114 protein-coding genes, 3 tRNA genes, 1 pseudogene, 2 riboswitches and 2 other annotated features (1 of these 122 running past the window's edge) are annotated in these 115,343 nt (G+C 35.3%); of the genes and pseudogenes, 7 read left to right on the forward strand and 111 right to left on the reverse strand.

Translation table 11 applies throughout. The features are described 5' to 3' along the window. The first annotated feature begins 436 nt into the window (after window positions 1-436). Window positions 437-1,000, forward strand: coding sequence for a TMEM165/GDT1 family protein (locus HNR52_RS00005; RefSeq protein WP_013787893.1), 564 nt, complete (start codon window positions 437-439; stop codon window positions 998-1,000). A 64-nt stretch (window positions 1,001-1,064) separates the two neighbouring features. On the opposite strand, the gene HNR52_RS00010 is transcribed toward HNR52_RS00005, so the two are convergent. The 17 genes from HNR52_RS00010 to HNR52_RS00090 form a co-directional block, all read right to left on the reverse strand. Further along, window positions 1,065-1,889, reverse strand: a complete 825-nt coding sequence (locus HNR52_RS00010; RefSeq protein WP_435619327.1) for a cell wall hydrolase — start codon at window positions 1,887-1,889, stop codon at window positions 1,065-1,067. After that, window positions 1,890-2,018, reverse strand: a riboswitch (cyclic di-AMP (ydaO/yuaA leader). A gap of 57 nt (window positions 2,019-2,075) precedes the next feature. Next, complete coding sequence (locus HNR52_RS00015; RefSeq protein ID WP_013787891.1) at window positions 2,076-2,222, reverse strand: hypothetical protein; 147 nt, start codon at window positions 2,220-2,222, stop codon at window positions 2,076-2,078. A gap of 89 nt (window positions 2,223-2,311) precedes the next feature. Continuing rightward, window positions 2,312-3,682, reverse strand: coding sequence for a sensor histidine kinase (locus tag HNR52_RS00020; RefSeq protein WP_435619328.1), 1,371 nt, complete (start codon window positions 3,680-3,682; stop codon window positions 2,312-2,314). Further along, window positions 3,672-4,358, reverse strand: coding sequence for a response regulator transcription factor (locus tag HNR52_RS00025; RefSeq protein WP_435619329.1), 687 nt, complete (start codon window positions 4,356-4,358; stop codon window positions 3,672-3,674). Before HNR52_RS00025 ends, HNR52_RS00020 begins: the two co-directional genes overlap by 11 nt. 18 nt (window positions 4,359-4,376) lie before the next feature. Further along, entirely contained in the window at window positions 4,377-5,648 is a 1,272-nt protein-coding gene (gene aroA / locus HNR52_RS00030; RefSeq protein WP_013787888.1) for a 3-phosphoshikimate 1-carboxyvinyltransferase, read from the reverse strand. A 23-nt stretch (window positions 5,649-5,671) separates the two neighbouring features. After that, window positions 5,672-6,517 carry a prephenate dehydrogenase gene (locus HNR52_RS00035; protein ID WP_435619330.1) on the reverse strand — a complete coding sequence of 282 codons (846 nt, stop codon included), beginning with the start codon at window positions 6,515-6,517 and terminating at the stop codon, window positions 5,672-5,674. Then, entirely contained in the window at window positions 6,514-7,530 is a 1,017-nt protein-coding gene (gene aroF, locus HNR52_RS00040; RefSeq protein WP_435619331.1) for a 3-deoxy-7-phosphoheptulonate synthase, read from the reverse strand. The genes HNR52_RS00035 and aroF overlap by 4 nt, the downstream gene beginning before the upstream one ends. Before the next feature lie 24 nt (window positions 7,531-7,554). Further along, window positions 7,555-8,379 carry a prephenate dehydratase gene (pheA, locus tag HNR52_RS00045; RefSeq protein WP_435619332.1) on the reverse strand — a complete coding sequence of 275 codons (825 nt, stop codon included), beginning with the start codon at window positions 8,377-8,379 and terminating at the stop codon, window positions 7,555-7,557. Window positions 8,380-8,451: 72 nt separating this feature from the next. Further along, window positions 8,452-9,522 carry a 3-dehydroquinate synthase gene (gene aroB, locus HNR52_RS00050; RefSeq protein ID WP_435619333.1) on the reverse strand — a complete coding sequence of 357 codons (1,071 nt, stop codon included), beginning with the start codon at window positions 9,520-9,522 and terminating at the stop codon, window positions 8,452-8,454. A 159-nt stretch (window positions 9,523-9,681) separates the two neighbouring features. Further along, window positions 9,682-10,557 carry an L-serine ammonia-lyase, iron-sulfur-dependent, subunit alpha gene (sdaAA, locus tag HNR52_RS00055; RefSeq protein WP_435619416.1) on the reverse strand — a complete coding sequence of 292 codons (876 nt, stop codon included), beginning with the start codon at window positions 10,555-10,557 and terminating at the stop codon, window positions 9,682-9,684. Window positions 10,558-10,577: 20 nt separating this feature from the next. Continuing rightward, complete coding sequence (sdaAB, locus tag HNR52_RS00060; protein ID WP_435619417.1) at window positions 10,578-11,264, reverse strand: L-serine ammonia-lyase, iron-sulfur-dependent subunit beta; 687 nt, start codon at window positions 11,262-11,264, stop codon at window positions 10,578-10,580. After that, window positions 11,264-13,063, reverse strand: coding sequence for an oligoendopeptidase F (gene pepF, locus HNR52_RS00065; RefSeq protein ID WP_435619334.1), 1,800 nt, complete (start codon window positions 13,061-13,063; stop codon window positions 11,264-11,266). The genes sdaAB and pepF overlap by 1 nt, the downstream gene beginning before the upstream one ends. Before the next feature lie 13 nt (window positions 13,064-13,076). Further along, window positions 13,077-13,304, reverse strand: coding sequence for a hypothetical protein (locus tag HNR52_RS00070; protein ID WP_013787880.1), 228 nt, complete (start codon window positions 13,302-13,304; stop codon window positions 13,077-13,079). Next, on the reverse strand, window positions 13,301-13,930 hold the full coding sequence (locus tag HNR52_RS00075) for a cyclase family protein (RefSeq protein WP_435619335.1): 630 nt from the start codon (window positions 13,928-13,930) through the stop codon (window positions 13,301-13,303). Before HNR52_RS00075 ends, HNR52_RS00070 begins: the two co-directional genes overlap by 4 nt. Further along, window positions 13,917-15,395 (reverse strand): glucose-6-phosphate dehydrogenase, encoded by a 1,479-nt coding sequence (gene zwf, locus HNR52_RS00080; RefSeq protein ID WP_435619336.1) that lies wholly within the window; start codon window positions 15,393-15,395, stop codon window positions 13,917-13,919. The genes HNR52_RS00075 and zwf overlap by 14 nt, the downstream gene beginning before the upstream one ends. A gap of 230 nt (window positions 15,396-15,625) precedes the next feature. Then, on the reverse strand, window positions 15,626-15,937 hold the full coding sequence (locus HNR52_RS00085) for a hypothetical protein (protein WP_435619337.1): 312 nt from the start codon (window positions 15,935-15,937) through the stop codon (window positions 15,626-15,628). Between the two features lie 63 nt (window positions 15,938-16,000). Further along, window positions 16,001-17,179, reverse strand: a complete 1,179-nt coding sequence (locus HNR52_RS00090; protein WP_435619338.1) for an FprA family A-type flavoprotein — start codon at window positions 17,177-17,179, stop codon at window positions 16,001-16,003. Between the two features lie 113 nt (window positions 17,180-17,292). Between HNR52_RS00090 and HNR52_RS00095 the strand changes: the two genes are divergently transcribed. Next, on the forward strand, window positions 17,293-18,648 hold the full coding sequence (locus HNR52_RS00095; protein WP_435619339.1) for a hypothetical protein: 1,356 nt from the start codon (window positions 17,293-17,295) through the stop codon (window positions 18,646-18,648). Window positions 18,649-18,676: 28 nt separating this feature from the next. Here the strand turns inward: HNR52_RS00095 and sspI are convergent, their stop codons facing one another. Continuing rightward, a complete protein-coding gene (gene sspI / locus HNR52_RS00100; RefSeq protein WP_013787874.1) occupies window positions 18,677-18,877 on the reverse strand; it encodes a small acid-soluble spore protein SspI in 201 nt (66 codons plus the stop codon). A gap of 75 nt (window positions 18,878-18,952) precedes the next feature. Beyond that, complete coding sequence (locus HNR52_RS00105) at window positions 18,953-19,225, reverse strand: pro-sigmaK processing inhibitor BofA family protein (protein WP_435619340.1); 273 nt, start codon at window positions 19,223-19,225, stop codon at window positions 18,953-18,955. A gap of 143 nt (window positions 19,226-19,368) precedes the next feature. Between HNR52_RS00105 and HNR52_RS00110 the strand changes: the two genes are divergently transcribed. Next, complete coding sequence (locus tag HNR52_RS00110; RefSeq protein ID WP_085112139.1) at window positions 19,369-20,175, forward strand: undecaprenyl-diphosphate phosphatase; 807 nt, start codon at window positions 19,369-19,371, stop codon at window positions 20,173-20,175. Between the two features lie 38 nt (window positions 20,176-20,213). On the opposite strand, the gene HNR52_RS00115 is transcribed toward HNR52_RS00110, so the two are convergent. The 4 genes from HNR52_RS00115 to HNR52_RS00130 all read right to left on the reverse strand — a co-directional run bounded on the left by HNR52_RS00115 (window position 20,214) and on the right by HNR52_RS00130 (window position 23,894). Further along, the gene (locus HNR52_RS00115) at window positions 20,214-20,735 is read right to left on the reverse strand and encodes an O-acetyl-ADP-ribose deacetylase (RefSeq protein ID WP_085112140.1); all 522 of its coding nucleotides are present in this window, start codon (window positions 20,733-20,735) and stop codon (window positions 20,214-20,216) included. Window positions 20,736-20,801: 66 nt separating this feature from the next. Then, window positions 20,802-21,452: an ABC transporter substrate-binding protein gene (locus HNR52_RS00120; protein ID WP_435619341.1), complete on the reverse strand. Its 651-nt coding sequence runs from the start codon at window positions 21,450-21,452 to the stop codon at window positions 20,802-20,804. A gap of 19 nt (window positions 21,453-21,471) precedes the next feature. Further along, window positions 21,472-22,206, reverse strand: coding sequence for a glycerophosphodiester phosphodiesterase (locus HNR52_RS00125; RefSeq protein ID WP_435619342.1), 735 nt, complete (start codon window positions 22,204-22,206; stop codon window positions 21,472-21,474). 11 nt (window positions 22,207-22,217) lie between these two features. After that, a complete protein-coding gene (locus HNR52_RS00130) occupies window positions 22,218-23,894 on the reverse strand; it encodes a B12-binding domain-containing radical SAM protein (protein ID WP_435619343.1) in 1,677 nt (558 codons plus the stop codon). 135 nt (window positions 23,895-24,029) lie between these two features. Here HNR52_RS00130 and HNR52_RS00135 point away from each other — a divergent pair, with 135 nt between their 5' ends. After that, window positions 24,030-25,256: a M48 family metallopeptidase gene (locus tag HNR52_RS00135; protein ID WP_435619344.1), complete on the forward strand. Its 1,227-nt coding sequence runs from the start codon at window positions 24,030-24,032 to the stop codon at window positions 25,254-25,256. A gap of 143 nt (window positions 25,257-25,399) precedes the next feature. Here the strand turns inward: HNR52_RS00135 and HNR52_RS00140 are convergent. From HNR52_RS00140 to HNR52_RS00340, 41 genes are all read right to left on the reverse strand, one after another. Next, window positions 25,400-25,475, reverse strand: a tRNA-Pro gene (locus HNR52_RS00140). Window positions 25,476-25,522: 47 nt separating this feature from the next. Beyond that, window positions 25,523-27,001 (reverse strand): stage IV sporulation protein A, encoded by a 1,479-nt coding sequence (gene spoIVA / locus HNR52_RS00145; RefSeq protein WP_435619345.1) that lies wholly within the window; start codon window positions 26,999-27,001, stop codon window positions 25,523-25,525. Window positions 27,002-27,102: 101 nt separating this feature from the next. Next, a complete protein-coding gene (locus HNR52_RS00150) occupies window positions 27,103-28,095 on the reverse strand; it encodes an NAD(P)H-dependent glycerol-3-phosphate dehydrogenase (RefSeq protein WP_435619346.1) in 993 nt (330 codons plus the stop codon). A gap of 14 nt (window positions 28,096-28,109) precedes the next feature. After that, window positions 28,110-28,706, reverse strand: a complete 597-nt coding sequence (gene plsY, locus HNR52_RS00155) for a glycerol-3-phosphate 1-O-acyltransferase PlsY (RefSeq protein WP_013787864.1) — start codon at window positions 28,704-28,706, stop codon at window positions 28,110-28,112. A gap of 16 nt (window positions 28,707-28,722) precedes the next feature. Next, entirely contained in the window at window positions 28,723-30,042 is a 1,320-nt protein-coding gene (gene der, locus HNR52_RS00160; RefSeq protein WP_013787863.1) for a ribosome biogenesis GTPase Der, read from the reverse strand. A gap of 4 nt (window positions 30,043-30,046) precedes the next feature. Further along, entirely contained in the window at window positions 30,047-31,348 is a 1,302-nt protein-coding gene (locus HNR52_RS00165; protein WP_435619347.1) for a DUF512 domain-containing protein, read from the reverse strand. 51 nt (window positions 31,349-31,399) lie between these two features. Then, complete coding sequence (locus HNR52_RS00170) at window positions 31,400-31,864, reverse strand: DUF3189 family protein (protein WP_435619348.1); 465 nt, start codon at window positions 31,862-31,864, stop codon at window positions 31,400-31,402. Continuing rightward, window positions 31,861-32,322: a DUF3189 family protein gene (locus HNR52_RS00175; protein ID WP_435619349.1), complete on the reverse strand. Its 462-nt coding sequence runs from the start codon at window positions 32,320-32,322 to the stop codon at window positions 31,861-31,863. Before HNR52_RS00175 ends, HNR52_RS00170 begins: the two co-directional genes overlap by 4 nt. Before the next feature lie 37 nt (window positions 32,323-32,359). Then, window positions 32,360-33,490 (reverse strand): stage II sporulation protein P, encoded by a 1,131-nt coding sequence (gene spoIIP / locus HNR52_RS00180; protein ID WP_435619418.1) that lies wholly within the window; start codon window positions 33,488-33,490, stop codon window positions 32,360-32,362. Continuing rightward, window positions 33,471-34,187: a DUF1614 domain-containing protein gene (locus HNR52_RS00185; RefSeq protein ID WP_435619350.1), complete on the reverse strand. Its 717-nt coding sequence runs from the start codon at window positions 34,185-34,187 to the stop codon at window positions 33,471-33,473. The genes spoIIP and HNR52_RS00185 overlap by 20 nt, the downstream gene beginning before the upstream one ends. An 80-nt stretch (window positions 34,188-34,267) precedes the next feature. Next, window positions 34,268-34,924: a phosphate signaling complex protein PhoU gene (phoU, locus tag HNR52_RS00190; RefSeq protein WP_013787857.1), complete on the reverse strand. Its 657-nt coding sequence runs from the start codon at window positions 34,922-34,924 to the stop codon at window positions 34,268-34,270. Window positions 34,925-34,937: 13 nt separating this feature from the next. Further along, window positions 34,938-35,687, reverse strand: a complete 750-nt coding sequence (pstB, locus tag HNR52_RS00195) for a phosphate ABC transporter ATP-binding protein PstB (RefSeq protein ID WP_013787856.1) — start codon at window positions 35,685-35,687, stop codon at window positions 34,938-34,940. A 37-nt stretch (window positions 35,688-35,724) separates the two neighbouring features. Then, the gene (gene pstA / locus HNR52_RS00200; RefSeq protein ID WP_435619351.1) at window positions 35,725-36,612 is read right to left on the reverse strand and encodes a phosphate ABC transporter permease PstA; all 888 of its coding nucleotides are present in this window, start codon (window positions 36,610-36,612) and stop codon (window positions 35,725-35,727) included. After that, window positions 36,609-37,514: a phosphate ABC transporter permease subunit PstC gene (gene pstC, locus HNR52_RS00205; protein WP_435619352.1), complete on the reverse strand. Its 906-nt coding sequence runs from the start codon at window positions 37,512-37,514 to the stop codon at window positions 36,609-36,611. Before pstC ends, pstA begins: the two co-directional genes overlap by 4 nt. Before the next feature lie 181 nt (window positions 37,515-37,695). Further along, a complete protein-coding gene (locus tag HNR52_RS00210; RefSeq protein WP_435619353.1) occupies window positions 37,696-38,601 on the reverse strand; it encodes a phosphate ABC transporter substrate-binding protein in 906 nt (301 codons plus the stop codon). Between the two features lie 93 nt (window positions 38,602-38,694). Next, window positions 38,695-40,056, reverse strand: coding sequence for a two-component system histidine kinase PnpS (gene pnpS / locus HNR52_RS00215; protein WP_013787852.1), 1,362 nt, complete (start codon window positions 40,054-40,056; stop codon window positions 38,695-38,697). Continuing rightward, window positions 40,049-40,756 (reverse strand): response regulator, encoded by a 708-nt coding sequence (locus HNR52_RS00220; RefSeq protein ID WP_435619354.1) that lies wholly within the window; start codon window positions 40,754-40,756, stop codon window positions 40,049-40,051. Before HNR52_RS00220 ends, pnpS begins: the two co-directional genes overlap by 8 nt. A gap of 40 nt (window positions 40,757-40,796) precedes the next feature. After that, on the reverse strand, window positions 40,797-41,264 hold the full coding sequence (nrdR, locus tag HNR52_RS00225; protein WP_013787850.1) for a transcriptional regulator NrdR: 468 nt from the start codon (window positions 41,262-41,264) through the stop codon (window positions 40,797-40,799). Window positions 41,265-41,352: 88 nt separating this feature from the next. Further along, window positions 41,353-41,604, reverse strand: a complete 252-nt coding sequence (locus tag HNR52_RS00230) for a YlmC/YmxH family sporulation protein (protein WP_013787849.1) — start codon at window positions 41,602-41,604, stop codon at window positions 41,353-41,355. A gap of 86 nt (window positions 41,605-41,690) precedes the next feature. Next, window positions 41,691-42,461, reverse strand: a complete 771-nt coding sequence (gene sigG, locus HNR52_RS00235; RefSeq protein ID WP_435619355.1) for an RNA polymerase sporulation sigma factor SigG — start codon at window positions 42,459-42,461, stop codon at window positions 41,691-41,693. A gap of 65 nt (window positions 42,462-42,526) precedes the next feature. After that, window positions 42,527-43,252: an RNA polymerase sporulation sigma factor SigE gene (gene sigE / locus HNR52_RS00240; protein WP_435619356.1), complete on the reverse strand. Its 726-nt coding sequence runs from the start codon at window positions 43,250-43,252 to the stop codon at window positions 42,527-42,529. 15 nt (window positions 43,253-43,267) lie between these two features. Next, the gene (gene spoIIGA, locus HNR52_RS00245) at window positions 43,268-44,119 is read right to left on the reverse strand and encodes a sigma-E processing peptidase SpoIIGA (protein WP_435619357.1); all 852 of its coding nucleotides are present in this window, start codon (window positions 44,117-44,119) and stop codon (window positions 43,268-43,270) included. Window positions 44,120-44,342: 223 nt separating this feature from the next. Next, a complete protein-coding gene (gene ftsZ / locus HNR52_RS00250) occupies window positions 44,343-45,431 on the reverse strand; it encodes a cell division protein FtsZ (RefSeq protein WP_013787845.1) in 1,089 nt (362 codons plus the stop codon). Between the two features lie 17 nt (window positions 45,432-45,448). Continuing rightward, window positions 45,449-46,675, reverse strand: a complete 1,227-nt coding sequence (ftsA, locus tag HNR52_RS00255) for a cell division protein FtsA (protein ID WP_435619358.1) — start codon at window positions 46,673-46,675, stop codon at window positions 45,449-45,451. Window positions 46,676-46,697: 22 nt separating this feature from the next. Further along, window positions 46,698-47,045, reverse strand: a complete 348-nt coding sequence (locus HNR52_RS00260; RefSeq protein WP_013787843.1) for a small basic family protein — start codon at window positions 47,043-47,045, stop codon at window positions 46,698-46,700. Continuing rightward, on the reverse strand, window positions 47,045-47,764 hold the full coding sequence (locus HNR52_RS00265) for a DUF881 domain-containing protein (RefSeq protein WP_013787842.1): 720 nt from the start codon (window positions 47,762-47,764) through the stop codon (window positions 47,045-47,047). Before HNR52_RS00265 ends, HNR52_RS00260 begins: the two co-directional genes overlap by 1 nt. A 17-nt stretch (window positions 47,765-47,781) precedes the next feature. Continuing rightward, on the reverse strand, window positions 47,782-48,501 hold the full coding sequence (locus HNR52_RS00270) for a cell division protein FtsQ/DivIB (protein WP_435619359.1): 720 nt from the start codon (window positions 48,499-48,501) through the stop codon (window positions 47,782-47,784). 62 nt (window positions 48,502-48,563) lie between these two features. Further along, the gene (gene murA / locus HNR52_RS00275) at window positions 48,564-49,814 is read right to left on the reverse strand and encodes a UDP-N-acetylglucosamine 1-carboxyvinyltransferase (RefSeq protein ID WP_013787840.1); all 1,251 of its coding nucleotides are present in this window, start codon (window positions 49,812-49,814) and stop codon (window positions 48,564-48,566) included. A gap of 70 nt (window positions 49,815-49,884) precedes the next feature. Then, a complete protein-coding gene (gene murG, locus HNR52_RS00280) occupies window positions 49,885-50,979 on the reverse strand; it encodes an undecaprenyldiphospho-muramoylpentapeptide beta-N-acetylglucosaminyltransferase (RefSeq protein ID WP_435619360.1) in 1,095 nt (364 codons plus the stop codon). A gap of 4 nt (window positions 50,980-50,983) precedes the next feature. Further along, window positions 50,984-52,090, reverse strand: coding sequence for a stage V sporulation protein E (gene spoVE / locus HNR52_RS00285; protein WP_435619361.1), 1,107 nt, complete (start codon window positions 52,088-52,090; stop codon window positions 50,984-50,986). Window positions 52,091-52,095: 5 nt separating this feature from the next. Beyond that, window positions 52,096-53,460 (reverse strand): UDP-N-acetylmuramoyl-L-alanine--D-glutamate ligase, encoded by a 1,365-nt coding sequence (gene murD / locus HNR52_RS00290; protein ID WP_435619362.1) that lies wholly within the window; start codon window positions 53,458-53,460, stop codon window positions 52,096-52,098. A gap of 52 nt (window positions 53,461-53,512) precedes the next feature. Next, the gene (gene mraY / locus HNR52_RS00295) at window positions 53,513-54,463 is read right to left on the reverse strand and encodes a phospho-N-acetylmuramoyl-pentapeptide-transferase (RefSeq protein ID WP_435619363.1); all 951 of its coding nucleotides are present in this window, start codon (window positions 54,461-54,463) and stop codon (window positions 53,513-53,515) included. Next, window positions 54,460-55,842, reverse strand: a complete 1,383-nt coding sequence (locus tag HNR52_RS00300; protein WP_435619364.1) for a UDP-N-acetylmuramoyl-tripeptide--D-alanyl-D-alanine ligase — start codon at window positions 55,840-55,842, stop codon at window positions 54,460-54,462. The genes mraY and HNR52_RS00300 overlap by 4 nt, the downstream gene beginning before the upstream one ends. After that, window positions 55,817-57,283 carry a UDP-N-acetylmuramoyl-L-alanyl-D-glutamate--2,6-diaminopimelate ligase gene (locus HNR52_RS00305; protein WP_013787834.1) on the reverse strand — a complete coding sequence of 489 codons (1,467 nt, stop codon included), beginning with the start codon at window positions 57,281-57,283 and terminating at the stop codon, window positions 55,817-55,819. Before HNR52_RS00305 ends, HNR52_RS00300 begins: the two co-directional genes overlap by 26 nt. 88 nt (window positions 57,284-57,371) lie before the next feature. Further along, window positions 57,372-59,447, reverse strand: a complete 2,076-nt coding sequence (locus tag HNR52_RS00310) for a stage V sporulation protein D (RefSeq protein WP_492226505.1) — start codon at window positions 59,445-59,447, stop codon at window positions 57,372-57,374. Between the two features lie 12 nt (window positions 59,448-59,459). Continuing rightward, window positions 59,460-59,891, reverse strand: a complete 432-nt coding sequence (locus HNR52_RS00315) for a septum formation initiator family protein (protein WP_013787832.1) — start codon at window positions 59,889-59,891, stop codon at window positions 59,460-59,462. 21 nt (window positions 59,892-59,912) lie between these two features. Beyond that, window positions 59,913-60,845, reverse strand: coding sequence for a 16S rRNA (cytosine(1402)-N(4))-methyltransferase RsmH (gene rsmH / locus HNR52_RS00320; RefSeq protein ID WP_435619366.1), 933 nt, complete (start codon window positions 60,843-60,845; stop codon window positions 59,913-59,915). A 10-nt stretch (window positions 60,846-60,855) separates the two neighbouring features. Beyond that, window positions 60,856-61,287 carry a division/cell wall cluster transcriptional repressor MraZ gene (mraZ, locus tag HNR52_RS00325; protein WP_041592077.1) on the reverse strand — a complete coding sequence of 144 codons (432 nt, stop codon included), beginning with the start codon at window positions 61,285-61,287 and terminating at the stop codon, window positions 60,856-60,858. 159 nt (window positions 61,288-61,446) lie between these two features. After that, window positions 61,447-62,715, reverse strand: a complete 1,269-nt coding sequence (gene yfmH, locus HNR52_RS00330; RefSeq protein ID WP_435619367.1) for an EF-P 5-aminopentanol modification-associated protein YfmH — start codon at window positions 62,713-62,715, stop codon at window positions 61,447-61,449. Between the two features lie 13 nt (window positions 62,716-62,728). Continuing rightward, complete coding sequence (gene yfmF, locus HNR52_RS00335) at window positions 62,729-63,985, reverse strand: EF-P 5-aminopentanol modification-associated protein YfmF (RefSeq protein WP_435619368.1); 1,257 nt, start codon at window positions 63,983-63,985, stop codon at window positions 62,729-62,731. Window positions 63,986-64,083: 98 nt separating this feature from the next. Continuing rightward, complete coding sequence (locus HNR52_RS00340; protein WP_435619369.1) at window positions 64,084-64,656, reverse strand: YhcN/YlaJ family sporulation lipoprotein; 573 nt, start codon at window positions 64,654-64,656, stop codon at window positions 64,084-64,086. Window positions 64,657-64,821: 165 nt separating this feature from the next. On the opposite strand from HNR52_RS00340, the gene ychF reads away from it, so the two are divergent. Then, window positions 64,822-65,913: a redox-regulated ATPase YchF gene (gene ychF / locus HNR52_RS00345; protein ID WP_013787826.1), complete on the forward strand. Its 1,092-nt coding sequence runs from the start codon at window positions 64,822-64,824 to the stop codon at window positions 65,911-65,913. Window positions 65,914-65,943: 30 nt separating this feature from the next. Here the strand turns inward: ychF and thiI are convergent, their stop codons facing one another. From thiI to HNR52_RS00395, 10 genes are all read right to left on the reverse strand, one after another. After that, on the reverse strand, window positions 65,944-67,089 hold the full coding sequence (gene thiI / locus HNR52_RS00350; protein WP_435619370.1) for a tRNA uracil 4-sulfurtransferase ThiI: 1,146 nt from the start codon (window positions 67,087-67,089) through the stop codon (window positions 65,944-65,946). 2 nt (window positions 67,090-67,091) lie between these two features. Then, window positions 67,092-68,246, reverse strand: a complete 1,155-nt coding sequence (locus HNR52_RS00355) for a cysteine desulfurase family protein (protein ID WP_435619371.1) — start codon at window positions 68,244-68,246, stop codon at window positions 67,092-67,094. A 112-nt stretch (window positions 68,247-68,358) separates the two neighbouring features. After that, entirely contained in the window at window positions 68,359-69,873 is a 1,515-nt protein-coding gene (locus HNR52_RS00360; protein ID WP_435619372.1) for a 4Fe-4S dicluster domain-containing protein, read from the reverse strand. A 15-nt stretch (window positions 69,874-69,888) separates the two neighbouring features. Continuing rightward, window positions 69,889-71,049 (reverse strand): SpoIIE family protein phosphatase, encoded by a 1,161-nt coding sequence (locus tag HNR52_RS00365; RefSeq protein ID WP_435619373.1) that lies wholly within the window; start codon window positions 71,047-71,049, stop codon window positions 69,889-69,891. Continuing rightward, a complete protein-coding gene (locus HNR52_RS00370; RefSeq protein ID WP_013787821.1) occupies window positions 71,046-72,764 on the reverse strand; it encodes a [Fe-Fe] hydrogenase large subunit C-terminal domain-containing protein in 1,719 nt (572 codons plus the stop codon). Before HNR52_RS00370 ends, HNR52_RS00365 begins: the two co-directional genes overlap by 4 nt. Further along, a complete protein-coding gene (locus HNR52_RS00375; RefSeq protein WP_435619374.1) occupies window positions 72,761-73,006 on the reverse strand; it encodes a (2Fe-2S) ferredoxin domain-containing protein in 246 nt (81 codons plus the stop codon). Before HNR52_RS00375 ends, HNR52_RS00370 begins: the two co-directional genes overlap by 4 nt. Before the next feature lie 94 nt (window positions 73,007-73,100). After that, window positions 73,101-73,355, reverse strand: a complete 255-nt coding sequence (locus tag HNR52_RS00380; protein ID WP_435619375.1) for a DUF3006 family protein — start codon at window positions 73,353-73,355, stop codon at window positions 73,101-73,103. A 43-nt stretch (window positions 73,356-73,398) separates the two neighbouring features. Further along, entirely contained in the window at window positions 73,399-73,665 is a 267-nt protein-coding gene (locus HNR52_RS00385) for a metal-sensitive transcriptional regulator (RefSeq protein WP_013787818.1), read from the reverse strand. Between the two features lie 12 nt (window positions 73,666-73,677). Beyond that, complete coding sequence (locus HNR52_RS00390) at window positions 73,678-74,790, reverse strand: glycosyltransferase (RefSeq protein WP_013787817.1); 1,113 nt, start codon at window positions 74,788-74,790, stop codon at window positions 73,678-73,680. 57 nt (window positions 74,791-74,847) lie between these two features. After that, window positions 74,848-75,516 carry a hypothetical protein gene (locus HNR52_RS00395; protein ID WP_435619376.1) on the reverse strand — a complete coding sequence of 223 codons (669 nt, stop codon included), beginning with the start codon at window positions 75,514-75,516 and terminating at the stop codon, window positions 74,848-74,850. A 127-nt stretch (window positions 75,517-75,643) separates the two neighbouring features. On the opposite strand from HNR52_RS00395, the gene HNR52_RS00400 reads away from it, so the two are divergent. Beyond that, entirely contained in the window at window positions 75,644-77,014 is a 1,371-nt protein-coding gene (locus tag HNR52_RS00400; protein ID WP_435619377.1) for a hypothetical protein, read from the forward strand. Here the strand turns inward: HNR52_RS00400 and HNR52_RS00405 are convergent. Continuing rightward, the gene (locus HNR52_RS00405; RefSeq protein WP_013787814.1) at window positions 76,998-77,255 is read right to left on the reverse strand and encodes a putative Se/S carrier protein; all 258 of its coding nucleotides are present in this window, start codon (window positions 77,253-77,255) and stop codon (window positions 76,998-77,000) included. The two genes, HNR52_RS00400 and HNR52_RS00405, sit on opposite strands and share 17 nt — an antisense overlap. Window positions 77,256-77,383: 128 nt before the next feature. On the opposite strand from HNR52_RS00405, the gene HNR52_RS00410 reads away from it, so the two are divergent. Continuing rightward, on the forward strand, window positions 77,384-78,166 hold the full coding sequence (locus tag HNR52_RS00410) for a CAP domain-containing protein (RefSeq protein ID WP_435619378.1): 783 nt from the start codon (window positions 77,384-77,386) through the stop codon (window positions 78,164-78,166). A 44-nt stretch (window positions 78,167-78,210) separates the two neighbouring features. Here the strand turns inward: HNR52_RS00410 and HNR52_RS00415 are convergent, their stop codons facing one another. The 36 genes and pseudogenes from HNR52_RS00415 to thiD all read right to left on the reverse strand — a co-directional run bounded on the left by HNR52_RS00415 (window position 78,211) and on the right by thiD (window position 115,196). Next, window positions 78,211-79,614: an aminopeptidase gene (locus tag HNR52_RS00415; protein WP_435619379.1), complete on the reverse strand. Its 1,404-nt coding sequence runs from the start codon at window positions 79,612-79,614 to the stop codon at window positions 78,211-78,213. A 68-nt stretch (window positions 79,615-79,682) separates the two neighbouring features. After that, on the reverse strand, window positions 79,683-80,315 hold the full coding sequence (locus HNR52_RS00420) for a response regulator (RefSeq protein WP_435619380.1): 633 nt from the start codon (window positions 80,313-80,315) through the stop codon (window positions 79,683-79,685). Beyond that, window positions 80,308-81,456, reverse strand: a complete 1,149-nt coding sequence (locus HNR52_RS00425) for a sensor histidine kinase (protein ID WP_435619381.1) — start codon at window positions 81,454-81,456, stop codon at window positions 80,308-80,310. Before HNR52_RS00425 ends, HNR52_RS00420 begins: the two co-directional genes overlap by 8 nt. 107 nt (window positions 81,457-81,563) lie before the next feature. Next, window positions 81,564-81,637 (reverse strand) — tRNA-Ile (locus HNR52_RS00430). 1 nt (window position 81,638) lies between these two features. Further along, window positions 81,639-81,714, reverse strand: a tRNA-Ala gene (locus tag HNR52_RS00435). Window positions 81,715-81,752: 38 nt separating this feature from the next. Further along, window positions 81,753-82,463, reverse strand: a complete 711-nt coding sequence (yunB, locus tag HNR52_RS00440) for a sporulation protein YunB (RefSeq protein WP_435619382.1) — start codon at window positions 82,461-82,463, stop codon at window positions 81,753-81,755. 51 nt (window positions 82,464-82,514) lie between these two features. Next, the gene (locus HNR52_RS00445) at window positions 82,515-84,875 is read right to left on the reverse strand and encodes an endonuclease MutS2 (protein WP_435619383.1); all 2,361 of its coding nucleotides are present in this window, start codon (window positions 84,873-84,875) and stop codon (window positions 82,515-82,517) included. Beyond that, window positions 84,875-87,220: a U32 family peptidase gene (locus HNR52_RS00450; protein WP_435619384.1), complete on the reverse strand. Its 2,346-nt coding sequence runs from the start codon at window positions 87,218-87,220 to the stop codon at window positions 84,875-84,877. The genes HNR52_RS00445 and HNR52_RS00450 overlap by 1 nt, the downstream gene beginning before the upstream one ends. Before the next feature lie 53 nt (window positions 87,221-87,273). Then, the gene (locus tag HNR52_RS00455; protein ID WP_013787806.1) at window positions 87,274-87,648 is read right to left on the reverse strand and encodes a cell division protein ZapA; all 375 of its coding nucleotides are present in this window, start codon (window positions 87,646-87,648) and stop codon (window positions 87,274-87,276) included. A gap of 97 nt (window positions 87,649-87,745) precedes the next feature. Continuing rightward, on the reverse strand, window positions 87,746-90,127 hold the full coding sequence (gene pheT, locus HNR52_RS00460; RefSeq protein WP_435619385.1) for a phenylalanine--tRNA ligase subunit beta: 2,382 nt from the start codon (window positions 90,125-90,127) through the stop codon (window positions 87,746-87,748). Between the two features lie 12 nt (window positions 90,128-90,139). Continuing rightward, window positions 90,140-91,159, reverse strand: a complete 1,020-nt coding sequence (pheS, locus tag HNR52_RS00465; RefSeq protein WP_013787804.1) for a phenylalanine--tRNA ligase subunit alpha — start codon at window positions 91,157-91,159, stop codon at window positions 90,140-90,142. Between the two features lie 48 nt (window positions 91,160-91,207). Then, window positions 91,208-91,422 (reverse strand) — a binding site (T-box leader). Window positions 91,423-91,455: 33 nt separating this feature from the next. Next, on the reverse strand, window positions 91,456-92,226 hold the full coding sequence (gene rlmB / locus HNR52_RS00470) for a 23S rRNA (guanosine(2251)-2'-O)-methyltransferase RlmB (RefSeq protein ID WP_435619386.1): 771 nt from the start codon (window positions 92,224-92,226) through the stop codon (window positions 91,456-91,458). Window positions 92,227-92,281: 55 nt separating this feature from the next. Continuing rightward, on the reverse strand, window positions 92,282-92,641 hold the full coding sequence (rplT, locus tag HNR52_RS00475; protein ID WP_013787802.1) for a 50S ribosomal protein L20: 360 nt from the start codon (window positions 92,639-92,641) through the stop codon (window positions 92,282-92,284). A gap of 19 nt (window positions 92,642-92,660) precedes the next feature. Then, window positions 92,661-92,858 (reverse strand): 50S ribosomal protein L35, encoded by a 198-nt coding sequence (rpmI, locus tag HNR52_RS00480; protein WP_013787801.1) that lies wholly within the window; start codon window positions 92,856-92,858, stop codon window positions 92,661-92,663. 17 nt (window positions 92,859-92,875) lie between these two features. Next, complete coding sequence (gene infC / locus HNR52_RS00485) at window positions 92,876-93,388, reverse strand: translation initiation factor IF-3 (protein ID WP_013787800.1); 513 nt, start codon at window positions 93,386-93,388, stop codon at window positions 92,876-92,878. A 21-nt stretch (window positions 93,389-93,409) separates the two neighbouring features. Then, window positions 93,410-93,522, reverse strand: a sequence feature (ribosomal protein L20 leader region). Window positions 93,523-93,578: 56 nt separating this feature from the next. Further along, window positions 93,579-94,625: a chorismate synthase gene (locus HNR52_RS00490; protein ID WP_013787799.1), complete on the reverse strand. Its 1,047-nt coding sequence runs from the start codon at window positions 94,623-94,625 to the stop codon at window positions 93,579-93,581. Between the two features lies 1 nt (window position 94,626). Next, complete coding sequence (locus tag HNR52_RS00495) at window positions 94,627-95,868, reverse strand: MFS transporter (RefSeq protein WP_435619419.1); 1,242 nt, start codon at window positions 95,866-95,868, stop codon at window positions 94,627-94,629. A 100-nt stretch (window positions 95,869-95,968) separates the two neighbouring features. Then, on the reverse strand, window positions 95,969-97,873 hold the full coding sequence (thrS, locus tag HNR52_RS00500) for a threonine--tRNA ligase (protein ID WP_435619387.1): 1,905 nt from the start codon (window positions 97,871-97,873) through the stop codon (window positions 95,969-95,971). A 278-nt stretch (window positions 97,874-98,151) separates the two neighbouring features. Then, on the reverse strand, window positions 98,152-98,751 hold the full coding sequence (locus HNR52_RS00505; protein ID WP_013787796.1) for a DUF445 domain-containing protein: 600 nt from the start codon (window positions 98,749-98,751) through the stop codon (window positions 98,152-98,154). 77 nt (window positions 98,752-98,828) lie between these two features. Next, complete coding sequence (gene ytxC, locus HNR52_RS00510) at window positions 98,829-99,704, reverse strand: putative sporulation protein YtxC (RefSeq protein WP_013787795.1); 876 nt, start codon at window positions 99,702-99,704, stop codon at window positions 98,829-98,831. Window positions 99,705-99,758: 54 nt separating this feature from the next. Next, window positions 99,759-100,493 (reverse strand): DUF6873 family GME fold protein, encoded by a 735-nt coding sequence (locus tag HNR52_RS00515; protein WP_435619388.1) that lies wholly within the window; start codon window positions 100,491-100,493, stop codon window positions 99,759-99,761. Between the two features lie 42 nt (window positions 100,494-100,535). Continuing rightward, complete coding sequence (locus tag HNR52_RS00520) at window positions 100,536-101,498, reverse strand: GGDEF domain-containing response regulator (RefSeq protein ID WP_049781446.1); 963 nt, start codon at window positions 101,496-101,498, stop codon at window positions 100,536-100,538. 214 nt (window positions 101,499-101,712) lie between these two features. Continuing rightward, window positions 101,713-101,808: pseudogene (locus tag HNR52_RS00525) on the reverse strand (family 1 glycosylhydrolase); the annotation flags it as partial. A gap of 117 nt (window positions 101,809-101,925) precedes the next feature. Further along, window positions 101,926-102,129, reverse strand: coding sequence for a 4Fe-4S binding protein (locus HNR52_RS00530; RefSeq protein WP_435619389.1), 204 nt, complete (start codon window positions 102,127-102,129; stop codon window positions 101,926-101,928). Between the two features lie 116 nt (window positions 102,130-102,245). Beyond that, window positions 102,246-104,087: an asparagine synthase (glutamine-hydrolyzing) gene (gene asnB, locus HNR52_RS00535; protein WP_435619390.1), complete on the reverse strand. Its 1,842-nt coding sequence runs from the start codon at window positions 104,085-104,087 to the stop codon at window positions 102,246-102,248. A gap of 185 nt (window positions 104,088-104,272) precedes the next feature. After that, entirely contained in the window at window positions 104,273-105,574 is a 1,302-nt protein-coding gene (gene fliD / locus HNR52_RS00540) for a flagellar filament capping protein FliD (RefSeq protein WP_435619391.1), read from the reverse strand. 142 nt (window positions 105,575-105,716) lie between these two features. Then, on the reverse strand, window positions 105,717-106,055 hold the full coding sequence (locus tag HNR52_RS00545; RefSeq protein ID WP_013787788.1) for a P-II family nitrogen regulator: 339 nt from the start codon (window positions 106,053-106,055) through the stop codon (window positions 105,717-105,719). Next, window positions 106,055-107,647 (reverse strand): ammonium transporter, encoded by a 1,593-nt coding sequence (locus HNR52_RS00550; protein ID WP_435619392.1) that lies wholly within the window; start codon window positions 107,645-107,647, stop codon window positions 106,055-106,057. Before HNR52_RS00550 ends, HNR52_RS00545 begins: the two co-directional genes overlap by 1 nt. A gap of 364 nt (window positions 107,648-108,011) precedes the next feature. Continuing rightward, complete coding sequence (locus tag HNR52_RS00555; protein WP_013787785.1) at window positions 108,012-109,334, reverse strand: ammonium transporter; 1,323 nt, start codon at window positions 109,332-109,334, stop codon at window positions 108,012-108,014. A gap of 253 nt (window positions 109,335-109,587) precedes the next feature. Continuing rightward, complete coding sequence (locus HNR52_RS00560; protein WP_013787784.1) at window positions 109,588-109,848, reverse strand: hypothetical protein; 261 nt, start codon at window positions 109,846-109,848, stop codon at window positions 109,588-109,590. An 89-nt stretch (window positions 109,849-109,937) separates the two neighbouring features. Next, the gene (locus HNR52_RS00565; RefSeq protein WP_013787783.1) at window positions 109,938-110,468 is read right to left on the reverse strand and encodes a folate family ECF transporter S component; all 531 of its coding nucleotides are present in this window, start codon (window positions 110,466-110,468) and stop codon (window positions 109,938-109,940) included. A 194-nt stretch (window positions 110,469-110,662) separates the two neighbouring features. Continuing rightward, window positions 110,663-111,685: a spore photoproduct lyase gene (splB, locus tag HNR52_RS00570; RefSeq protein ID WP_435619393.1), complete on the reverse strand. Its 1,023-nt coding sequence runs from the start codon at window positions 111,683-111,685 to the stop codon at window positions 110,663-110,665. Between the two features lie 105 nt (window positions 111,686-111,790). Next, a complete protein-coding gene (thiE, locus tag HNR52_RS00575) occupies window positions 111,791-112,420 on the reverse strand; it encodes a thiamine phosphate synthase (RefSeq protein WP_435619394.1) in 630 nt (209 codons plus the stop codon). 2 nt (window positions 112,421-112,422) lie between these two features. Continuing rightward, window positions 112,423-113,223 (reverse strand): hydroxyethylthiazole kinase, encoded by an 801-nt coding sequence (thiM, locus tag HNR52_RS00580; protein WP_435619395.1) that lies wholly within the window; start codon window positions 113,221-113,223, stop codon window positions 112,423-112,425. Next, a complete protein-coding gene (gene cytX / locus HNR52_RS00585) occupies window positions 113,216-114,397 on the reverse strand; it encodes a putative hydroxymethylpyrimidine transporter CytX (RefSeq protein ID WP_013787779.1) in 1,182 nt (393 codons plus the stop codon). The genes thiM and cytX overlap by 8 nt, the downstream gene beginning before the upstream one ends. Beyond that, complete coding sequence (gene thiD, locus HNR52_RS00590; RefSeq protein ID WP_013787778.1) at window positions 114,387-115,196, reverse strand: bifunctional hydroxymethylpyrimidine kinase/phosphomethylpyrimidine kinase; 810 nt, start codon at window positions 115,194-115,196, stop codon at window positions 114,387-114,389. Before thiD ends, cytX begins: the two co-directional genes overlap by 11 nt. 66 nt (window positions 115,197-115,262) lie before the next feature. Continuing rightward, a riboswitch (TPP riboswitch) is annotated at window positions 115,263-115,343 on the reverse strand (it continues 34 nt past the right edge of the window).

Consider the following 115,343-nt stretch of genomic DNA (forward strand, 5'->3'; position numbering starts at 1 on the left):
GCGCCCAACATAAAATCACCTCAATAACAAGTAGTATGGTAAAAACACCATCCATTTCGATTATTGGGGCAATTTAAAAAAGTCAAGATAGAATGCAACCATATATGTTAAATAAAGGGAAATATAAAGAAAAAATCTTACAATGTAAATAAAGATGTAAATGAATTGGAAATCGAAAAAGGATTTCAGAATGAAATTTTGGGGGATAAATTTAAAAGATGTCTCCTGAAATTCAGATATATCAGGCAACAGAAGTTGCCGAGAATATTCATCTATGTAAAGGGGAGTAGTTCACATATATAAATATGTGGCAAAGTCAACATGCTGGTTTTAACCTGGCTTTGCCTTAAAGAATGAGACCTTTACGTAATATGTTGCACATATTATGTAATAGGTTTTATTTTTTCGGCATACTAATTACAAGGAGGCAGATTTGATGAATGCTTTAATATCGTCTTTTATTCTCGTTTTTGCATCTGAAATGGGCGACAAGTCACAGTTTATGGCTATGGCATTTGCCACATTTATAAAAGCCAGAACTGTCTTAATTAGCATATTGATCGCTGCCCTTTTAAATATGGGTATTGCAGTTTTGTTTGGCTCATTTATTACAGAGTACATACCGATAAAATACGTGAAGCTATTGGCTGCCATATCTTTTTTAATTTTCGGGTTGATTACATTAAAAAATGGCCATGAAGGACATGAAAAAATCAGAAAATCCAAATACGGTCCGGTTTTCACCATAATAAGTACATATTTTATTTCGGAATTTGGAGATAAGACACAGCTTTCGACATTAGCACTTACTGCCACATACAAAAATCCTGTATTTGTTTTATTAGGCGCTACTGCAGGAATTTTTATGGCCGATGTCATCGGAATCGTATTGGGAGTTTATTTAGGTAAGAAATTGCCGACAAGGCTTTTACACTACATATCAGCGATCATTTTTATAATATTTGGCTTTATCACTTTGTACGAAGCAAAAACATTATAAAAGCAAAATGGATACCTTTCGGTATCCATTTTGCTCCTCTTAGCCTCTCAATTTTGCATAATCTTTATCTTGCATAAGAAAATACCATATTTCCAACTCTCAATGCAACTGGCAATGACCAAAGCCACTGGTTAGTATTGCTGTCGTCAAAGTAATAAAGTGCACCGTTTGTAGGATCTACACCGTTTAAGGCATCCCTTGCAGCACTTATTGAGTCTGGTGTGGCAGGTAGATTTATCCAGCCATTTTCAACAGGCGTAAATTGATAGTAGCCATTGCTATCGACTTGATATATTACACCCTTTATGGAGTTAGGAAATATACCACTTTTTACCCTATTCACTATCACGGCACCGACAGCAACTTTAGCTTGATACGATTCACCACCAGCTTCTGCATTTATAAGCCTTGATAGAAGATCCAAATCAGCATTTGTGTATGAAATAACACCTCTTTGGACAGAACTCCTGTTTGTAGTTACATCGCTTCTTATACTTGAAGAAGTTGATGGTGTACCAGACGTCGATGCTGGTATGACAAAAACTTGACCTGGATAAATCATATCGCCTGTTAAACCATTTACATTTTTTAAAGCATCTACAGTAGTACCATACTTCATGGCAATTAAGTATAAACTATCGCCTTTTTGGACTGTATATGTGTTGTCACTGCCAGGTACAACTAATACTTGCCCCGGATATATTACTGTATTACTGATATTGTTAAGCTTCATTATTTGATTGTATGTTGTACCATAATTTAAGCCTATTTTATATAGGCTATCACCAGGCTTCACAGTATATGTTGCCGCAAATGCCGTCTGAGAAAATAAAAGAGCCGCTGCTAATGATGCAATGAGAGGCTTTACCTTAATACATTTTTTTAACATAAAAAATCCCCCTTTTGCCTCCGAGGTTAGTTGACGGGTTCGGGCAAAGGGCCGCCCTACCACTTAAGTGGATTCACCCCAAAAAAAGATCCCCCGTACCCCTTTTCGGGGATTCGGCATATTTTACTTTAATTATAAGGGGAATGCTTGTATATGTCCATATTAAACTGATGGGAATATAGGTAATTAGTGGCATTCACTGTAACCGCAAAATGGACAGTAAATACATCCGCTTTCAGGAACTAACTGAGCCCCACAATCAGGGCATTTATATTCCTTAGAAGAATTTTTTGCCTCCATCTGCTGATTCTTCGTCGCTTCTTTTTGCAACATTTATACCCTCCAATATATAGTGATTTTATAAATATATTATACCATATATTGTGTAGTATGTCACTAAAAATAAATAACAACCCCATCTATCAAATTTTGGGAATTGTTATTTTAAATTCGGATCCTTCATTTAACTTGCTTTTTACTTCAATACTTCCACCATGCAGCTCAACAATAAGTTTTGCAATAGATAGTCCTAAACCCATTCCACCAGTTTCTTTGCTTCTTGCTTTGTCAACCCTGTAAAATCTGTCAAATATATAAGGAATCTCTTCTTCAGGTATTCCAATGCCGTCGTCTTTAATTATTACGGCTACATTATTATCTGCTTCTTCTGCATAAAATTTTATGTTGCCGTCAATATCTGTATATTTTAATGCATTATCGAGAATTATTCTTAATAGCTCCTTTATAAGGTTCCTATCTGCATACACTTCCAAATTTTTATCGCAAAAAATTTCAATGTTTTTCCCATTAAAAATCACTTTAGCATCCCTGACTATTTCTGCAATCAATTCATAAACATTAAATAATTTCTTATTTATATTAAGCGTCTTGTTATCTCCTCTTGCCAGCATTAAAAGCCTTTCAATCAATATCTCCATTTCTTGCTCTTCTTTTTTTAAAGCGCCTATAGACTCTTCCAGCACATCTTTGTTGTCTTTCCCCCATCTGTCTATAAGTTCTATATATCCTTTCAAGATAGACAAAGGTGTCCTAAGCTCATGGGAAACATTTGATATAAATGCATTCTGCCTTTTAAAATAGTCTTCCAACCTATCCAGCATGTCATTAAATGTAGCAGCGAGCTTAGACAGTTCATCATTATTTCCACTAATGCTCAATCTTTTATTTAATTTTTTCTCGTCGATTGCATGAACTTCTCTCACCATATAATCAACAGGCCTTAATGCTCTACCCGTTATAAAATATCCTGCAAAAAAAGACACCAAAACTCCAATGACATCGGAAACAGCCATCATAACAAACAAAAGCTTTAAGAAAAAATACTGATTTTTTAAATCTTCATAAACCTGAATATAAAAAAATTTATTCCCAAAAGTATACTTTCTGTTTATATATGCTATATGTGTCTCATTTTTTTCTATTTTTGTAGGTACATTTATATTTTTATCATATGGTATATCAATCAAATGCGGTGAAGACACGTACACAATTTTCCCATGCGAATCCACAATCTTTAAATACATATTTTCACCTATTGACGATCCGAAAAGTAAATCTTTGTCTACACTTGTTATTATGCCATCAACCTCTTTTAGCTTTTCGACTATAACATCTGATTGATTTTGTATATCGTCAAACGCTTGATATACAAGGTAATATTTGAGACCGTATAACACAGATGCATTAAGCACTATTAAAATAAATGAAAATATGATAGCATAAAGCAAAGCAATCCTCAACTTTATTGACGACTTAAAACTTTTAATTCTCATTTTTTTCTTTCCTTAAAGAGTATCCTACACCTCTTATCGTCTGTATCAACTTATTATCAAACGGTTCATCAATTTTACTTCGCAAATACCTTATGTACACATCTACTATGTTTGTCTCACCAATATAATTGTAGCCCCATACATTCTCCAGTATGTTTTCCCTTGTAAGCACTATTTCAGAGTTTATAATCAAATATTTCAAAAGCTCAAACTCTTTTTTCGTCAGCTCTATCTTTATTCCGTCTCTTTTTACTTCGTATGTAGACAAATCCATTGTTATCCCATCATATACCAATTTATTAGCATTTGACTTTGCATTTTTTCTAAGGACATTTCGTATTCTCGCCATAAATTCTTCAATTGAAAACGGCTTAGTCAGATAATCATCAGCACCTATATCAAGCCCAAATACCTTGTCTTTTACCTCATCTTTTGCACTTAAAATTATTACAGGCGTCGATGATTTTTTTCGTAGTTCTCTCAATACTGAAAAACCATCCAAACCTGGAAGCATCAAGTCTAAGATTATCAAATCGTAATTTCCATCTAAAGCCTCTCTTAAGCCACTATTGCCGCTATATTCTAATGTTACACTATAACCTTCATGTTCAAGCTCTATCTGTAAAAACCTTGCAATTCTTTTCTCATCTTCAATTATGAGTATGCTTTCTTCCATTAAAATCACCAATTTTTATTATAGCACATTAAGTACGCTATAAAAATCAGGAAATGAAATATTCACACATTCTGCATTTTTTATTTTTGTACTGCCATCAGCTTTTAGAGCAGCAATGCTTAATGACATAGCAACTCTATGATCGTTGTAGCTGTCAACCGTAGCACCATGCAGTGTTTCTTTACCATGGATTATCATACCGTCATTTGTAGCTTCTATATCAGCACCCATTTTTCTCAATTGGCTTACCATGGTGTCTATGCGATTGCTTTCTTTTACTTTTAGTTCTTCAGCATCTTTTATAACTGTAGTACCATCAGCGTATGCTGCCGCTACAGCAATAACCGGTATCTCATCAATCAACCTCGGTATAATCTCACCACCTATATCAATCCCCTTTAAATGCGAAGATTTTACTACTATGTCCGCTACAGGTTCATTGTTAACGACTTTCTCCTCTATTATTTCAACATTGCCACCCATTTTATTCAGCACATCTATTATTCCTGTTCGCGTGTTGTTTATATTTACATTTTTTATCAATATTTCTGAATTAGGTAATATGCTGGCTGCTACCATAAAATACGCAGCAGAAGATATGTCGCCAGGAACCAATACTTCGCACCCATGCAGTTTTTCCACAGGATGGCATATCACCTTATTGTCATAAGACTCAAAATTTCCGCCAAAGTAATTAAGCATAAGTTCGCTGTGATTTCTGGACAAATATGGTTCCTCAATTGTCGTAACGTCCTGTGCATACAAACTTGCCAGCATTATGCATGATTTTACTTGAGCACTGGAAACTTCTGTTTTGTAGTTAATCCCCTTAAGTGTATTGCCTTTTATGGTAATAGGTGCATAATTATCATAAACCGCTGTTATTTTCGCTCCCATCATTGATAGCGGCTGTATTATTCGTTTCATAGGCCTTTTTCTTAAAGACTCATCACCGGTTATAGTAGATGCAAATTTCTGACCAGCTAAAATACCTGATAAAAGGCGCATCGTTGTACCAGAGTTTCCTGCATCTAAAACATCAAGGCTTTCATTCAGATACATGCCATTTCCTTTAACATATACATCATCATTAACTATTTCTATCTCCACACCTAACTTTCTCATGCAATTTATCGTCGAAAAGCAATCTTCACTTTTTAAGAAACCTTTCACAACAGTATCGCCAACAGCAATAGAGCCAAACATTATGGCTCTATGAGATATAGATTTATCTCCAGGAACATTCACTACACCTTTTAGATGGCTTTTTTTAGAAATTTCTACCTCCATAAAATATTCATTCCTTTCCAAAGTCAAGAAGCTATGCTTTTTCTGATTTCTCTTGCTGTATCAAAAAATTCACACAGTGACTTTATATCGTCACAATCAAGGCTAAATAAAAATTCGTTTAAAAGATTTTCATAATCTATTATCAGCTTTTTTATCACATCTTTGTTATTCAAAATAATATCCTTCCACATCTCAGTCTGGGACATCGATATTCTCGTAGAGTCTTTAAAACCGCCAGCAGCGAATCTTATGGCATCTGCATCTTCTCTATATGCAAAATTAGTCAGAGCCGCCGATAAAATATGCGGCACATGGCTCACAATACCTACTATCCTATCATGTGAATAGCTATCTACGAATATAGGGTTAGCACCAATTTTTTTAATGATTTCATTGATGAAAATCTCTACAACACTGTCAGGTGTTCGTTCATCAGGAATTATAAAATAATTGCTTCCCAAAAAGAGTTCAGAACTGCTTGAGGAAAATCCGCACTTTTCAGAGCCTGTCATAGGATGACCGCCTATAAAGAATTTATCTTTCGGCAATATACCATTTACCACATCCATTATCGTTTTTTTTGTACTTCCGACATCAGTTATCACACAGCCATCTTTTAAGTGCGGAAGTATTTCTTCTATGCAATTTATGACTATGCCAACAGGAGTGCATACAAATACTATGTCTGCGTCTATTGGTTTATCAATTTCTTTAAAACCTTCATCAATTATACCTTCCCTTAAAGCTTCGTCGATATAATCATCTTTCACGTCTACACCTATTATACCTAAACTTGTATATTTTCTTATAGCTTTCGCCAAAGAGCCACCTATAAGTCCCAATCCTATGATCGCTACTTTTTTGATCATTTAAAATCACGTCCTACAGCATTTGCTATATCAGATATTTCTTCTGTCAAAACTCTAAATTCATCTGGCGTCAATGACTGCGCACCATCTGATAAAGCATTTTTAGGATCTGGATGGACTTCAATTATAAGGCCATCTGCCCCAGCAGCTATTGCAGCTTTCGCCATTGGATTTACTAAAAAAGATTTTCCTGTTCCATGGCTCGGATCGACTATTATTGGCAAGTGACTTAGTCTTTTTACAACAGGTACCGCACTTAAATCAAGGGTATTTCTCGTGTACTGTTCGAATGTCCTTATTCCTCTTTCACAAAGTATCACATTTTTGTTGCCTTCGTTTAAAATGTATTCAGCAGCATTAAGCCATTCTTCTATTGTGGCTGCAATGCCTCTCTTTAAAAGAACAGGCATATTAGACTTACCAACTTCTTTAAGCAGCGAAAAGTTTTGCATGTTTCTCGCGCCGATTTGCAATACATCTGCATATTTAGCTACAATTTCTACGGAATAGACATCCATAACCTCCGTAACTATTTTTAAACCTGTATACTTTTTAGCTTCATATAACATCTCAAGTCCTTCTTTTTCAAGTCCTTGAAAAGAATATGGAGATGTGCGAGGCTTATATGCACCACCTCGTAAAAATTTAGCGCCAAACATCTTGACTGCTTTTGCACTTTCAAAAAGTTGTTCTTTGCTTTCAACAGCACAGGGACCAGCCATTATGACTACACTTTTACCACCAACTTGGACACCGTCTACATCTACAATTGTAGATACAGGATTAAATGTACGACTTGCAAGTTTATAAGACTCAACTATAGGTATGACTTTCTCAACACCTTCCATAAGCTCAACATTTTTATCTTTAAGCTTTTTTTTGTCGCCAATCACACCTATTACTACTCGTTCTTCTCCTTTAGAAATGTGTGGTTTTAAATCAAGAGATAATAAAAGATTTGATACATCAGAGATTTGCTTTTCTGTAGCACTTGGCCTCATAACAATTACCATTTAAAAATCCTCCATTCTACCGTTTTACAAGTATTTAGGATATGAACCTAACACCTTTAAAAACTCCGTTTTACCCATCAACACACCTAATATTTTATTAATGCGATTATCGCATCTATGACCTTCAATGTCAACCCAAAACACGTATTCGCCCATATTCTTTCTGGAAGGCCTTGATTCAATCTTGGTCATATTCACGTTTTCTCTGGCAAACACCTCTAATATCTTATAAAGACTTCCCGGCTCATTTGGAACAGAAAATATTAGAGATGTCTTATCGTTTCCTGTGTATTCGCAATCACTTGAGCCAAGAACGACAAACCTCGTAAAATTATTTTTCACATCTTGTATGTCTTTATCGATTATTTGCGCTCCATAAATTTCTGCGGCCCCGGCATTTCCTATTGCTGCAGCATACGCCTTATTCTTTATTTCCGAAACAGCTTTTGCCGTACTATCTGCAGTTACAATTTCAGCATTTGGCAAGTTTCTCCTGATATAGTTTCTACACTGAGCAAGTGCCTGTGGATGAGAGATTACAAGCTTTATTTCATCAAGCTCCAGATTTTTGTCAGCGATAAGACAATGAGATATAGGAATGACTATCTCTCTTTTTATTTTAAGACCATCAGCATCATTTATAAGCATATCCAATGTGACATTTACAGTGCCTTCTATAGAGTTTTCTATCGGAACTAATCCCTCATCATCTTTATTAATACACAACATTGTAATGATGTCTGGAATTGTCTTTAATTCCTTAATGCAGTATCCTCGTTTTTGACTAATATAAAATATAAGAGCTTGTTCAGAAAATGTCCCTTTCGGTCCAAGATAGTAAATGTTCATGCCACACCCCCTTTAACTATTTTCTTGATATTTTAATACTCTATTCTGCTAAAGTCAAGAAAATTTCTTTTATTACTTCAATACATTCAATATTTCATCTTCTAAAACATCGAAGACTTCAGCGTTGCCATATCCTATTGGCAGGACAAACTTCATTTTGCCCTCTCTGTTTTTCTTATCATGCTTTATGCACTTAACTATTTCATACTTGTCTATATTGCCGTAATCAACAGGAAGACCACATGAAATCAGCAAATTTTTGATGCGCAAAATATAACTTTCGTCGATATACTTTCTGTTTAAGGCGATTTTAGCAGCATAATACATTCCAATGGCAACAGCTTCACCATGAATGTACTTTTTGTACCGCGTAATTGATTCTAAAGCATGTCCTATAGTATGCCCATAGTTTAAAATGGCTCTTATATTATTTTCTTTTTCATCTTTTGATACAACGTCACTTTTTATCTCACATGATCTTTTAATCAAATATCTCATCATATCATCATCTAAATTTAATATTTTCTCCAAATTGGTTTCAAAGAAATTAAGCAGTGATTCATCTTTAATTATGCCGTACTTTATTATCTCCGAAATTCCTCCTAACACCTCCCTTTTGTTAAGGGTTTTCAATACACTTGTATCAATGAAAACAGCCTTTGGCTGATAAAATGAGCCAACAATGTTTTTCCCCTCATCTAAATTTACTCCAACCTTGCCTCCCACACTGCTGTCAACTTGCGCTAATAGAGTGGTCGGAATCTGTATGAAGTCTATACCCCTCATGTACAATGCAGCTACAAGACCAGCTATATCGCCTACAACTCCTCCGCCTAATGCTATCACAGCACTATCCCTCAATAATCCAAAGTCGAAACACTCTTCCATCAAACGCTTTACTGTGTCTAAATTTTTACTTTCTTCACCAGCTTTTATAACTAAGTGACTTACGACAAATCCATCTTTTGATAAAGCGTCTTCAGCGTTTTGAAGATATATATTTGACACATTTGAATCAGTTATTATGATTGCCCTTCCACTTCTCAAGTGGTTTCTCAAATACAGCCCAATATCACTTAAAATTCCATTTGAGATGTAAATAGGATATGAATAATTTTTTAAATTTACGTTGACGATTTCCATTGAATCAATCCCCTTTAACTTTGTATTAAAAGCAATATATATGCATATATTATAATAGAAAATTAAATAAATTTAAACAGTTCTGCCTCTTATAGAGGTAATTACCGATTAAAAATCGGTTTTTTAAAAGGCTTTACGAATAACTCGTAAAGCCTTTTTCTATTCTCTAATATTCATTTTCAGCTTAATGCCGGTTGCAGTCTTGGCAAGCCCACCTTCAGCCGTCTCTCTAAGTGCACAAGGCATAGCTTTTCCTACACTGTCCATTGCACTTACAACTTCATCAAAAGGAATGATGCTTTTCATGCCAGATAAAGCCAAATCAGCGCAAATCAAAGCATTTGCAGCACCAATTGCATTTCGCGTGACACATGGAACCTCCACTAACCCTGCTACAGGATCACATACAAGTCCCAAAAGATTCATAATGGCAAAAGACGCTGCATTTAAGGCCTCGTCAGGAGATCCACCCATCAATTCAACTAAAGCAGCGGCAGCCATAGCCGACGCTGATCCCACTTCAGCCTGACATCCTCCTTCTGCACCTGAAAGCGTAGCATTTTTCGCAATTATTATTCCAATTCCAGATGATGTAAACAAAGATTTTATCAATTCATCATCATTTTTGCCAAATTTCCTTGCAATAGTTATCAGCGCTCCCGGAATGACGCCACTGGAACCAGCAGTAGGTGCTGCAACAATTTTGCCCATCGCTGCATTCACTTCTGATACTGCAATAGCCGATGCAACAGCCTTTGAAACTGTTTCACCGCTTATTGTAAAATTATTAATTATTTTATCGTACAATCTTTTTGCATCTCCGCCGATAAAACCACCTACAGATTTTACATCTTCTTTTAAGCCTCTTTCGATAGATTTTCTCATCACGTCAAGATTCGATGACATCTTTTCTATTATTACATCTCTATCATCGCCAGTCATCTCATGCTCATAATTTATCACAACTTCCGATATAGGAATGCTATATTTTTTTGTAAGCTCCAGTAATTCAAATCCACTACTAAACTGATACAACTTCTTCACCTCAGTACATTTTATTTATGCTTTATCACACTGTCTACAACTATAGCTTTCTCTATTCCATTAATATGCTCTATTCTTATTCGCACATCTTCTGGTATGGTTTGGTCTGATTCAATCACCATAATAGCCATATCGCCCTTTAACTGCCTGTACACCCTCATAAAAGCTATATTTATCATATGCTCAGATAAGACCTTTGTCACCATTGCTATGATACCAGGTTTGTCAATATGCTTTGTAATAAGCGTCTCGTACTCTCCTGTAAACTCCACATTCATGCCGTTAATTTCTTTAAGCACAACATTACCTCCGCCTATTGACGAACCCAATACTTCAATAACATCACCTGATTTGTTTTTTATGACCATTCTAACTGTATTAGGATGCGACGCATCCTTATCGCTTTTTACAAACGAAAATGATATGTTTTGCTCTTTTGCCAATTCAAAAGAATTAGGCAGCCTTTCATCATCTGGATCAAGTCCTATAATTCCTGCGACAAGCGCTTTGTCAGTGCCGTGACCTTTGTATGTGTTTGCAAAAGAATCGTACAGTACAAACTGCACTTCTTTTACATCATCACCTGCTATTTGTCTGGCTATCTTTGCCAACCGTGCAGCTCCTGCTGTATGTGAACTGCTGGGACCAATCATGACAGGTCCCATTATATCAAAAACACTGTACTCTCTCAAATTCATCACCTGTCCAAAAGTCTTTCCATTTCATCTAACACATTCTCAAATACAGTTAAAGCATCTAAAACCGGCTTCTTTGTTGTAAGATCTACACCAGCTTTTTTTAAGATATTAAGTGGATAATCTGAACCACCGCTTTTTAAAAATTCTATATATCTTTTTACCGCAGCATCCCCCTCATTTAAAATCATCTGCGACAACGCAACAGCAGCGGAAAATCCTGTAGCATATTTGTAGACATAAAAGCTTGAATAAAAATGCGGTATCCTTTCCCATTCATAATCAATCTCATCGTCTACTATTATATCATTTCCGTAATAAAATTGATTAAGTTCATGATACTTTTTACACAATTTTTCTGCAGTCAGCGCCTCGCCTTTCTCAGCTTCTTCATGAGTATACTTTTCAAATTCAGCAAACATAACCTGTCTAAATATTGTTCCTTTAAACTGTTCAAGATAATGGTTTAATAAATACAACTTCTCGCTTTTGTCTCTTGCATTTTTTAAAAGGTAGTCTATTAAAATAGATTCATTGCAAGTAGATGCGACTTCTGCAACAAATATCTTATAGTGAGAATTGATGTATTTCTGAGCTTTGTCAGAATAATACGTATGAAGCGAATGCTCCATCTCATGAGCTATGGTGAAAACATCATCCAATTTACCTTGAAAATTCAGAAGCACAAATGGATGCACGCCATAAGTTCCCCATGAATACGCTCCAGATGTCTTGCCTCTATTCTCATAGACATCTATCCAACGGCTATCAAAGCCTTCCCTTAAGATGCTTACGTACTCATTTCCCAACGGCTCTAAAGCTTTTAGCACTATGTCTTTGGCTTCTTCGTATTCATATTCTTTGTCAAAGTCAGCAACTAATGGCACATAAAGATCGTACATATGCAGCTCATCAAGGTTCAACATTCTTTTCCTAAGAGAAACATATCTGTGTAATAAATTAATCTTTTCATGTATAGCCTCTATCAAATTGTCGTAAACAGATACAGGGACATTGTCATCAAAAAGCGAAGCTTCCAAAGATGTACTATAATTTCTTATCTTAGAATAAAATACATCTTTCTTAACATTGGAATCTGTCATAGCTGCATACGTATTAGCAAAATTTTTATATACACTGTAAAGTGATTCAAAAGACTTCTTTCTAACATTCCTGTCTTTACTGCTTATGAACCTAATATAATTCCCATGCGTCAGCTCCACTAAATCCCCGTCTTCATCTTCAATAGAAGGAAATCTAATGTCAGCATTATCCAGCATTTTGAATATATTCTCAGGAGAGTGTGCCATGACTTCACTTTCTGCCAATATCATCTCTTCTTTGTCTGAAAGGGTATGGGGCTTATACCTTAGTAAATCTTCTAAAAAATGCCTGTAATCTATGAAATCAGCATTTTCTTCAATACAACTTTTTAAGATTTTTTCATCCATCGATAAAATCTCTGGAGCAATAAAAGAAGTTGCACTGGATGCTTCAATATTAATTCTCATAGCTTTATCTGTCAATGCTTGATATTTTCCATTGCTATTGTCTTCATCTCTCTTCATCCTGGCATACACAAAAAGCTTCTCTATGATCATCTGCAAAGCATCATTTAGCTTAAGAACATTTAAAAGGGATTCTGAATCTTTAATCTTACCTTTAAAGTCAGACAACTGCCTTATGATTTTCTTGGCTTTGTCAAAATCGTCATTCCACTCTTTATCGCTTTCATATATGTCTTCCAGTTTCCACTTGTACTTGTCGTCAATGTCCTTTCGATCTTTAAACTTCTTATCCATATTAACCTCCAAATTAGATACTTTCTTTAAATTTTAATTTTTTAATCATGTGTTTTTTATTTAAAGCATTTTTAAAAGCATCTGAATAATTTTGCCCCATTTTATAGTTTTCAACAAATTCCAACATTGTACTTTCACCGTATTTGTCTATAAGCATAGACGATATTTCATGGATACTGTCTAAATCAACCTCAGAATTGCCAACAATACAATTTCCTATATTGTACATGTTGACTTTCATTTTTTATCGTCCTCTATCAAAAGCGCTCTAGTAGGAGCAGCTTCTGCACCATCTACTTTTAAAGGAGCAGCAATCAATGTATATTTTCCTTCACTTACGTCTTTTAATCTTAATCCCTCAAGTATAGTTATTCCGTTTCCAAGTAAAGTTTTATGGGTTTCGTGGTTTGGCTGTGCTCTTTCTATTCCAAGTCCATCTGTTCCAACTCCTATTACTTTCTTTTCCTTCAAATACTCAGCTCCGCTTGCATCTAAGAAAACGAAATTAAAGTTGAAACTATCTTCATAAGAATTTTTAGTCTTTAAAAGTACAAATTCTCCACTTTCTATTTCTTTCTCTTTCAAATCTTCTGCAGTAATTCTGTCCTCAACATTTGTAAAATCAAGCACTTTACACTTAACGACGGACTTAGAAATATCAAAGTTTTCAATGGTATCTCCGCCTTCTATCATGTGAAGAGGTGCATCAAAATGAGTACCTGTGTGCATATCCATACATATCCTGGATTCATGCACGCTGTCATTGGGAAAATCGCTGGTGACAATCAATTCAGGTTTTTTCTCTGGTTTGTTCTTGTAAACCTGCATATTCTTATTGATATTCATCGAAACATCATACATTTTCATCGTAAAAACCTCCTATATTCCACCACTTAAAATTATCTCTAAGAAGCAATTCATCAGCATCATAAGGTCCCCATGTTCCTGGTTTGTAGTTGGGAAACTCTGGTTTATTGTTCTTCCAGACCTCAGCTATTTTGTCTACATATCTCCATGAATACTCAACTTCATCCCATCTTGTAAAAAGAGTAGAATCACCTCGCAGCGCGTCGTAAATCAATCTTTCATAAGCTTCTGGGGAATTCATACCAACTTGACAATTTTGGCAAAAATCCATTCGCACCGGTATCACCTTATTTAAAGTACCAGGTCTTTTTGCATTAAACTGCAAAAAGACGCCTTCTTCAGGTTGTATCTTAATGACTAACAAGTCTGGCATAAGTCCACCGTACTCTTTAAAGTACAAAACGCCTGGGAGAGGTTTAAACTGTATTACTATTTCAGTGGATTTTACTGGCAATTTTTTACCTGTTCTTATGTAGAAAGGTACACCGGCCCATCTAAAATTGTCCACAAAGACTTTAAGTGCAGCAAATGTCTCTGTATCGGAATCAGGCGATACTCTATCCTCGTTCCTATAGCCTTCATATTGACCTCTAACTGCATTTTTCAATACAAGATCCGGCGTCAACTCCTTAAGAGATTTTAACACCTTCACTTTTTCATCATGGATAGAATCAGTAGTAAGATCAATAGGCGGCTCCATGGCAGTCAGCGTCAAAAGCTGCAACATATGATTTTGAATCATGTCTCTTAGCGCACCAGCTTTTTCATAATATCCACCTCTATTTTCTACACCAACCATCTCGCTGGAGGATATCTGAACATTGTCTATATATTTGTTGTTCCAAACTGGCTCAAAAAACACATTGGCAAACCTGATTACCATTATGTTTTGCAACATTTCTTTGCCTAAATAATGGTCTATGCGATACGTGTTTTTCTCAGTAAAAACATCAGTTATCTTTTTGTTTAAATAAACTGCAGAATTCAGATCCTTGCCAAATGGTTTTTCTATCATGACTCTTTGCCACGACTTTTCATTCTCCGCCATTCCATGTTGATGCAACTTTTCAACAATGAGTTCAAAATACTCAGGAGCTACTGCCAAGTAATAAATTCTATTTCCATTTGTTTGATATTTATCATCAAGCGCTCTCAAAAAATCTTTAAGTTTTGAGTATCCATAGTCATCATGAAACTCAAACTTTTGATAGTATATTCTATCTCTTAAATTTTTCCAAAGCTCATCATCTATTTTAATTCTCGAAAATTTCTTAATAGATTCATAAACTTCATTGCGATAAATTTCATCCGTCTTATCACGCCTTCCAACTGAAACGACGCAAAAATTTTCTGGAAGGCTTTTGTCATAAAGCAAATTGTAAACAGCGGGCATCAACTTTCTATGAGTTAAGTCTCCTGTGCCACCAAAAATAACCATAACACTGGATATATTATCTGTTCCCATAATATCACCTTCTTTCATTTAATGTCTTAAATTTTAACCATTTCTATACATTATAATAACTCAGAAACAGAATTTTTTAAAATAACTTTCATAAAAATTTCAGCCATTAATAATTATTATTTATTAATATATTTTTCTTAATAGATATTATACTACTTTTTTATAATTATTGAAATAAAGAAACGTCAATAATCATCTTAAAATGAAAAAAATAGGAGCATTAAAGCTCCTTACCGTATAGTTAAATACACATTCAACAATCTTTTTATTTCATCACACACACCTTTGTCAATCTGTATCATTATGTTGTTGCCGTCTATCTTATATTCAAAGCCAGAATATCCTTTGTTTAGTAAATACTCCTTTACTGCATTAATACCACCATCGCCGTTTGCAACAAGCACTTTTTTACCCACGAAGTCACCATTGACGTACACATTTAATGCATCCTGTGATTTCTTTAAAAGTAAATCTTCTTCATAAGTTGTCATAGCACTAATAATGCCAGGAGCTATGGTATTTTGTCCGTTTAAATTAATCATGAAATCACCTCACAGGATATTCTATACACAAATTTGCTATTATATTCTTCTATGATACATTAATTATTTGATGTTTGCTTCTTTATGTTTTTCAACTATAGTTTCTGCCAATTTATCTAAAAGCTTATAATCTTCTTCTTTTGGTAGACCTTTTATAAATACTGGCGGTATCACTTCAACTTTTAAATTCGTGATCATGCTGGACAATTGGTCAATAGTTTTTCCGCCCCAACTGTATGATCCAACAATTGATAAAAATTTAGTTTTTGGCTTTAAGGCATTTGCGAGATATGTAGCATAAATCACCTGTGGATGTGCCCCAGCCAAAACCGTCGGGGTACCTACGACTATTGTGGCAGCGTCAACTAATGACATAGCAAGTTCACCTAAATCCGTAACTGTCAAATCAAACGGTTTTACAACGACACCTTTTTGCGAAAGCACAGCAGTCAAATAATCCACCATTGCTTTAACAGAGCCATGCATTGTAACATAAGGTATAACAACTATATTCTTCGGTTCGTCGTATACCCAGCTATTGTACGCATCAAAAATAAATTGTGGTTTATTGTAAACCGGACCGTGAGAAGGTGCTATGTAATCTATTTTTAAATCTTTTATCTTTTCAAGATTCTTTGCTATAAAGCTTCTAAAAGGCATCATTATTTCTGCATAGTATCGCTTTGCAGAATTATAAACATGGCATTCATCTTCTGCAAAAAGCTTCGATGTAGCTAAATGTGAACCTAAAAAATCACATGTAAAGAGGATATTGTCTTCTTCAAGATATGTAAACATGGTCTCAGGCCAATGTACCCACGGGGCATGAATAAACCTAAGAGTCTTTCCTCCAAGAGATACAGTTTCATTGTCTTCTACAGTTATTATCTTGTCTTCAGAAATATGTAAAAGATCCATTAAAAAGGCCTTTGCTTTCGGAGTGCATATGACTTTTGCATCAGGATACTTTTCTAAAACAAAAGGAATTCCACCAGAATGGTCCTGTTCAGAATGATTTGATACAATATAGTCTATCTTTTGTACATCTTTCAATTGATCCATAAGCACTTCTATTTTCATAGGATCAACTGTGTCTATCAAAGCTATCTTTTCACTGCCTTCTATTAGATAAGCGTTATAGCTTGTCCCGTCAGGAAGTGGAATAAGAGAGTCAAACAATCTTCTTTCAAAATGTACTGCACCAATTTTTGTTACACCGTCTTTAAGCTTCATTGGTTTCATTTTAACTACCTCCTTACCAAATATTTTATCATATTTTTAATAATTTTGCCAAACTCAACGCAAAATATGTAATTGAAACGAGTAAATAAAAACGCAAAAAATGAGGTGTTACAATGGTAAATATAACAACAACACATATTGTCTATTTAATTTCAATATTTGTAATATTTTTATTCATGGTCTTCCGAAAAGACATAATTTTGCCTTGCATTGCAGGCATATTTGCCGTAGCAATGTCACAGACTAAAAACATATTGAAATCTATTGAAATTTTGTATTCTTCTGTATTTGTATCCGGAAAAGAGCTTTGGCAGGTAATACTTATCATATCTCTGATTATTGCCATGTCACACGCACTTGATGATATAGGCGCAGATGTTGTCATAACAAAGCCATTATTGAGATTTCTAAGCTCTCCAAGTAAAACATTTTGGATCGTCGGCATAGTGATGATGGTTTTATCTTTTTTCTTGTGGCCATCACCTGCTGTTGGTTTAATAGGTGCTGTCTTAATCGGGCCTGTTTTGAAATCAGGCTTTGATGAATTGAGTTTTGCATCTTTAGTAACCATATTCGGCTTTGGAGCTGCTTTGTCAGGAGATTTTTTTATACAAGGTGTCCCATCTGTAATAGCTAAAACATTAGGAATACCTACATCAAAATTAATTTTAAGTAGCATACCAGTATGGGGTGTAACATCTCTTGCAACAATAATTTTCTTTTATTTTGTTACGATGAAAAAGTTAAAAAATAATAGAGGTAATAAAAAAATTTACGGAAGCAATTCAAGTGAAAAGAAAATATATAAAGAAAGTTACATTATTTCATTTGTCGCTGTACTCTTTTTTGCCATCGATACTTTTTTAATGTACATTTTAAAAATCAAAGGAAATGCAGCGACGGCATTGATCGGCGGCACTGCAATAATCGTGCTTATAGCATCAACAATCGTACAAAAAGATTTCTTAAATAAGACAAGAGACTACTTGAAAAATGGTTTCTTGTCTGGAATCAAAACATTTGCTCCAATAATATTGATAAGTGCTTTTTTCTTTTTAGGAGAGTTGACAACTGCAAAAGAGGTCATAGGTCCAGATGCGAAAGGATATCTCATGGATCTCGGCATATACCTTTCAAAGCACATTCCTTTAAATAAATACACTGTAGCATTAATGCAGCTTTTGATAGGAATACTGACAGGGCTATCAGGCTCAGGATTTTCTGGACTACCTTTGGTAGGTGCACTTTCTAAAACTTTTGCCCATACACTTAATATAAATTCATCAATATTAGCTTCATTAGGTGAAATAACCTGTATATGGGTTGGTGGTGGCACCATAATACCTTGGAGCGTAGTACCTGTAACTGCAGTCATTAAGGTGGATCCTGATGCAATAGTCAAAAGAAATCTGCTTCCAGTAATCATAGGTTTGACTTGCGGCTACATAGCGACAGTATTGCTACTATAATCATAAAGGGTATCAACTAAGATACCCTTTATGATATTCCTCTCATTATGTAATCCATCACGTTGTTTTTCTCATTATCATTCATTTTCTCCCATGCTGCTTCAAAAATTATGCCAAGACCAGGTATGGCATTCTCCTCCTTTGCATCAACAGCTTCTTGTATAAATCCTTTAATATCGTCCCTTGAACGACTTTTTAAATTATCAAGGATAATCTTTCTTATATCCATTTCAATACCTCCTTCGTACTTATTATTCCAAATCAAATCAACAATATTAGTCATAAAAAAATAACCCCAATAGGGTTAAAAAGAAATTTTAAATAGATACTTTAAAATCAACAATACAACTATTCCTGGTATACCAAAAACACCTGCAACAAAGGCATTTACTATGTTTAAATGCAATGTTAAGCCAAAAATCGAGCCAAAAAAATTAAAAATCAAAAGAAAAATATAGCCAATTATAGAATTTACGACAAATTTAAAAAGTATTTTTATAGACTTTCCAAAAAGCCAAACGACAAACGCAAGTATTATGATTCCTATTGCAAACGAAAAAAAGCCTGGCAAAAGCACAAAACCACCTCACAACACAATTATACACCTATTATATCATATTAAAAATAGATTAGAACACATAAAGACATGTTGAATTAAACTTAAAGTTAATATAAAATTAAATAGTGTTTAACAAATAAATAGTAAGGAGTCGGTATCTTATGATTCTTTTAATCAAAGCATTTATACTTGGTATCGTAGAAGGCTTGACTGAATTTCTGCCTGTATCTTCAACAGGCCATCTGATCATCGTTGGTGATTTATTAAACTTTAAAGGTGCCTATGCCACAATGTTTGAAGTGGTCATACAACTAGGTGCTATACTTGCCATCGTATATTATTACAGAGAAAAAATATGGAATTCTCTTAAAAATTTAGCACCTAATAAATGGGGATTCAGATTATGGCTTAAGATCGTCATTGCTTTCATTCCATCAGCAATTTTAGGACTTCTGCTAAATGATTTTATCGATAAACATTTATTCTCACCTTTTACAGTATCAATAGCACTTGTGATAGGTGCAATAATGATGATTATTGTAGAAAACGCATTTTCCAACTATAAAATCGATGACATGGATAAAGTAACTCCCAAAAAGTCGTTTTGGATTGGAGTTGCACAATGTATGTCCCTATTCCCCGGCATGTCAAGATCGGCATCGACGATTATGGGTGGAATGATGGCAGGACTATCAGTAAAGGCCGCTGCAGAGTTTTCATTTTTCCTGGCTATACCGACAATGTTTGGTGCTACAGTCGTATCACTTCATAAAGGAATAGCCACAATGACATCTATAGAGTGGGAAGCTTTAGCAGTAGGTTTTATAATGTCATTTATCGTTGCCTTGATAGTTGTCGACAAATTTCTGTCATACCTTAAAAGTCATCCATTAAGACCTTTCGCTTACTACAGATTGATAGTAGGAATAATCATGATAGGACTTGTGTTGACAAACATAGTAAAATAAGAATTTTTTAGCAGGCCAATATCTGGTCTGCTTTTAATTTATAATTCATCATAAGCCTTTGAATATACATCATAATCATTATCACTATAAAGGACAAATCTCACTTCTTTGATTTGACTTTTGTCAAGATAATCAGATACTGCCCTTAAAGCAATTTTTGCAGCCCTTTCAACAGGAAATCCATAAGCGCCTGTGCTTATAGACGGAAAGGCAATTGTCTTTAAATTGTATTTATCAGCTATTTTCAAACTCTCTATGTATGCGCTGGCTAATAAGTTGTCTTCGTCATTATTCCCATCTTTCCAAATTGGCCCAACTGCGTGTATAACGTAGCTTGCTTTTAGATTACCTCCGTGTGTTATTACAGCTTTTCCGGTTGGACAACCACCTTCTCTATCTCTTATTTCTCTACATTCTTCATCTATGACTTTCCCGCCAGCTCTATGTATAGCACCATCTACACCGCCACCACCTAAAAGGCCAGAATTGGCAGCATTTACAATTGCATCAACCTCTTGCTCTGTTATATCACCTTTAAGAAGCTTTATTTTTTCTTTCACACTATCACCTCGTCAATATTCACAATAAGCAAGTTTTGAAAATACATTCATAGTATACATGAAAAACTACTTTATATCAAGAAGCCATTTAAGGAATTTTACTGACAAGTCTTTGTTTTTAGAATTAGATAGCACAGCAATTATATTGTCATGATAATCATATCCAATCCCATCTAAATATTTATTATCTTTGTCGAGATAAATGCCATATGTGCCAGCTTTGACATCTTTTGAAGCAGGAAGTTTCTCTGTATCCAATCCACTTAAATCAAGATTTTTTACAGTGTCAAGATTTAAAAATGCTCCTTGATTTCCTAATGCATAGAAATTATCCTTATCAAGCGCTATAACATCCACTTCTTCAGCAGAGATCTTAACCATAAGTTTTTGTACAGATGTGGGATCAAGCTGAAATTTTTCGTCACTGCCTTTTGTCAACATGTAAAATTCAACTAATGCTTGATTTTTCCCTTTATCAGTTCCTAAAAGTTCTTTTGTTATGGTATTCTGGAAATTCATCTCCTTATCAAAATTTATCGATGTTCCTATCATTGAGAAGTCAAATACGTAATTTTTGTTTGTCAAAATTGAATTGACAAATGATGCAACTATAGCTACAACGATAATCCCCACTATTATGTGTATCTTATAATAATCCCAAATGTACTCTATCTTTTCTTTTAATCTCATATCTTTCATCCACTTGTTTGATTTCATACCATGTCCTCCTGTAAAACTAATGTAGTTTTTTCTCTAAATCAATCAGTTTTGACGGATCATTAGTGATTATTCCATCAACACCCAATCGTATCATGTTTTTCATAAGTTCTTCATCATCAATCGTCCACGGAAACAATTGGACATTATTCGATTTGCAACCTTTCACAACCTCAGGTATTATATTTACATAAAATGGATGAAGCGAATATGCGTGCATCCTATTTGCAATATGCCACGGTTCAACAAGTCCACATTCATACAAAAGTCCAATGTTAAGCCTTGGTTCAATATCCTTCACTGTCTTTAAGCTATAATGATTAAATGATGATATTAAAACCAAATCCTCAAAATTATATTCAAATATACAGTTAACCAGTTTCTCTTCTATCCCTGGATATGATATCAAGCCACTTTTTATCTCTATGTTTACCAATATACTCTTATTTTCCAGTAGCTCAAAAACCTCTGTTAAAGTAGGTATCTTCTCATTCATATAATTTCTGCCAAATTTTATTCCTGCGCTTAGTCTTTTAAGCTCTTTCAATGTATAGTCCTTAACATATCCTATTCCGTCAGTTGTCCTATCTACTCGCTCATCGTGTATTACCACAAGATATCCGTCTTTGCTAAGCTGTACATCCAATTCTATTCCGTCTGAGCCTACATCAACGGCTCTCTTAAATGATGACAGCGTATTTTCCGGAGCATTTTTAGAATCACCGCGGTGTGCTATGACAAGCGTCTTTGACATACTACACCACCTTAAACATTTATTTTTGCATAATATGTTTTATCATCACAGTGAAGGAAGGTTATGTACACATTTCCTCCTTCTATATTTAAAACATCATGCTTAAAAAAGCCTATAGAGAGATTCTTATTTTTTTCAGAGTTAGACATACCAATTGCTGCCGGTAGATTGCGCTTTAACCATTCATCATTCCGCAACAATGATTTTACTTCATCTGGTACTTTTTTATCCTCTTTAAGGCAATCAGGATATGCCTTATTGTTAGTAGAGTACAAATAGTCAAACCTTAAATAATCTTTAAAATAATCAGTATCTACACCTCCCGAAAGGGCAAATCTATAAATAATATCAAATAAATCATTTAAAGAATGCTTTTTCCCATAAAATCCGTTTTCTTCCCAAAAACAATTCAAACGGCTGTACAATTCAAATGGATCTTTAAAAAAATCAAGCAAAAATCTTAATGACATTTTAAATTTCCCAGAATTGTAATACTTATCTAATAAGAAAGCGATATTTTTAAGCTCATACAGCTCCATGTAAGATATTGTATTGGTCATCAGAACTTCATACGGTGGGTCACTTTTATATTTGATGCCATAGATATCTTTGTTTTTTCTAATTCTGGTCCCTTTTAGAAGCTTTAAAAAGCCCAACTGAATTTCATCAGGATTTAACTTATATACGTCGTTAAAAGATTTTACAATCGAATCAAAGTCATCGCCAGGCAATCCAGCGATTAGATCTACATGCACCTTTACACCTGCATTGATGATAAGTTTTATGCCATTTAATGCACCACTAACGTCTGGATTTCTCGACACGTTCTTTAAAGTTTCCTTGTTAGTCGTCTGTATGCCTACTTCAAATTGAATTCTGTCTTCTATGCCTTTTAAGCTATTTATAAATACTTCATTGACTAATTCAGGATTAACTTCACAATGAAATACTGTGTCGCTCCTCAAACCTCTTATTATGTCTAATATTTCTACCGCTCTTTTTATATTGCTGTCAAAAGATCTGTCAATAAGCTTTACAATTTTTGCGCCCATGTTTGTCAGCTTCTCTAAATCATCTCTGACTTTTTCAATGCTGGCATATCTCAACTTATTATCAAGAGATGATAAGCAATAAGAACATCTAAAAGGACACCCTCTGGATGTCTCATAATACACAAGCTTATTGGAAATATCCTCCCCATCATAAGGAAATGGAATATCATCCAAGCAAACATAATCAGTATTTTCTCTTGATATTACTTTTCCATCCTTCATATAACTTATGCCATTTAAGTCATACACATTTTCGCCATTATGGATTTTTTGTAGAAGATTCTTGAAAGTTGCTTCCCCTTCGCCTAACACAATAAAATCTGCAACACCAATTTTCAATAAATCATCTGAATCAAAAGATACTTCAGGTCCTCCAAGAACTATTAAAATATCTTTATTGACCTTTTTTATGTATTCACAAAGCTTCAACACTTTATCTATATTCCATATATAGCATGAGAATCCAATTACATCAGGCCTTTTATTTAGGATAGTATGTAAAATTAAATCCAAATCATCATTTATGGTCATTTCCAAAAACTGGATGTCAATAGAATTACAATACAGCTTAATATTTCTTATGGCTAAATTTGTATGATAGTATTTAGCGTTTAATGCCACCAATAATGTCTTCATTATTGCACCTTCCAATGATAAATCTATCTTAATTATAGCACATACATGCCAAAATAAAGTAAAATAATTTTAAATCCATCTTTGCATATAATATAATATATTCATGGTAATAATCTGTAGAAAGAGGTGATTAGATTGTACGTAAAGTTTAATAAAATATGGTTTTTGCTGACGTTTGTCGCATTGTTATTTTCATCTTTGTACATATACTACACACTTACACCTAATATCGTATCTCAAGACGTATATAAATTTTTTTCACACTATACAGTAGAAAAATCTATCCCATACCACAAAGAAAATAGATTATTGTATATTTCTTCTTTTTTAGTTCAATTGATTTTTTTGCTTTGGTTTGTTTTTGGCGGACTCTCAATTAAATTATCAAAAATATGTGAAAGAATTAGTGGAAAGCATTATTATCTAAGTGTATTCATCTTTTTTCTATTATTGTGGATAATTTTAAAGTTGTTATCACTGCCATTTAGTTTCTATTCATACAGGCTACAAGTAAAATGGGGATTCTCCGTGCAAACAATTCAATCATGGTGGTTAGATTACATTAAAAACTCGCTAATAGATATTGTTCTATCCAGCGTAGGAATAGTTTTGCTATTCTTTGCTATAAATAAATTTCAAAAAACTTGGTGGGTATATGCATCAATATTTCTTACTGCAATGTTATTTTTGCAAAATTTTATTTGGCCGTCTTTTATAGCACCTATGTTCAATAAATTTACACCTATTACAGATCCAACTATCCTTAGCATGGTAAATGACATATCAAAAAACGCAGGAATAAAAATTGACAGAGTCGAAGAAATGGATGCCAGCAAGCGAACGACACTTGCAAATGCATATTTCTATGGTTTTGGCAGCACAAGTAAAATAGTCCTTTACGATACGCTGCTAAAAAAATATCCGCAGGACGAAATAAAAGCTGTAATTGCCCACGAAGCCGCCCATTGGAAAGAAAATCACGTTTTAAAGAGCATAATAATTGGTTCATTTGGGATCTTTATAATATTCTTTATATTCAATATTCTTTTAAAAACGAGTATCATCAAAGCGCAAAGCCTCAGATATAGTCCCTATATAATCTCAGTGTTTTATCTTTTTATGTTGCTTGTCAATTTCGATACAAATCCAATTCAAAATTTTGTATCAAGGCAAATGGAAAGACAAGCTGATTTGCTTTCCGCCCAATATCTTCATGATAAAAATGCAGTGATCAAGTTGCAGGTAGATTTAGCAGAAAAAAGCTTATCCGATGTAGAACCTCCAAAATTCATCGAGTGGTTTTCTTATACGCACCCCAGTGCCATGAACAGAATAAGGGCTGTTGAAAAATCTAAGATATAAAAACAAATTCCATATTAAGCAACAAAATAACCACTCCTTTAGTCGAGTGGTTAAGTAATTTCAAATATGTTTTTGTATTTTATATTGACCATTTTATTTTTTGTCCTGTGGATAACTCTTAAAACCCGCATGACTGTAAGTAATGGTCTGAGTGACTGGATTTGAACCAGCGACCTCCAGAACCCCATTCTGGCGCGCTACCAACTGCGCCACACCCAGACATCTTACAATAGTATTATAAAACGTAATGTTTAAAAAATCAAGTATCACAATATGATGCAGATTATGCCGCCACCTCCATCATTGACAATTCGCTCAAGCGTATCCCTTAGCCTCATGCTTACATTGTCTGGAATCTTGCCAAGCTTGTTTTGCATCCCTTCTTTTACAAGATCGCTTAGAGATTTCCCGAATATATTTGATTCCCAGATTTTATCCGGATCATTTTCAAACTGTTCTGTAATGTATTTAACGAAATCTTCACTTTGCTTTTCTGTGCCGACGATTGGCGATACTTCAGTTGTAACATCCGTTCTGAATATGTGAAGGGAAGGTGCAGATGCTTTAAGCCTTACAGCGAAGCTGCCACCCTGTCTTACTATCTCTGGCTTTTCAAATTCCATGTTATCTATGCTGGCAGGAACAACACCTACGCCTTTTTTCTTAGCATCTTCAATGGCATCCTTTAATTTATCGTACTCAACCTTTGCGTATGATAACTCTTTCATCATTTTCATAAGATCTCTGTCACCGCGTATTTCAAGACCGCATTCATCACTTAATATTTTAAAGAAAAGGCCTTCCTTTGTCTTTGCTTCTATGTCCGCAATGCCTTCACCTGGATCTATCTTTTTAATCACTACATCAGCCATGTGTTCATTGGACTTTATGGCATCAACTGTCTTTTTTATATCCCTCAATCTAAATAACTCATCTATACTTTGTTTAACTGTACTCATTATGCTTTGTTTTAGCCAGTGCTCATTTTCAAGTACATCCACCCATCTTGGCAGATCAATATTAAGCTCTGTAATTGGAAATTCATAAAGCACTTTTTCAAGTATATTTTTAATATCAGCCATACTCATCTTAAGAACATTTACTACAACCACTGGCACGTCGTACTTCATTTCCATTTCTTTTGCTAATTTAACTGTGTCGGCGTCATCTGGATGTGTGGAATTCAGTAATATTATAAATGGTTTATGTATTTCTTTTAACTCTTTTACAACTCTTTCTTCTGATTCTACATAGTTATCTCTTGGTATCTCTGTAATGCTGCCATCTGTCGTCACGACCAATCCAATTGTTGAATGGTCATTTATTACTTTTTTAGTTCCTATTTCAGCAGCTTCTTCAAATGGAATTTCATAGTCATACCATGGAGTAGTAACCATTCTCGGTTTATCGCCTTCTAAATATCCCATTGCACCTTTAACCATGTATCCTACGCAATCCACTAATCTTACACTGAAGCTGGTGTTTTCGTTTAGTGAAATTTCTACCGCTTTCTCCGGTACAAATTTAGGCTCCGTAGTCATTATTGTTTTACCTGCTGCGCTCTGAGGCAACTCATCCTGGACTCTCTCTTTAAGGTTTAAATTGTCGATATTCGGCAATACCAATATATCCATAAATCTCTTTATAAATGTTGATTTCCCAGTACGAACAGGACCTACGACGCCTATGTATATATCGCCTTCTGTTCTTTCTGCTATATCCTTATAAATATCGTAATTTTCCACATCATTTCCCTCCTTCTTAAAGATAAATATAGTTTTTATACTTTAACACTACATATATATGAGGGAAATAGACAATTATGAATAAAAAAGAGGACACAATTTTATATGCCCTCCATCTCATGCTTCTTATTGCGTGTCATCAATGAATATACAGCTTCCCTGGGATTTTTACCTTCAAATAGTATCGAATAAATTTCATTAGTTATTGGCATCTCAATGTTATGAATTTTAGAAAGTTCATAAGCTGATTTCGTCGTATTAACGCCTTCTACAACCATTCCGATTTCATTTAACGCTTCGTCTAATGATTTGCCTTGCCCTATTTTTGTGCCAGCCTTTCTGTTGCGGGAATACATGCTTGTACATGTTACAATAAGATCTCCCATGCCTGTCAATCCTAAAAATGTAAGTGGATCGGAACCTAATGCAACGCCTAAACGAGTGATTTCAGCAAGTCCTCTTGTCATAAGTGCAGCCTTAGTATTATCCCCAAAACCAAGCCCGTCTGATATGCCAGCACCTAATGCAATGATATTTTTAAGAGATCCACCTAATTCAACACCTATCAAGTCTTTATTTATATACAACCTGAAATTTTCATCCATCATTACATCTTGCACATATTCACATGCATTTATATCGCTTGATGAAATAACACATGCTGTAGGTATGTGCCTACAGACTTCCTCTGCATGGCTTGGTCCAGAAAGCACAACAACTGGATTATCCACTATCTCTTGTATAACCTGAGACATCCTTTTTAAACTGGAAGTTTCAAGACCCTTTGCTAAATTTACAATTATCGCCGACTTGTCAATTAACCCTTTTATCATTTCTACCACATATCTTACTGCATGTGAGGGAACTGCTAAAACTATTATTTTCTTGTTTTTAACTGCATGACTCATGTCAGTAGTTATATCAATGCTTTTCGGCAATTTTGCATCAAGGTACTTTCTATTATAGCCCGTTTTTTTGATTTCTTCCATTTGCTTTTGATCCCTTGTCCACATGCAAACATTGTGATTCATAGAATCCAAATGAATCGCCATTGCTGTTCCCCAACTGCCTGCTCCTAATACTGCAATGTCCATTTGTAAATCCCTCTTTACTTTATATTTGTTTTTTGTCCAAATTTCGATTCAGTTCCATTGAGTAATCGTTTTATATTCGCTCTGTGCTGAAACACAGCCATTGATGTAATCAGTATTGCAAATACCAACATATTAGATGATTTGTAATAAATAATATTAAATAGTAGAAATGAAACTGCTCCTATTATAGAACCAAGCGAAACATATTTGCTGATAGTGATAATAGCAATTCCTATTATAAGCGACAAAACCGCAATGACAGGACTTATGGTTACAATAGCTCCAAAGCTTGTAGCTACTCCTTTACCACCTTTAAATCCCAAGAAAACAGGCCAATTGTGCCCCATCACTACTGCGATTCCTGCAACATAGCCACCTATATTCCCAGCAATAAACCTACCAAGAAGTACAGCTAAAACTCCTTTTAATACATCAAATAAAAATACAAAAAAAGCGACTTTAAATCCAAGAACCCTCATGACGTTTGTAGCCCCAGCATTTCCACTGCCGTACTTTCTTATATCGGTTTTTTTGATAAAATTAGTAAAAAAATAAGCACTGTTAAACGACCCAATTAAATAGGCAAGTATAGCGACTAATGCTATCTTCACCGTAGATTCACCTCCTTTACTTTTCGCCTTTTTTTCTAACTTCAATTTTTAATGGCACGCCTTCAAATCCAAAATTATCTCTCAGTGTATTCTCTATAAACCTCACATACGAAAAATGCATTATCTCTGGATCATTTACAAATACCGCAAACGATGGTGGCTTTATGCCAAATTGCGTCATGTAGTATACTTTTAATACGCGGCCTTTTTCTGCAGGTGGCGGATTTATAAGCAATGCTTCGCTTATCACATTGTTTAACGTACCAGTAGAAATCCTTTTATTGTACTCTCCCCAAACGCTATTTATTAGTTCAAAAAGCTTATTTAACCTTTGTCCGGTTTTAGCTGATATATACGTTATTGGAGCAAAACTCATAAAAGAAAACTTCTCCCTTATAAGCTTTGTATATTCATTTACAGTGCTATTATCTTTTTCAATGAGATCCCATTTGTTTACCGCAATTATCATTGCTTTATTCTGCTCAAAAGCATAACCGGCAATTTTGGTATCTTGCTCAGTAGGGCCTTCAGTAGCATCTATTACAAGAATGCATATGTCAGATCTATCAATTGCAGCTAAAGCCCTCAAAACGCTGTATCTTTCAATCTTATCCTCTATTCTTCCTTTTTTTCTCATGCCTGCCGTATCGATTATGACGTATTTTCTGTCATCTTTTTCAAAGTACGTGTCAAGAGCATCTCTTGTAGTACCAGGTATGTCGCTGACGATGGCCCTTTCTTCGCCCAATATCTTATTGACGAGAGAAGACTTCCCTACGTTTGGCTTCCCTATAAAAGATATTTTAATAGTTTCTTCATCGTATTCGTCTATATGATCAGGTATATTTTCAATGACTTCATCCAACAAATCTCCTATGCCTAATCCATTAGATGCTGATATTGCTATTGGCTCTCCAAATCCAAGTCGCATCGAATCATAATAGCTAATAGGCATTTCTTTAAAGTTGTCAACTTTGTTTAATACAAGCAAAACTTTCTTGCGAGATTTCCTTAACATAGCTGCTATATCCTCATCAACAGGACTTACGCCTTCTTTTCCATCAATTACAAATAAAATCAAATCAACCGTTTTTAAAGCAGCTTCAACTTGCATCTTTATTTTCGAAAAAAACTCATCTTCCGAATCTGGCTCAAGCCCTCCTGTGTCAACCAATATAAACCTTTTATCCATCCATTCCGTCTCAAAATAAATTCTATCTCTTGTTACACCAGGTTGATCTTCAACTATTGAAATGCGCTGTCCAGTTATCTTATTAAAAAGCGTCGATTTCCCAACATTTGGTCTACCTACAATTCCTACCATAGGATATGCCATCGTATCACCTTCCAATTATCTTTTGTATAAATTTTTTGCCATCTACTTCGGAAACTAATACTTTTGTATTAAGCTCCTTTTCCACATCATCTATTGTCACATCATCTAAAAATGAGTCAGTACCTTCTTTTATCATGGAATCGGGTATTATTAAAGTTTCACCATTTATTTTGCCTTTCAACTGATTTATAATATCGCCACCTGTTATAAGACCTGAAACAGTTATCTTTTTGCCAAAGAAATTATTAATTATTGGAACGACTTTAATATCTACACCTTTTTTATCTAGCATATAAACAAGTTCCTTAATAAATTTATATGCTGACACTCCCGTTATAACACAAAAACTATTTTTAGGCTTCACATCTCCAATTTTTTTGTAGTAATCTACAAACTGCTTTTTAAACATGGCCATAAGGCCTACACCATTTTCAATTTGCGGGAAATTCTCATACGCATTATAATCAGGTATGTCTACGTCTGCTAAAACGTAAAATTCATCCGCTGCAAATACAAATGATGTTTTTATATCGCTTTTCAATCTTTTCTGCCATTTAGATATTTTATCTAATACCTCTTGTGCCCCTTCTTTATCAAATGTTTTAAGCTCAAAAAGCCCTTCTCTATGGTCTGTAAGTCCAACAGGCACCACCGCAACTGATTTTACTCCTGGAAAAAGCCTTGACAGATCCTCAATAGTCTTATCAAGGATTTGCCCGTCGTTGAGACCAGGACACAAGACTACTTGGCAGTGTACTTCAATACCATTTTTAATAAGCTCTTTTATCTTGTCTAAAATCCCTCCGGCATTTGGGTTTCTCATCATCCTTTTGCGGATCTCATCGTCTGTAGCATGAACAGACAAGTATATTGGAGACATCTTATACCTTATAATCCTGGAAAATTCTTCATCACTTACATTAGTAAGCGTCACAAAATTGCCTTGCAAAAAAGACAAGCGGTAATCATCATCTTTGAAAGCCAAACTATGCCTTACATTCTTAGGCAATTGATCAACAAAACAAAAAACACACTTATTCCTGCAGTGTTTTAGCTTATCTATGATCCCTGTCTCAAAAATAAGACCCAAGTCATCATCGTAATCTTTCTCAATCTCGTAAATATATTCCTCTCCATTTTCCTTTTTTATTAAAAGCTCTATATTTTCATTAGCTATTTGAAACTTATAATCTATTAAATCTGTTATTTCACTGCCATTTATCGATATAAGCGTATCACCTGGCTCAATCCCCAATTCATCAGCAATGCTATCTTTTAGTACATCTTTTATTTTATGGTATGCCATTTAATATCCTCCTACTAATCATCCAATAATATTATGAATTAATAGAAGGACTTAGTCAAGCTCTTTTAATCTGGACTTCACACTGTTTACTATGTCTAAAAAGTTTTTGTACTTTTTTATTATTCCATAGACAGTAAAAGGTCTGCCAATAGATATCATTTTAAATCTTCTGGATGTCATGCCACCAAACTTCGTCATAAGTCCAATAGCTGGCAATGTATCAATAAGCATTATTTTTTCTTCATGTATTCCAGATTCCCTTAAAAAGCTTTTTACGGCCTTCATCATGATCTTTCTCCCGCTTTTGGCTCCAATTGCGTACACATCATTGTTAAATTCATCAACACCCATGTAAAATGGAATACCTATCTGATTACCTTCTGTCATATCATAATGAGGTAAAGACAGGAATTCTTCAAAAGCAGGAATCCTATCATTAGGAAGAAATCCAACGTGAATCGCTGCCGCCACAATTGATGAATGAGCACTTCCATAACAAACATAAGCTATAATCATGTTTTCTCCTCAGCACCATGTCTTTTAAATTCTTCAACTAAATTTTTAATTCCATCAAAACGCTTAATTAACCAATTGTATAAAATTTCATCAGAAATCTTTTTTAAAAGCACAATCTTTCTTATTGGAAAAATAAATTTAAGATATTTGGGTTCATACATGCTTGTATCGATAAATATTAATTTGTCATACTCCAAATTGTAAATCTTTCTAAGCCCTTCTAATGTCTTTTTTATGTTATCGCTAAAACTTTTCATGCCTATGACATAAACTTCATGTAAGTTTTCATCAAATCCTATGTATTTTAGTTCACCGTAGTCTAAGTCAAGCATTTCTGGCAAAGAAAATATAGTGTCTTTTGATACTTTATCTTTTAAATATCCTGTATGAATATACGCTGCAATGACCGATGAAAAACATCCGTAATAGCTGTAGTATACTATTTTCAGTTTTATCACCACACTATAAAAATGGTGCTTTACCGCACCGATCAGATTACTTCTTATCTCGATTGAAAATTCCTAAAAAACTGCTGAATTCTTTCTTTGTATAATCTTTTATCTTTGACATCATCTCTCGTCCACCTGTACTTAAAAACATAAATCCTACAATCGAAAAAACAGCTACACCTATAAGGATCCAAATTCCCCAACCTGCAGAATTGTTTTGTGACGTCGTTCCTTTTTGTGTATTAGTCAAGGTTCCAACTTGTTTCTTCTCATCTGCACCATATACAGCTTTGGTAAGAACGTCAGCCATAAATTTGGCTGATTCCTCTGCTCTTTGCCTTGTATGCGTATCTGTGCCAAATTCCAATAATAACGAATTAGGAGTTAAATCTTGATTGTAGTCACCGCTTCCATAAAAAATATCTTTTATCAAATTAGGATATTCCTTGTCTGCTATTGCTTTTATTCGAAAAGCTAAATCTTGATTGGCTTTTAAATTTGCATTTGTTCTGCCTAAAACAAGTCTAACACCTGTCGCATTTGTGCCTGCTATTTTTCGTATATAATCTTGGTACGGTGCAGCATCCCTGTGTATATCAAGCAGCAAATCAGGTCTATCGTTTTTTAAAATTTTTAATGCACCAACGCGAGAGCGCCTATACGCCATTGCATCATGTGGCAAATAAAGTGTCTCATCAACAAATGTTTTTATACCCTTTTTCGACAGAGCATTGCTTAACGATGCATCAACTTTATATATGCCTCCATGTCCATAGATACTAGCAGTTCCATCCGTCGGTATATATGATTCATCGCTATGTGTAGAATACATTGCAATTTTTCTTTCGCCAGTTTTTTGAGCCATTGCTTGAGAAACTTCTTCTATGTTGACATCCGGAAGCTTTACCGTCTTTAAATACGTCGCATAAGCTTTGTCATTTTTTTTATCGACTTTTATTATCTTGTACATTTTATTGTCATGTGATAAATACATATCATTTACTTTTAAGTCCCAAGAAATCCTAAAAAGCACATTATTCGTCTTGTTCAGATATACCGTATAGTATCCACCGTCTTTGCCGCTCCAATCATCGGCATTTATTTTTACAAATGAAAAAGACACGAATACAATCAATAGCATTAACGCAATCGCTTTTTTATTTCTCATCTGAATCATCACTGTCCTTTTTGCGATATTTTTCTCTAATAGCTTCAATATCGTCCTCGCTTAAAAGGCTGCTGGTTAAATGCGGTTCTGTACCCTTTTTTGATGTACCTCCTTGTATTTTTTCTCTTGTTTCACCAAGTATCTCAGAGAAAAATACGGCTACTATCATTGATATGACTACAGTATCAAATGCACCTGCCCCTCCTACAGAAATCGTACCCGGTCTTGCTAAAATTATATTTGTAATACCTTCTGCCAAGTCGCTTAAAATGACTCCCATAACACCGGCGATAAAAGCACACCTTCTTGATCTGCCAAACAAATAAGCGATCAAACCACTGATAATGCCATAAACATAGTTAGGCTCTATGAACATAGCTTCTGGTTCACTTGGCAGTAACTTTCCAGCCAAGTAAACAGCAGTTCCTGCCAATATAGATGACACTATAGCGTTTATCCTCTCAACGCCTCTTTCCGCTCTAATGAATAAATAGACTGCAACGGCTGCCGGTATCACAGCACCTCCTATGTTTATAGATATTTTTTTCCCCAGCGGTATATCTGGCAAAAATGTACCAACAATCATACCCATTATTATTATAAGAGCCCATGTATCTGTCATTTTCATCCTGTCTAAGACTCTATGAGCAAATCCAAACAGAACAAATAGGCCTGTTATGGATAATATTATGTAAGCAAGTGGCATTTAACATCACCTCGATTTATATCTTTTGCAGTATTAAAAAAAGTATACAAAAAAAACACCTAAAAAGGTGTTTTCTAATTTTATTCATTTAGGTCTATATGCTGCCCACTATCAAGGTATATTACCCATTCACATATATTTGTCGCATGATCTGCTATTCTCTCCAAGTAGCGTGCCACAAATAAAAACTGTGCAGCTTGATCGATGTTTTTTGGATCTTCTATCATATACGTAAGAAGCTCTCTAAAAATCTGCTTGTATAAACTGTCAACAATATCATCTTTTTGATTGATGGTCTTTGCTAATTCTGTATCTTGATTTACATAAGAGTCAAGAGACAGCTTAACCATCTCTCTCACGATATCGCTCATCCTTGGTATATCAATAAGAGGCTTAATATACGTCTGATGTGCTATCCTGATCGTGGTTTTTGCTATGTCTACCGCATGATCTGCCATTCTCTCCAAATCAGTGTTTATCTTTAGACCTGTAAGGACAATCCTAAGATCTTTTGCCAACGGTTGCTGTGTCAGAATTATCCTGGAGCATCTATCGTCAATTTCCACTTCTTTTTCATCTATCCTGTCATCTTGATCGATTACCTTCTGAGCCAGTTCTACATCATGGTTTATTAAAGATAATATGGAATTCCCGATAGCTTCTTCAACCATTGCACCCATCTTTAAGATATCGTAATGCAAATCCTCCAACTCTTTTTCAAAATGTGTCCTGTTCACAATAACACCTCCTTTAACCAAATCTTCCTGTTATATAATCCTCTGTGCGCTTGTCACGTGGATTATAAAATATATCCTCAGTTTTTCCTGTCTCGATTATCTCGCCATTTAAGAAAAATGAGGTTGAGTCAGATACCCTTCCAGCCTGCTGCATATTGTGTGTCACTATAACTATAGTATATTTATTCTTCAATTGGTCGATTAATTCTTCTATCTTCATGGTTGAAATCGGATCGAGAGCAGATGTTGGCTCATCCATCAATATTATCTCTGGCTCAATAGCTAATGTCCTTGCTATGCACAATCTCTGCTGCTGACCACCTGATAAGCCTAATGCAGAATCATTAAGCCTATCCTTTACTTCATCCCAAAGGGCTGCATCTTTTAAACTTTTTTCAACTATCTCATTTAATATTTTCTTATTTTTCTGTCCGTGTATTCGCGGACCATATGCGATATTATCGTATATGGTCATTGGAAAAGGATTTGGCTTCTGAAACACCATCCCTACCCTTTTTCTAAGCTCTATCGCATCAACATCTTTGTATATATTTTGATTGTCTATCATGACAGTTCCTTTAATAGTCACACCATCTATAAGGTCATTCATCCTGTTCAATGTCCTTAAAAAAGTAGACTTTCCACAGCCAGATGGACCAATCAAAGCCATAACGCTGTTTTCTTCTACATCGATATTTATCTTTTTAAGCGCCTGCATCTGACCATAAAACAAATCAAGATCCCTTACTTCAATTTTTTTCATGAAAAAGGTTTCCCCTTTCTATAATAATTATATTGCATTATTTTCCGCCTGTCATCTTTTTATATAAAACATTACCAAGCCAACGGGCTAAAATGTTAAACACCAACACTATTATGAGAAGAACTGCCGCTGAACCATCAGCAATTTGCCTGGCATCTGGTGCAAGCCCTTCACTGTTGACTTTCCAAATATATACAGCCAAAGTCTCAGCAGCTCTAAATGGATAAAATGGAGAACCTGGCACTAAAGGGTTTAAAACTTTAAAATTAAGCATAGGTGTACTCATACCAGCCGTGTATAAAAGTGCAGCAGCTTCTCCAAAAATCCTACCAGAAGTAAGTATTATGCCTGTCACAAGTCCTGGCAAAGCAGATGGAATAAGCACTTTTACTATCGTTTGCCACTTAGTAGCACCTAATGCAAAACTTGCTTCCTTTAATGAAGATGAAACGCTTTTTATGGCGTCCTCACTGACTCTGGCCATAACAGGCAAATTTAATACAGTAAGGGCCAATGCACCTGACATCAAGGAATACCCCCAATGAAGCATATTCACAAAAATTAAAAGGCCAAATAATCCTACCACAATCGATGGCAATGACGACAACGTTTCTGTTGACAATCTAATTAACTCAGTTATTTTGCTGGGTCTTGAATACTCCGCCATGTAAAGTCCTGCACCAACTCCAATTGGAACTGAAATAATGAGCGTTATCACTAAAAGCAACAATGAATTAAAAATCTGTGGAGCTATACCTCCACCTTTCTCCATGAATTTTGGAGGTGTCAATATAAAATGCAAATTTAATTCACTTCTACCTTGATACAATATATAACTTATAAGAGATAAAAGAAAAAGCACTATGACTCCTGCCACAACGTAAAAATATATAGTAGCCAGCTTATCGTAAAATTTTGATTTCATTTGTACATGCTCCTCCTGCCAACAAGCCTTATTATGAGAATAAATCCAAACGATATTAGCAGCAACAATAATGCCAAGGACCAAAGAGCATTATTCCAAGTTGAACCTGTCACCGTATTTGCCATATCCATAGTGATAATAGATGTAATCGTGGACATAGGCTGCAAGAACGACAAAGGAATCGCTGGGCTGTTTCCGATAACCATTTGAACTGCCAAAGCCTCGCCAAAAGCACGAGCTAATCCTAATACAACTGCTGTAAGTATGCCTGACTTTGCAGCAGGCAATATTACCCTTCTAATCGTCTGCCATCTCGTGGCACCAAGTGCATAAGAAGCTTCCCGTATCTCCCAAGGCAATGACTTAATAGCATCCGTACTGACGCTTGTTATCGTCGGAAGCACCATTATCGTCAATACTAATATGCCTGCCAGCAGGCTAAAACCTAACCCGCCAATGTGCTTACTTATGAAGGGAACTAAAACGGTAAGTCCAATCCAACCGTATACGACAGAAGGGATGCCAACGAATATCTCCATCGCGGGTTGCAATAAGTTTCTTCCGAGTTTTTTTGCTATTTCAACCATAAAGATAGCTGCTGATATGCTAAGAGGTGTACTTATCAAAATGGCAAAAACTGAAACAAATACAGAGCCCAGTATGAACTGAAGTGAACCTACAGCAGGCCCTCCTTGAGTATTAGGTCTATCAGGTTTCCATGTGGTTCCAAAAAGAAATTCGCTTACAGAACGTTTATCAACAATAAACGTTGAAAGCCCTTTTGTTGCAACAAAGTAAAAAATAGAAACAGTGATGACTATCAATAAAAAAGCACAAATAAAAGCATACGTTTTTCCAATCTTGTCAAAAACCTTTCGTCTTTTGTCATACTTTTCAGACATTTTTTACCTCCTGATATGAATTTTCGACAATACTTTAATTATAATAGTAGCAAAGTACAATAATTTATTCATTAAGTTAGTGTAAAATTCATGTTAATTTTATGTTAAGTTTCTAATAAACTTTATTAAAATTAGAGCTAGTAATAAACTAGCTCCTCCTTAATAACACTTATCATCATTTTTACTTTAAAGTTACTTTCATGTCATTTATGTTTATAAAGCCAAGCTTTTCGGCAACTTGTTTTTGAATTTCATCTGACATCATAAAATCCAAGAACGCTTTGACTACGCCTTTAGGCTCACCTTTAGTGTACATGTGCTCATATGATGCTATTGGATAGGTGCCATTTATGACATTTTCTTTTGTTGGTGCGACACCATTGTATTTCAGCGTCTTCACAGTGTCATCTACGTAAGCAAAACCAACATAGCTTATTGCACCTTTCTTTTCAGCGACTGTCTTCTTCACCGTTCCATTTGAATCTTCTGTCAATGCTTCCCCCTGAACTTCATCTTTTCCACCTAATACTATCTTTTTAAAGGTAGCTCTTGTGCCTGAACTTGTAGGTCTATTTACTACAACAATAGGTTCGTCCTGTCCTCCAACTTCTTTCCAATTCTTTATCTTACCTGTAAAGATATCAACCAATTGCTGCTGCGTCAGATTATCTACCGTGACATCCTTATTAACAATAACCGCGAAACCTACAACCGCTACTTTGTGGTCTACTAATGATTTTGTATCAATACCTGATTTTTCTTCTGCATATATGTCTGAATCACCTATGTCCGCTGCACCTTGCGCTACCTGTGTCAAACCAGTACCACTTCCACCGCCTTGTACATTAATAGTGGCATTAGGATATTTTTGATTGAATAATGTTGCTGCTTGCTCTACTAAAGGCTGTAAAGCAGTAGAACCGACTGCTGTTGCAGTGCCAGAAATATCTTGACTGCTGGTTTGACTGCTATTAGATTGATTAGATGATCCAGAATTATTAGTATTTGGACCACATGCAGAAAACAAAAACACGCTTAAAACCATCAATACAGACAACAAAACTTTTGCTATTTTGCTCTTTGACATAATTGCACCTCCGTATTTTTTTTACAATTTCAGTATAGCAGTCTATTGTAAAGCCTGTATTAAGCCTGTGTTAAAATCATGTAAAATCATGTACTATTTTTGATCTTTAGGTAAAACAATAGCAAATTTTGTGCCTTTGCCGACTTCACTTTCAACAGTGATACTGCCTTTCATTGATTCTACAATGTGTTTTACTATTGCAAGGCCAAGTCCAGTACCGCCCAATTTTCTCGATCTTCCCTTATCAACCCGATAAAACCTCTCAAAGAGCCTTGGTATATTCTCCTTTGATATGCCTATACCACTGTCTTCTACTTCTATTACGATATTGTTTTCCATATCAGTTGTAGTGACTTTCACATATCCACCTTCAGGAGTATACTTTATTCCATTGTCAACAAGATTGATGATCATCTGTCTAAGTCTATCCTTACTGATCTTAATCACAACATCTTTGCAGTTTAAATCTTTTATAAGCTTTATATTTTTATCTTCAGCAGTCTTTTCCATGATGTAAAAAATTTCATTGATTTCTTCATCAATTACAATATCCTCTTTTACAAAACCTTCCTTCAAATTTTCTATCTCAGAAAGCGTCAAAATATCATTTATTAGCCTCGTAAGTCTTTCAGCTTCAAACTCGATGATCTCTAAAAACCTGTCCCTTCGCTCAATATTATCAATTGCACCTTCCCTCAATGTCTCAATAAAACCTCTTATAGAAGTAAGTGGCGTCCTTAACTCATGTGATACATTTGCCACAAAATCGCTTCTGATTTTTTCTAACTTTCTGATTTCCGTTATATCATTTATTATGACAACAAACCCTAATTTTTTATGCGTGACTTGATGAACGATTGGACTGGAGTATATTTTTAGATGTTTGTTAAATGTGTCAATCTCAAAGTTATCTATATTATATCCCTTGTCTTTTATAATTTTTTCCAAAACATCGTGAAATTTGGAATTTCTAACAACATCCAATATGTGTTTTCCAACTGCATAATTGTCCTTGATGCCAAGCATTGTTCGAGCTGAATCGTTTATAAGCAAAATTCTCTCATTTTCATCAAAAGCTACGACGCCATTTACTAAACTTTTTAAAATAGCTTCCAACTTTGCATTTCTATCGTACAACTCGTCAATTGTTTCTTGAAGCTTGTCCGACATAGTATTTATGGCAAACGATAATTGACCAATCTCATCGATTGATTTTATCTCAATTCTGTGCTCATAATTGCCTTTCGTTATCTCTTTAGCAACATCGGTAATCTCATTTATAGGCTGAACAATGCCTTTTATTAACCTGTAACCAAAAAAATTGCTGACAATCAGCCCAAAAAGTATCCCGATTATAAGCCTTATCATTGACACTTTCCCAATAAAAAAAAATGATGTTGCCAAGATGCCTAAAAAACTTATGATAAAATAGCTGTAGTACAGTTTTTTAAACATCACTTTCACCTATATCCTTTAATTTGTACCCAATCCCACGTACTGTTTCAATGTATACTGGAAGTTTATCATCATCTTCTATCTTTTTTCTCAAATGTCGTATGTGGACATCCACAGTTCTTGTTTCGCCAGCGTATTCATATCCCCATACCTTGTCCAACAAATAATCTCGAGTCAAAACTTTGCCTCGATTTTTTGATAAAAGTTTTAAAAGCTCAAACTCTTTTAAAGTGAGATCAAGCAATTCATTGCCTTTATAAACCAAATGTTTTTCAGTATCTATCGTGATATCTCCAAACTTGATGATCTCATTATCTTCAGACTCATTTTTGGATCTTCTTAGCACTACTTTAATCCTTGCCAACAGCTCTCTTATGCTGAAAGGTTTTGTAATGTAGTCATCTGCCCCAAGTTCCAATCCTAATATCTTATCTACTTCTTCGCTCTTTGCAGTCAGCATAATTATAGGGATGTTTTTAAGATGTTCATCTGATTTTAACTTTTTACATACATCTATGCCATCTATATCGGGAAGCATCAAATCTAAAAGAACCAGATCGGGGTTTGTCTCTTTGCATTTTTCAAGGCCATCTTTGCCATTATCTGTTAAAACAACATTATATCCTTGTGCTTCTAAATTGTACCTTAGCAACTCTAAAATATGGGCTTCATCTTCAATAACAAGAATTGTATGTGCCAAAATTGCACCTCCTAAGTACATCATGTACAAAATTAGAGCTTCATTTCTTCTCCTCGGTATCATTCAGCAATTTTTTTAGCTCGTCCATAAAAGTGTTTATGTCTTTAAATTGTCTGTAAACAGATGCAAATCTTACATACGCCACTTCGTCAACATTTTTAAGCTTTTCCATCACCATCTCTCCAATTTTAGCAGATGTGATTTCCTTTTCATAAGAATTGTAAATATCTCTTTCTATTTCATCCGTTAGCTCTTCTAATTTTTGAATAGGAACAGGCCTTTTTTCACAAGCTTTTATCATGCCTCTTAGTATTTTATCCCTGTCATAAGACTCTCTGCTTAAATCTTTCTTTATTACCAGAATAGGAACTTGCTCGACTTTTTCATAAGTAGTAAACCTTTTGCCGCAATTTATACATTCTCGCCTTCTTCTTATTGAAGTAGAATCATCGGTAGGTCGAGAATCAATCACTTTAGAATCTAAATAACCGCAAAAAGGACATTTCAAACATTATCATTCCTTTCGTCACAACCGATCAAAAAACTTTCTTCATCGACAATTGCTAATAAAATTATAATAAAATTGATGTAAATAGTCAAACTTGTGTTACATCTTCATTAATATCAATTAGTATAACATCTTCTCCTATTTTTTTTACAGATTGCCATGGTATGTACAAGTCCTGATCCTTTGCAAAAAGTCTAAATCCTTTTGTCTCGGCTGGTATTATAAATCCGTCTACTTTGCCTTCCTCCAAGTTTACTTCTATGTCAATTATATTTCCAAGCCTTTTGCCGGTTTTTACATCAATTACGTCTTTGTCTCTTAAATCTGATGTTTTAAACATTCCGATTCCCCCTTAAAATCTTTATACTAAAAATATATGCAGTTATTTTTATCAAATTACAATAGAAAAACTTGCCATAAGGCAAGTCATATATATTTTCTCATGTGGGATAATGCTGATTTTTCAAGTCTTGACACTTGAGCTTGTGATATACCAATCTCTTTCGCAACCTCCATTTGAGTTTTTCCTTCAAAGAAGCGCATCGTCAATATCATCTTTTCTCTGTCATTTAATTTCTTTATTGCCTCCTTTAATGCTATTTGTTCCAACCATACTTCATCTACGTTTTTTTCATCGCCAATCTGGTCCATCACGTATATTGCATCTCCGCCATCATGGTATATTGGTTCAAAAAGTGATACAGGATCTTGTATAGCATCAAGAGCAAAAACAACTTCTTCTCTCGGCATGTTTAATTCTTTCGCTATATCGCCAACAGTAGGTTCTTTCGAATTTTCATTGACAAGTTTATCTCTTACTTGCAAAGCCTTATATGCCACATCTCGTAATGATCTGCTAACCCTAATAGAATTGTTATCTCTTAAATACCGTCTGATCTCTCCAATAATCATTGGCACCGCATACGTTGAAAATTTCACGTTCTGATTTAAATCAAAATTATCTATCGCCTTAATCAAGCCTATACAGCCAACTTGAAACAAATCATCTACATACTCACCGCGATTGTTAAATCTTTGTATAACGCTCAATACAAGTCTTAAATTTCCATTTATGAATTCTTCTCTGGCGCTTTTATCGCCATTTTTCATTCTTAAAAGAAGTTCCTTTTGCTTAGCTCCTTTTAACACAGGTAACTTAGAAGTATTTACTCCGCAGATCTCAACTTTATTATTCATATGCCCATCCTCCAAATGTATTGGTTAATTTTAAGTATTACCTGCGGAGCAAATTTTATTCAATTTTAAACTAATCTATTTATTTCTTTTTTGAGTCTTTTTAATATCCTTTTTTCTAATCTTGAAATGTAGGACTGCGATATGCCTAATAAGTCAGCTACTTCCTTTTGAGTCATTTCTGTTCCACCGCTAAGTCCAAACCTCAATCCTATAATTCGTTTTTCTCTATCAGATAGCTTTTTTAATGCATTTGTCAACAACTGTTTGTCAACTTCGTCCTCAATGATTTTATACACCAGCTCATTGTCTGTACCTAAAATATCTGAAAGAAGAAGCTCATTCCCATCCCAATCAATATTCAGTGGTTCATCAAACGAAACCTCCATTCTGGTCTTGCTATTCCTCCTTAAATACATGAGTATCTCATTTTCTATGCATCTTGATGCATAAGTAGCCAGCTTTATCTTTTTGCGCGGATTGAACGTATTTATTGATTTAATAAGCCCAATGGTTCCTATAGAAATAAGATCTTCTATGCCTACTCCAGTATTCTCAAATTTTTTTGCAATATAAACTACAAGTCGCAAATTCCTCTCGATTAACATTGACTTAGCTTCATTATCACCTGATTCCATTTTCGTTATCAAAAACATTTCTTCTTCTGCCGAAAGAGGAGGAGGCAAAGCCTCACTGCCACCAACATAAAAGATCGAGTCTCGAATTTTCAGTTTTGTCAATACTTTTAGTATTGCCAACTGAATAGTTACTTTCACTTTTGTCTTAATATCCACCGCATCATCCCTCCATCAATTTAGCAATTCTGTACCTATAAGTGCTTCATAATCTGAAGTCTCATTTAACTTTTTAAAATATATTCCTACAATCGCATTTTTTTGCGATTTTCTATATCCCTCAACCACCAAATTGTCAGGTATAAATCCTATCAAAATCCCGCTGTCGTTTCCAATAGAATTAAAAGGCACTAATCTCAACCTTTTAAGCCATTTATCATCATCTACTACTTTAGTCATTTCAAATATAGATTCATTTCCCATAGAATCAAACACATTTTTTAATTTTTCTGGCAACAATTCTTTTACAGCTTCATATTCTACTATTGCAACAGGATAATTAGAAATAGGATCATGCAACGTATTGCCTGTATCTAATATCGCCCTTACATCTCTCCCTTTATTATCCATATCTATATGCAGCTTATACAAAATATTGCTTTCTATATTCTTTTTTGATATGTACCCCCAACCAATATAAGTTAAAAGTATTGCGAAAAATAGTGCTGCTATTATGATCTGTCTAATGCCTATATTCACGACGTAAATCAATGCAAAAGCTGTCCCACCTATTATAAATGAAACCAAATAAAAAATGCTTAAAACTCTTATAAATTCATAAAATCTGTTAAATCCAAATGCAATTGCCACCATTAAAATAGATATTATTATTTTAAATGTAAGTGAATAAATTATATTAGGCAAAGAAAAAAATATTAGAATTACATACAAAGCGCCTAAAGCGGACGAGAAAATTAACTTTGCATTATTAGTATTTGATCTGGAAAATCGCTTAGTCAAATATAAAATTATATAATTTATGATCAAGTTTTCGATAAAAATTACATCGGCGTACACTCCTATCACTCCAAATAACTTTAAAAACTACCTAAACTATGTATATTCATTCCGCAACCCTTTATTCCTATTATAATAAAAAAATATCGATAAAATTGTTATAATTTGGCATCAAATTTTCTCTGTTATCAATATTTTTTTAAAGAATTTTATACATTAATGTTAATTAATGTAGTTAAAAAGGCATTAAAAAAACACCCTAATTAAAACATTAATTAAGGTGTTTCTATTTTTACTTTCTACCTCTTCTTAGGAAAGTAGGAATGTCGAGGTCGTCGTTGTCAAACTTTATAACCTCATTTATGTCTTTAACATCGCTTTGTTTTATAAGTTCTTTTTCTATTTTTGGTTTCTTTTCAGATTCAAATCTCTTTTCAAACCCTGTTGCAATCACTGTGATCCTAATCTGATCCTCTAAACTTTCATCAATGACTGCTCCAAATATGATATTTGCATCGGGATCCGCTGTTTCATATATGTAATTGGCTGCTTCGTTAACCTCAAATATGCTTAAGTTAGTTCCACCGGCTATATTTAACAATATCCCTCTTGCACCTTCTATCGACGTCTCCAAAAGTGGACTTTGAACCGCTTGCTTTGCTGCTTCGGTGGCTTTATTTTCACCAGATGCTATTCCTATACCCATGTGTGCAAGACCTGTTTCCATCATGATGGTCTTTACATCAGCAAAATCAACATTGACAAGACCCGGGACAGCAATTAAGTCAGAAATACCTTGAACACCTTGCCTTAAGACATCATCTGCAATTTTAAACGCATCTAACATTGATGTCTTCTTCTCTGCCACCTGCAACAGCCTATCATTTGGAATCGTGACAAGTGCGTCTACGTGTTTTTTTAATTCACTTATTCCCATTTCAGCGTGTGTCATTCTTTTTTTCCCTTCAAAAGTAAACGGCTTTGTGACAACTCCAACAGTCAAAATACCTAATTGTTTAGTTATCTCAGCTACTACAGGAGCAGCGCCTGTACCTGTGCCACCACCCATACCTGCAGTAATGAACACCATATCAGCGCCGCTTATAATCTTTTCAATCTCATCTTTTGTCTCTTCCGCTGCTTTTTTGCCAATTTCAGGATTTGCACCTGCCCCAAGGCCTTTTGTCAGTTTGTCGCCAATCTGTATTTTTGTCTCAGCTTTTGACATGTAAAGTGCTTGCTTGTCCGTATTGATTGCAATGAACTCCACACCTTTAAGTCCTGCCTCAATCATCCTGTTTACAGCATTCCCACCGCCACCACCGACGCCAATAACTTTAATATTTGCAAACTGCTCCATATCTGTTTCAATACCTATCATATAAGACCCTCCTCATATCATATCCAAAAATCATTAAACCAGTCTTTTATTTTTGACAATACCCCACTTTTCTTTTGATCCCTTTCTTTCGGAACCTCAACTTGCTTTTTATATAGATACTTTCGGTTTGCAAAAACATATTTGACGATTCCTACTGCAGTTGAATATACAGGCGTAGAAACTCCAATAGCATTAGGCAAACCCAATCTTACATTTTTACCCAAAATACTCTCTGCTAAATCAAGACTGCCTTTTATAAAAGATATTCCGCCTCCTGTTATTACAATATTTGTTGAAATCTGGTCTAAAACGTTAGAACCTCTCATTTCATCGTACACCATCGTCAAAATTTCATTTACTCTCGCTTCTATAATATCTATTATATCATTAAGTCTGGTATCTTGAGAACTATGATTTGCTATATTTGCTATTTTTACTGTATCATCATTCTCTACCTTCACCACAGAACCATACTTCTTCTTTATAATTTCGGCTTCTTCAAAAGAAATCTTTAACCCGATTGACAAATCGTTGGTTATGTGATTTCCGCCAACAGGTATCATGCCTGTATATATTAAATTTCCAGACTTAAAGACTGCTATATCTGTTACACCAGCACCTATGTCGATAAGTGCTGCGCCCAGTTCTCTCTCATCTTTAGTCAATATTGCTTCTGCTGTAGCTAATGGCTCTACGATGATTCCCGACATGGTGTAACCAGCCTTTTTAACACATTTTTCCATATTCTGTACTGCTGTCAAGCTACCTGTTACAATCGCCGCGTCAACTTCCAACCTTATCCCTGCCATACCTACAGGGTCTTTAATTTCTCCATAACCATCTACTATGTATTCAATAGGGATAAGCTCAATTATCTGTTTATCAGATGGCAAAGCCATTATTTTAGCAGCTTGCAGCACTCTTTCCACATCTTGTGCTGTTATCTCTTTATCATCCCTTGTTACAGCTACAAGGCCTCTATTTCTGTATATTTCAGTAAGACCGCCGGGAATTTTAATATAAACCGATGTAACCTTTTGATTCGCCATTCTTTCAGCCTGTTCGACAGATTTTTTAATAGAAAAAGCAGTTGTCTCTATATCAACAACGACTCCTTTTTTCATGCCATTGCATGGATACATTCCAATGCCAATTATCCTCAGCTCTCCATTTTTGTCACATTGGCCAATTATAGTACATACTTTTGATGTCCCAATATCAATACCTGTTATAATTTCATTCAATTAATTTTCCTCCCCTCGGAGCTTATTGTTTTTTAGAAAAATTATTTAAAATGTATCTCCGAATATAAGCAAAATTTGTAAACAATCTGCTGCCAAAAGCAAAAATCGCAGCCAAATAAATCGGAACTCCTAACACATCACCTATATAGGCTAAAACTGCAGCCAATATAGCATTTCCAAAAAAGCCTGAAATGAAAATAGCATTATTGAATTTATTTTCAAGGCTGGCACGAATTCCTCCAAAAACAGAATCTAGTGCAGCCAGTATGGCAACAGAAAGATATGAAGTATATGCAGGAGGCAAATTAATTGGCAAGAAAAAGCCGATTGCAAGTCCTAAAGCTAAACTTAAAATGATAATTAAAGCCATCAATTATTCCCTCCTTCATAAGGTTTCGCATATTTATACGTTAAAACACCGTCATATTTTTTGACTAATATTTTGTCAGAACGCTTAATGTTAACCTGAATTCCCCAGTTTGACAATGTATCGATAATTCCACCTTTAAGTCGCAATGCAGCTTCCAATGTATCTGGATTTCCAATGGCTTTCACCACATATGGAGGCGTAAATCTGACTGAATTAATATCGATAGTATTACCTATCATTCGTATCTCAGATGTCGCAACAAGTCTTTGGTCATTTATTGATATCGCTTCAGCTCCCGCTGCTCTAAGCTCATTAACTATATTTAGAAGGTCTTCATCGTGAACTAAAAAAGCATTCTGATCAGCACCGGGCTGAAGTTGTGTACTGCCGTCATTTATTGTAACTATGATGCCAGGTCCTTCAACATCAGAAAGCCCCGCTAATTCTTTATATTTGTCAAGGTCATCTTTAAGAGATTTTGTTACTGTGCTTGACTTAGCTGCAGAATTTTCATAATTTGATATTTTCGCTTCTAAATCATTTATTTGTTTTTTCAACTCATCTCTCTCTTTCTGAACTTGATTTAATTTACTTGTAAGTTCCTCTGCTCTTTGCACAGTCAAGCTATCACTGTTTTTCACATTTCTAAACTGTGTTGATATCATTATTCCAAGAACGACACATACAAAAGCAATAGAAACAAAAAAGCTCTTTTTCACTGCACTTCCTCCATTTCTTATGGCGTATAAATTGGATTCCCATTGCTTACTATAAGAATATTTCCGCTGTTATAGCCTTTTTTCTCTAAATCGTTCAATATCTTTTCAGAAAAATTTAATGAATAGCTTATGTCATCAACATTCTCCAACACTACATCTATTCCTGAATCCGTCTTTAATGTAATCTTTGAACCATTAACAATTATACTATTGTATATATTCTTATTATATATTAACGGCAATAGTTTTGCTATGTCCTTATTATTACTTAAATTGTTGATTTTGCTTCCTATCTCAAATTTTCCAACGTAGATTCCCTTTAATATTGGCAATTTATTGTTGTAATCACCTAACTGAACTGCGACACAGTCGGTATCTACATATAGAAATTTGTCTTTATAGCTTATTTGAGCCGCCAATACCCTTTCATCTATTTTTATTTCGACTTTAGAAGGATAAATTATGTTAATAGACGCATCTTTAATGTATGGATCCTTCATAATGGATTTAATGACGGCTGATTTATTTATTTTCAGAGTATTGCTACCTATCTCTATCCCCGACAACCTTATGACATCGCTCTTATCTACTGATCTTGTCCCATAGACATATATGTTTTTTACATCAAATAATGATGTTTTAAATAAAATTATATAAAGTATAATTGCAAAAATAAACAAAAATACGATAAAAACGCTAAACCTCTTTTTCTTTTTATACTGCCTTTCTTCCATCATATACATCGCCTCTATCATATGCTTGTACAAATTTTAGATGATGTAAAACAGCATTGGCTGTTTTACATAGTCCTTTCTATGTCAGCACCAAGATTTTTTAAATTTTCGCTAAAATCTTCATATCCTCTATCAATATGTTCTATGTCTTCTACAATTGTAGTGCCAATAGCACCTAATCCGGCTAAGACCAGTGCTGCACCACCTCTTAAATCTTTTGCAACGACATTTGTTCCCGTAAGCTTGTCAACTCCTTTCACTACCGCAATTCGCCCATCTACTTTAATATCTGCACCCATTCTTACTAATTCCTCTGTATATTTAAACCTATTGTCAAAAATAGTCTCCGTAATTATAGATGTCCCATCCGCAGTAGCTAAAAGTGAAACCATTTGTGCCTGAAGATCCGTTGGAAAACCAGGATATGGGAGAGTTATTATCATGTCAACTGCCTTGGCTCTACCGGTAGAATTAAGTTTTATAAAGTCATTGCCATGTGATATTTTAAAACCACATTCATTTAGCTTTGACAAAAGAGAATCTACGTGTCTTTTAATCACATTTTTAAGAACTACCTCTCCTTTTGTAATAGCTGATGCAATAAGATAAGTCCCTGCAACTATCCTATCAGGTATTATTGTGTATTCCGTATCATGCAATTCTTTTACGCCTCGTATCACAATAGTATTTGTACCTGCACCTGAAATCTTGGCACCCATCGAATTTAGAAAATTTTGTAGATCCTCTATCTCCGGCTCTTTTGCAGCATTTCCTATAACTGTAGTTCCATCAGCCATGGATGCAGCTAACATTATATTTTCAGTTGCACCAACGCTGGGTATATCAAGATGTATTTCATTGCCGCAAATTGACTTGCTTTCACAATTGATAAATCCATACGATTCATCTATTGATATGCCAAGCTTTTTTAAACTTTTTAGGTGCAAGTCAATAGGTCTATGCCCTATGTCACATCCTCCTGGAAAGCTGATCTGAGCAACATTATTTCTTGCCACCAATGCTCCCATCAAAAAAATGGATGATCTCATTGCTCTCATTAATCTGTCTGGAATGTGGTAATCAATGATACCACTGGAATCTACTATAATGTCTGACCCATCAAATTCTACTGTACAGCCTAAGTGTCTTAATATTTCTATCATAGAATAAACATCTTTTAATCTTGGACAAGAATGTAAAATACTTACACCCTTGTTTAATAGTGTTGCAGCAAGTATCGGCAATACAGAATTTTTCGCACCGTTTATCCGTACCTCACCTTTTAATCTATTTCCTCCTTTAATGACATATTTCATCCCATTCTATCACCTCCTGTTAAGCTGTACAATTCATAATATGCGCTTATGCTTCAGGAGGTTACATCGCCTATTTTAGCTTACAAACAAGCCTATAAATTTCATTGGCAGCATCTATCTTTGATAACTTTTTTGCATTAGCTTTCATGGTTTTAAGCTTACTGGAGTCATTTACGATAGATAATATCTTTTTATGCAAAACATCTCCATTTAAGTCTTTTTCAAGAATCACCAAAGCTGCACCATTTTTTTCAAGAACTCTTGCATTGTACTCTTGATGATTGTGAGTAACATTTGGAGACGGAATCAAAATCGATGCAGTTGATGTGGCTAACAATTCTGCAAGTGTGATTGCACCTGATCTACACACCATTACATCTGCAATTGAATAGATATCACCCATTTCATAACAATACGGAATTATCTTAATATTTTCTCCTAATCTTATATCGTAATCTTTGATCATTTTTATTACACTGTCATACTGATTTTTTCCTGTTATCATGAGAACCTGAAATTCTTCTCTCGCCTTTTTTATCACTTCAACCATGTATTCATTAATTTTGGCAGCCCCTCTGCTACCTCCTACAGAAACCACTACTTTTTTCGTCTCATCTAAGCCCCATTTTCTCAATGCCTTTTTTCTATCTCCATTCAAAATCTCCATTCTAACGGGATTACCTGTCACAAAGATTTTGCCTTTATTTCGAAAGTACTTTTTTGACTCATCAAATGCAACGGCCACAATATCCACAAACCTTGAAAGTATCCTATTTGTAAGTCCCGGATAAGCATTTTGCTCATGAATAAGCGTTGGTATCTTCATAATGGCTGCTGTCATGACTACAGGACCACACACATATCCCCCTGTTCCAATTACTACATCTGGTCTATAATCATTTATTATTTTTTTTGCATCTATCAAACCATCGAAAGCTATCTTAATAGTCTTTATCGTATCAACTGATAATTTTCGCTTAAATCCTTTTACCCTTATCGTTTTAAGGGTATAACCTGACTTTGGCACCAACTCTTTTTCAAGTCCATTTTCTGTTCCAACAAATAATATCTCTGCATCTTTTTCGTTTCGCATGATTTCATTTGCAATCGCCACTGCCGGATATATATGACCACCTGTACCGCCACCTGTCAATAAGTACCTCATTTCATCAACTCCTATCCATGTTTGCGTACCTTGATATATTCAATAATATGCCCATTGCAGCCATCATAAAGACTGTAGATGTCCCACCATAACTGATAAATGGCAAAGACACACCAGTAGCTGGCATTGATGAAGTTACAACTGCAACATTTATCAAAGTTTGAACGCCGATCACACCTACAATACCTGTAGCGATAAGGCATCCAAATACATCCGGAGCTTTTGCCGCAACTCTAAGGCCTCTTATTATAAGATACAGAAAAAGCAGCAGTATAGAAGCTGTTCCAATAAGGCCAAGCTCTTCACCGATTATTGAAAAAATAAAGTCGTTTTGTGGCATTGGCAGATACATAAACTTCTGACGACTTCTGCCTAAACCGACTCCAAAAAGCCCACCTGAACCTAAAGCATACAACGACTGTACAATTTGATAGCCATGCCCTTTTATGTCCTGCCAAGGATTTAAAAAAGTAAACACCCTTTGCCTTATGTACTTTATGCTGGTCACAACGATAATAGCTGCAGAGCCACCAACTCCAAACAACGTCGCCATAAATGATAATTTTGCACCCGCCACAAATAAAATTATTATGGAAATGATAAATATTGTACCAGCAGTGCTGAAATTTGGCTGCTTCATAATGAGTAAAAAGAATATTCCGGCAATCAATAGTACAGGAAGGACTCCCTTTTTAAAGCTTTTTGCATAATTAGGGTTATTATCAAAATATTTTGCAAAAAACAGTATTATGGCGTATTTAGCTATTTCTGACGGCTGCAGAGTGAATCCGCCTATTTCAATCCATCTGGTAGAATTGTACCTTGTACTTCCTATTCCTGGAAGCAATACCACTATAAGTAAAATTATGGACAATATCAACAACCCATTTGACAGCTTCTTCAATTTATGATAATCAAAATTCATCATAAATGTCATAGCAAAGAAGCCGATAATTGCCCACAAAAGCTGACGCTTCAAAAAATAGAATGAATCATGGTACTGGTAATACGCATTTGCAGAGCTTGCGCTAAATACCATCACAACACCTATGGACACAAGAACCAATACAGATATAAGTATATTGTAATCAACGGGATACTTTCGATTCACTGAGCCTACCCCCTCAAAGAATTTACTGCATCTTTAAAGAGTCTGCCTCTCTCTTCATAATTTCTAAACATATCCCAACTTGCACAAGCAGGCGATAAAAGCACATTGTCACCAGGTTTAGCCGCATTATAAGCAGCATAAACAGCATCATCTATGCTTTCTACAAATATAACATCATCTTCTGAATACCCTTCTTTTATAGCAGATTTATAGATTAAATCTTTTGTCTCGCCAAGCAGAATCAATTTTTTTACGCGACCTTTAAAAGAAGCAGTAAATTCATCAAAACTTACACCTTTGTCATATCCACCGGCAATCAATATGATAGGGCCTTTCATGGCTTCAATAGCTTTTATTGCCGCATCTGGATTTGTACCTTTTGAGTCATTGTAATATTTGACTCCATTTACGTTTCTTACAAATTCAATCCTATGCTCAACGCCTTTAAATGTCCTCAATGTTTCACTTATGACCTTAATATCAATTCCTGCCAAATAAGCCATTGTAGATGCTACCATGGCATTTTCTACATTGTGATTTCCTGGAATATATATGTCTTCAATGTCTATTATCGTACTTTTTTCTCCATTTGCAGAGATTATGATTTTTCCATTTTCAAGATACGTACCGTACTCTAAAGCTCTATTTCTGCTAAATGGAAAAACATTGCACTTGGCTTTTTTAAATAAAGAAGAAATATTTTTATCATCATAATTTAAGACAGTGAATTGATCAGCAGTTTGATTTTCAAAAATCCGCCCTTTGATTTCAATGTAGTTTTCCAATGTCTTGTGTCTATTCAAATGATCCGGGGTTATATTTATTATTGCGCTTATTACAGGTTTAAACTCCTTTATTGTTTCCAATTGAAAACTGCTTATTTCCGCTACAATGACATCCTCCGCATTAGCATTTATTGCTGCTTCAACAAGAGGATATCCTATGTTTCCTGCAACATATGTCTTTACACCTGACGCTTTAAATATTTCACCAAGCAGCGATGTTGTAGTAGTCTTTCCATTTGTACCAGTTATAGCGTATATAGGCGCTTTTGACAACCTATAAGCAAACTCCACCTCACCTATTACATCAATACCCTTTGATTTTGACAATACGACTATATCAGAATCCATAGAAATCCCAGGACTGACGACAACCATTTCTGTGCCATTTAAAAGTTCGTCTGTAACTTTTTTAAAGCAAAATGTCACACCTTTTTCTTTAAACTCTTTTAAATCATCACCAAACTTATCTTCATTTTCTGAATCAAACACAAATATTTTAGCATTTAACATCAATAAGACCTTACACAGAGCTTTGCCACTTAACCCAAATCCTGCTACAACAACTTTTTTACCACAAAAGTCCATTTTTTCCTCCTGAATCATAAAAAAATTTTTCATTCTGATTTTTAAGATATATTTAACTTATTCCATAAAATGACACAAACACTGCTATCAAAGTTACCATCCAAAATAAAAACACGACTTTAGTCTCTGACCAACCAGAAAGCTCAAAATGATGATGGAGAGGGCTCATTTTAAATATCCTTTTACCTGTAAGTCTAAAGGATACAACCTGCATTATGACCGACAATGCTTCAGCGACATAGACAATTCCCACCACTACTAAAATAACAGGCAATTTAGTCATTGTTGCCAAAGCCGCTACAGCTCCACCAATTGCAAGTGAACCTGTATCTCCCATAAACACTTCAGCAGGGTATCTATTAAACTTCAAAAATCCAAGAAGTGCACCAGTAATTGCTGCACCAAACATAGTTAACGATGAATTGTTCATAAAAAAACCTATTAAGGTAAAAAAAGCGGTAACCATAAAGGATACTCCTGATGCAAGCCCATCCAATCCATCCGTTAGATTAACACTATTTACAGTTCCAACAACTACAAACATTATAAACGGTATGTAAAAGTAGCCTAAGTCAATTTCTCGCTTCAAAAATGGAACTATTACATCAGTGCCAACTATATTCTTCGAAAAATACGCAAACAAAATAGCTAATGCAAATTGACCTAAAAGCTTTTGCCTGGCGGTAAGACCCAGCGATCTTTTATACCTCACTTTTATGTAGTCATCCAAAAAGCCGATTATTCCATATCCTAATGTTATCGTGATTAACAAAGCCATGTATTTATCCCATTTTGAAAATACAATATCAGCAATGAGCAAAGAGATAATTATGATTATTCCACCCATTGTAGGTGTTCCAGCTTTTTTTAGATGCGTCTTAGGTCCATCGCTTCTTATACTTTGACCAAACTTTAATTTAGTTAGCCACGGAATAACAATAGGACCTAATACGACACAAATTAAAAAGGAAACAATTGTAGCAAATATCATCTTTTGTATCATTTATAAGCACTCTCCTGCAAAAATTTCACGATTTCCTCCATCTTCATCCCTCTTGAACCTTTAACTAAAAATATGTCACTTTCTTTCATAATATTTTTTATGACATCAATGGCTTCTGCATTATTAGCACATCTAAAGACATTATCATTGTTCATTCCTTTTTCTATTGCCCCATCAGCTATTTTTAAAGCATAATCTCCAACTGTTATAAGTACATCAATGTCATTTTCCTTCACGTACTCGCCAACCTCTCGATGTGCAATGTCTTTATACTGTCCTAACTCTAACATATTGCCTAAAACAGCTACTTTTCTTCTCTCTGTATATCCACCTAAAACTGACAAAGCAGCTTTCATAGATGAAGGATTTGCATTATACACATCGTTTATAATTTTAATACCTGCGACATCTATTATATTTAATCTCATAGCACTTGGTTGAAACTTAGCCAGTGCTTTCCTTATATCTTCTTTATTGACATCAAATTGGATTCCTATACAAATTGCCGCTAAAGAATTGTATATATTGTGTTTTCCAGGTACGTTTAATTCTACGTCTAATACATACCCATCTATCAAAACCTTGTATTTTGAAGATTCTTCATTTAATTCTATGTCAAAGGCCTTAATATCGCCATTATTTATGCCGTATGTCACAAATTTAGGACCTTTTTTTTCAAGCATTTTTATTAACATATCATCATCTGCATTAATTACGACTGTATCGCCATTTTTAAAATCTTCAATAAGTTCTGATTTTGCCTTTAATATATTTTTACGAGAACCTAATTTTTCAATGTGAGCAACTCCAATGTTTGTATATACCGCAACATTAGGAGATGCAATGTTTTTTAACCTTCTTATTTCGCCAAAACCGCTCATTCCCATTTCAACGACAGCCATATCATGATCATCATTAAGCGTAAATAAGGTAAGGGGCAAGCCGATCTCGTTGTTGAAATTTCCGATTGTCTTTAAGACATTGTACTTCATCGATAAAACATCGTAAATCATATCCTTAGTTGTAGTTTTTCCACTGCTGCCAGTTACAGCAATAAACGGAATATTGAATTTACTTCTATAATATTTAGCTATCCTGTGCAAAGCGTCTTTTGTATCTTCGACAAATATAATCGGTTTATTATCGTGCCTTATACAATTGGTAGACTCTGTAAGTGAGGCAGAACCTACATTTAAGGCATCATCTATGAATTTCTCTCCATTGAATCTTTCACCTTTTAAAGGTATAAACAAATCTCCAGGCTTAATTGTCCTCGAATCGGTACTTATACCGCTTACGCATATATTTATATTTCCAGATAGCAATTTCCCTTCTGTCGCATCTAATATCTCTTTAACTGTTAAAATCAACTTTTTCATCTCCATTTAATATATCTCTTACTATGTCTCTTTCATCAAAATCTATGACTTTGTCTTTCAATACTTGATATGTTTCATGACCTTTACCAGCTAAAATTACGACGTCATTGTCCTTCGCTATAGATAGTGCGTACTTTATAGCTTCTTTCCTATCTTCTATGATTGTGTAAGGACATTTTGTATTTTTAATGCCTTCTTCAATTTCTTGTATTATCTTAATAGGCTCCTCCGACCTTGGATTGTCCGAAGTTATAATTACAAAATCAGCATATTTGCCAGCGACTTCCCCCATTTTAGGGCGTTTACCTTTATCTCTGTCACCTCCACAACCAAAAAGCAATATCTTTTTCCCAGTATTGTATTCACCAAATGCTTTCATCAAATTCTCAAGTCCGTCCGGAGTGTGGGCGTAGTCAATCACTACATTGTAAGGTACATCCAAATCAAGAACTTCAAATCTGCCTTTTATCTTGACATCCTTAAGAGCCATTTTCACAGACTGAAGCGGTATACCCAATATAAATGCTACTGAAATAGCCGCCAGTGAATTGTAAACACTAAATAGTCCCGGTATCTTTAAGGCTATTTCACTTTTTATATCTTCTATCTGAACGGTAAATTTCGCACCTTTAATATCGTTTTTGATATCTTTTGCCATTATGTATGCATAGTCTTTTATACCATATGTTACAACTTTAGCATTAGAATTCTCTATCATATACGAAGAATAATCATCATCTATGTTTATCACGCAAGCTGTCTTTGCCATCCTAAAAAGTTTAGCCTTTGCATTAGCATATTCATCCATCGTCTTATGAAAATCTAAATGATCTTGGGTTAAATTCGTAAAAACAGCTATGTCAAATTTGCATTCATCTACTCTGTTTAATGCCAATGAATGTGAAGAAACTTCCATCACTACGTATTTCACACCTTCATCAACCATGAGCCTAAGGTATCGTTGAAGATCTAATGACTCTGGCGTAGTCCTCTCAGTTGGATAAACTTTATCGCCAATCATGTTGTGAATCGTTCCTATCAACCCGACTTTATTGTTCTGGCTTTCCAGTATGGACTTTATCATGTATGTGACAGAAGTTTTGCCGTTTGTTCCTGTCACGCCTATCATAAAAAGCTGCTTTGAAGGATCTCCATAATAATTTGATGCGATTTTAGCCAATGACTTCCTGGCATTTTCTACTTTTATGACGGTGATGTCTTTATCTATGCTTACTTCACGTTCAACTACGATGGCAACAGCTCCTCTTTCTACAGCATCATTTATGTAATCCGCGCCATCAAACTTAAATCCTTTGATTGCGACAAATAGCGAACCTTCTTTCGAATTTCTCGAATCATAGCAAATGCCTTTTACATCAACATCGATGTTGCCTTTAACCGTTGTATAATTTACATCCTTTAATATATCCACAAGTCTCATAATAGGCCTCCTAATTCATTATATACATTTAATAGTATAGCACAATTATGCAGTTTGCATATATCAAAAACTGCATATTGTGCTTGAATTAATTTTCCAGTGGCCTAAAGTCGACTTCAACAGTTGTTCCTTTATCAACTTTTTCACCTTTTTCTGGCTTCTGGCTTACAGCAATACCAGAACCATTGATTTTTATTTTCAGCCCTAAAGAGCTTAATATGTTACTCGCTTCTGTGATAGATTTTCCTTTTAGATCAGGAACATCAACCTTTCCGTTATTATTGTATTCATTTAAATACAAGACAATTTGCGAATCTTCTTCTACCATTGCCCCAGGTTTAGGCATTTGGTCTACAACTGTGTTTCCAGTTCCTTCGATGAAAAATTGCAGCTTATCTTTTAACAATGCATTTTGAGCCTCATTCAAGTTTAAATTCCTTACATCTGGAACTTTTACAAGAGGCTTCACTACAATGCCTTTTGGTTTTACATTTAAGTACGTCAAAGTATCATACAATATACTTCTTACTACAGGTCCTGCTAACGCACTACCAAAGTGGGTTTCGGCATTAGGTTCATCAATCACCACAAGCGCTATCACCTTTGGATCTTCTGCAGGTGCAAATCCCACGTATGAAGCCACGTATTTTCCAGGTGTATATTTTTCTGTAGTGCCTGTTTTTCCTCCAACATCATACCCTTCTATGTAACCTGCCTTACCTGTGCCTTCGGATACTACACTTTCAAGTATCTGCCTCATTGTAGCTGATGTCTTTTCGGATATCACTTGCCTTATTACGGTTGGTTTGAATTCTTTTATAGGTTTCCCATCAGAATCGACTATCTCTTTGACTATATGAGGCTCCATCAATTTCCCACCATTTACTATCGCTGAAACCGCTCGTATCATTTGAAGCGGTGTAACCGCAATACCCTGTCCGAATGAATTTGTAGCAAGCTCTACAGGACCTACATCTTTTTCTTTCATTACAAGGCCAGGTGCTTCTCCAGGCAATGTTATGCCGGTGGTTTCTCCAAAGCCAAATTCATGAATGTACTTGTACAATTTGTCTACTCCAAGCCTTTGGGCAACTGTCGCAAAGACAACGTTGCAGGAATTTTGGACTCCTTGTACAAATGTTTCGCTGTAATGTGTGGCCCAACAATTTATTCTCTGCCCTGCAACCATAATATATCCTGGATCATAAAATTGCTCGTTTAACCCAACAACACCTTCCTCCAATGCTGCTGACGCTGTAACCGTCTTGAAAACTGAGCCGGGTTCGTAAGCATCCGATATAGCCTTATCTCGCCAATTTTTAAACCAATCGCTTTTGGAACCTGCAAATGGGTTGTTTGGATCGTAATCAGGTCTTGATGCCATGGCTAAAATATCACCTGTCTTAGGATCCATTACGATTGCAACAGCACCTTTTGTCGGCTTAGTATGTGCATACGCATCATCAAGAGCTTTCTCAGCAAAATGCTGTATGTTTGAATCAATCGTCAAAACGACATTGTAACCATCTATAGGTGGGATGTATTCTTCTTCACCATTCCCCATTTTCCTGCCCAATGCATCAACTGGCGACGAAATCCTTCCAGGTATTCCTCTTAAATAGCTGTCGTATACCGACTCGATTCCGTCCAGTCCTTGATTGTCTACACCTGTAAACCCAAGTATGTGGGAAGCTAAATTCTTCTCTGGATAATATCTTTTTGTATCTCCAGATATTACAATACAAGGTAGATTTAATTTTCTTATCTTGTTAGCCGTATCATCATCAATTCTCCTTGCAATCAATACCTCTTGTACATTCTTGTTGTTTATCTTTTTAAGGATATCTTCTTTGTCGATTTTTAAAATCTCAGACAGCTTTGACGCAATTTCATCTTTTTGGCTGTCTTTCACTTCTTTCGGTATTATGCTAACTTTATTAGAACTTGCGCTTTCAGCAAGTGCCTTTCCATTTCTGTCTAATATCAAGCCGCGTTTTGGCGTAACTGCAACGTCTAATGTCCACTGAGGTATGGCAAGCTTTTGAAATTCATCGCTTTTTACTATCTGTATCCAAAAAAGCCTAACAATGAGAACGCTAATAATAAGTATAGAAAAAAACAGCAAAAATAAAATTCTCTTTTTGGTAGAAATGCTTGGTGATATTTAAAATCCCTCCTATCTCACCAGCAGTCCCAAAATCCTTCCCCAAAAAGTCTTATTTTTGTTTTCATCATCTGTTTTTTTCTCAGCGACTTGATTTTGTTTGCCAACACTCATGTAGACTATCTGCCCTTTATCAGGCTCTACCATTCCTAACTGATTTTTCGCTATTTCTTCTATTCTCTGCAGATCGCTCATTGAAGCAATTTGGACTTCTAACTGCTGGTTTAACTTTTCTATTTCACTGGCTTTTGCCTCTACGCTGCTTAATGCAACAGATTTTTGATAGATCAACGCATACCTAAACAAAACGGTAAGGCTTAAAAATCCTACAAAAACTATTACTGCAAGGTTTTTAAGCTTCTTATTCTTTTTGGTTTTCTTTCCTTTATTTTCTTCATAATACGGCTTTAGATCATAATCGTAATTGTGCTTTTCTAATACCAATTTATTCTTCCCCCTTATACTTTAGAACAGCAACTTTTCTGCAACTCTTAGTTTTGCACTTCGAGATCTTGGGTTTACTTTTATTTCAACTTCACTTGGTACAATAGGTTTTTTAGTAATTATCTTTATTACTGGTTTTTTTCCACATGTACATGGCAAATTTTTAGGGCATGTACACGGATCTTCCAATTTCTTGTACGCATTTTTCACAATACGATCTTCCAATGAATGGAATGTTATGATTGCTATTCTTCCTCCAGGATTCATTACATCTACAAAGTCAGCAATAGAATCTCCAAGCCCTTTTAGCTCTTCATTGACTTCAATCCTTATGGCCTGAAATGTTCTTTTGGCAGGATGTGGTCCTGTCCTCCTTTTTGATGCAGGTATAGCTTTTTTTATTATGTCTACTAACTCAAATGTAGTTTTAATGGGTTTTCTCCTTCTCTCCTCAACGATAAACTTTGCAATTCGTTTAGCCCATAGTTCTTCACCGTAATCAGAAATTACCTTTGCAATTTCATCTTCTGAATAATTGTTTACAACGTACTCTGCTGTAATGTCACTTTCTTTGTCCATCCTCATGTCAAGTGGGGCATCGTGCATGTAAGAAAATCCCCTTTGTGCCTCATCTAATTGATATGAAGATACGCCAAGGTCTAATAACGCCCCATCTATGCTCTCAATCCCACATTTTTTTAATATATCTTTTATATTTTTATAATTATCATGAATATACGTTGTATTATTGAAGTCTTTAAGCCTAATAGATGCAGCTTTTATGGCGTCCATGTCCCTGTCTATTGCGATTAATTTTCCTTTATCAAGCCGTCTTAATATCTCATATGAGTGACCGCCACCGCCTAAAGTTCCATCTACATAAATACCATCAGGTTTAATTTCTAAATATTCAATAGTCTCTTGCAACAACACACTTTCATGTTTGAAATCCATAAAAATCACCTTATATGTTTAAATCGTCTAAATGCTCTGCAACATCTTCAAAAGAAACATCAATATTATTTGAATATTCCATCCATACTTCTTTACTCCAAATCTCCACTCTTGACGATACCCCAATTATTATGACTTCTTTCTCAATTTTTGCATGTTCTCTCAAGATGTTCGGTATTAATACTCTTCCCTGCTTGTCTATTTCGCATTCAGTGGCGCCTGCTAAGAAAAATCTGGTAAATGCTCTGGCATCTTTTCTGTTAAGTGGCAATGTCTTTAGCTTTGCCTCGATATTTGACCATTCTGACAATGAGTAAGCAAAAAGGCAATTGTCAAGCCCTCGCGTCAACACAAATTTATACCCCAGTTCGTCCCTGAACTTGGCAGGTATAAAAACTCTCCCTTTTTGATCTATTGTATGTTCATATTGCCCCATCAGCATACCGAACACCCATTTCTATTGCACTTCTAACCACTTTGCACCACTTTAAACCACTTATTATGTTTATTCTATATAAAACCCAAAAATCCTTCAATAAATTAAAAATTTTTTTCACAAAAAAAATAACGAGTATGACTCGTTATCAAAAACTATAACATATTATGGCTTTACAACAGATAATACACAGTTATCTTCATTAAAATGCGTCTTAAATCTATTTAGTACATCATCAGGAGTTATACCTTCTATAACAGATGTAAAATCCAAGATATTAATGTCTTTCATGTAGTATGATATAAAGTTGTGTGCAATACTTTCAACAGAATTAAATGATTTTACAAATCGGCCAAGTATCTTTTTCTTAATTCTATAGAAATCACCTTCATCCACTTTATTGATGGATGAAATTTTAGCTATAAGAGCCTTTTTCACAGCTTCAGGATCTACAGATTGACCACCTATTATAGAGTAACCATGATCTACTTCACCTACGTACTCTACATCAAAAGTTGTATCAATAAGTCCATCATTATAAAGTTTTTCATACAAGTCGGAGCTTCTACCGGCTAAAATCTCTAAGCAAATCTGTGTAGTTATGTCCTTTTTAAGTAATCTCTTTCCTCCATAACCTATGTCATTGTCTTTAAATCCAACATTAAATAGCGGCATCGAAACAGACATCTTTTGTTCCACGTAATTCTTGTTTATTTTAATCGGCTCATCAGGATAAATGCGCTTTATCTCTCCATTTCTTTTTTCTGTTTTAACACTATCATTTACGATTTCTGCAACTTTATCCACGTCCACATCGCCAACCGCAAACAACACCATGTTTGATGGATGGTAAAATGTATTGTAGCATTTATACAAGATGTCTTTGTCAATTCTTGATATAGATTCAATTGTACCTGCAATATCTATTTTTACAGGATGTTCATGGTACAATCCACCTAACATATTGAAAAAGAGCCTCCAAGACGGATCGTCATCGTACATGCGAATTTCTTGAGCTATTATGCCTTTTTCCTTTTCTACATTTTCATCTGTAAAATAAGGCCTTTGGACAAAATCCAAAAGAAGTCTTAAATTGCTGTAAAAATTGTCTGTGCAAGAAAACAAATAAGCAGTAGTTGTAAAATTCGTATAAGCATTTGCAGAAGCCCCATTCTTAGAAAACTCTTCAAATACACTTCCACTTTCTTCCTCAAACATTTTATGCTCCAAAAAATGTGCAATACCATCCGGCACATGTGTAGGTTCACTTTCACCAGGAATTATAAATTCTCTATCATTAGAACCATAATGAGTTGCAAACATGGCATACTGTTTTATAAAACCTTTCTTAGGCATTACAAAGACATTTAATCCACTTTCATGCTCATATTTGTACATTTTTTCTTTTATCAAGTCATTAAATATTTCCATCATTTCATATCACTCCTCATTTTTTTGTCATGAAATAGACAGTATCCAATTGCAGCTTTTTAGATACATCCACGATATCATTTATTGTAACTTTTTTTACCTTATTTATAAAATCGTCTATACTGTAATTTGTATGTGAAAGTTTTTGTGATAAGTAAAAATCCGCCAGTTGTGTTCCACTGTCTTTTATTGAATTAAGCGACGTAATCAAAGCTTTCACAGCGGAATCAATTTCATAATCAGATATATTACCTGATTTTATCTCCTCTACTTGCTTTTGTATTATCTCCAATGCTTTTTCGTAATTTTCAATTTCAATGCCTGACATTATAAGCATTAATCCTTTAAATCTTTCCAACCTTGTCTGTGCATAATATGCAAGGCTTTCTCTTTCTCTAACATTCATAAAAAGCTTGGAGAACGGTCCTCCTCCCAAAACGCTGCTTAATACTAAAAGAGAAAAATACTCCTCATCCCATGGATTTACGTTTGTTCTGTATCCTAAAGTAAGTTTCCCTTGAGTAACATCAAGTTTATCTTCTACATATTTTACCTTATTGATCTTTCTTAATATAGGCGTATCTGGAATCACATCTACATTCGTTCTCTCTACTTTAAAATAGTTATTGAATAACTCTTTCACATTGTCTACATCCACATTGCCTACAACAAATATATCTATCGGAAGCCTTTTAATTGCTTTTTTATAATACTCATAAAGATTTTTTTCATCTATTTTATCAATATCATCTACATTTCCAAGCTCATAAATTGAGTAATCTTCATCTTTACACATTTCTTCTATACACCTTTCAACGGCGTATTTAGTCTTTTCATTTATGCGGGAATTGATAATATTCTTCTGCTTTTCTTTCTCTTGTTGCACATACCTTTGTTCAAAACCATCATTTGATATTAATGGATTCAAAAGTATGTCTGATATGAACTTAACGCTTTCTTCCAATATATCTTCTTTTAAATATGTACTATCTACAATCTCCATCTTAAACTGTGCAATCTGCCGCTCACCTTTTTTATAAACTGAATAAGCAAACGTAGCACCGTAAAGATCTTCTAAATGTTTTGTTATATCTTTATACGTTTTAAAGTTAAAGCTCCCTCTCCTTAGAACTGATGGCAGCAATGCAAATTTTGCCGTTTCATCGCTTAATTTATTGCTTATGTACACATTAATTGTTACCGTTTTAAACTTATTAAGTTTATTGACATAGAGTTCAATACCACTCGCAATGTTTTCCTTTATAATGGACATATTTTTCACTCCTTCTATAATAATCCAATTGACCTAATTATATTTAAAAACTACAAATATGTCAACAAAACATAAACCCGGGTTTCCCCAGGTTTATATTATGCACTTGGCGTTATCCTTTTTAGTATCTCTGTTATCTGTTTAGTAAACTCAGATAATGGTCTTCCGGCTGCTATTCCTTTTGCTATATTGTTTATCCTTGTATATAAATCAGGATCAGATGTTACAGACACATTCTTTATACCTTTATCAGTATCTCTCACCGTCTTCTCTACTTTTTTCTTAACCTGTGTCTCATGTGTACCTTGGACACTGGCTTTCATGTCAATACCTACAATAGCAGTATTTCCGGATATAACTACAGTAGCCTTGTTTACTTCAGGAAGTTTTGCCACATTGCTGGCTATTTTTGCTGCTCTAACGCTTTGCGGAACCGGCTTTTTCGCTGGAGTCGGTGTAGTAGGTGCAGGTGTTGTTGGAGTTGGTGTTGTCGGCACTCTTGACGGTGCAGGAGTAGTCATTCCTGGTGACGGAGCTGGTGTCGTCCTAGGCGTCGTAGGAGTATATCTTGTTGGTGATGGCTTTTTAGATGCTTTGCAACCCGTCAAAGATATAGACAATGCCATTATCAATGCTAAAAGTATTGAAAAAATTTTTTTGCTATTTTTCAATTCAAACACCTCCAATCAATATTTTGCTCAGATGAAGTCAATTTATTACAATATTCAATGTAAATTATATCCAACATCTCAGTTTGAAGTTTTAGAGTTTTTCATATATAATCTATTTGATGTATTTAGAAAAATTTTTTGATTTTAAAAAGCGGAGGAATACAGATGGAAATAGGAATAGTTGGTCTACCTAATGTTGGAAAAAGCACGATTTTTAATGCAATAACACAAGCAGGCGCCGAATGTGCAAATTATCCTTTCTGTACGATAGAGCCTAATGTAGGAATCGTATCTGTACCCGATAAAAGGCTTAATGAATTGGCAAACATTGTAAATCCTCAAAAGATAATACCTGCCACGATAAAATTTGTCGATATAGCAGGATTAGTAAAGGGTGCCAGCAAAGGCGAAGGCTTAGGCAATAAATTTTTATCACACATAAGAGAAGTTGATGCAATATTAAATGTGGTAAGGTGCTTTGATGATAGCAACATAACTCACGTTGAAGGCAGTATTGATCCAATAAGAGACATCGAAATAATAACGTTAGAGCTTATACTGGCTGATTTGGAAGTTGTTGAAAAGCGAATTGCAAAGACTTCCAAATACGCTAAAAACGATAAAACTGCTGCATTCGAATTGAATGTATTGGAGAAAATCAAAAAGACATTAGATGATGGTAAGCCTATCCGCACAATGGACTTTGATGATGAGGAATTATCCTTTGTAAATCAACTTATGCTTCTTACATCAAAGCCTGTAATGTATGCAGCTAATATATCAGAAGACGATCTTATATCTAAAAGCGAAAATGAGTATGTTAAGAAGCTTAAAGATTTTGCAAAAAATGAGAAATCTGATGTTATTGTAATATCAGCAAAAATAGAAGAAGAACTTTCGTCACTTCCAGATGAAGAAAAATATGAATTGCTTTCCGAATACGGTTTAGAAGAACCTGGATTAAATAACATAATCCGTCATGGGTACTCTCTTTTAGGACTTATTACATTTTTTACAGCAGGTCCAAAGGAAGTAAGAGCCTGGACTATTAAACGAGGTACAAAGGCACCACAGGCTGCCGGAAAAATACACTCAGATTTTGAGAAAGGTTTTATACGTGCTGAAGTAATATCGTATAAAGATTACGTTGAATCAGGTGGAGAAACTCCAGCAAAAGAAAAAGGATTGATGAGGTTAGAAGGAAAAGATTACGTCGTGGAAGATGGCGATATAATAGTATTCAGATTTAACGTATAAAATCCCATAGACTTATGCCTATGGGATTTTTTAGCTTTTTATCTTTATCTCATCTATTTCAAGACTGTTAATAAATTGTTCATAGTCTAATTCTTTTTCGCCTTGGACGACTTCGTCTAAATCAGGTTTTATAATAGGATGTTTTGGAACGAATATTGTACAGCAATCTTCATAAGGCCTTATAGATATATCGTACGTCCCGATTTTCTTAGAAATCTCTACAATTTCACTCTTATCCATTCCTATAAGTGGTCTAAACACTGGCATGTGTGTCACTGCATTTGTGCAGTACAAGCTTTCTATGGTTTGGCTGGCAACTTGTCCTAAGCTTTCACCTGTTATAAGCGCTTTTGCACCGTACTTAAGAGCAATATTTTCTGCGACTCTCATCATCATTCTTCTCATTATAATAGTAGTCAATTTTGGAGGACACTTATCGTATATGGCAAGTTGAAAATCTGTAAAATTCACCACATGTAAATATACATCTTGTCCATACTCAGAAAGTTTTTTGCACAAATCAATTACTTTGTCCTTTGCACGCTCCTGCGTATATGGTGGACTGTGAAAATACACTGCTTCTATCTTTACTCCTCTTTTCATCATCATCCATGCTGCGACGGGGCTATCAATTCCACCTGATAATAAAACCACAGCTTTCCCATTTGTGCCTATAGGCATTCCTCCAATTCCATCTACGGTATCAGAGTACAAATACGCCTTCTCCCTTATTTCCACATTTAATACCACATCAGGATTGTGCACATCAACATGAACACCATCAATGTTTTTAAGTATTTCACTTCCAATCATTCTACTTAATTCAATGCTTTCATAAGGAAATGATTTATTAGGTCTCCTAGTCTCCACTTTAAAACTTTTATTTGAATGATGCCTCATAATCTCAATTGCCGAGTCGTATATCGCATTAAGGTCCAATTCTACTTTTTTAGCTATTGTTATTCCAACTATTCCAAATACCTTTTTAAGTTTGTCAATAGCTTCTTTTGCATTGTTGCTTGTTTCTACGTATATCCTCCCATGTGTCTTTTCAACTTTTACTCCATCAAAGTTTTTTAAAGCTTCTTTAATGTTTCTAACAAGTTTATTTTCAAAAAAAGCTCTATTGTCGCCTTTTAAAGCTAACTCACCATACTTTATAAGAATAACTTCCATTTTTACCTCCTTTTGTATCTCCTTAAAAATTTCACTTTCTCCTTTAATACATCAACCGTATAATCTATTTCTTCATCTGTATTAAATACACTTAAGGAAAACCTAATAGCACCTTCTATATATTCGCTACTTAATCCAATAGCCTTTAATACATAGCTTTCAGTATTTTTATGGGATGAACAAGCAGAACCAGTTGACACATATATACCCTTGTCTTCCAAAGCATGAAGCAATACTTCACCTCTTACACCTAAAAAAGATACATTTAATATTTGCGGTGCACCATCATCGATGTCAGGGCCATTTAAGTGAATATCAGGAATCTCGTTTTTTATACCATCGTACAATTTTCTCTTTAATGTTTTAAGTTTAGCCTCGTATTCAAGAAAATTATCATTTATCAATAGACATGCTTCTCCAAGTCCTACGATGCCTGGCATGTTTTCAGTTCCTGACCTTAAATTGGCTTCCTGCCCTCCACCGTACAAAATAGGTTTAATTTTAGTCCCTTTTTTTACGTATAGAGCTCCTATGCCCTTTGGCCCATGCATTTTATGGCCGCTTAAAGACAAAAGGTCTATGTTAATATTCCTTAAATCAATATTAATTTTTCCAATTGCCTGTACACCATCAACATGAAAATAAAATTTATCTTTCATTTGTTTTAATTTGGCAATCTCATCCAATGGTTCTATAGTGCCTATCTCATTGTTGACAGCCATTATAGACATCAAAATCGTCCTGTCATTTATGACATTTTTTAACTCATCTAAGTCTACATATCCTTGTTTATCTACATTGAGATAAGTGACATCAAAACCTTCTTCTTCAAGCTGCTTCATGACATTCAATACAGATGGATGCTCAATCTTTGTGGTTATCAGATGATTGCCGTATCGCTTCATGCTATGTACAATGCCGCGTATAGCCAAATTATTTGATTCAGTTCCACCTGATGTGAAAAATACTTCATCTGATGCACACCCCAATAATTTCGCTACATCTTCTCTTGACTTAGACAATATCTTTTCTGCATTATATCCTTTACGATGTACCGACGATGGATTGCCATATTCGACTTCCATTACTTCAACCATTTTTTCAGCTACTTCTCTACGAACTTTCGTCGTGGCGCTATTGTCAAGATATACCTCCATACATATCAGTCCTCACATTTTTATGTAATTCAAATATATTATATGTTAATGATGATATATATTTCAACAAAAATTTAGGGCCCAATAGATGGACCCATCATTTTTAAAACTCCTAAGCTTCTTTAAACGATGTTTCACTTGACTCATCTTCACCGTGATCAACATGAAAATCGACGTCATCAGTATCAAATTGGCTGATTCTGTCTTTTATGTTTTTATGGTAAGATGAATCACCAAATTTATTGACAGCCAATTTTGCTTGATTTACGTTGTTATTTATTACTCCTGCACCACCAATACAACCTCCAACACAAGCCATGCCTTCTATAAAATTATTAGGTAATTTACCAGCCTTCATTATTTTCAATGTCTTGTTGCATTCATCAAGTCCATTACATATTACAGGATTTATTTCAACATCGGCATCTATTTCCTTAACTGCTTCAATTACAGCCTCTAAGACACCACCTGATCTTGCAAACTTTCTTCCAAAAAGCGTAGCATCATCCACTTCCACATCTGGCTGTTCTTTCATGTCTATTTTTGCCGCATCTAATACAGCAACCATCTCTTCAAATGTCATGGCAAAATCCGTTATACCCTTTACGTCATCTCTCATGACTTCCGATTTCTTTGCAGTACATGGACCTATGAATACTGTCACTGCCATAGGATCGTGTTTTTTAATGTATTTTGATATAGCTGTCATTGGAGATACAGTTGTCGATATGTTTTGCGATAGCTCAGGATAGCTTTTCTTTATGTGTGCCACAAAGGCAGGACAACATGAACTTGTCATGACTTTTATGTCTTTTATTTTATGGCTAAATTCTTTTGCCTCTTCCATAGCTACAAAATCTGCCCCAAGAGCAACTTCAATCACATCGACAAAACCAAATTCTTTCAAAGCAGATTTTATCTGCCCCACTGTTACATCTTTAAATTGAGATGCTATGGCTGGCGCTACTAACGCATAAACTTTTTTCCTACTCTTAATCGCCCTTATAATGTCAACAATATAAGACTTGTCTGTTATAGCTCCAAATGGACATGCCACTGTACAAGCACCACATGAAGTACACTTTTCGTAATTTATGGCAGCTTTCAATTCTTCATCCATAGTTATGGCTTTTGCTGAACAAGATCTAATGCATGGCCTCAAATTGTCAGAAATTGCATTGTATGGGCACGCATCTTTGCATCTGCCACATTCTATGCACTTGTCATAATCGATGTTTGCCTTTTTGTTGATTATCGTTATGGCACCTTTTGGACATACCTCTGTACACCTGTGAGTAATACACCCTCTACAAGCTTCAGTGACACGATACCTTTTAATTGGACATTCTTCACAGGCAATATCTAAAACCTGAATTATTGGCTCTTCACCGTCCACTGCATGTTTCATAGTACGCTTTAAATTTTTCCCCATTGCAACTTTGGTTCTTTGCTCAATTATAGCTCTTTCTTTATACACACAACACCTAAATCTCGGTTTAGTTCCCGGTATTATCTCATAAGGTATTTCGTCGTATTCATCTTCAAGCCTATCTTCAAGAGTCAATTTCGCAACGTTGTAAAGTACCTCGTACTTTAACATCTGAACATCTGTGTTAAACTTAAACAAGGCAATCTATCCTTTCTAAAAATAATTTACTTCCACATTTTTATTTAATCTCTCTAATAAGTTTATAAGCTCTTCCACAATCCTGACCTTTATTCTAAGATCAGATGGAAAATCAGGATTTTGATGGGCACTGTTTACAGCCTGACCCACTAAGAAATTTACGTCAGTAGCGTAATTTAAAATCTTAAACAACCGAGTTGCAGCATCTTTTCTTGAAAATCTCAATAAGTTTGAATCTTTATTCTCAATATATTCTTTGAAAATTTCAACAGTCTTTCTTAAAGTCAATACACCTTCTGTCACCAAATCAATTCCATCAATGTGTGCATAAGGTGGTATGTCAGGATCAATATACTCTGTAGATGTGATCACATCTTTATTTAAAATCCTGCTTACAATTTTTGCAGCAGTACCGCCACATACCACCTTTAATCCTTCACTTTTCATGAGTTTTCTCACAACCCATTCATCCATATTTTTCAAAACCGGTGGTCCTACCATTACTATAACTTTTTTCGATTCGTTAACTTTTATCACTATTGCAGTTGTATCATCACCTGGTTTATTCTTGTACAAATTATTGCAGGTTGTTATAAGCTGTGAGCAAATATCTGATGCATCGCTGTAGACTTCCAATATTTTTGATAAATATTGCTTGACATTATCCCACTGCCAGCCGAGATTTAATATTCCTCCTACACCTGCATGGATTACTCCGTCAGATACAACTATCAGTGAATCGTTCAAATCCAATTTGAAGCTGCTTTCAAAGATTTTCTTGTCACCTATTTCAACACAATTTCTGTCAATCTTCTTATACACACCATTCTTAAAATAAAACACAGATGGATTGTCATATTCAACCAGATGAGCATTATTGCCACATATAGAGACAACAGTAAATGTAGAATATGCTATATTCCTCTCTTTGCATATTGGCAATGTTTCAGCCACTGTTTCTACCACATCTTTTAGTTCAGAACCCATATCCAGCATTTTTGACACTATTCGTACTGTCAAAGTAGATAAAATGTTCGCCTTAACACCACTTCCAAGTCCATCTGCCATAACTGCCATTACATAATCTTTTTTTCTTATTATTTGAACACTATCTCCGCACAACTCTTCATCATACTTATTCAATGATGCATGTGCAATATCGATGTAATGACTCATTCATCATCACCTTGATTTAACAGCATATCTTTCATTTTGGTCAGTATGACTTTTGTCTCCGCGGTTGTTTCCCCTAACAAGCTGGCTATCTCTTGTGCAACTTTCATCTGTCTATCTATCACTTGCTGTGCTAACTGGTAGTTTTCCTTTTTAAGTTTTGAGAAACTTTCCTTTTGTTTCTCCATTTTCGTTATATCTGTAAAAATCCCAATGGCAATTTTATACTCTTCTAAATAGTAGATGCTTTCCAATGCTATGATTCCGTAATTTTTAAATGATACTTTCTTGTTGAAAATGCTTTTCTTATTTTCAATAACCTCTACAAAATCAGATATATCAAAGATCAACGATAGATCTTCACCTTTAACCATTGATGAATTCACTAAGAACATCTTCTCAAATGCTCTGTTCATATCTTGAATTTCATACTCGTTATTGACCGCAATTATGGCATTGGGAGTAGAGCTTATTATGATATTGGACAATGTTTCGGCCCTCCCCCTCATGTATGGCAAGCACATATAAGGTTCTGCCATTCCATTAAAGACTGCTATGGCCTTTTCCCTACAAGTGTCATAGCCACATGCACCGCAATTCAATTCATCTTCAGGTGAAAACTTGCCAATCTTCGATAGTATCTCTTTTATCTCGCTCTCGCTTGGCATCTTCCATTTATCGCTTAAATCAATAAACTTTCGACTTAAATCTAAAGAAAAATCGCTAAAGTCGCTGAAATCATCGTTAACTCTCTCCTTCACGCGAGAATAGCTTATAACTTCTTCCTTTCTTTTTGCAATTCCACTTTTTAACTTTCCAAATGCGGGACCATTGATACAACCGCCATCGCAAGCATTAGCTTCTATCCAATACCCATGTAAATTGCCATATCTTAAATCATTCAAAAGATCTTTCACATTCTCTATCGATGACACAGAGACAACCTTTCTTAAATTCAAATCAACATCCATGCAATCAATTGTTTTTCCTTCAATTGGATACAATTTGTACTGCTCTTCGACATCAACATCTTCCAAATAATCTTCCATATATTCAAAATCTACTTCATCTGTACCAAGCAAATTCATTACTTCTTCAAATGTCAATACAGCATCTATAGCTCCCTCACAACTAAAATCATTCATCTCAGCTTTTTTAGCAAGACACGGACCTATAAATACAACTTTCATGCTTTCACCGTACATGATTTTTATAGCCCTTCCAACAGCTACCATCGGTGATACGACTGGTACAAGGCAATTTATAAGATCTGGATAGTATTTTTCAACCAAATAATTTACGGATGGGCATGAAGTAGTGATTAAATTGTCATATTTCAAATCATTATAATACTTTTCATACTCCTTAGATATAAGCATAGCACCTACTGAGGTCTCAACTATCATTTCGGCTCCTAAACTTTTTAAAGCCTTCAAGAATTTTAAAGCATTATTATGCCCAACAAGTGCAGGATACGATGGAGCTACAGTGAAAACAACTTTTTCACCCCGATTTAAAAATGATTGCACTATTTCTACATCTGATCTAACTGTCTTCGCATTCTGAGGACAGATATTTAAACATCTTCCACATGCTATGCACCTGTATTCTATGATTTCAGCTTGTTCATTATTAACTTTTATCGCTTTTACTGGGCAGTATCTAATGCATTTATAGCAGTTTCTGCAATTGGCTTCTTTGAAATTAATGACACTCATTTTAGTTCACCTAAAACATATTCTTTAAAAAATTTTTCTACGTTATTAGGTTTAACTGATAAACACTTTCCATCATCAATTTTTACAGAAACCGCCCTTAAACAATTGCCCATGCAAAAATCAGCTTTTAATTCTACTTTGTCCTCAATACCGTAATCTTTGATCATTTTTTTTAATTTATTAATTACATCGTAGGAGCCTTTTAAGTGGCATGAGCTACCTACACAAACAGTAATAACCATAAAAATCACCCGTATACTGTATACAATTATTTTATTATATGGTAAAAGCTAAGTAAACAATAGTTAATTTATTAACAATTAGTGTTAAAAAAAATTAATCTTCTTCCATAGATTCTTCAATCATCTTTTTTAGTTTTCGTCCTCTTACATTGACATCCAATGAAATATCAATAGCATCTTCTTCAGCAATATTACTAGGAAGATACTTTGTGGGAATATTTATCTTCCTGTCATCATCAAGAACAACTATAGCTACGTCATCTTCTATCTTCTCTACAATACCATGTATTCTCACGTAAAACACCTTCTTTTTATTAATTATACACCCTTCTATTTCCATTATCAACATAGAGAAGGGTCTTTTCTGACCCTATTTTACTGCCAAATATTGCTCATTTTAAAAATTTAACTAATAAATCAACAACACTTTGAAGTTCCTCATAAGTTATCTTTCCATCTTCATTTGCAAGAAAGCACTGTTCAGCATGTTCATTTATGATTGACAATCCAACTTTTTCTAAAGAAGCTCTCACCGCTGCTATTTGAAGCAAAATGTTAGAACACCCTTTGTCTTCTTCCACCATTTTTTCGATTCCAGCTATATGCCCCTTTATGGTTTTTAATCTTAAAAGTACATCATCTTTTATACTTTTGGTCATAGCCATCACCTTTCAATTGTATTTTATAACTTTATCTAATTTTTCAAAAATTATGCTCATTTCTTTTTTAAAAAGTTCTTTCCAGTCAAACGTTTTAGCAAATTCCCTTCCGTTTCGTCCGTATATACTCATTTTATCATAATTTTCTATCAAATCTATAGCTTTTTCAACAAAATCCGATACATTGTACTCTATAGTTATACCACAATCATTTTCTTTAATCAATTTCCCTAAATCGCCAATGTCTGTTGCTATCACAGGAAGGCCAGATGCCATGTATTCTACAGCTTTAAGTGGAAAAGAATATTTTATTAGTTCCGTTGGAAAAAGCGTACAAAGTCCAATATCAGCTTTATTAAAATACAGCGGCAAATCGCTATACTTTACTTTTCCCAAAAAATGTACAACATCATTTACTTTGCAATCTCTCGACAATTTCCTAAGAACATGTTCATATTTTCCCTTCCCAAGTATCATCATCGAAACGTCATATTCTCGCCTTAAGATAGGAAGGGCTTTTATAGGCATCTCAACGCCTGACCAATGCTCTAACGAACCGCTAAATACAATGACTATTCCTTGATGTTTTTCCTTTCTGCCATTAAACAGTTCATAATTGACACCATTTGGTATGTAATATGGTGTAATGCCTGTCATGTTTTTTCTCAATTCTATCAAATGTTGATTTACAGAAAATGTAACATCAGAATTTTCAATGCAATATTTCTCCATGTTTTTTGTCCTCTCATAAATGTCCTCATATTCAAAAAACGCAGGAAAATAGTCGATATCTTCATAAGCCAAAAAACTTATTTTCCCAGCCTTCAGAAGTTCTACAGCAGTCAAACCTGCCCATGGACCTTGTGCAATACATATATCGTATTTAGAAGAATCAAGTTCAACGTATTTTTTATACAAAATCATCGGGCTAAAAAGACTTGCAAACTTAACAGGTATTCCTATATAAGTAATCGTACCTTCTTGCTTTTTTAATACCCCAAGATCGTCATACCTACAAAATACTACCGTCAAGTCATATTTGTCTTTTAAGTAATCTATCAAGTGATGACTTCTCTGCGGAAGTGAATTTAAAATATCGATAAATGTCATAAATAAAATTTTCATAAAAATCCTCCTATCATTGTTATGAGAAAAGCCAGCTTATGCTGGCTTTTCATATTTTTAATATGGTGAATATGGGGCTTTCTGCGGAGGAAATATAGGTGGGAATGGTCTCTGCATGAATTCATCACATACATTTGTCGGAAACTCCTCGCACTCAGGTGGTACTGGGCAGAATCCATACGAAGGTATCAATAATTGCACATCCATAGCAGATTTTATGATGATCCATACACCTATGATTACCTCTAATGTTGTTGGTGTTCCAACATTGACTCTACCAAATAAGCACTCTGCAACAGCTTCAAACTTCATGATGGCAATAGTTGGTTCTGGCACGTACAATACTATATCCTTATTAAACGTAGTTGTTAGTCCCGTCAATGTTTGAATATCGCCAGATGTATTTGTAATCACTACATCATATGTTACTTGGAATGTAGCCTGCACTCTTGCAAATCCAGGTCTTTCAGGAATAGGTGTAAGTGTAAATCCTGGAGGTGATACAAGTGTAACAGTCACATTTTCACAGCGTCCAAATGTTGGATTTGTGATGGTCGGGCAAAACGTTAATGGTGGTATGCTGTCTAAACACAATCTCTGTGAGCATGAATCGTATATCTTTGTAACTTCTATGCAAGTTATCTCTGTTGGTTCAGGAAGCTGACCTGGCTCTACTGGACCTGGTCCTACTTCTTGTTCTCCAATCAGCTTTTTAGCAAATGCCATTTTATTTCCCCCTTACGACTAAATTTTTGTTTAATTTGATTTTGCATATTTCTAGTTACAATATACGTAATAACCATAATATTTGTTACAAATAAAGAATATAATTTTAAATGAAAGGAGGTATTTTATGGACAAGGTGCTATTAAATTTTAAAGGCAAGGTGTACAAATTTTCATCAAATCGGAACTCTATTTTGTTAAATATAGCTGGTGAAAATTCGGATGAAATAAGCCTTATAGACAATACAATAAGCGATTTCGATGTTGGATTAAACTCGGATGAAATTTTAATCACATATTTTAGCAAAGAGCAAAACATAGTTTTAGCACATTTAAATGATGATAACAAAATAATCAAAAAGATTTTGTACCATTATAATGACAAATCATTTTTTGCAGATAACTTCAGATTAATAACGTCTGGTGGAACATTACATCTATTTTTTACAGAGCATAATCTATCATCACCCAAAAAATTGATTCTAAAGCATTTTGTACTCAATAAGACTTTCAAAGTTAATGACGTAGCTGTCATTTACAACAGCCAAATTAAGCCTTTCTACAGTGTAGCATCTGATAAATTCGGAATTATGCACTTAGTTTATGTAACAACCGAAAACACTCAAAAAATATACTATACAACGTATTTAAATGATACGTGGACTTTAAAGACTACAATTTCTGAAGCCATATCGCTTGAATATCCAAATATATCCATCGATGACAAACGAAACATTCATATATGCTGGATTGAGGAAAACATAATAAAAGAACTAAAGTATAGAAAAAAAGTCGATGGTGGATGGCCAAAAGGATCGTGGGACAAGAAAATCACTTTGTCATTTTCAGATGCAATTTTGTGGCCTTGCTTTAACATAATAGACACCACTATATGGTGTACATGGATTCAACAAGACACTTTTTACAGCGCTGTATCATCAGACGGCGGCAATAGTTTCTGCAAACCTTTTAAATTAGCTGAAAAGCCTTCGTCATATGAATTTGTAAAAAAAGTGGAAGATTCAATAGAAAAATTCACATTTTTAGATGATAACGGATTAGAGCTTCCTTTTAATAGAGTTAAAGATATCATATCATATGATAAAGATAATTACTTCACATTTTATATAAAAGAAGTCCAAGAATACTTAAGCACACTATCTAAAAAAATAGAAAACCTCCAAAAGGAAAAAGTACATTTAGAGAGAAATCTAAATCAAAAAAGCTATGAAATCGCACTTAAAAACAGAAATATTGAAGAACTTAAAGAAAATTTGAAGAAATATTATGAAGAAAGAATGAAGTACACTTCAAAAATTGACAATCTTAATTCTGTTTACAACAATGTCCTTTTGGAAAACGAAAAATTAAAAAAGCAGGTAAAAGATCTGCAAAATAAAATAATCATATTAAACTCAAAGCTTAATGAAAAAGTAGAAAATGGGACAATAGACAAAATAAAGTCAATTATCTTTGGAAAACCTAACGAACACCTATGACGGTATATCCGCTATATGTCTTTTCTACCTCATATATCCCTTTATAAGGGATATTTATTCTTTGTACTATTAATTTCACAATATCCACGTATTCAAGACCAAATTTCAAAGAATGGCTGCAGCTATTCATTATAGAGCGTGGCGTTGGTATAAATTCTACAGGTATATTGTTCTGCCTTAATACTTTGTCACACAACACTGCATGTTGATAAGAATAAAAGACTAATATCCCATATCTCATCTTTGCACCCCCTACTCACAGTATATTCAAAAATGCTACTATTGATAAGATTTCCTACGTGTCCATTAATTACTTAAAGGTTTTTTTCTTCTTTTGTCGAATAATTTTAATTAAGGGGTGTGATATTAGTGAAAAAAAATCTAAAGTACTATGCGACATTTGCAGTAATTTCATTGTCAATGATTAGCTCTTTTAATGCTGCAAAAGCTTCGTATTCTTACGGAACATATACAAACAACAATGTTGTCTACAATGGAACGACAACTTCAAATGCCACCACATCAAATTACTCTGTATTCAATACAGCCACAGTAAAAATAAATTATGTACAGGCAAATAACACAAATGCTTGGTACAACAACAATTATTGGTGGACTACAATGGCTAATAACACTGCAAATGTAAACCAGACGACAATTAATACAAAAGGAACTGTTACAACTACGACTACATCAGCCGGCAATTCATCTTCCAATGCTGTTGAAAGCGTCAAAAATAGTAGCGCACAACAAAATTATCAAGGGTTATCAGCACAAGAAAAGCAGTTGGTGGATCTCATAAATAGCGAAAGAACGTCAAGAGGCTTGAGTCCGCTTACCATCGATGAAAACCTATCAAAAGTAGCCAGGATAAAAGCTGAGGATATGAGGGACAACAACTATTTTTCTCACACGTCACCTACTTATGGCTCGCCATTTGATATGATGAAAGAATTTGGTATAAGTTACAATGCCGCTGCAGAAAACATAGCACTAAACAGCGATGTTGTAAGTGCTCATTATGCATTGATGAATTCCAGCGGTCATAGAGAAAATATCTTAAACCCTTATTTCAATAAAGTCGGCGTTGGCGTTGTCACAAACAGCACTGGAAACGGCGTAATTGTGGTAGAAATGTTTATAAATCAATAAAATTGCTAAAAAACACCGGCTATACCGGTGTTTTTAAATGACCTTTACCTACTTAAAAGGAAGGATCTATATGCTTTATATCCCATGTACAAGTCAAGTTTTGATGACAATTCATAAGGTGAATGCATGCTTAAAAGTGCAATGCCACAGTCAATAACCTCCATGCCATAATTTGCTGCAAAAAGTGCGACTGTTCCTCCGCCTCCAATGTCAACTTTTCCAAGCTCTCCTGTCTGCCATACTACATTATTTTCATTAAATATCTTTCTCACTTTTGCCACAAACTCAGCATTTGCATCATTTGATCCACTTTTTCCACGTGAACCTGTGTACTTCGTCAGGCATACACCATTTCCTATATATGAGCTGTTAAGTTTCTCACTTACATCAGGGTATAAAGGATCAAAGCCAGCATTTACATCTGCAGATAACAATTCTGCATTTCTCATGGCTGCTCTAAGCTTTATATCAGTGCTGCCTTCTTGCTTTTCCAAGATTTCCGCTATAGCATTTTCAAAAAATCTGGACTGCAATCCTGTATTTCCCATGCTTCCTATCTCTTCTTTGTCAGCAAATATAGCTACTGCAGTCTTTTCAGGATTGTCAACATCTAAAATAGCTCTAAGTACGTCATAAGCGCATATCCTATCATCTTGTCCGTAAGCACCTATCATACTTCTGTCAAAGCCTATATCCCTTGGTTTATGTGCTGGCACCAACTCCAACTCAGCACTTATAAAATCTTCTTCCACTATCCCATATTTCTCGTTTAAAATTTTCAATAAATTTGGCTTTACAGAAACGTCTTCAGACAAAGGCATATTTCCTATGACTGGGTTCAATGCTTCTCCAGTGACCACGTCAGCAGCTTTTTTCTCCATCTGATCTTTTCCAAGGTGAGGCAGTAAATCAGTTATATATAGCACAGGATCTTTTTCATCTTCTCCAAGGTTAAAAACGACTTTTTCGCCACTTTCTTTTATGACAACTCCGTGCAATGCCAATGGTATCGTAACCCACTGGTATTTCTTAATCCCCCCATAATAATGTGTCTTAAAAAGAGCAAGACCACTATCTTCGTATAATGGATTTGGTTTTAAATCAATCCTTGGTGAATCTATATGAGCGGCTGCTGCTTTAAATCCATTGCGGACAGAATCTTTTCCAATAACAGCTAAAATTACCGATTTGCCTTTATTGTCATAGTACACCTTTGTGCCTGGCTTTAAGTTTGTAGCTGTTTCTAAATTTATAAAGCCATTTTCTTCAGCAATCTTTATTATCCTGTCTGCAACTTCTCTCTCCGTCTTACACTCTCCTATGAATGCTTTGTAATCTTCTGCGTACTCAAATATCTTTTCCCTTTCATCGTCATTTACTTTAAGCCATCCATTTTTGCTTTTGTATCCTAATCTTTCTTCAATGTCTTTTAACTCGCCACTCTCCATTTCATACGCCTCCTAAACATTTTGGATTACATATTAACTATAAAATATTTTTGGAATAAAAGCAAATTTTATGTATGCATATTGTACATATTATTATTTTTTAATAAATATATGGCAGCTTGAGTCCTATCTTTTACATCTAATTTTCTAAATATATTGTACACGTGATTTTTGACTGTCTTTTCGCTTAAGAAGAGCCTATCTGCTATCTCTTTATTGCTATAACCTTCAGCGATTAAATTCAATATCTCAAACTCTCTGTCAGTAAGATCTTTTTTGCATTCATTCTTCTCTAAGCTTTCAATTTCCCTGATAAGTGAAGGATGTATGTAAACGCCTCCATTTGATATGATTCTTATAGCCTTTATAAGTTCATCTGAATCTGCATCTTTTAATATGTAACCTTCCACACCTATTTTCAATGCCTCCATAAGGTACTCTTTGTCATTGTAGATAGTCAAAAACATTATTTTATTTTTAGGATCATTGCTTTTAATCATCTTTGCAGCTTTAATGCCATTTACATTTGGCATGTTTATATCCATCAAAATTATATCTGGAGAATTATTTTTAGCCAAATTATAAGCTTCTTCTCCATCTGAGGCTTGATACACCACTTTCATATCTTCTTCTAATTCAATTATCTGTTTTAGCCCTTGACGCAAAAGCACATGGTCATCAGCTATCATAATGTTAATCATTGCACTTATCACCACCTAGCGGAATGGAAATGTAAATTTGAGTCCCATCATTAGGTGAACTGTTTATTTCAAATTTCCCGTTTAATATCTGAACTCTCTCCCGCATCCCCAACAGTCCAAATTTATTGTCTTGAGATGTCTTTTCAAAACCTACACCGTCATCTTTTATAATTATGCTTATAAATCGATCACCAAACTCTAATCGTATCACGGCATTCTTAGCCTTTGAGTGCTTCCGAATGTTTGTCAAGGCTTCCTGAATGACCCTAAAACAGGTTATTTCTATTTCAGGCTTTAATCGTTTATGTTCAGATAAGGTAATAAAATCCACATTTATTCCAGTATCATTTTTAAAGTCATTTATGTACTTTGACACAGCAGGTATTAAGCCTAAATCATCAAGAACGGACGGCCTTAAATCGTATATGATCTTTCTCACTTCTTTCAATGATAAATGTGCTATGTCTTTAAGATTTTTAAGCTCATCTTTAGCTTTTTCTACATCTTTGCTAATAAGTTTCTCGCATAGCTCTGCTTTTAATATTACATTTGCCATAGACTGGGCTGGACCATCGTGTATCTCGCGAGCGATCCTTTTCCTCTCATCTTCCTGAGCTTCTATTATGCGTATATTTAGAAGTTGCCTGTCTTTAAGCTCTTCGTACTGGCTGTGAAGCTTTGTCAAATCGCCTGTCAAGTAATCAAGGGCAACACCTATCTGTGTAGAAAGTTTTTCTGCTTTTTCTACAATTGCCCTATACTCAATGAGCTTTCTCTCCAACTCATTTCTTCTTGCTATAAGGTCTTTTTCTTCCTGCCTTTTTAAAATAAGCGCTACCTGAATCTCCTTCGCTTCTTCGTAAGCTTCCTTTATGGCATCCTCACTTATATTGCCAAAGCGCTGGCTTACATAAGCCAGTTTTAACTTAGAGCTTTTTTCTTTTCTTTCAAGTTGTTCTACCTCTTTTATAACAAATCTAACCTTGACTTTCAGCTCGTGTATCTGTTCTTCTAAAAGACGATACTCATTCCTTGTCCTCTCTAATATTTCTGAAATCTGCTCTTTGCTGCAACCTATAACTTCTATCGTCTTTTCTACTATGTTGTCAAGCTTTTTATCATATTCAAACTTGGAAGCCATTTTTACACCTCAAAGACAAATTTTATTTATCTAATTCGACAAAAATTTGCTAATTCCTCTATTTTTTAATTTTAGACATAAAAAAAAGACCCGCTAGGGTTTACAAATGGGCTTAGATGGACTTGAACCATCGACCTCACGCTTATCAGGCGTGCGCTCTTACCGCCTGAGCTACAAGCCCATGGTGGAGATGAGGAGATTCGAACTCCTGACCCCCTGCTTGCAAGGCAGGTGCTCTCCCAACTGAGCTACACCCCCGTCAAACAATTATTATTATACCATAATTTCTAATGTTGTCAATTGCTTTCTACATTAATTTTTGAATTTCCATTTGGAACAGGCACAGTGTACTTATTGCCATTGACGTCTACAAAGCTTTGAGGTACATCACCTACGATTATGCTGTCAGCAATAGGCATGTGGGTGGATACCTGTATTTGCTTTGATGCAAGTGGCGCAATTATTTGGATGTTTGTCTTTATGTAAAGATATATTATGTGCCTCGTCTGATTTATCCCTGCTGGTTCAAAGCTTGATTCAAAGTCTACATTCACCGAACCAATAGGCAGAAGTCCTACTTTTATCTTTGGGCCTGTGTTTGCAAATACATCCTTTGATATTAGACTACCAAGAGGCAGTTTCACGTACACCGATCCTATGCTGTTTAAATTATCCTGAACAGCTTGAGTAATCTTCGCAGATAAAATATTCATCTCTATCGTATTAGCTTGCAGCATCGATACTTTTCCACTGTTGTCAGTTCTTACATTTATAAGGTCGCTGTATTGAATACCTTTCAACACCTTTTCATTTATAGACTTATTGATAGATTTAACAGCCACTTCTTGAGCTACTGTCTCACTGGCTTTAATAAGAGCAGGTGTCAACCTGTATGTTACAAACATATACAGCAATGATAATATAAATAATGATGCCAAAACGTAAACAAAATTTTTGTTTATCCCACGTATTTTTATCCTCCTTCTTCCCCACTTTTTTCTCCTCATATATAAAAACACCTCCTCTACATTTTATGATAGATGAGGTGTTTTGGTTACTCATTTTTCTTTTAATTCTACGATTGTGACGCCGTCTTCTCCTTCGCCATACCTTCCAAGTCTAAACGACTTTACATGCTTGTTCATTTTAAGAAGCCTTGTGATACCACTCCTTAAAGTGCCAGTCCCTTTCCCGTGTATGACAGTTACCTGTTTTAAACCTGCAAGGTATGCATCATCAAGGTATTTATCGACTTCTATCGAAGCTTCCTCCAATGTCTTTCCTCTTAAGTCAATTGAAGTAGAAATATTGGTAGATTTCTCATTAATGTATTTAGCAAAACCTTTCTCCATCTCTTTCTCTTCGCTTGATTCAGTCTCTCTAAGGTTGCTTATGTGCACATTCATCTTTAGAATCCCTGCCTGTATCTTTACATTTCCATCCTTATCAGGTTCTGACAAAGCTGTTCCAGTTTGGTCAAGCGGAACTATGTAAAAAGTCTGTCCAGGCATGACGTTTTTGGGGATTTTTTTGTACTCAGGGATTTCTGATTTCTTAAGGCTTTCTTCCATCTCATTTATGTTTTCTTTAAGTTTAAGCCTAGCTTCCTCAATAAGCTTATTCTTTTTGTCGGATTTTTCCGCCTCTTTAAGCTTAGCAATAATTTCATCAGCAGTAGCTTTTGTATTTTCTAATATCTTTTTCGCCTTTTCTCTGGCTTTTTCTATAATTTTTTCTCTTTCTCGTTCAGTATCTTTTATTTTTTTCTCATACTCTTGTCTTAAACTTTCTACCTGATTTTTTAATTCCTCAATTTCTCCCTTGGCGTTTTCTGCTTCTATCCTTTTGTTTTCAAGATCTTTTAATATGTCTTCGAATTTTAGTTCTTCACTTGTTATATAATTTTTCGCATTGTCTATGACATCGTCATTTAATCCTAAACGCTTGCTTATCTCAAAGGCATTGCTTTTTCCAGGTATTCCTATTGTGAGGCGGTAAGTGGGCTTTAACGTCTCTACATCAAATTCCACAGAGGCATTCTCCACACCTTCATTCTGCAGCGCGTACTGCTTAAGTTCACTGTAATGTGTCGTGGCAATTGTGCGACAATTCATCCTGTGAAGAAAGTCAAGTATACTCATGGCAAGAGCGGCACCTTCTGTCGGATCGGTGCCAGCTCCTAATTCATCCAGCAAAACTAAGCTATTGCTAGTGACATTATTTAGTATTTTTACTATGTTAGTCATGTGTGCTGAAAATGTGCTTAAGCTTTGCTCTATGCTTTGTTCATCTCCAATGTCGACAAATATGTTGTCAAAGAAAGCCACATCAGAACCTTCGTCAGCAGGGATATTTAATCCTGACATGGACATAAGCGTCAAAAGCCCTACAGTCTTTAATGTGACAGTCTTTCCACCTGTATTAGGCCCTGTTATGACAAGAGTATTAAAAGATTCACCTAAATGTATGCTTATAGGTACGACTACATCTTTTGAGATGAGAGGATGTCTTGCATTTTTTAAATTTACATATCCTTTAGTATTCAATATAGGTTTTGTTGAGTCTGTGCTTATGGAATACTTCGCCTTTGCAAAAATAACATCCAGCTCTTTTAATACAACCATGTTTTCATTTATCTCATCAACATGTTTTCCTACATCTTCTGTGAGCTCAGCTAAAATCCTTTCTACCTCATGTTGTTCCTTGATTTCAAGCTGTCTTAGATCATTGTTAAGCTCCACAACAGCCATAGGTTCTATGAAAAGCGTAGCACCGCTGGACGACTGATCGTGAATAAGGCCTTTAAATGTTCCTCTGTATTCCTGTTTTACCGGTACCACGTATCTCCCGTTTCTTATGGTTATGATAGGATCTTGCAGCTCTTTTGGCGAAGACGCAATTATAGAGTTTAATGTATCTCTTATCTTATTGTTTATTTGCGCTTTCTGCCTTCTTATCTCTTTTAAGGCAGGCGATGCGTCATCAGCCAGTTCATCTTCAGACATGACAGCTCTATCGATTTTGTCGTACAATTCCTTAATATTCGTAAGCCTTATGTTGTACTCCCTTAAATATGGGAAACTGCTTTCTTCCTTTTCGTTTCTCAAATACACTTTGACTTTCCCTGCCAATGATAAAAACCTCGATAGAGATAAAAGCTGTCCCGGATTCAATGACGACTTTATCTTAGCTTTAGCCAAAATCTCGTCTAACTTTTTAAATGCAAAAGAAATATTGCCGTAGGAACTAATAAAAGATACCGCTTCATTTACTTTTTCAATTTCTTCTAATGCTTTTTCTACATTTTCGTACGGTTTAATGCTTAATGCTAACTCTTTTCCCGGTTCTGAATCACACAAATTTACAATTTGATTAATTATCTTGTCAAATTCCAAATTTTTAAAATACCTTTCATCCATTACAATACCCCTCTGTAAAAATGTCCTCTTGTGTAGTTTTCTATGTACAAATCACAAGTTCCCAATTTCAACGAATCTTTGTAAGCTTTTATTACATCTCTTATTTCTTCATCGTTTTCTACTGTATCATTTATCCTTATATAAGATAAACCTATCTTTTTTAAATCATCCATCTTGTCCGCCATGTATAAAACCGATGAGTTTAAAAGCTTTATTTTGCAAAAGCCGTCGCTTACAATTTTCATGAGATTGCCCTTTCTGTCCTTTAAAAAATACTTTCCTTCTTCACAGCCTCTTTTATCGCATCCTTTTAAATTTTTTATAGGACAGTATTCCATCGTCAAAAGCGGCAATCTTCCATAAACAATCGCCTCAAATTTCGCATTGCTTCTTAAAGATATATCCTCTATCTGATGAATGTTAAGCTCTGGTGATAGTGTTATTGTATCTGCTTCATGGAAAAAATCAACAGCAAGGCTATTTGAAACATTCAAATTGAAATCAACACACACATCAAGTCCTAATTTTACTGCAGTATCATACAAACCTATGTTAGTCACAAGGACTTTTTTAAAACCCATCTCTTTAATATTTTTAAGCATATGTTTAAAATCATCCAGCTCATCCCTCATTATCTGCGGAAATGCCGGGATTATCTCACATTTATCCATGTAACAAATGACATCTTTTAGCACATCACCATTTAGCCTGTAATTGAAGTAGACTCTATCTACTCCAAGCGCGCACGCTATTTTCACATGTTCTTCTTTTTCAGTGTAAAATGACAATTTCAAATCACTAATTTTATCATTTATTAATTTATAAAGATTTATGTTAATATTTTTAGGCCTTCTATATTTTAATTTTTTTGTAATGAGGCCTTCTACCGCTTCTCTCCTCGTCTCTTTTACCTCACTTAACGGCATAAAGAGGCCCTCATCCATGTCTACTTCTATGCTTTTCACAAAGAAAGGCGTATCGTTTATTGACGCCACTTTTTCTATCAATGTATCTTTGTCAACAGCCTTTTTCAATGCCTTAGTTGAGACAATTTTGCTGTCTTTAGAGACACATATGTCGTTATTTTTAATCATTATATTAAGAGGTTTATTTTCTTTCATATTTATAAATACATCAACAGGCGACTTTAATTCATTGGATACAGAAAATATCTTGTTTAATTTTACATCGTACGTTTTATATAAGACGTCACCACAATTTACAGGCATTTTTTTAAGCTCTACAACTTGCCTCTTATGGGCTTCATCCACTTTTTTGCCATCTGCTATAAGAACATCGACTTTATACCCATGTTCACCAGTCTCTGTTGATATGCCATCTCCAACTGATAGACTGTTTAAAAGCGATACTTTTATTTTTTTGCCATCAATGGATATGACTTTGCCTAATGGAACACCTTTATTTTTTGGATTTATGTAGCTCATGTAACGTGGCTTTCTTTCATAAAGATATCCATTAGAAAAGCCTCTGCTAAATATTCCAGACATCATTTCTTTGTACACGTCTGTGTTGATATTTTCTCCGCTTAAATATGCATCAATGGCCTTTCTGTATGATGCGACGACAGATGCCACGTATTCTTTTTCTTTCATGCGGCCTTCAATCTTAAATGAGTCAATGCCTGAGTCTATCATATCCTTTATGTGGTCTATCGTACATAAATCTGCCATACTTAATAAATGCATATTGCTGGCAATTGTATTCATTTTGTCATCTAAAAGATCGTATTTCAAGCGACATGGCCCCGCACATCTGCCTCTATTGCCACTTCTTCCGCCAATTATGCTGCTAAATAAGCATTGACCAGAGTAAGAGACACAAAGAGCGCCATGAACAAATACCTCTACTTCTATGCCAGTCACAGATTTTATCTTTTCAATTTCTTTTAAGCTTAGCTCACGAGGCATCACGACCCTTTTTATTCCTATCTCTTTGGCTGCTTTAATGCTTTCTAAGTTGCTTAAAGTCATCTGCGTGCTGACATGTATGTCCAACTCAGGATAAAAGTCTTTAAGTAGTTTAACAACACCAAAGTCCTGAACTATTATCGCATCCACATTTAACTGATACAGATAATCGATGTATTTGAGAAGCAATTCAATTTCTTTGTTAAACACGATTGTATTTACAGTCACATAAACCTTTCTATCTCTCAAATGGGCATACTCTACTGCTTCTTTCAATTCATCTTCTTCAAAATTTGCCGCATATGCTCTGGCGCCAAAAAGCTTACCGCCAATGTATACAGCATCAGCTCCGTAATTTAAAGCAAATTTTAGCGTCTCCAGATTTCCTGCAGGAGCCAACAATTCTACTCTTTTCATCAAATCACCTTATAAAGATATTTATATACTTAGTCTCTTTATTTTAATAGATTTTAACCAACATCGTCAAATGTATTTATGTATTCCTCCAACTCTTCTCTGGCTGCTTTTAATTCTTCTTTCAGCTTTTCAACTTCTTCTGTTAATTCTTCTATCCTTTCGTCATCAGCACTTAACCTTGATTTTAGCGATACAATCTCTTTTTTTAAGGCACTGTTTTCTTCCCTCGAGATAAAAAGCTCATCAGCTATATTAAGGGCCGATAAAACAAGCACCATCTGATTTGAAAGCCTATTGTAACTGCCGGAAATCCCTGATATTACACCGTTTAAATGTTCTGTCAATCTGAGTATATAATCTTCAGGATAATCTGTCTTCAATATGTACTCATTGCCATTTATATTTACCGTTATCTTCCTAATTTCCATTAGAACATCCCCTCAAACCAAGCATTACTTTATTTATTTCTACAAATCTTTTCGATTTCCTCCTTTATGAAGAAAAAAAGACCAATCCGGTCTTTTTTTATCTTAATTGCGCTCCAAGTTCCTCATTCAGACTCATTACTATTTTGTCGTGGACTTTGCTTACTTCCTCGTCTGTCAAAGTCTTGTCGTACGATCTGTACCAAATTGAAAATGCCACGCTTTTTTTGCCATCAGGAATATTTTCACCTTCGTACACGTCAAACAATTTAACATCATCTACAAGTTTCCCGCCAACTTTTCTTATGACACTTTCTATATCTGCTACAAATGTGTTTTTATCCACCAAGACAGCTATATCCCTTTCAACGGCTGGATATTTTGGCAGCGGCTTGTAGACTTTCTCGTCGTTTGCATGCTTAAACAAAAGCTCAAGGTTTACCTCTGCGACGTAAACCCTCTTATTTATATCGTAGTTTTCTGCAACATCAGGGCTTAATTCGCCAAATACGCATATCTTTTCATCCTCTACAATGACATCAGCAGATCTTCCTGGATGATATGCAGGGTTTTGACTTCTTACGTATTTGACATTCTTGATGTTGAGAACGTCTAAAAGTTCTTCAACCACACCCTTAATCGTCAGAAAATCCACATCCTGTCCATACATGGCAATTATACTGCTTTTTATCTCTGTTGGAAGTTCTTCTACAGGCAGCGATTTCGGTATAAATACCCTCGATATTTCAAATGCTTTAAATTCTGGGACTTTGCGGCTGTAATTTGTGTAAGCCACGTTTAGCATGAATGGCAAAAGCGTCGTTCTCATGTAAGCCTGATCCTCTCCAAGCGGATTCATTATCTTGACAGCATTCCTCAAATAGCTGTCATCAGGCAAATTTATCCTGTCTAAATCCTTCATGCCCATAAATGACGTTGTTATGACTTCATTTAATCCGCAGGACAAAAATACATCCTTTACGGTATCTTCCAGTTTTTGTTCTCTTGTCTTAACACCTGCTGTAATCTGAGTTCCTTTTAAGAGGGTATCTTCTATGTTGTTGTAGCCGTACATTCTCCCGATTTCTTCCGCAATATCTGCTTCACCGTCAATATCACTTCTAAATGCTGGCACCTTCACTATCAAATTTTCTCCATCGCAGATGGCGCCAAAATCTAAAAATGAAAGTATTTCCTTCATTTCTTGGCAAGACAGATTTGTTCCTAAAAGCTTGTTTATTCTTTCATATCGCACACTTAAGACTTTCTCAGTTACAGGTTTTGGATATACGTCTAAAAGCCCTTCTAAAATCTCTCCGCCGCTTAATTCAGCCATAAGCTGTGCTGCTCTATTGCAGGCCAAAACCGTAATCTCTGGATCAAGCCCCTTCTCAAACCTTGACGATGCTTCACTTCTAAGCCCCAGTTTTCTCGATGTATATCGTATATTGCTGCCTTTAAAATTGGCGCTTTCTATCAATATGTTTACTGTATCATCTGTTATTTCAGTATTTTGACCACCCATAACACCAGCTAAGCCTATAGCCCTTTCCTCATCTGCGATTACAAGCATATCCCTATCTAAAATCCTCTCTTTGTCATCGAGAGTTGTAAGCTTTTCGCCTTCTTTTGCCCTTCTTACAATAATATGCCTGTTTTTGACTTTATCTAAGTCAAAAGCATGTAGAGGCTGTCCCAACTCCATCATAACGTAATTTGTCACATCTACTATGTTGTTTATGGGTCTTATGCCTGCTTTTAACAACCTCATTTGCATCCACATAGGCGATGGACCTATTTTCGCATTTCTTATCACCCTGGCAACATACCTGAAACACAAATCATCTGCTTCAACTGTGACAGTAGCTGGATTTTTGTCGTCAACTTCGCTTATTTTAACTTCAGGCGTACTGTAGCTTTTTCTGTACGTGGCTGCGGCCTCTCTTGCAATTCCAACTACCGAAAGACAGTCAGGCCTATTTGGCGTTATTTCAAATTCTATTACATCATCCAATTCAAGGACCTTTCTCACATCCTCACCTAAGGGGAGCTCAGGCAGGATAAATATGCCATTTCTTTGGTATTCCGGAAGCAAGCTTTCGTCTAATCCCAATTCTTTGGCAGAGCACATCATTCCATTTGATTCAACACCTCTTAATTTACCTTTTTTTATCTTTACGCCGCCAGGAAGTGTTGAACCGTGCAGTGCGACAGGAATATAATCACCAACTTTGATATTTTGAGCACCTGTCACTATCTGCAATTTTTCTTCCCCTACATCTACGATTCCTATTTGAAGTTTATTGGCATCAGGATGTTTTTCTAAAGATACAATCTTTCCTATCACTACATTTTTTATTTCTTCTCCGTAACTTTTTATAGTCTCCACCTTTGAACCTGACATCGTAAGATCGTCAGCCAATTTTTTTGCATCAACAGACAAATCTACGTAGTCTTTTAACCATGAATACGATATTAGCATGTCTTAACCTCCTTAAAACTGTTTAATAAAGCGTAGGTCATTTTCGTAAAGAAGACGCAAATCGTCTATCCCATATTTTAACATAGTTATCCTGTCAAGTCCCATCCCAAATGCAAAGCCTGAATACTTCTCAGGATCGATTCCAGACATTCTAAGCACATTGGGGTGAACCATGCCAGATCCTAATATCTCAATCCACCCGGAATATCCACAAACTCTGCAACCTTTTCCGCCACACGCAAAGCACGATACGTCCATTTCTGCACTTGGCTCAGTAAAAGGAAAATAGTGAGGCCTGAATTTAGTCTTTGTATCAGAGCCAAAAAGCCTTTTGGCAAATAGATTTAACACGCCTTTCAAATCTCCCATCGTTATTCCTTCATCAACTGCCAATCCTTCTATCTGATTGAATACAGGAGAATGTGTTGCATCTATTTCGTCTGACCTGTAAACTCGCCCCGGTGATATGACTTTTATAGGCGGTTTGCTTTTTTCCATCGTCCTGACCTGTACAGGCGATGTCTGCGTCCTAAGCAAAATATTTTTGGTAATGTAGAAAGTATCCTGCAAGTCCCTGGCCGGATGATCAGGCGGAGTATTTAAAGCCTCAAAATTGTAGTAATCAAGCTCGATTTCAGGCCCTTCGGCGATAGAAAATCCAAGCCCTAAAAATATGTCCTTTATTTCATCTAAAACTTTTGTCATAGGATGTTTGTGGCCTATCTCATGGACTTTTCCAGGCAATGTTATGTCTAAATATTCGCTTTTTATTTTTTTCTCTTTTTCCTGTCGCAACACTTCTTCTCTTTTTTGAGTAAGCTCTTTTTCGATCTCTTCTCTTACCTCGTTTGAGATTTTGCCAACAATAGGCCTTTCGTCAGGTGATAGGCTTCCCATACCTCTCAATATCTTTGTGAGTTCGCCTTTTTTCCCTAAATATTTAACCCTTATCTCATCAAGTGTCTTTAAACTTTCCGCAGATGATAGCTCTTTTTTGGCTTCTTCAAGTAGACTTCTCAATGTCTCTTCCAAAGAAATACTCTCCTTTCTTTCATAAATATAATAAAAAAACTCCATCTTAAAAAGGACGGAGATATGACCGTGGTACCACCTAATTTGGCTAAAAGCCCACTCATTTTGATGTAACGGATATAAACCGGTTATGCCTACTATCAGTTCAGCACACTGCTTAAGAGGGAACTTCCACTACGCAGTACCAACAATGCTCTCAGTCTACGGCATCGCCTCCCTGTCGCACTTAAGCGTAATGTACTTTACTCTTTCATCGCATTTTTCTTTATTTTTTCGAATATTATATCATCTTTATGCTATTTTATCAATCTCTGCCTCTCTGATTCATAAAGGCAAATAGACGCTGCTACAGATACATTTAAAGATTCCGCCATGCCATCCATAGGTATCTTAAAGGAACTATCTATGAATTCATCTAAAAGCCTATTTACACCTCTTGACTCATTTCCAAAAATCAGTGCTGCATTTTTTGAAATATCAAAATCGTATATGTACTTTTCTGCTTTAAGACTTGTAGATAAAATTCTTATGCCATGTTTCTTAAGTACATGAAAAAGCCTTGAAGGCTCTACATCATTTACAACAGGTAAGTGAAATATGGAGCCCATAGTGGAACGCAAGACTTTAGGATTGTATATATCTACAGTATTATTTATAGCAAAGACGCCATCTACATTAAATGCATCTGCAGACCTTATTATGGTTCCTACGTTGCCTGGATCTTGTACTTCGTCAAGTATCACGTAGAAGCCGCCTTCTTTGACAATGTCATTCACTTCCCACTTAGGCATCTTGACAACAGCCATAATCATCTGTGGAGCGACAGTGTCAGAAATCTTCTTAAATACCTTTTCATCCACAAAGACTATCTTTTCTTTTTCAATCTGAAAGTCTATATTAAAATCTTCCGAAACCAGCAGGTGTACAATTTCAAAGCCGCTTTTTAATGCTTCAAAAACGCTGTTTTTGCCTTCTACAAAAAACAACCTTTTCTCATATCTGTATTTCTTATCCGCTAACTTTTTTACATCCTTTATAAACTCATTTTTTTCGCTTGTTATGACCATTTGACATTCACTATCCTGTATATAGGTTAAAACCCGGCATGTACCGGGTATAAGATTATGCATTCAGTTGTTGCTTTGCTATGTTAACCAATTCTGCAAATGCTTTGTTGTCGTGTATAGCCATTTCTGATAACATCTTTCTATTTATCTCTATATTGGCCTTTTTAAGTCCGTTTATAAACCTGCTATAAGAAATACCATTTGCTCTTGCTGCAGCGTTAATTCTGGCAATCCACAACTTCCTGAAATCTCTCTTTCTTAATTTCCTTCCAATGTATGCATAATTAAGTGACTTCATTACAGCTTGGTTGGCTACTCTGAAAAGTTTGCTTTTTGCACCATAGTAGCCTTTAGCAAGTTTTAATATTTTTTTATGTCTTTTTCTCGTAACTTTTCCTGATTTTACCCTCGACATTTTTATACCTCCTAATTATTTACGCATAAGGAATCAAGCGCTTTATGTTCTTTGCATCGACACCACTTAAATACGCTATCTTTCTCAAGTTTCTCTTAGTTTTTCTCGTCTTTTTTGTAAGTATATGCCTCTTAAAAGCTTTTGATCTTTTTACTTTACCAGTTTTTGTAAGAGCGAATCTTTTTGCAGCTCCGCTGTGTGTTTTCATTTTTGGCATTTTCGTATCCTCCTCAATTAAACGTTTTTAGGTGCTAATATCATCATTAAATTTCTGCCCTCCATGTTTGGGGCCTTCTCAACATTACCGTATTCCTCTAAGCTTTTTGCAAATCTATTTAATAGTTCTTCGGCAAGATTTGTGTGTGAAGCTTCCCTGCCTCTGAATCTTATCGTCACTTTTACTTTATCTCCGTCTTTTAAGAACTTCATGGCACTTTTGACTTTAACGCCAAAGTCGTGTTCTTCAATCGCTGGAGTCATCCTTATCTCCTTTATGTTGATGACTTTCTGCTTCTTTTTAGATTCTTTCTCTTTCTTGCTTTGTTCATACCTGTATTTTCCGAAGTCCATTAATTTGCATACTGGTGGATTTGCCTGTGGTGCAATCTTAACCAGATCGATGTGCCTTTCTAAAGCAATTTTGTATGCCTCTTTTGCTGACATTATACCTAATTGATTACCATCTTGATCAATGAGGCGCACTTCCTTATCTCTAATTTCCTCATTAACCTGCAGCTCCTTGTTAATAAATACGCACCTCCTAAAATATTACAAAAAATAAAACGGGTATAAACCCGCTTCTTTTTTGGCTAAAACAACATTTTACTTTAAACCTGACACCTGCGGTGAAAGGTGAGAAGCGGGTGCTTCTACTTTAAACACATGTTAAATTATAGCACAACTTATCATCTCAGTCAATACCCTTCTCGACATAATATCAATACTTTTCAACTCTTTTCATATACATATTAAAGTTTTCTATCATATCATGCAAGGAATCTCCGCTAAATTTTTTAGTTACTTCATCGGCTATAGTCCACGCACATACAGCTTCTAATACAACTGCAGCAGCTTCAACAGCAGTCACATCTGAACGCTCATATGTGGCTTTCACTTCTTCCTTCGAATCTATATCGACAGACGTAAGAGGCTTTCTCAGAGTTGGTATGGGTTTCATATAAGCTCTCAAAACTATTGGCATACCGTTGGAAATGCCGCCTTCGATTCCACCTGCGTTGTTGGTCTTTCTGTAAAAATGCCCATCGTAAAATATCTCGTCGTGAACTGAAGACCCCTTTTGCCTCGCCGACATAAATCCCATACCGATTTCCACCCCTTTTATGGCTTGAACACTCATGACGCTATAAGATAAAAGGGCGTCCAGTTTGCGATCCCATTGAACATGACTGCCTAAACCTATTGGCACACCGTCTATAGTAATTTCGATCACACCGCCTAACGTATCCCCTTCATTTTTAGCTTCATCTATAAGCGCAGGCCACTTTTCTCTATCTCTTTCTCCACCTATCTCCAATATATCGCTTTTTACCACTATGCCAAAGTTTTTAAGAAGCAATTTTGCTACAGCTCCAACAGATACTCTCGCTGCAGTTTCCCTTGCACTGGCTCTTTCCAAAACATCCCTCATGTCTTTTAGATCATATTTGATGGCACCAGATAGATCAGCATGGCCTGGCCTGGGTCTGGTCACTCTCGGCACATCTTTTCCCTTCCAATTTTCATAATCAAGGTTTCTAATGAGAATAGAAAGCGGTGCACCAATTGTCAAATTGTTTCTGACTCCACCTAAGATGTGGACAACATCGCTTTCAATAGACATCCTACCGCCTCTACCGTAGCCAGATTGCCTTCTTTTAAGCTCATTATTTATAAAATCCAAATCTATAAACAAATTTGATGGCAAACCCTCGATAATCGCAACAAGCGCTTCTCCATGGGTCTCTCCAGATGTTAAATACCTCAAATCATACTCCCCCTTTGCTTAATACAGTTTTTTCAGGTTTATATAATGCAACAGCAAAAAGCAATACGCTGGACAAGACTCTCAATACTGTCGTAACATACATGAATGTCTCATATCCCACAATTTCATAAAACCACGTTCCAGCAATAGGCGATAAAAAAGCCGCAAACTGAGTAACAATGGTATAGATGGCAATGTAATTCATCTTTTCCTTATGGTCAGGCAATAGTTCTAAAAGCCAGTTTAAAGATAGCATCGTATATCCTGCCGTAGCCATACCGCCAAAAAAATCTATTACAGCACCTACATAGAGACTTGTAACTTTAGCCCACAGTGCTGGAATTGTCGATATAAGCAGAGTGCTTATGCTTAATGCAATGCCATTTCCTTTTCTATCTGCAAGATTCGCCCACCACCTATAGGTTATTATAGATCCTACTGAACCTACAATCGTAGAAATGCTCATCCACATATTGTTAGCATGCAGATTGTCGACTTTGTAGATAGTAAATATAGGCCATGCCATCATCCACGTGAAAGTGAATATAAAAGATGCAAGGCTAAAATAAATAAACTTTCTCGATTGCATCATAGTTTTTAGCGAATCTAAAATAGACGCTGAAGCCTCTTTTTTATGTGACACATAGTGAAACTTTGAATAATAGTATGCGTCAAGTATGCCAAACAAAAAGGCTATGAAAAACATTATTTGGTATCCGTAAGGAAACTTGATTCTGTCCAAAAGTATGCCTGTTATAAATACAGCCGCTGTACCCAACACACCTGTCCAGATGTTTCTATCAGCAAAGACTTTGCCGCGAAACTCCTCAGGGATCAAATCGCTCATAAACGACTGCCAACACATTCCTGCAACAATAGCCGGCAAATTCAATAGTCCTACAAATAAGACCACCGCTTCAGGTCTAAACTTGCTCATAAATGGAACTAATGCTACTAAAAGGTAAAAACTCCTTGTAATGTACTCTAAAACGTAAGCAAACTTAAAGACATTTTTAGCTTTATTTATAAAGATTGTAGCAGGCAGTATCCCAATCAAAGCCATAAGGGCAGGAAGAGAATTAATAAGAGATACTTCGTAGTTGTTGGCACCTAATTTTATGGCAAATATGCCTACAAATGGCATAATCATATTGTAACCTATTGAAAATGTTATGCCATTTAGCAGGTTCATCTTTATGTTGTAGTTAAGATATTTGTAGACCTCCCTATTTTTAGTCGTAATTATTCCCCCCAATAAAACACTACATATTTAGATTACCATTTTTTATTTCGTCAATCAAGGTAGTAGAATGTCCACCAACTCAAGCTTGGTGGACATTTTTTTAAAGGGATTTTTGCTTAATCTCTTCCAAAATGGATGATAAAAATTCTTGCAATGATTTAGAGCCAAGATCTCCTTCTTTTCTGGACCTTACAGAAACATTTCCCGCTTCTACTTCCTTATCGCCTAATATAAGCATGTAAGGTATTTTTTGCATCTGTGCTTCTCTTATCTTGTACCCTATTTTTTCGTTTCTATCGTCAAACTCAACCCTTATGTCATTTTCCAATAGCCTTTCATAAATATTCTGCGCATACGCCAAATGCTTATCAGAAATCGGGAGTATTTTTACCTGTACAGGAGCAAGCCATGTAGGAAAAGCACCGGCAAAGTTTTCTGTGAGAATCGCTATAAACCTTTCTATGCTGCCAAACACAACCCTGTGCAGCATGACAGGTCTATGCTTTTCTCCATCGTCGCCGACGTATTCGCAGTTAAATCTTTCAGGCATCTGAAAATCCAACTGTATCGTTCCACACTGCCATGTACGTCCTATGCTGTCCTTCAGATGGAAGTCGATCTTAGGACCGTAAAAGGCTCCATCGCCTTCATTCACTTTATAATTGAGCCCTATATGCTCCATAGCCTTTATTAAAGCATTTGTTGCCAATTCCCAGTCTTCATCAGAGCCTATAGAATTCTCTGGCCTTGTAGAAAGCTCCACAAAATACTCAAATCCAAATATCTTGTAGAAGTAATCGATAAGTTTGATGACGCCCAGAATTTCTGATTCCACCTGATCTGGCGTCATAAACAAATGGGCATCGTCCTGCGTGAAACTCCTCACTCTCATCAGCCCATGGAGAGCACCTGATAATTCATGCCTGTGAACAAGCCCCAGTTCGCAAAGCCTAAGTGGCAGATCTCTGTAACTATGCATAGTTGAATTGTACACAAGCAAAGCACCTGGACAATTCATTGGTTTAATAGCATAATCTTCATCATCAATCTTTGTAAAGTACATATTTTCTTTGTAGTGATCCCAATGGCCTGATCTGTGCCACAGCTCTTCGTTTAAAATTATTGGCGTCTTAATTTCCTGATAGCCTCTTTTTGCGTGTTCTTTTCTCCAAAAATCTTCTAATATATTTCTTAAGATCATTCCCTTTGGATGGAAAAACGGAAAACCTGGCCCTTCATTGTGGATGCTGAAAAGATCCAATTCCTTTCCCAATTTCCTGTGGTCTCTTTTTTTAGCTTCCTCAAGCATATTTAAGTATTCATCTAACATGCTTTTCTTAGGAAAGCTTATGCCATATATTCTTTGCAGCATCTTGTTGCGCTCATCGCCTCTCCAGTAAGCACCTGCTACCGAAAGGAGTTTTATGGATTTAACCATGCCTGTTGATGGCAAATGAGGCCCTGCGCAAAGGTCTGTAAATTCGCCTTGTCTGTAAAAAGATATTGTGGCATCCTGCGGCAAATCCTTAATAAGCTCAACTTTGTAAGGTTCACCTTTCTCTTCCATGAATTTTATAGCTTCCTCTCTTGGAAGCACAAACCTCTCAAGCTTTAAATCTTCCTTAATAATCTTATTCATCTCGTCTTCTATCTTAGAAAAATCATCAACTGTAAAAGGTTCATCAACATCAAAATCGTAGTAAAAACCATTGTCAATGGCAGGGCCTATCGTAAGCTTCACATTTTTATAAAGCCTTTTAATAGCCTGTGCCATTATATGTGATGAAGTGTGCCAGTATATCTTTTTTCCATCTTCATCATCAAAAGTCAAGATTTCCAGCTTGCCGTCTTCGTTTATTGGTGTAAACAGCTCCACAATTCTGCCATTTAATTTGCCACCAAGTGCTTCTTTAGCAAGTTTTTGGCTTAGACTTTTAGCGATTTCATATACGCTTATGCCACTTTCATATTCTCTTTCTGTTCCATCTTTAAGTATTATTTTCATATCTTGTCCTCCTTTTTAAATTTAAATAAAAGAACCTCACGCCAAAAGAGGCAGAGGTTCTGCGGTTCCACTCTCATTTATACTCTAAATTATAACGGAATTACCGATCGGATTCATCACCCGCAGCTTAGAGGTGGTCTTCGATACCAAAAATATTTGAATGATTTCAGCCTACGTCATTCAATCTCTTTGATATTTTTAGATATCTACTTTCCTCATCATCGCCAAAATATTGATTTTTTTCTATTATATAATTGATATACTGACTTGTCAATATTCTACAGAAGCCTTACCACAAATGCCTGTAAAATGCCGATTACAAAACCTAAAACCCCGCCTAAAATTACAATCATCTTTAATTCTTTATTAGAAACATCCAGTATAATCTTCTCCAGCTTTTCAAGCTCAAAAAGTTTTATCTTCTCCTCAACTATTTCTGCTATGCCAATCTTTTCTGACATATCGTTTAGCATCGTAGCTGCAGATTCATCCAAAAACTTCTCTGCTTCTTTGCTTACAATCCCAACTACATAATTTACTATCATCGATTTTAATGATTTCGGTATAAATGAAGGAATATTCTTCTCAACTGTAGAATCAACGTCGTCTAATATCTTCTTTATTATATAATTGCGATTGTCCGTATTCAAAAGCTTATCCAATATGTCGTCCATCGATACAAGTTCGTCTTCCACTACTTTTCCTATTGATGACGCTATCTCATCTCTCCTTCTTGGTATAAGCCCTTGAATAGAAATGCCAAAAATTTTTACAGGCTTTATCGGTCTAAAAAGCATGACGACAGCAATGTAATTTGTTATCCATCCAATAGCAGCACCCACAACGCCTAAAAACATCATTTGTAGAAAAAAATGCATTAGATCACCTCAACAAAATAAGCTACATATATAATAACAGATTTTACTCAATAATAAAACCCAGCCTAAGCTGGGCATTATTTCCTTGCCTCATTTATCGTACATAAGCTGCAACCATTGCATATAAACACTTTGTTTGAAAATATTTTTTCAACAGTATCAAATACATCTTTACTTTTTATATTTTCCAACGAATGTATATATATCTTAGAAGGCGCCATTGCAATGAGTGTGCTTATAAGCATATCATCATCTGTCAATTCTCCTCCTGTAAATTCAATTGTTATATCGCTTAAAAATTTTCCTGTTATAGGTTTTTTTTCTTTATCGTAAAATAAAAATTTTCCGCTTTTATCAACGAGGATGTTAAGAACATCTATTTTGGAGTCCTGAAGTTCTACAAAATACTTTAATAGCCCGATAAATTCATCGTATTCCTTTTGCATCATGTATTCGTCAACCGCTCTATCCACTACCTCACTTAACTCGCCAATAAAATCCCTTAACCTGAAATTGACAAACCCTTCTATGTCAATAGTCTCATTGTCCTTTAAGAAATCCTCTATTTCCTCAAAAATTCTTTCTTTCTTAACTAATTTGAATGTCTCTCTATTTACATCGTTATCTAAAATACCTCTCGCTATGTTTTCAATCTTTCGCTTCTCATCAGAATCAAAATAGTAATAGTATTTATCTATAATCCTTTTTATCAACTTCTTGTCGATCTGATTGACTATTACATCAGAAATCATATCAGATACATGCTCTTTTATTTTAGCTATATTTTTACTCGAAACTCTGTCCTCTACGTCTATATTAAAAAAAGTAATGTTACCACGATTATCTAAATTTACAGTAAAATCTAACCCTTTATTTTTCATATATTCTAATTCATTGTTAAAAACACTGCCACTTAATAAAGCATTTGGGATACCGATAGACAAAAGCTGCATTTTTCTCACTCCCTTCGTTAGTAGTATGTGCTTTTAAGTCTTTTCTTTGCATCATCAGTAGAGTGGAATAATGGAACCTATGTCTTTTACTTCACCAGATGACAAAAAAATTATTTCTTTGTTTTTATATTTCAAAAAATCAATTATTTTCTTGTATTCGTTGTGATATCTTAAATCTCCAGCAACGCAAAAAACATCTTTATCTATAAGTCCAGACGCTCCTCCTATAAATCCATAATCAAATCCATCAAGCTTTATACAGCCTTGTTCAATCAAAAGGCAGTCAAACCCTTCTTTAGAAGCCGTCTTATAAATACCTGTGTCTGATGTTATGAAACTTATATTGTCCACAATTGCTATATTGCACTTGGTATATCCTTGCTTAACGTGTATAAATTTTACTCCTTTGTTCTCTAATACTTCCCTTAACACGGGATCGGTATACTTTAAATTGTGAAAAGCATAATCGCCTAATCTTGCTACATTATATGCTATATTGCCAGGATAGTTTCTACTTAGTACAGTCTTGCCAAATATTACTTCCAAATTTAAGTCTTTGATTTTTTTAACAAAGTTTCCATTAATATCAGGTGCTAAAACTACCTGACCGTCACCTACATTATGCATTATTATATCTGGATGATATGATATGGCTTCGTAGAGAGAACTATGTCTTTCTGTCATTACGACTTCTATTCCTATCTTTTTCAATGAATTAGCTACATCACAATGCCTTCCATCGACGACGACACACCGTACTTTTTTGTCAGGTACATAAGGATTTTTCAAAAATAAAACCTCCTAAAAAAAATCAGCATACCTACCGTATGCCTAACATTTCCTTCTATCTTTTAAGTATTTACTTCCTTCCATAGACTTAAGCTTCCTCTTAATCTCTGCAGCTACTGCACTTATCTGCAGCTCATTATCAAAATTCCTGTTTTCGTTCGTCACAACAGCTATAGATATTGAAACGAATGGAAATCTCTGTATTTCTCCTCGCCTATTTATGACTTCTATATAGCCATTGGCCAAATCCTCATCATCGTAATACCTCTTTATATCCTCATCAAAGGTATTTATTATATAATTGCATATATCATCGATTTTATCTGGAGTAGTTATTATTATAAAGTCATCTCCGCCTATATGCCCTAAAAAATCGTTGGGATTTCCACATTTAAAAAGGGCATCTTTCAAAATCCTGGCTGTCTGCCTTATTATTTTATCGCCACGTGAAAATCCGTAGTAATCATTAAATGACTTAAAATTATCCAAGTCTATGTACAAAACGGCGTACAAGAGCCCATTTTTTATGCGCCTTCTTATCTCATACTTTATGTCAATATTGCCTCTAAGTCCTGTAAGTGGATTGGCCATTCTATTGTGCTCGATCCTCTGAAACAGATTTTTCACTTGTGCAAGAAGTTCTTTTTCATTGAATGGCTTTGTTATGTAGGCATCAGCGCCTAACTCCAACCCGTGCAGTTTCTCTTCATAATTGTCACTGGATGTCAAAAGTATGACAGGCACCAATTGATTTTCTTCTTCATCCCTCAATATTCTAAGTAAGTCAAATCCACTAAGACCAGGCATGACTACATCAAGTATGACCATATCCGGCAAAATACGTCTATACAACTTTAAAGCCTCATCACCATCTTGTGACTCGTAAATTTTATACCCGGCACTGCCTAAAATGTTTTTTAAAATAGTCCTGCTTAGCTTATCATCATCAACGATCAATATACTTTTTTCATTCACATTACTTCCCCCAAAATCTTTTTCACCCATAATAAATTATATTTAAGACTTGTAAGAATGATTCGCTCCAAATGCAAATAAAAAATAATAACCAATATATTACATCACTAATAAATTATAATATTGAAGAAGGCAATAGTCAATAAAATATAAGAAAAATGGCAGGTTTGATGCTCTGCCATAATCGACTTTTGCAAATTTACCAAAATACTCCACCATATCTTGTTGATACCTGCCTTTAGATAATAGACATAGTCCTGCCATCCTCGTTGTAAGCACCTTCAACTTGATGCGAAGCCGTAGCCACGCCAAACAAAAAATCTTTGCTAAAGTCTGACATTTCACATCCTCCCATAAATTATCTATTACAATTATACCATATATTTACTATTAATAAAAAGAAAATAGACAAAAAAAATACAGGTATATACCTTTCGTACATACCCTTTCTAATACACTACGCATTTACTAATTTTATGGCACCGTGTGGACAATACCTGGTACAAACGCCGCATCCAGTGCATTTTTCTTTATCTACATTTACCTCAACTTGAAACAAGCCCTTTCTTGTTAACTTAAATGCGCCAAATTTGCAACTGTGGCTTGCTGGGCAAAACGGTGATCTATCGCATATTTCTTGATCTACATATGCATACCTCATATCATTTCCTCCTTTAGTCTATCAATATTTTATTATACCCCCCTACTGTAGTAGGGTTGTCTGTATACATTATACTTGTCTTTCGCTTTATTTGTCAAGATATTTTTATAGATCATCTATAAAATTCTTATCTTGTACTTTAAAAGCCATTCATTTACTTGTATAAGGTATGCATATAACTGAGGACCACCCATAAGTTGAGAAAACCATGCTGGGTCGTAATCTTTCGCATCAGTATCTATGAGATTTTGAACTTCATTTTTGTTGACTAATTGTAAAATCGGTGAAGACGGATCGTCAATAATCCTTTGAAGCCAACTTTTTACCTTCTCTTTAAAAACTGGATTATGTGTCTTAGGATATGGACTTTTTTTCCTTTCTACTACTATATCAGGTATATATCCTCTTAACGATTCTCTCAAAAGGCCTTTCTCTCTGTTGTGGAGATTTTTCATATCCCACGGAATATTCCAGACATACTCCACTATCCTATGATCCAAAAACGGCACCCTGACTTCAAGACCTGACGCCATGCTCATCCTATCCATCCTATCCAGAAGCATGGAAAGAAATCTCGTCTGGTTTAGATAAAATATCTCTCTCATACGAGAAGATGCTTTATCTTCTCCTGAAAGCTTAGGTACTTCCATTAATGCTTCATTGTACCGATCGTTTAAGTACTCTGTTGGACGGATCTTTTTTACAACATCTTTAGATAAAAGATTCATTCTTTTTTCAACCATTCTTATCCATGGAAAAGTGCCTGACTCGATGGCATCTTTATTTCTGAACCATGGATAGCCTCCAAACACCTCATCAGCACCTTCACCTGACAGTGCAACTTTTACATCCTTTTTGACTTCTCTCAAAAATAAGTACAAAGACGAATCAACATCAGCCATTCCCGGCAAATCGCGGGCATAAAGAGCAGGTAATAGGGCATCTGCCAGTTCTTCATTATCTACATAGACATAATTATGAGCCGTATCTATTTCTTTTGAAACAGCTTCAACTAAATCTGAATCGCTATTTGGCTGAAATTGATTTGGTTTAAAGTATTTATCGTTTCCAATGTAATCTACCGAATATGTTATAAGCTTGCTGCCTAATTTCTTTAACTTTTCATTGGCAAAGGCAGAAACCGCAGTAGAGTCTAATCCACCAGAAAGCAACGAGCACAGCGGCACATCTGAAACAAGCTGACGCTTTGAGGCATCATCTAAAAGATACCGAATTTTTTCCATCGTAATTTTAAGGTCATCTTCATGGTCTTTACTTACCAATGACCAATATCTCTCAATTTTTATTCCGCCTTTGTTAAACGTAAGAGAATGGCCCGGCTTTAACTCATATATGTCACGAAAAATGCCAATCCCCGGCGTCCTGGTAGGACCCATGACAAAAATCTCTGCAAGTCCTTCTTCATCCACTGCGGCCTGAACGTATGGATGTGCTAAAATCGCTTTGATTTCCGAGCCGAAAATGAGAGAACCATTCTTATAAGTATAAAAAAGAGGTTTAACACCTATCCTATCCCTTGAAAGAAAAAGCTTATTCTCATAATCATCCCATACCGCAAATGCATATATGCCATTTAACTTGTGGACACAATCACTTCCCCATTCGATGTATGAAGTCAACAAAACTTCTGTATCTGAATGACCATTGAATTTGTAACCTAACGACCTAAGCTCATCCCTTATTTCCTCCGTATTGTACAATTCGCCATTGTATATTATCACGTACTTTCTCTCGCCAAACTCTTTAATCATTGGCTGTTCACCGCCCTCAGGGTCAATTACTATAAGCCTTGTCTGTGCAAAACCACAATGGGTCGAAAACCATGTACCCCAGCTATCAGGTCCTCTATTCCTAAGTCTTTCTCCCATTGCAACTACTATGTTTTTCCTATTTATCACTTCTTCATCAAAGCTTACCCATCCTGCTATTCCGCACATCGTATCAGCTCCTTTCGAAATAATAATAAGGGTAGCCATATTGATTGATATTGAATTTCATCTGTTTGTAGTATATGTAGAAAGGGTAAAAATGTGAAAATTCTTGGTGATACTTACCTTGCCAAAGCATTTGCTATGTAAAAAAACTCCCACCATAAAAGATGGGAGATTTCTTTAATTCTTTGTTAAATTAGTGAATTTATGAATTGACCAGATGGCATCAGCATTGTCTGTATTAATGACGCATCAAGCATTCCAGTTGAATCATAAATTCCCATATTGTTATTGACTAAAGACATTGTTTCATTTGCATAGTCTGTAAGAGGGCTTTCAGCTATTTGCCCAGCAAATTGACCTACATTTACAGCTAATCCATCAAATCCAGCAAAGGCTGCTTGAACAGTGCTAAAATTGTTCTGTATTGCATTATTTAAAGCATTTTGATCTACCGAGAGAGTCATATCTGGATTTTGAGTAATTCCAATAGCTTGTAAATTTGATGCCTGATATTCATAATTTTGAGTAAGCTCTGAAGCAACAAGAGGGCTGATATATTGCTGGTTCTGATTCACATATGTTAACATCTCGTTGTAGTTATTGACAAAATTATTTATGCTGTCGCTTATGGATTGCGTATCAGGCGCCACTGTTACTGTAGCATTGCTTACAGTCTTATTAAATGTCATGGTTAAGTTGTTATTGTCAACATTGACGGTGTTTGTTTGAGATGTACCACTTACTCCATTGATAGTATAATTTGCATTTGTTGCTTCTACTGTTACTGTATTTGCGCCAGTATATGAAACTGCATTGCCGTTGACATCTGTAAATGTGAATGCATTATTTGTTCCAGTATTATTTGCATTTATTTCTAACTGACTTGTACCAAGATATGGATTGTTATTTACAATGGCTGTAACCCCTATATTTGCAGAGTTAATTGCTTGAGCCATATTATCTAAGACAGTTTGATTAGTGTCTCCTTGATTGACATTAAAAGATATATTATATTGTTGCCCACCTACTTGTGCTGTAAAGCTGTATGTTCCAGGTGTAAGGCTTGTGACGCTATTGCTTGATAAACTCGTACCATTGTTTTGTTGCGCTATGGCAAGCTGATTTACAGTAACATTATAGGTAGAAGCAGTTGCACCTGGCTGAACTGATACACTTATGGAATTTGGATCACTGGATGTAGCAACCATCTGATTAAAAACATTATCAGGCGATGTAAGTTGCAACTGTGACGCTGCCTCAGCTAAATTATTTGCGTAACTATTCAGCATGACAAGGGCATTTGTCGTTTGCATTGGCAATTGTTGGTTATACATATCTGTATACAATGCTTGCTGTGCAATTTGAGATATATTGTCAGAAGAAATATTTGATAATGAAGTCAATGAATTGCTCATATTAAAAAGATAGCTGTAATCACTGTAATAAGGGTACATCATATACATATAACTTGTATCAATATAGCCTGCCATATTTTCACCTCCAACCTCTTTATTTTACTTTTTTATCGGCAAAACTTTTAAAAATTTAATAGAAGATGTCAAGTTTTTGTTAATATCTAAAAGGCTTCTACACATTCTCTTATGTAGAAGCCTTGGTAATTTCACTAAATCTTTATATTGCTTTTTCTCCGCGCTCACCGGTTCTTATCCTTATGGCGTCTTGTATGTCGTATATAAATATCTTTCCATCACCTACATTGCCTGTTCTTGCCACTTTTGTAACAGCATCTACGATGTTTTCGACGCTTCCATCATCTGTCACAATCTCAATCTTAACTTTTGGAAGAAGGCTTATCTCAATTTCCGCACCTCTGTAAATCTCTTTTTTACCTTTCTGATGTCCACATCCAAAAACCTGCGACACCGTCATTCCGTGTATTTTCAGCTTATTAAGCTCTGACTTTACATCTTCCAAGACATCCGGTCTTATTATGCATTCAACTTTCTTCATTATTTTACCCCCTTGCTTAGTACAGCATCATCTAAAACTTGTGGACTTTTTACATTTTTTTCAAGAACACCATCCGAGTACACAACAGGCGTCAATTGGAAATCAGGATATGCTAAAACGCCCATTTCCGGCAAATCAAGCCCTGCGATTTCGTCTTCCGGTTTGACTCTTATACCCATTATAGCATCAAGGGCTTTATAGAACAAGTAACTTAATCCAAATCCATATACGACTATAACCGCCATATCTATAAGCTGTGCCCAAAGTTGACCTGTACTACCATAAAGTATTCCTGTTACAGCACCTTGTACTCCGTTGAGCCCTGCACCATATGTGCCATCTGCAAATATGCCGACGCTTAAAATACCCCACAAGCCATTTACACCGTGTACAGAAAAAGCTCCTACCGGATCATCAATCTTAAGTTTATTTTCAACAAAGGCAACAGATACGCAGACCAAAATGCCAGCCACAGCACCGATTATGAAAGCTGATATACCATTTACAAATGCACATGGTGCCGTTATCGCCACAAGTCCGGCTAAAGCACCATTACACATCATCGACGGATCAGGTTTTCCATATTTAACCCACATATAAAGCATTGCAACAAGTCCTCCTACAGCCCCAGCGATCATGGTATTTGTTGCAACAACCGCCAACCTTAGATCCGTTCCATTAAGTGTGGAACCTGCATTAAATGCAAACCATCCAAAGAATAGTATGATCGTACCGAGAATAGCCATTGGTATGTCATGACCCGGTATTGGCACAGGCGTACCATCTTTCTTGAATTTCCCAATTCTTGGTCCTATTACCATCGCTCCTGCAAGTGCCATCATGCCCCCCATTGCATGAACGACACCAGATCCTGCAAAGTCAATTACACCATTCCCCAGGCCGAGTTTGGCTCCAAGCTGTGAAAGCCATCCTCCTCCCCAGACCCATCCACCATAGATGGGATAATAAACCATTGAAACGAAAAACGATCCAATGACAACCGCTAAAAATTTAACTCTTTCTGCCATCGCACCAGTAGGTATTGTAACCGTCGTATCCATAAATACCATCTCAAAGAAGAACAACGCATACACACCTACATCATACGTTCCACCACTTGTTAAGAAAAATCCGTTTAAACCCAGTAAATTCCATCCTCCTATGCTTAGTGCGTGGTTTAAAGGTGCTGTACCACCAAGGCTTGAAAATGAACCAGAGCCGCCCATCATAAATGCAAAACCTGTCAAGAAAAATCCAACAGTACCTACTAAAAATACCATAAGATTCATTGCCATAGTGTGCATTGCATTTTTAGCCTGTGTAAATCCAGTTTCAACAAGTGCAAACCCAGCCTGAAAGAAGAATATCAAAAATGCAGTTAACATTACCCATACAAAATTAATGCCAAGCTTATTCTTTGCAACCTGTGTAGCTACCTCTTCTAATGTAGGTTTACCTGCAACTGCACTTGCAATGTCCTTCGCAGTGCCAAGATTAGCCCCTGTTGGATCACCACCAGCAGCATATACCACCCCTACTGTCATTATCAAAAGTAATGCCAATACAATACCTATTACAATTTTCTTTTTCATGAAAAGCACCTCCATATTATTTAACTTTTATATTCTTTTAAAATTGCTGATTGAAAACTTTTTGTCTTTTATAATTTTTGAAAGATTATAAATTCTCACAAAATAGATTATTACAAGGTAGACAATTGGCAAAGCCATTATAAATGCTGGCACGCTATTGGAAAAGATTATTATTGTATTATGCATAGATATGCTGTATAATATAAACGCTAAAGCTAAAATAAAAATTATTGTATTTATAGTGTATAGTGTGATGATCGGGATTTTTTTCATTTATGTCATCACCTCCTTTCAAAAAATGAAGGTGCTTAGATCTCCAAGATTTAAGCACCCTTGCTTTTTTATCGAATGACTATTTATTTTATTATTGATTAAAGTCAAAAGCTTTAAAGCCAATGTTGTACGCTTCTTCACCATGTTCAACTATATCAAGTCCTAATTCCTCTTCTTCTTTAGTAACTCTAAGCTCCATAAATAAGCTTATAAATTTCAATATTATAAATGACATAAGCCCTGCAAAGATGTAAGTTGTAACAACTCCTGTAAGCTGAATAAGCAATTGATTCGGATTGCCGTAGAATAAACCATTAGCACCTGCAGGATTTATAGCTTTTGTTGCAAAAAGTCCTGTAGCCAGTGCACCCCATGTACCGCCAACGCCGTGTATACCAAACGCATCAAGTGAATCATCATATCCAAATTTATGCTTGATGTAATTGACAGATGTGAAGCATATTATACCTGATATGACTCCTATTGCAATTGCCGAAACTGCTGTCACATATCCTGCTGCCGGTGTAATAGCTACAAGTCCTGCTACAGCACCACTTACAGCACCAAGTAGTGTAGGCTTACCGCTTACTTTCCATTCGGTTAATACCCATCCCATGGAGGCGGCAGCGGCAGCAGTATTTGTCACGACAAATGCATTAACCGCCAGACCATTTACAGATAAAGCGCTTCCTGCATTAAATCCAAACCAGCCGAACCATAAGAATGCTGCTCCCATCAAAACCATAGGCATGTGATGTGGTACCATCTTTGTATTTTTTCTCTTGCCCAGTATTAAAGCTGCTACAAGTCCTGAAACGCCAGAGCTTATGTGAACGACTGTACCACCTGCAAAGTCCAATGCACCTAAGTTTTTAAGCCATCCACCATTTCCCCATACCCAATGTGCAAGTGGATCATATACTAATGTAGTCCAAATAAGCGTAAATACGATGAATGCTGAAAATCTCATTCTTTCCGCAAATGCACCCGTTATTAAAGCAGGTGTTATTATGGCAAACATCAATTGATATACCATAAACGCCAAAAGTGGTATCGTCGATGAATAAGTACCATCAGGTCCAAGACCAATATTGTTAAGACCAGCCCAATGTAGATTTCCTATCAAGTGGTATGTATCACCACTAAAGGATAATGAAAATCCAAATAATACCCATTGTACAGAAACAAGTGCGATAATAGTGAAACTTTGCATCATTATGCTTATGACATTTTTCCCATTAACCATACCGCCGTAAAAAAATGCCAATCCCGGTGTCATGATCATGACTAATGCTGATGAAAATAGTATAAATGCTGTATCACCTGTGTCTATCTTGCCTGTCGCTGCAAAAGCCATATTTGGTATTAAAACTGCCAATAAGAACATCAATGTAATAAATATCTTTTTCTTCACATTTATTCCTCCTTTAAAAATAATAAAAGAAGACGCCCTAATACATAGGTTACCTATGAATTAGAGCGCCTTTGCTCTGTCAATTTAAAGTAATAATATTTATCTTAGTTATAATAGTACATCTATATATGTTTTTTGTCAATATCTAAGTTTACTATTTTGCAAAAAATTTAAATTGCAATTTAATATAAATCTGAAATGAATGTTGTAAAACAAGTAAAAATCTTATAAACATCAACTAATACAAAGTAAATCAATCTTTCTTTTTGAAATAATAATCAGGCAACAAAGATAATTTTTCGCAATATTTTTTCTCATTAAAATGAGTTTTCTCCTTAAGTATATAATATATCTCTTCAATCAAGACCGAACCTATCATTTCTTTTGACTTTTGTTCAGAATAACCTAAATTTTTTAGTCGCATCAGGGTAGCTTTTGTACATTTCGGATCATCCATTTTCAATTGATTCTCAACAACATCCATAATTAAAGCTTTTAATCTATAATTAACCATAATTCTTCTCCTTACAATTCATTCATAGTAAACATAATAATATCATTTATTCAAAGCTCTAAAGAGTTATAAACAATGATTTGATTTTATTAGTTGTCTTTAAAATAAACTATATTTATTCTTTTTAGCAATACTTGCGTAAACAATGAATATATCGGAACATTAATAATTTCTCCTACAACCTTTGGAGGTAGAGTAGTCACTAAAGGCATTTTAAATAACAGCAGAAGAAAATAAGGCACCAATATTACTGATGAAATTAACTGACCTACACCAATTGCTATCAGCAATTGCCATATAGAAGGGATTGGAGCTTTTATCGGCTTTAAAACCAAAGCAGGAATAATACCTGTGAGAGCTGCTGTCAATGTAAAATGTGGCATGTATGGTCCTAAAGGATTAATGTAATACCCAACTATATCACCTACAGCACCTACTATACCTCCTGCTGTAGATCCAAACATTATCCCTGCAAGAATCACCGGCAATGCGCCAAAGCCAATTCTTATACCTTCAATACCACCAACAGCTATTCTAATACTAGCTATTCTACTTAAAACTATGTTTAGGCTAATCAACAATGCTAGAAAAACCAGTTCTCTCGTATGTATTTTTTTCATTAAACAAGCCTCCCTATCAATTATATAGGTTATAATAAGACTGCTACATAATTAGAAAAAGACTACTACAATGGTACCATAAACTCTATATATCATCAATACTCTCAAATCAAGTTTTTTATAATATCAGATTAATTGCTTTTTATATATAGTAGCCTTTTAAGATCCGCTGCAAACCTATATGACATTTAGACTCATATTATATATTTGATGACATTGCCATCAAATATTGACTCTATTTCCTTTATAAAAAATTCCTTCATTTCATTTATCTCATCATTTTTGTACATAAATTTTTTGTAGCCAAATTGACCGAATCTACAAACCCTTTCTTCATCATTCATAGGCAGTGTATTTTCAGGAAAAATCTCTGATATGGTACTTTTGGCTTTTGCTGTGTATCTGTGTGAGATAATTTCAAATGTTATTGGATATGCAGTTTTTTCAGGTATACTTTCCTTCATTTTAAATAATAGTTCTTTATAATCTTTTTGCCAATTGTCATACAAAAAAACAGGCGCTATCAAAAAACCCATGGGATAGCCTGATTCAATTATTTTTCTGCTGGCTTCCAATCGTTTATTTAATGATGGAGTCCTTTTTTCATATTCATTTATGATTTTTTCAGTATTTAAACTAAATCTCACTTCTGTATGTCCATTATGTTCAATATCAAGAAGTGTATCTATGTCTGTAAACTTCGTGACAAATCTAAATCTTCCACTTTCGCTTTTGCTGAAAAATTCTATCGCAGATTTTAGAATGTTTGTATACGGCTCTACTGGCACGGGATCTGACGTTGCCGAACCTTCAAAAATTGTCTTTTCAGGTTTCCTTGTTTCAATATAATCATTTGCCCACATAAATATGTCATCTATATTTACATTGACCTTTATGTAAGGCCTCTCGCTTAAATTTGTATTAAGATAACAATATTGACATTGACCTACACAACCAGATAGCAATGGTAGCTGATAATTAGCTGATGGTTTACAAGATTGAAAATCTATCTTTTTCTTCACGCCCACAACTAAAGTATTTTTCCCTTCTTTATAATATTCTCGTAAATTGTCCCCTGGTATATGTCCTTTTATTCTATTTCCTTTCATCTCTATAAATTCAACTTCTTTTCTGTCTTTAAAAAATTGGTATATGTTGTATCCAATTTCATAGTCTATAGCATTTTTTTCAAAAATAATGCGCTTAGGAATAAACATTTTCGTACTCCTTTTTTTTAAGTAATTTGTTTATTTTTATTCTTAGCACATTTCAAATAGTATATGCAAAAAGCACATCCTATTTGTAAGAATGTGCTTTTCATACTACTTTGATATAGCATCTTTTAAGCGCCTTGTGGCAAAACCTATATCATCTGATGCCATGATCTCTGATACAACTGAGATTCCATCAACGCCCGTTCTCATTACATCTAATGCATTGCTGTATTTTATGCCTCCAATTGCGACAACAGGAATCTTTACTGCTTCTTTTATTTTTTTTAAATTCAAAAGCCCTATTGCTTCACCTATATCTTTCTTTGTGCCTGTGTAGAATACTGCACCTGCTCCTATGTAGTCAGCACCATCTCTTTCTGCCTCTACGGCTTCATCTACGCATCCAGCAGATATGCCGATTATCTTATTATCGCCCATGATCTTTCTTGCAATGCTGCATGGCAGATCTTCTTGACCTAGGTGAACTCCATCTGCATCAACAGACAGTGCTATATCAATTCTGTCATTTATTATAAATGGAACATTGTATTTTCCTGCAATATCTTTTAATCTTTTAGCAATCTCGTAAAACTCTCTTGATGAAATATCCTTTTCCCTAAGCTGTAGCATAGTAACACCGTTTTGCAATGATTCTTCTACAGCATCGTAAAAATCTCTACCAGCCTTCAAAAGGTTTCTGTCAGTGACCAAATAAAGAGATACATCAAAATCTTTCATGCTTACGCCTCCAATACTTCAATATCAGCGTATTTCCTTATAATGTCGGAGTTTATAAGGTACAGATTGTCTATAAATTTTGCCCTAAATGTCCCAGGCAAATTGCACTCTTTTTCCGCCAATTCTCCAGCTATATTCATAATAAGAAGGGCAGCCAATGACGATATCACTTTGTCATCGCCGCATGCAGACGTAGCCGCCATTATTGCACCTAAAGTACAGCCCGCACCTGTTATCTTTGCAAATAAATGTGTACCATTTTTAACTTTTACTACTCTTTTCCCATCGCTTATATAGTCTTCTTTACCTGTTGCAACGACAACCGTATTTGTTAACTTTGCAAGTTTTACACAAGCTTCAATATTTCCAGTATCATCAAGAGAATCTACACCTTTCACATTTGCACTTTCACCTGATAAAGCCTTTATTTCTCCGCCGTTTCCTTTGATAATGCTTATATCGCTTATTTTCAAAAGCATGTTTACAAAGTCAACTCTGCTTTTTATAGCAGCACATCCTACAGGGTCTAAGACGACTGGTTTTTTGTGGTCTTTTGCTGATATTACAGAATTGATTATTGTCTCTTTAGTTTCATTATTGATAGTACCTATATTTACGTACAAAGCATTTGAAATTGCTGTAAAATCGTACGCTTCGTCCGGTGACATAACCATTGCAGGAGATGCCCCTATACTTAGTAGTGCATTGGCATTATCGTTTATTACGACGTAGTTTGTTATAGCGTGGACAAGCGGCACTTCTTCTTTTAATCTTTCTAAAACCTTTATTGCTTCTTCAACCATAAATTTTCTCCTCTCTCTTATTTAAAGATTTCATAATTGGATAGATTACAGCAGTTAAAATAATCGTACCTATTGTGGGCGTTATAAACCATTTTGATAGATTTGTGCCAAAATATGTAAGATAATTGTAGAATATCGTACCCACCGCAAAAGAAATCGTGGCAGGCACATTTAAGAAGCTATGGCTTTTGCTTTTCATCAAAAAGAAATCTTCAAATACAACCGTATATGCTGGAATAAATACACTTCCTATGGCGTATAAAAAGTTTTGGTAATTATCCATTGGGAACAAATATGCGGCAATAAGCCCCACAATGGAATATATAATAAGCAGACTTTTTCTGCTTAATTTAGCTTTGACAATAGAAAGGGTTGAAATAGCAGCAGAATACACATCCATAAAAGTCGTAGTAACCGTCGACAAAAGTATAATGAGAAGCGGTACAATTCCCGTTTTTATTGACGCAAAATACGAGATTATATCCTTTCCGCCTGTTTTTAAAGCCACATAAAGTCCTATAAAATACATGAAGCAGCTTGCTATGAAATATCCTGCAAATGTATATATAAAGCTGGACTTCCCATCTTTAGCATTTATAGTGTAATCCCCTACCAGCGGAAGCCATGATACAGGCATAGCAACGGCAAGCTCAACAGCACCGCTGAAACTCATGTCTCCCGTTACTGACGCTATTTTCCCGCCTTTTAAATACAATACAACAAATATAGTCAATATAAATAAAAGTACAACAGCAATATCGTTTATCCAATAAGCTTCATTGTCAAAGAATAATGTCCACAATAAAACAGATATGCCAACGACAAAAATTCCAATAGCAGTAGACATGCCTATGGCACCGTTGAAAGCCTTTGCAGACTGTATTATCATTACAGCCGTCCAGCCAACCAATTGAAGCACATTTAAAAGCCCTATAAATACCATGCCTCTCTCGCCCAATACACCTTTCGTGGACTCTATTGCAGGCTTCTTAACTCTAAAGGACATAAGCCCTCCTAAAGCAAAAAACAGAGTACCAATTATATGACCTAACAATATGCTTAAAATTCCTTTAGTTAAGCCTAATGGTGCAAAGTATGAACCAGTAAAAACCTCTGCAATGGATATGGCCGCACCTGCCCATATCAAAAAAAGCGTCGAATTTTTAATCTTCATAGTCAATACCTGCTTTCTTATAAAGATCTACTAAATGTCCTACAGGTCCTACACCTTTACCTATCTCAAGAGAATTTTTAATAGCCTCTGTTATGTAACTTTTTGCGTTTATTACTGCATCTTTCAAGCTAAATCCTCTACCAAGGTACGAAGCTATTGCAGATGAGTAAGTGCATCCTGTCCCATGTGTATTTTTGGTGTCGATCCTCTCCTGCGGCAAAAGTAAAAATTCACTTCCATCGTAAAATACATCAGTAGCATTTTCTACAGAATGACCACCTTTTACAACGACAGCTTTTACACCCATATCGATGATTTTTTTAGCAGCCTCTTTCATGTCTTCAATTCCCTCAATATTCATTCCCGTAAGTTCACATGCCTCCGGTATATTTGGAGTAATGATATCTGCCATAGGCAAAAGTTTTGTCTTCAATGCATCTATGGCGTCTTCTTTTAGAAGGTAATATCCGCTTTTTGATATCATGACAGGGTCTAACACGACGTTTTTTGGATTCCATATTTTAAGTGATGATGCAATAGCGTCAATGATTTCTCCACTTGACACCATGCCTATTTTCACAGCATCAACTTCTGTATCCTCAAATACACAGTCAATCTGCTTTTTGATGATATCTGCATCCATCTCCCTCACGTCAAAAACTCCTACTGTATTCTGCGCAGTAACTGCCGTTATGACGCACATGCCGTATACGCCAAGTGCGCAAAACGTCTTTAAATCTGCCTCTATGCCAGCTCCACCAATGCTGTCAGAGCCTGCAATTGTAAGTAACTTTCTCACATCGATTCCTCCTTTTTTGTATGCCTTAAGGAAATACGAAACAAAAAAGTGTGCTGGATAAGCACACTTAAATCCCAATGTACTCCCTACGCCGGCATTATCCAGATCAGGTTATGGGTCATAGCAGAAATAGCTGCTAACTCTCAG

It is taken from the genome of Thermoanaerobacterium thermosulfurigenes, assembly GCF_051201035.1.
Taxonomy (GTDB): Bacteria; Bacillota; Thermoanaerobacteria; order Thermoanaerobacterales; family Thermoanaerobacteraceae; genus Thermoanaerobacterium; species Thermoanaerobacterium thermosulfurigenes.

Coding starts and splice junctions, on each gene's coding strand:
- HNR52_RS00005 (WP_013787893.1), top strand. CDS start 437: ATGAATGCTTTAATATCGTCTTTTATTCTCGTTTTTGCATCTGAAATG.
- HNR52_RS00010 (WP_435619327.1), bottom strand. CDS start 1,889: ATGTTAAAAAAATGTATTAAGGTAAAGCCTCTCATTGCATCATTAGCA.
- HNR52_RS00015 (WP_013787891.1), bottom strand. CDS start 2,222: ATGTTGCAAAAAGAAGCGACGAAGAATCAGCAGATGGAGGCAAAAAAT.
- HNR52_RS00020 (WP_435619328.1), bottom strand. CDS start 3,682: ATGAGAATTAAAAGTTTTAAGTCGTCAATAAAGTTGAGGATTGCTTTG.
- HNR52_RS00025 (WP_435619329.1), bottom strand. CDS start 4,358: ATGGAAGAAAGCATACTCATAATTGAAGATGAGAAAAGAATTGCAAGG.
- aroA (WP_013787888.1), bottom strand. CDS start 5,648: ATGGAGGTAGAAATTTCTAAAAAAAGCCATCTAAAAGGTGTAGTGAAT.
- HNR52_RS00035 (WP_435619330.1), bottom strand. CDS start 6,517: ATGATCAAAAAAGTAGCGATCATAGGATTGGGACTTATAGGTGGCTCT.
- aroF (WP_435619331.1), bottom strand. CDS start 7,530: ATGGTAATTGTTATGAGGCCAAGTGCTACAGAAAAGCAAATCTCTGAT.
- pheA (WP_435619332.1), bottom strand. CDS start 8,379: ATGAACATTTACTATCTTGGACCGAAAGGGACATTTTCTGAACAAGCT.
- aroB (WP_435619333.1), bottom strand. CDS start 9,522: ATGGAAATCGTCAACGTAAATTTAAAAAATTATTCATATCCTATTTAC.
- sdaAB (WP_435619417.1), bottom strand. CDS start 11,264: ATGAATTTGAGAGAGTACAGTGTTTTTGATATAATGGGACCTGTCATG.
- pepF (WP_435619334.1), bottom strand. CDS start 13,063: ATGGATAAGAAGTTTAAAGATCGAAAGGACATTGACGACAAGTACAAG.
- HNR52_RS00070 (WP_013787880.1), bottom strand. CDS start 13,304: ATGAAAGTCAACATGTACAATATAGGAAATTGTATTGTTGGCAATTCT.
- HNR52_RS00075 (WP_435619335.1), bottom strand. CDS start 13,930: ATGAAAATGTATGATGTTTCGATGAATATCAATAAGAATATGCAGGTT.
- zwf (WP_435619336.1), bottom strand. CDS start 15,395: ATGGGAACAGATAATATATCCAGTGTTATGGTTATTTTTGGTGGCACA.
- HNR52_RS00085 (WP_435619337.1), bottom strand. CDS start 15,937: ATGATTAATTTAAACGGACAAAATACCATAGCTCCTGGCATTATTAGT.
- HNR52_RS00090 (WP_435619338.1), bottom strand. CDS start 17,179: ATGAAACCAATGAAGCTTAAAGACGGTGTAACAAAAATTGGTGCAGTA.
- HNR52_RS00095 (WP_435619339.1), top strand. CDS start 17,293: ATGGTAAATATAACAACAACACATATTGTCTATTTAATTTCAATATTT.
- sspI (WP_013787874.1), bottom strand. CDS start 18,877: ATGGATATAAGAAAGATTATCCTTGATAATTTAAAAAGTCGTTCAAGG.
- HNR52_RS00110 (WP_085112139.1), top strand. CDS start 19,369: ATGATTCTTTTAATCAAAGCATTTATACTTGGTATCGTAGAAGGCTTG.
- HNR52_RS00120 (WP_435619341.1), bottom strand. CDS start 21,452: ATGAAATCAAACAAGTGGATGAAAGATATGAGATTAAAAGAAAAGATA.
- HNR52_RS00125 (WP_435619342.1), bottom strand. CDS start 22,206: ATGTCAAAGACGCTTGTCATAGCACACCGCGGTGATTCTAAAAATGCT.
- HNR52_RS00130 (WP_435619343.1), bottom strand. CDS start 23,894: ATGAAGACATTATTGGTGGCATTAAACGCTAAATACTATCATACAAAT.
- HNR52_RS00150 (WP_435619346.1), bottom strand. CDS start 28,095: ATGGACATTGCAGTATTAGGAGCAGGCAGTTGGGGAACAGCAATGGCG.
- der (WP_013787863.1), bottom strand. CDS start 30,042: ATGGCATATCCTATGGTAGGAATTGTAGGTAGACCAAATGTTGGGAAA.
- HNR52_RS00165 (WP_435619347.1), bottom strand. CDS start 31,348: ATGGCATACCATAAAATAAAAGATGTACTAAAAGATAGCATTGCTGAT.
- HNR52_RS00170 (WP_435619348.1), bottom strand. CDS start 31,864: ATGATTATAGCTTATGTTTGTTATGGAAGTGCTCATTCATCAATTGTG.
- spoIIP (WP_435619418.1), bottom strand. CDS start 33,490: ATGATTCAGATGAGAAATAAAAAAGCGATTGCGTTAATGCTATTGATT.
- HNR52_RS00185 (WP_435619350.1), bottom strand. CDS start 34,187: ATGCCACTTGCTTACATAATATTATCCATAACAGGCCTATTTGTTCTG.
- pstB (WP_013787856.1), bottom strand. CDS start 35,687: ATGAAAAAAATTGAAGTAAGGGATCTTGATTTGTTTTATGGTCAGATG.
- pstA (WP_435619351.1), bottom strand. CDS start 36,612: ATGAAATCAAAATTTTACGATAAGCTGGCTACTATATATTTTTACGTT.
- pstC (WP_435619352.1), bottom strand. CDS start 37,514: ATGTCTGAAAAGTATGACAAAAGACGAAAGGTTTTTGACAAGATTGGA.
- HNR52_RS00210 (WP_435619353.1), bottom strand. CDS start 38,601: ATGTCAAAGAGCAAAATAGCAAAAGTTTTGTTGTCTGTATTGATGGTT.
- pnpS (WP_013787852.1), bottom strand. CDS start 40,056: ATGTTTAAAAAACTGTACTACAGCTATTTTATCATAAGTTTTTTAGGC.
- HNR52_RS00230 (WP_013787849.1), bottom strand. CDS start 41,604: ATGTTTAAAACATCAGATTTAAGAGACAAAGACGTAATTGATGTAAAA.
- sigG (WP_435619355.1), bottom strand. CDS start 42,461: ATGAATAATAAAGTTGAGATCTGCGGAGTAAATACTTCTAAGTTACCT.
- ftsZ (WP_013787845.1), bottom strand. CDS start 45,431: ATGATAGGTATTGAAACAGATATGGAGCAGTTTGCAAATATTAAAGTT.
- HNR52_RS00260 (WP_013787843.1), bottom strand. CDS start 47,045: ATGGCTTTAATTATCATTTTAAGTTTAGCTTTAGGACTTGCAATCGGC.
- HNR52_RS00270 (WP_435619359.1), bottom strand. CDS start 48,501: ATGATGGAAGAAAGGCAGTATAAAAAGAAAAAGAGGTTTAGCGTTTTT.
- murA (WP_013787840.1), bottom strand. CDS start 49,814: ATGAAATATGTCATTAAAGGAGGAAATAGATTAAAAGGTGAGGTACGG.
- murG (WP_435619360.1), bottom strand. CDS start 50,979: ATGAGGTACTTATTGACAGGTGGCGGTACAGGTGGTCATATATATCCG.
- murD (WP_435619362.1), bottom strand. CDS start 53,460: ATGGACTTTTGTGGTAAAAAAGTTGTTGTAGCAGGATTTGGGTTAAGT.
- mraY (WP_435619363.1), bottom strand. CDS start 54,463: ATGATACAAAAGATGATATTTGCTACAATTGTTTCCTTTTTAATTTGT.
- HNR52_RS00300 (WP_435619364.1), bottom strand. CDS start 55,842: ATGAAAAAGTTGATTTTAACAGTTAAAGAGATATTAGATGCGACAGAA.
- HNR52_RS00305 (WP_013787834.1), bottom strand. CDS start 57,283: ATGAGACTTGTGGATATATTAAAGGATGTAAATTATACAACGGTTAAA.
- rsmH (WP_435619366.1), bottom strand. CDS start 60,845: ATGGATTTCAAACATGAAAGTGTGTTGTTGCAAGAGACTATTGAATAT.
- mraZ (WP_041592077.1), bottom strand. CDS start 61,287: ATGCTGATGGGGCAATATGAACATACAATAGATCAAAAAGGGAGAGTT.
- yfmH (WP_435619367.1), bottom strand. CDS start 62,715: ATGATGGAAATATTTAATGACTTGATAAAAGAAAAAATGTACAAATAT.
- yfmF (WP_435619368.1), bottom strand. CDS start 63,985: ATGTCCATTATAAAGGAAAACATTGCGAGTGGTATTGAACTCTATGTC.
- ychF (WP_013787826.1), top strand. CDS start 64,822: ATGGAAATAGGAATAGTTGGTCTACCTAATGTTGGAAAAAGCACGATT.
- thiI (WP_435619370.1), bottom strand. CDS start 67,089: ATGGAAGTTATTCTTATAAAGTATGGTGAGTTAGCTTTAAAAGGCGAC.
- HNR52_RS00355 (WP_435619371.1), bottom strand. CDS start 68,246: ATGGAGGTATATCTTGACAATAGCGCCACGACGAAAGTTCGTAGAGAA.
- HNR52_RS00365 (WP_435619373.1), bottom strand. CDS start 71,049: ATGAGTCATTACATCGATATTGCACATGCATCATTGAATAAGTATGAT.
- HNR52_RS00370 (WP_013787821.1), bottom strand. CDS start 72,764: ATGAGTGTCATTAATTTCAAAGAAGCCAATTGCAGAAACTGCTATAAA.
- HNR52_RS00375 (WP_435619374.1), bottom strand. CDS start 73,006: ATGGTTATTACTGTTTGTGTAGGTAGCTCATGCCACTTAAAAGGCTCC.
- HNR52_RS00380 (WP_435619375.1), bottom strand. CDS start 73,355: ATGTTGATAATGGAAATAGAAGGGTGTATAATTAATAAAAAGAAGGTG.
- HNR52_RS00385 (WP_013787818.1), bottom strand. CDS start 73,665: ATGACCAAAAGTATAAAAGATGATGTACTTTTAAGATTAAAAACCATA.
- HNR52_RS00390 (WP_013787817.1), bottom strand. CDS start 74,790: ATGAAAATTTTATTTATGACATTTATCGATATTTTAAATTCACTTCCG.
- HNR52_RS00395 (WP_435619376.1), bottom strand. CDS start 75,516: ATGGCATTTGCTAAAAAGCTGATTGGAGAACAAGAAGTAGGACCAGGT.
- HNR52_RS00400 (WP_435619377.1), top strand. CDS start 75,644: ATGGACAAGGTGCTATTAAATTTTAAAGGCAAGGTGTACAAATTTTCA.
- HNR52_RS00405 (WP_013787814.1), bottom strand. CDS start 77,255: ATGAGATATGGGATATTAGTCTTTTATTCTTATCAACATGCAGTGTTG.
- HNR52_RS00415 (WP_435619379.1), bottom strand. CDS start 79,614: ATGGAGAGTGGCGAGTTAAAAGACATTGAAGAAAGATTAGGATACAAA.
- HNR52_RS00420 (WP_435619380.1), bottom strand. CDS start 80,315: ATGATTAACATTATGATAGCTGATGACCATGTGCTTTTGCGTCAAGGG.
- HNR52_RS00425 (WP_435619381.1), bottom strand. CDS start 81,456: ATGGCTTCCAAGTTTGAATATGATAAAAAGCTTGACAACATAGTAGAA.
- yunB (WP_435619382.1), bottom strand. CDS start 82,463: ATGAGGAGAAAAAAGTGGGGAAGAAGGAGGATAAAAATACGTGGGATA.
- HNR52_RS00445 (WP_435619383.1), bottom strand. CDS start 84,875: ATGGATGAAAGGTATTTTAAAAATTTGGAATTTGACAAGATAATTAAT.
- HNR52_RS00450 (WP_435619384.1), bottom strand. CDS start 87,220: ATGAAAAGAGTAGAATTGTTGGCTCCTGCAGGAAATCTGGAGACGCTA.
- HNR52_RS00455 (WP_013787806.1), bottom strand. CDS start 87,648: ATGGAAATTAGGAAGATAACGGTAAATATAAATGGCAATGAGTACATA.
- pheT (WP_435619385.1), bottom strand. CDS start 90,127: ATGCTAATATCGTATTCATGGTTAAAAGACTACGTAGATTTGTCTGTT.
- rlmB (WP_435619386.1), bottom strand. CDS start 92,226: ATGGTCATAACAAGCGAAAAAAATGAGTTTATAAAGGATGTAAAAAAG.
- rplT (WP_013787802.1), bottom strand. CDS start 92,641: ATGTCGAGGGTAAAATCAGGAAAAGTTACGAGAAAAAGACATAAAAAA.
- rpmI (WP_013787801.1), bottom strand. CDS start 92,858: ATGCCAAAAATGAAAACACACAGCGGAGCTGCAAAAAGATTCGCTCTT.
- thrS (WP_435619387.1), bottom strand. CDS start 97,873: ATGAAAATAATACTTAAAGATGGAACAGAAAGAGAATATGAAAGTGGC.
- HNR52_RS00505 (WP_013787796.1), bottom strand. CDS start 98,751: ATGCATTTTTTTCTACAAATGATGTTTTTAGGCGTTGTGGGTGCTGCT.
- ytxC (WP_013787795.1), bottom strand. CDS start 99,704: ATGCAGCTTTTGTCTATCGGTATCCCAAATGCTTTATTAAGTGGCAGT.
- HNR52_RS00520 (WP_049781446.1), bottom strand. CDS start 101,498: ATGGGTGAAAAAGATTTTGGGGGAAGTAATGTGAATGAAAAAAGTATA.
- HNR52_RS00530 (WP_435619389.1), bottom strand. CDS start 102,129: ATGAGGTATGCATATGTAGATCAAGAAATATGCGATAGATCACCGTTT.
- asnB (WP_435619390.1), bottom strand. CDS start 104,087: ATGTGCGGAATAGCAGGATGGGTAAGCTTTGATGAAGAAGTGATAAAT.
- fliD (WP_435619391.1), bottom strand. CDS start 105,574: ATGGCAGGCTATATTGATACAAGTTATATGTATATGATGTACCCTTAT.
- HNR52_RS00545 (WP_013787788.1), bottom strand. CDS start 106,055: ATGAAGAAAGTTGAATGCATAATAAGACCGGATGTCTTGGAAGATGTA.
- HNR52_RS00550 (WP_435619392.1), bottom strand. CDS start 107,647: ATGAAAAAGAAAATTGTAATAGGTATTGTATTGGCATTACTTTTGATA.
- HNR52_RS00560 (WP_013787784.1), bottom strand. CDS start 109,848: ATGGTTAATTATAGATTAAAAGCTTTAATTATGGATGTTGTTGAGAAT.
- HNR52_RS00565 (WP_013787783.1), bottom strand. CDS start 110,468: ATGAAAAAAATACATACGAGAGAACTGGTTTTTCTAGCATTGTTGATT.
- splB (WP_435619393.1), bottom strand. CDS start 111,685: ATGTTTATTCCTAAGCGCATTATTTTTGAAAAAAATGCTATAGACTAT.
- thiE (WP_435619394.1), bottom strand. CDS start 112,420: ATGAAAGATTTTGATGTATCTCTTTATTTGGTCACTGACAGAAACCTT.
- thiM (WP_435619395.1), bottom strand. CDS start 113,223: ATGGTTGAAGAAGCAATAAAGGTTTTAGAAAGATTAAAAGAAGAAGTG.
- cytX (WP_013787779.1), bottom strand. CDS start 114,397: ATGAAGATTAAAAATTCGACGCTTTTTTTGATATGGGCAGGTGCGGCC.